Origin of the sequence: Natrarchaeobius versutus (assembly GCF_041205745.1) — an archaeon.
Lineage (GTDB): Archaea > Halobacteriota > Halobacteria > Halobacteriales > Natrialbaceae > Natrarchaeobius > Natrarchaeobius versutus.
In genome coordinates this window covers 57,285-169,217 of the sequence record NZ_JBGFCC010000009.1, presented here as the reverse complement: position 1 = coordinate 169,217, position 111,933 = coordinate 57,285, and the positions used below count along the sequence as shown (strand labels likewise).

The 111,933-nt window shown below is 63.1% G+C and carries 111 protein-coding genes, 1 tRNA gene and 5 pseudogenes (2 of these 117 running past the window's edge); 67 read left to right on the top strand and 50 right to left on the bottom strand.

What is annotated here, in order from left to right; all coding sequences use genetic code 11:
- Positions 1-421 carry the 5' portion of a double zinc ribbon domain-containing protein gene (locus AB7C87_RS19255; RefSeq protein ID WP_369731123.1) on the bottom strand. The gene continues 158 nt to the left of window position 1, outside the view, so only the first 421 of its 579 coding nucleotides appear in the window; it begins with the start codon at positions 419-421; the stop codon falls past the left edge of the window.
- A 130-nt stretch (positions 422-551) separates the two neighbouring features.
- Here AB7C87_RS19255 and AB7C87_RS19250 point away from each other — a divergent pair.
- Positions 552-625: transfer RNA gene (locus AB7C87_RS19250), tRNA-Tyr, on the top strand.
- Between the two features lie 487 nt (positions 626-1,112).
- Here AB7C87_RS19250 and AB7C87_RS19245 read toward each other — a convergent pair.
- Positions 1,113-1,787, bottom strand: coding sequence for a TIGR00266 family protein (locus AB7C87_RS19245; RefSeq protein WP_369731122.1), 675 nt, complete (start codon positions 1,785-1,787; stop codon positions 1,113-1,115).
- A gap of 424 nt (positions 1,788-2,211) precedes the next feature.
- Here AB7C87_RS19245 and AB7C87_RS19240 point away from each other — a divergent pair, with 424 nt between their 5' ends.
- The 12 genes from AB7C87_RS19240 (at position 2,212) to AB7C87_RS19185 (ending at position 11,691) form a co-directional block, all read left to right on the top strand.
- Positions 2,212-2,598, top strand: a complete 387-nt coding sequence (locus AB7C87_RS19240) for a DUF5789 family protein (RefSeq protein WP_369731121.1) — start codon at positions 2,212-2,214, stop codon at positions 2,596-2,598.
- Between the two features lie 167 nt (positions 2,599-2,765).
- A complete protein-coding gene (locus AB7C87_RS19235) occupies positions 2,766-3,377 on the top strand; it encodes a translation initiation factor IF-2 subunit beta (protein WP_369731120.1) in 612 nt (203 codons plus the stop codon).
- Between the two features lie 181 nt (positions 3,378-3,558).
- Complete coding sequence (locus AB7C87_RS19230; RefSeq protein WP_369731119.1) at positions 3,559-4,215, top strand: HAD family hydrolase; 657 nt, start codon at positions 3,559-3,561, stop codon at positions 4,213-4,215.
- A 52-nt stretch (positions 4,216-4,267) separates the two neighbouring features.
- A complete protein-coding gene (cbiB, locus tag AB7C87_RS19225; RefSeq protein WP_369731118.1) occupies positions 4,268-5,365 on the top strand; it encodes an adenosylcobinamide-phosphate synthase CbiB in 1,098 nt (365 codons plus the stop codon).
- Positions 5,365-6,123 (top strand): adenosylcobinamide-GDP ribazoletransferase, encoded by a 759-nt coding sequence (gene cobS, locus AB7C87_RS19220; RefSeq protein ID WP_369731117.1) that lies wholly within the window; start codon positions 5,365-5,367, stop codon positions 6,121-6,123. Before cbiB ends, cobS begins: the two co-directional genes overlap by 1 nt.
- A complete protein-coding gene (locus AB7C87_RS19215; protein ID WP_369731208.1) occupies positions 6,123-6,737 on the top strand; it encodes an NTP transferase domain-containing protein in 615 nt (204 codons plus the stop codon). Before cobS ends, AB7C87_RS19215 begins: the two co-directional genes overlap by 1 nt.
- A 1-nt stretch (position 6,738) precedes the next feature.
- A complete protein-coding gene (gene cobT / locus AB7C87_RS19210; protein WP_369731116.1) occupies positions 6,739-7,782 on the top strand; it encodes a nicotinate mononucleotide-dependent phosphoribosyltransferase CobT in 1,044 nt (347 codons plus the stop codon).
- Entirely contained in the window at positions 7,772-8,830 is a 1,059-nt protein-coding gene (locus AB7C87_RS19205; RefSeq protein WP_369731115.1) for a pyridoxal phosphate-dependent aminotransferase, read from the top strand. The genes cobT and AB7C87_RS19205 overlap by 11 nt, the downstream gene beginning before the upstream one ends.
- Before the next feature lie 25 nt (positions 8,831-8,855).
- Positions 8,856-9,632: an adenosylcobinamide amidohydrolase gene (locus AB7C87_RS19200; protein ID WP_369731114.1), complete on the top strand. Its 777-nt coding sequence runs from the start codon at positions 8,856-8,858 to the stop codon at positions 9,630-9,632.
- Between the two features lie 117 nt (positions 9,633-9,749).
- Positions 9,750-10,160 (top strand): DUF8009 family protein, encoded by a 411-nt coding sequence (locus AB7C87_RS19195; protein ID WP_369731207.1) that lies wholly within the window; start codon positions 9,750-9,752, stop codon positions 10,158-10,160.
- 78 nt (positions 10,161-10,238) lie between these two features.
- On the top strand, positions 10,239-10,442 hold the full coding sequence (locus tag AB7C87_RS19190) for a hypothetical protein (RefSeq protein ID WP_369731113.1): 204 nt from the start codon (positions 10,239-10,241) through the stop codon (positions 10,440-10,442).
- A 202-nt stretch (positions 10,443-10,644) separates the two neighbouring features.
- A complete protein-coding gene (locus AB7C87_RS19185) occupies positions 10,645-11,691 on the top strand; it encodes an amidohydrolase family protein (RefSeq protein ID WP_369731112.1) in 1,047 nt (348 codons plus the stop codon).
- 21 nt (positions 11,692-11,712) lie between these two features.
- On the opposite strand, the gene AB7C87_RS19180 is transcribed toward AB7C87_RS19185, so the two are convergent.
- Complete coding sequence (locus AB7C87_RS19180) at positions 11,713-11,919, bottom strand: hypothetical protein (protein ID WP_369731111.1); 207 nt, start codon at positions 11,917-11,919, stop codon at positions 11,713-11,715.
- A 187-nt stretch (positions 11,920-12,106) separates the two neighbouring features.
- On the opposite strand from AB7C87_RS19180, the gene AB7C87_RS19175 reads away from it, so the two are divergent.
- From AB7C87_RS19175 to AB7C87_RS19150, 6 genes are all read left to right on the top strand, one after another.
- Positions 12,107-12,829 (top strand): fumarylacetoacetate hydrolase family protein, encoded by a 723-nt coding sequence (locus AB7C87_RS19175; protein ID WP_369731206.1) that lies wholly within the window; start codon positions 12,107-12,109, stop codon positions 12,827-12,829.
- Between the two features lie 200 nt (positions 12,830-13,029).
- Positions 13,030-13,317 (top strand): DUF8001 family protein, encoded by a 288-nt coding sequence (locus AB7C87_RS19170; RefSeq protein ID WP_369731110.1) that lies wholly within the window; start codon positions 13,030-13,032, stop codon positions 13,315-13,317.
- A 120-nt stretch (positions 13,318-13,437) separates the two neighbouring features.
- Positions 13,438-13,809 carry a helix-turn-helix domain-containing protein gene (locus tag AB7C87_RS19165; protein WP_369731109.1) on the top strand — a complete coding sequence of 124 codons (372 nt, stop codon included), beginning with the start codon at positions 13,438-13,440 and terminating at the stop codon, positions 13,807-13,809.
- 200 nt (positions 13,810-14,009) lie between these two features.
- Complete coding sequence (locus AB7C87_RS19160) at positions 14,010-14,522, top strand: YkgJ family cysteine cluster protein (protein WP_369731108.1); 513 nt, start codon at positions 14,010-14,012, stop codon at positions 14,520-14,522.
- Between the two features lie 233 nt (positions 14,523-14,755).
- Entirely contained in the window at positions 14,756-15,040 is a 285-nt protein-coding gene (locus AB7C87_RS19155) for a translation initiation factor eIF-1A (protein ID WP_207289428.1), read from the top strand.
- Between the two features lie 232 nt (positions 15,041-15,272).
- Positions 15,273-17,174, top strand: a complete 1,902-nt coding sequence (locus AB7C87_RS19150; RefSeq protein WP_369731107.1) for a DUF2339 domain-containing protein — start codon at positions 15,273-15,275, stop codon at positions 17,172-17,174.
- A gap of 1 nt (position 17,175) precedes the next feature.
- On the opposite strand, the gene AB7C87_RS19145 is transcribed toward AB7C87_RS19150, so the two are convergent.
- Positions 17,176-17,874, bottom strand: coding sequence for an SDR family NAD(P)-dependent oxidoreductase (locus tag AB7C87_RS19145; RefSeq protein WP_369731106.1), 699 nt, complete (start codon positions 17,872-17,874; stop codon positions 17,176-17,178).
- Between the two features lie 247 nt (positions 17,875-18,121).
- On the opposite strand from AB7C87_RS19145, the gene crtID reads away from it, so the two are divergent.
- The 3 genes from crtID to cruF are packed head-to-tail and all read left to right on the top strand — an operon-like array spanning position 18,122 to position 21,397.
- Positions 18,122-19,663, top strand: a complete 1,542-nt coding sequence (gene crtID, locus AB7C87_RS19140; protein WP_369731105.1) for a bifunctional phytoene desaturase/3,4-desaturase — start codon at positions 18,122-18,124, stop codon at positions 19,661-19,663.
- Positions 19,664-19,671: 8 nt separating this feature from the next.
- The gene (locus AB7C87_RS19135; RefSeq protein WP_369731104.1) at positions 19,672-20,541 is read left to right on the top strand and encodes a prenyltransferase; all 870 of its coding nucleotides are present in this window, start codon (positions 19,672-19,674) and stop codon (positions 20,539-20,541) included.
- Positions 20,534-21,397 (top strand): bisanhydrobacterioruberin hydratase, encoded by an 864-nt coding sequence (cruF, locus tag AB7C87_RS19130; protein ID WP_369731103.1) that lies wholly within the window; start codon positions 20,534-20,536, stop codon positions 21,395-21,397. The genes AB7C87_RS19135 and cruF overlap by 8 nt, the downstream gene beginning before the upstream one ends.
- Before the next feature lie 65 nt (positions 21,398-21,462).
- Here cruF and AB7C87_RS19125 read toward each other — a convergent pair whose 3' ends face one another.
- Both AB7C87_RS19125 and AB7C87_RS19120 read right to left on the bottom strand, forming a co-directional pair.
- A complete protein-coding gene (locus AB7C87_RS19125; protein WP_369731102.1) occupies positions 21,463-22,419 on the bottom strand; it encodes a phytoene/squalene synthase family protein in 957 nt (318 codons plus the stop codon).
- 203 nt (positions 22,420-22,622) lie between these two features.
- Positions 22,623-23,936: an ornithine cyclodeaminase family domain gene (locus AB7C87_RS19120; protein ID WP_369731101.1), complete on the bottom strand. Its 1,314-nt coding sequence runs from the start codon at positions 23,934-23,936 to the stop codon at positions 22,623-22,625.
- 229 nt (positions 23,937-24,165) lie between these two features.
- On the opposite strand from AB7C87_RS19120, the gene AB7C87_RS19115 reads away from it, so the two are divergent.
- The gene (locus AB7C87_RS19115; RefSeq protein ID WP_369731100.1) at positions 24,166-24,738 is read left to right on the top strand and encodes an HTH domain-containing protein; all 573 of its coding nucleotides are present in this window, start codon (positions 24,166-24,168) and stop codon (positions 24,736-24,738) included.
- 418 nt (positions 24,739-25,156) lie between these two features.
- The gene (msrB, locus tag AB7C87_RS19110; protein ID WP_369731099.1) at positions 25,157-25,582 is read left to right on the top strand and encodes a peptide-methionine (R)-S-oxide reductase MsrB; all 426 of its coding nucleotides are present in this window, start codon (positions 25,157-25,159) and stop codon (positions 25,580-25,582) included.
- 70 nt (positions 25,583-25,652) lie between these two features.
- Here the strand turns inward: msrB and thrS are convergent, their stop codons facing one another.
- Positions 25,653-27,605: a threonine--tRNA ligase gene (gene thrS / locus AB7C87_RS19105; protein ID WP_369731098.1), complete on the bottom strand. Its 1,953-nt coding sequence runs from the start codon at positions 27,603-27,605 to the stop codon at positions 25,653-25,655.
- Between the two features lie 214 nt (positions 27,606-27,819).
- Positions 27,820-28,281 (bottom strand): ester cyclase, encoded by a 462-nt coding sequence (locus tag AB7C87_RS19100; protein WP_369731097.1) that lies wholly within the window; start codon positions 28,279-28,281, stop codon positions 27,820-27,822.
- A gap of 213 nt (positions 28,282-28,494) precedes the next feature.
- Between AB7C87_RS19100 and AB7C87_RS19095 the strand changes: the two genes are divergently transcribed.
- Together AB7C87_RS19095 and AB7C87_RS19090 are read left to right on the top strand one after the other, a co-directional pair.
- Positions 28,495-29,205, top strand: a complete 711-nt coding sequence (locus AB7C87_RS19095) for a ribulose-1,5-bisphosphate 5-phosphatase (RefSeq protein ID WP_369731096.1) — start codon at positions 28,495-28,497, stop codon at positions 29,203-29,205.
- On the top strand, positions 29,202-29,843 hold the full coding sequence (locus tag AB7C87_RS19090) for a ribulose-1-phosphate aldolase (RefSeq protein ID WP_369731095.1): 642 nt from the start codon (positions 29,202-29,204) through the stop codon (positions 29,841-29,843). Before AB7C87_RS19095 ends, AB7C87_RS19090 begins: the two co-directional genes overlap by 4 nt.
- 21 nt (positions 29,844-29,864) lie before the next feature.
- Here AB7C87_RS19090 and pyrE read toward each other — a convergent pair whose 3' ends face one another.
- On the bottom strand, positions 29,865-30,395 hold the full coding sequence (pyrE, locus tag AB7C87_RS19085) for an orotate phosphoribosyltransferase (RefSeq protein WP_369731094.1): 531 nt from the start codon (positions 30,393-30,395) through the stop codon (positions 29,865-29,867).
- An 88-nt stretch (positions 30,396-30,483) separates the two neighbouring features.
- Here pyrE and lipP1 point away from each other — a divergent pair, with 88 nt between their 5' ends.
- Together lipP1 and AB7C87_RS19075 are read left to right on the top strand one after the other, a co-directional pair.
- Entirely contained in the window at positions 30,484-31,461 is a 978-nt protein-coding gene (gene lipP1 / locus AB7C87_RS19080; RefSeq protein ID WP_369731093.1) for a LipP1 family hormone-sensitive lipase, read from the top strand.
- Positions 31,462-31,561: 100 nt separating this feature from the next.
- On the top strand, positions 31,562-31,840 hold the full coding sequence (locus tag AB7C87_RS19075) for a DUF5808 domain-containing protein (RefSeq protein ID WP_369731092.1): 279 nt from the start codon (positions 31,562-31,564) through the stop codon (positions 31,838-31,840).
- A 107-nt stretch (positions 31,841-31,947) separates the two neighbouring features.
- On the opposite strand, the gene AB7C87_RS19070 is transcribed toward AB7C87_RS19075, so the two are convergent.
- Complete coding sequence (locus AB7C87_RS19070) at positions 31,948-33,615, bottom strand: NADH-quinone oxidoreductase subunit D (protein WP_369731091.1); 1,668 nt, start codon at positions 33,613-33,615, stop codon at positions 31,948-31,950.
- A gap of 85 nt (positions 33,616-33,700) precedes the next feature.
- Between AB7C87_RS19070 and AB7C87_RS19065 the strand changes: the two genes are divergently transcribed.
- The 4 genes from AB7C87_RS19065 to arsM all read left to right on the top strand — a co-directional run bounded on the left by AB7C87_RS19065 (position 33,701) and on the right by arsM (position 37,046).
- The gene (locus AB7C87_RS19065; RefSeq protein WP_369731090.1) at positions 33,701-34,351 is read left to right on the top strand and encodes a helix-turn-helix domain-containing protein; all 651 of its coding nucleotides are present in this window, start codon (positions 33,701-33,703) and stop codon (positions 34,349-34,351) included.
- A gap of 44 nt (positions 34,352-34,395) precedes the next feature.
- Positions 34,396-35,241 carry a hypothetical protein gene (locus AB7C87_RS19060; RefSeq protein ID WP_369731089.1) on the top strand — a complete coding sequence of 282 codons (846 nt, stop codon included), beginning with the start codon at positions 34,396-34,398 and terminating at the stop codon, positions 35,239-35,241.
- Between the two features lie 52 nt (positions 35,242-35,293).
- A complete protein-coding gene (locus AB7C87_RS19055; RefSeq protein WP_369731088.1) occupies positions 35,294-35,842 on the top strand; it encodes an XTP/dITP diphosphatase in 549 nt (182 codons plus the stop codon).
- 385 nt (positions 35,843-36,227) lie between these two features.
- Positions 36,228-37,046, top strand: a complete 819-nt coding sequence (gene arsM / locus AB7C87_RS19050; protein ID WP_369731087.1) for an arsenite methyltransferase — start codon at positions 36,228-36,230, stop codon at positions 37,044-37,046.
- Positions 37,047-37,083: 37 nt separating this feature from the next.
- On the opposite strand, the gene AB7C87_RS19045 is transcribed toward arsM, so the two are convergent.
- From AB7C87_RS19045 to AB7C87_RS19025, 5 genes are all read right to left on the bottom strand, one after another.
- Positions 37,084-37,557, bottom strand: a complete 474-nt coding sequence (locus AB7C87_RS19045; RefSeq protein ID WP_369731086.1) for a DUF7384 family protein — start codon at positions 37,555-37,557, stop codon at positions 37,084-37,086.
- Entirely contained in the window at positions 37,550-37,750 is a 201-nt protein-coding gene (locus tag AB7C87_RS19040) for a hypothetical protein (RefSeq protein WP_369731085.1), read from the bottom strand. The genes AB7C87_RS19045 and AB7C87_RS19040 overlap by 8 nt, the downstream gene beginning before the upstream one ends.
- Positions 37,751-37,830: 80 nt before the next feature.
- The gene (locus AB7C87_RS19035; protein ID WP_369731084.1) at positions 37,831-38,934 is read right to left on the bottom strand and encodes a putative sulfate/molybdate transporter; all 1,104 of its coding nucleotides are present in this window, start codon (positions 38,932-38,934) and stop codon (positions 37,831-37,833) included.
- Positions 38,935-39,063: 129 nt separating this feature from the next.
- On the bottom strand, positions 39,064-40,683 hold the full coding sequence (locus AB7C87_RS19030; protein ID WP_369731083.1) for a methyl-accepting chemotaxis protein: 1,620 nt from the start codon (positions 40,681-40,683) through the stop codon (positions 39,064-39,066).
- Entirely contained in the window at positions 40,680-41,279 is a 600-nt protein-coding gene (locus AB7C87_RS19025; protein ID WP_369731082.1) for a heme NO-binding domain-containing protein, read from the bottom strand. The genes AB7C87_RS19030 and AB7C87_RS19025 overlap by 4 nt, the downstream gene beginning before the upstream one ends.
- Before the next feature lie 215 nt (positions 41,280-41,494).
- On the opposite strand from AB7C87_RS19025, the gene AB7C87_RS19020 reads away from it, so the two are divergent.
- The 7 genes and pseudogenes from AB7C87_RS19020 to AB7C87_RS18990 all read left to right on the top strand — a co-directional run bounded on the left by AB7C87_RS19020 (position 41,495) and on the right by AB7C87_RS18990 (position 49,380).
- A complete protein-coding gene (locus AB7C87_RS19020; RefSeq protein ID WP_369731081.1) occupies positions 41,495-42,505 on the top strand; it encodes a HypE family hydrogenase expression/formation protein in 1,011 nt (336 codons plus the stop codon).
- Positions 42,506-42,612: 107 nt separating this feature from the next.
- Positions 42,613-43,356, top strand: coding sequence for a hypothetical protein (locus AB7C87_RS19015; RefSeq protein WP_369731080.1), 744 nt, complete (start codon positions 42,613-42,615; stop codon positions 43,354-43,356).
- A 116-nt stretch (positions 43,357-43,472) separates the two neighbouring features.
- Positions 43,473-44,294: pseudogene (gene thiD, locus AB7C87_RS19010) on the top strand (bifunctional hydroxymethylpyrimidine kinase/phosphomethylpyrimidine kinase); the annotation flags it as partial.
- A gap of 84 nt (positions 44,295-44,378) precedes the next feature.
- Positions 44,379-44,708, top strand: a complete 330-nt coding sequence (locus tag AB7C87_RS19005; RefSeq protein ID WP_369731079.1) for a tRNA-binding protein — start codon at positions 44,379-44,381, stop codon at positions 44,706-44,708.
- 526 nt (positions 44,709-45,234) lie between these two features.
- Positions 45,235-46,827, top strand: coding sequence for a globin-coupled sensor protein (locus AB7C87_RS19000; RefSeq protein WP_369731078.1), 1,593 nt, complete (start codon positions 45,235-45,237; stop codon positions 46,825-46,827).
- Between the two features lie 397 nt (positions 46,828-47,224).
- Positions 47,225-48,661: pseudogene (locus tag AB7C87_RS18995) on the top strand (APC family permease).
- A complete protein-coding gene (locus tag AB7C87_RS18990; RefSeq protein ID WP_369731077.1) occupies positions 48,658-49,380 on the top strand; it encodes a universal stress protein in 723 nt (240 codons plus the stop codon). Before AB7C87_RS18995 ends, AB7C87_RS18990 begins: the two are co-directional and overlap by 4 nt.
- A gap of 46 nt (positions 49,381-49,426) precedes the next feature.
- On the opposite strand, the gene AB7C87_RS18985 is transcribed toward AB7C87_RS18990, so the two are convergent.
- On the bottom strand, positions 49,427-50,209 hold the full coding sequence (locus AB7C87_RS18985; RefSeq protein ID WP_369731076.1) for a universal stress protein: 783 nt from the start codon (positions 50,207-50,209) through the stop codon (positions 49,427-49,429).
- A gap of 265 nt (positions 50,210-50,474) precedes the next feature.
- Here AB7C87_RS18985 and mutS point away from each other — a divergent pair, with 265 nt between their 5' ends.
- The 7 genes from mutS to AB7C87_RS18950 all read left to right on the top strand — a co-directional run bounded on the left by mutS (position 50,475) and on the right by AB7C87_RS18950 (position 61,329).
- The gene (gene mutS, locus AB7C87_RS18980; protein ID WP_369731075.1) at positions 50,475-53,123 is read left to right on the top strand and encodes a DNA mismatch repair protein MutS; all 2,649 of its coding nucleotides are present in this window, start codon (positions 50,475-50,477) and stop codon (positions 53,121-53,123) included.
- A 179-nt stretch (positions 53,124-53,302) separates the two neighbouring features.
- On the top strand, positions 53,303-54,193 hold the full coding sequence (locus AB7C87_RS18975; protein ID WP_369731074.1) for a dihydrodipicolinate synthase family protein: 891 nt from the start codon (positions 53,303-53,305) through the stop codon (positions 54,191-54,193).
- A 145-nt stretch (positions 54,194-54,338) separates the two neighbouring features.
- Entirely contained in the window at positions 54,339-56,561 is a 2,223-nt protein-coding gene (gene mutL, locus AB7C87_RS18970) for a DNA mismatch repair endonuclease MutL (protein ID WP_369731073.1), read from the top strand.
- Between the two features lie 298 nt (positions 56,562-56,859).
- Positions 56,860-57,972, top strand: coding sequence for an RNA 3'-terminal phosphate cyclase (gene rtcA, locus AB7C87_RS18965; RefSeq protein ID WP_369731072.1), 1,113 nt, complete (start codon positions 56,860-56,862; stop codon positions 57,970-57,972).
- A gap of 196 nt (positions 57,973-58,168) precedes the next feature.
- On the top strand, positions 58,169-59,122 hold the full coding sequence (gene kdgK1, locus AB7C87_RS18960) for a bifunctional 2-dehydro-3-deoxygluconokinase/2-dehydro-3-deoxygalactonokinase (protein WP_369731071.1): 954 nt from the start codon (positions 58,169-58,171) through the stop codon (positions 59,120-59,122).
- 83 nt (positions 59,123-59,205) lie between these two features.
- Complete coding sequence (locus tag AB7C87_RS18955; protein ID WP_369731070.1) at positions 59,206-60,708, top strand: dihydrolipoyl dehydrogenase family protein; 1,503 nt, start codon at positions 59,206-59,208, stop codon at positions 60,706-60,708.
- An 87-nt stretch (positions 60,709-60,795) separates the two neighbouring features.
- Positions 60,796-61,329, top strand: coding sequence for a GNAT family N-acetyltransferase (locus AB7C87_RS18950; protein WP_369731069.1), 534 nt, complete (start codon positions 60,796-60,798; stop codon positions 61,327-61,329).
- Positions 61,330-61,494: 165 nt separating this feature from the next.
- Here AB7C87_RS18950 and AB7C87_RS18945 read toward each other — a convergent pair whose 3' ends face one another.
- The 5 genes from AB7C87_RS18945 to AB7C87_RS18925 all read right to left on the bottom strand — a co-directional run bounded on the left by AB7C87_RS18945 (position 61,495) and on the right by AB7C87_RS18925 (position 66,803).
- The gene (locus AB7C87_RS18945; RefSeq protein ID WP_369731068.1) at positions 61,495-62,793 is read right to left on the bottom strand and encodes an RNB domain-containing ribonuclease; all 1,299 of its coding nucleotides are present in this window, start codon (positions 62,791-62,793) and stop codon (positions 61,495-61,497) included.
- 86 nt (positions 62,794-62,879) lie between these two features.
- Complete coding sequence (locus tag AB7C87_RS18940) at positions 62,880-64,013, bottom strand: hypothetical protein (protein ID WP_369731067.1); 1,134 nt, start codon at positions 64,011-64,013, stop codon at positions 62,880-62,882.
- A 261-nt stretch (positions 64,014-64,274) separates the two neighbouring features.
- A complete protein-coding gene (locus tag AB7C87_RS18935; protein ID WP_369731066.1) occupies positions 64,275-64,568 on the bottom strand; it encodes a DUF7562 family protein in 294 nt (97 codons plus the stop codon).
- A 152-nt stretch (positions 64,569-64,720) separates the two neighbouring features.
- Entirely contained in the window at positions 64,721-66,058 is a 1,338-nt protein-coding gene (locus tag AB7C87_RS18930; RefSeq protein WP_369731065.1) for a metallophosphoesterase, read from the bottom strand.
- A 109-nt stretch (positions 66,059-66,167) separates the two neighbouring features.
- Positions 66,168-66,803 carry a TMEM175 family protein gene (locus tag AB7C87_RS18925; protein ID WP_369731064.1) on the bottom strand — a complete coding sequence of 212 codons (636 nt, stop codon included), beginning with the start codon at positions 66,801-66,803 and terminating at the stop codon, positions 66,168-66,170.
- A gap of 178 nt (positions 66,804-66,981) precedes the next feature.
- On the opposite strand from AB7C87_RS18925, the gene AB7C87_RS18920 reads away from it, so the two are divergent.
- Positions 66,982-67,461 carry an RNA-binding protein gene (locus AB7C87_RS18920; protein ID WP_369731063.1) on the top strand — a complete coding sequence of 160 codons (480 nt, stop codon included), beginning with the start codon at positions 66,982-66,984 and terminating at the stop codon, positions 67,459-67,461.
- A gap of 156 nt (positions 67,462-67,617) precedes the next feature.
- Here AB7C87_RS18920 and AB7C87_RS18915 read toward each other — a convergent pair whose 3' ends face one another.
- Both AB7C87_RS18915 and AB7C87_RS18910 read right to left on the bottom strand, forming a co-directional pair.
- On the bottom strand, positions 67,618-68,010 hold the full coding sequence (locus AB7C87_RS18915; protein ID WP_369731062.1) for a sensor histidine kinase: 393 nt from the start codon (positions 68,008-68,010) through the stop codon (positions 67,618-67,620).
- Between the two features lie 110 nt (positions 68,011-68,120).
- Positions 68,121-69,395 (bottom strand): PAS domain S-box protein, encoded by a 1,275-nt coding sequence (locus AB7C87_RS18910; protein ID WP_369731061.1) that lies wholly within the window; start codon positions 69,393-69,395, stop codon positions 68,121-68,123.
- A gap of 325 nt (positions 69,396-69,720) precedes the next feature.
- Between AB7C87_RS18910 and AB7C87_RS18905 the strand changes: the two genes are divergently transcribed.
- The 4 genes from AB7C87_RS18905 to citZ all read left to right on the top strand — a co-directional run bounded on the left by AB7C87_RS18905 (position 69,721) and on the right by citZ (position 73,213).
- Positions 69,721-70,083 carry a cell division protein SepF gene (locus AB7C87_RS18905; protein ID WP_149082262.1) on the top strand — a complete coding sequence of 121 codons (363 nt, stop codon included), beginning with the start codon at positions 69,721-69,723 and terminating at the stop codon, positions 70,081-70,083.
- Between the two features lie 639 nt (positions 70,084-70,722).
- The gene (locus AB7C87_RS18900) at positions 70,723-71,055 is read left to right on the top strand and encodes a Coenzyme F420 hydrogenase/dehydrogenase, beta subunit C-terminal domain (RefSeq protein WP_369731060.1); all 333 of its coding nucleotides are present in this window, start codon (positions 70,723-70,725) and stop codon (positions 71,053-71,055) included.
- Positions 71,056-71,241: 186 nt separating this feature from the next.
- Positions 71,242-71,895, top strand: coding sequence for a helix-turn-helix domain-containing protein (locus AB7C87_RS18895; protein ID WP_369731059.1), 654 nt, complete (start codon positions 71,242-71,244; stop codon positions 71,893-71,895).
- Positions 71,896-72,064: 169 nt separating this feature from the next.
- A complete protein-coding gene (gene citZ, locus AB7C87_RS18890; RefSeq protein WP_369731058.1) occupies positions 72,065-73,213 on the top strand; it encodes a citrate synthase in 1,149 nt (382 codons plus the stop codon).
- Between the two features lie 63 nt (positions 73,214-73,276).
- Here citZ and AB7C87_RS18885 read toward each other — a convergent pair whose 3' ends face one another.
- Positions 73,277-73,606 (bottom strand): DUF8060 family membrane protein, encoded by a 330-nt coding sequence (locus AB7C87_RS18885; protein ID WP_369731057.1) that lies wholly within the window; start codon positions 73,604-73,606, stop codon positions 73,277-73,279.
- The gene (locus AB7C87_RS18880) at positions 73,603-74,661 is read right to left on the bottom strand and encodes a DUF7490 domain-containing protein (protein WP_369731056.1); all 1,059 of its coding nucleotides are present in this window, start codon (positions 74,659-74,661) and stop codon (positions 73,603-73,605) included. Before AB7C87_RS18880 ends, AB7C87_RS18885 begins: the two co-directional genes overlap by 4 nt.
- A 114-nt stretch (positions 74,662-74,775) precedes the next feature.
- Between AB7C87_RS18880 and AB7C87_RS18875 the strand changes: the two genes are divergently transcribed.
- Both AB7C87_RS18875 and ilvA read left to right on the top strand, forming a co-directional pair.
- Positions 74,776-75,180 (top strand): gamma-glutamylcyclotransferase family protein, encoded by a 405-nt coding sequence (locus AB7C87_RS18875; RefSeq protein WP_369731205.1) that lies wholly within the window; start codon positions 74,776-74,778, stop codon positions 75,178-75,180.
- A gap of 307 nt (positions 75,181-75,487) precedes the next feature.
- Positions 75,488-76,699, top strand: a complete 1,212-nt coding sequence (ilvA, locus tag AB7C87_RS18870) for a threonine ammonia-lyase (protein WP_369731055.1) — start codon at positions 75,488-75,490, stop codon at positions 76,697-76,699.
- A 36-nt stretch (positions 76,700-76,735) separates the two neighbouring features.
- Here the strand turns inward: ilvA and AB7C87_RS18865 are convergent, their stop codons facing one another.
- The 4 genes and pseudogenes from AB7C87_RS18865 to leuB all read right to left on the bottom strand — a co-directional run bounded on the left by AB7C87_RS18865 (position 76,736) and on the right by leuB (position 80,616).
- Positions 76,736-77,545: a DUF8130 domain-containing protein gene (locus tag AB7C87_RS18865; protein ID WP_369731054.1), complete on the bottom strand. Its 810-nt coding sequence runs from the start codon at positions 77,543-77,545 to the stop codon at positions 76,736-76,738.
- Between the two features lie 383 nt (positions 77,546-77,928).
- Positions 77,929-78,633 (bottom strand): annotated as a pseudogene (locus tag AB7C87_RS18860) (ABC transporter ATP-binding protein); the annotation flags it as partial.
- Positions 78,630-79,520 (bottom strand): ABC transporter permease, encoded by an 891-nt coding sequence (locus tag AB7C87_RS18855; protein ID WP_369731053.1) that lies wholly within the window; start codon positions 79,518-79,520, stop codon positions 78,630-78,632. The gene AB7C87_RS18855 and the pseudogene AB7C87_RS18860, both read right to left, overlap by 4 nt.
- Before the next feature lie 115 nt (positions 79,521-79,635).
- Positions 79,636-80,616 carry a 3-isopropylmalate dehydrogenase gene (gene leuB, locus AB7C87_RS18850; protein WP_369731052.1) on the bottom strand — a complete coding sequence of 327 codons (981 nt, stop codon included), beginning with the start codon at positions 80,614-80,616 and terminating at the stop codon, positions 79,636-79,638.
- A 258-nt stretch (positions 80,617-80,874) separates the two neighbouring features.
- On the opposite strand from leuB, the gene AB7C87_RS18845 reads away from it, so the two are divergent.
- A complete protein-coding gene (locus AB7C87_RS18845; protein ID WP_369731051.1) occupies positions 80,875-81,768 on the top strand; it encodes a hypothetical protein in 894 nt (297 codons plus the stop codon).
- Here the strand turns inward: AB7C87_RS18845 and AB7C87_RS18840 are convergent.
- Positions 81,702-81,983, bottom strand: coding sequence for a hypothetical protein (locus AB7C87_RS18840; protein WP_369731050.1), 282 nt, complete (start codon positions 81,981-81,983; stop codon positions 81,702-81,704). The two genes, AB7C87_RS18845 and AB7C87_RS18840, sit on opposite strands and share 67 nt — an antisense overlap.
- A gap of 98 nt (positions 81,984-82,081) precedes the next feature.
- Between AB7C87_RS18840 and AB7C87_RS18835 the strand changes: the two genes are divergently transcribed.
- Entirely contained in the window at positions 82,082-82,363 is a 282-nt protein-coding gene (locus AB7C87_RS18835; RefSeq protein WP_369731049.1) for an AbrB/MazE/SpoVT family DNA-binding domain-containing protein, read from the top strand.
- 71 nt (positions 82,364-82,434) lie between these two features.
- Here AB7C87_RS18835 and leuD read toward each other — a convergent pair whose 3' ends face one another.
- The 8 genes from leuD to AB7C87_RS18795 form a co-directional block, all read right to left on the bottom strand.
- Positions 82,435-83,073: a 3-isopropylmalate dehydratase small subunit gene (leuD, locus tag AB7C87_RS18830; RefSeq protein ID WP_369731048.1), complete on the bottom strand. Its 639-nt coding sequence runs from the start codon at positions 83,071-83,073 to the stop codon at positions 82,435-82,437.
- A complete protein-coding gene (leuC, locus tag AB7C87_RS18825) occupies positions 83,070-84,491 on the bottom strand; it encodes a 3-isopropylmalate dehydratase large subunit (RefSeq protein WP_369731047.1) in 1,422 nt (473 codons plus the stop codon). The genes leuD and leuC overlap by 4 nt, the downstream gene beginning before the upstream one ends.
- Complete coding sequence (locus AB7C87_RS18820; protein WP_369731046.1) at positions 84,488-84,739, bottom strand: DUF7989 family protein; 252 nt, start codon at positions 84,737-84,739, stop codon at positions 84,488-84,490. The genes leuC and AB7C87_RS18820 overlap by 4 nt, the downstream gene beginning before the upstream one ends.
- 10 nt (positions 84,740-84,749) lie before the next feature.
- On the bottom strand, positions 84,750-85,805 hold the full coding sequence (ilvC, locus tag AB7C87_RS18815; RefSeq protein ID WP_369731045.1) for a ketol-acid reductoisomerase: 1,056 nt from the start codon (positions 85,803-85,805) through the stop codon (positions 84,750-84,752).
- Positions 85,798-86,475: an acetolactate synthase small subunit gene (ilvN, locus tag AB7C87_RS18810; RefSeq protein ID WP_369731044.1), complete on the bottom strand. Its 678-nt coding sequence runs from the start codon at positions 86,473-86,475 to the stop codon at positions 85,798-85,800. Before ilvN ends, ilvC begins: the two co-directional genes overlap by 8 nt.
- The gene (gene ilvB / locus AB7C87_RS18805; protein ID WP_369731043.1) at positions 86,472-88,304 is read right to left on the bottom strand and encodes a biosynthetic-type acetolactate synthase large subunit; all 1,833 of its coding nucleotides are present in this window, start codon (positions 88,302-88,304) and stop codon (positions 86,472-86,474) included. Before ilvB ends, ilvN begins: the two co-directional genes overlap by 4 nt.
- Before the next feature lie 320 nt (positions 88,305-88,624).
- Positions 88,625-89,833 (bottom strand): LeuA family protein, encoded by a 1,209-nt coding sequence (locus AB7C87_RS18800; RefSeq protein WP_369731204.1) that lies wholly within the window; start codon positions 89,831-89,833, stop codon positions 88,625-88,627.
- 368 nt (positions 89,834-90,201) lie between these two features.
- Entirely contained in the window at positions 90,202-90,795 is a 594-nt protein-coding gene (locus AB7C87_RS18795) for a winged helix-turn-helix transcriptional regulator (RefSeq protein ID WP_369731042.1), read from the bottom strand.
- Positions 90,796-90,992: 197 nt separating this feature from the next.
- Between AB7C87_RS18795 and AB7C87_RS18790 the strand changes: the two genes are divergently transcribed.
- Both AB7C87_RS18790 and AB7C87_RS18785 read left to right on the top strand, forming a co-directional pair.
- Complete coding sequence (locus tag AB7C87_RS18790; RefSeq protein WP_369731041.1) at positions 90,993-91,448, top strand: ferritin-like domain-containing protein; 456 nt, start codon at positions 90,993-90,995, stop codon at positions 91,446-91,448.
- Positions 91,449-91,504: 56 nt separating this feature from the next.
- Positions 91,505-91,798 carry a DUF5779 family protein gene (locus AB7C87_RS18785; RefSeq protein ID WP_369731040.1) on the top strand — a complete coding sequence of 98 codons (294 nt, stop codon included), beginning with the start codon at positions 91,505-91,507 and terminating at the stop codon, positions 91,796-91,798.
- Between the two features lie 123 nt (positions 91,799-91,921).
- Here the strand turns inward: AB7C87_RS18785 and AB7C87_RS18780 are convergent, their stop codons facing one another.
- Complete coding sequence (locus tag AB7C87_RS18780; RefSeq protein WP_369731039.1) at positions 91,922-92,605, bottom strand: VOC family protein; 684 nt, start codon at positions 92,603-92,605, stop codon at positions 91,922-91,924.
- Between the two features lie 183 nt (positions 92,606-92,788).
- Between AB7C87_RS18780 and AB7C87_RS18775 the strand changes: the two genes are divergently transcribed.
- The gene (locus AB7C87_RS18775; protein ID WP_369731038.1) at positions 92,789-93,466 is read left to right on the top strand and encodes a hypothetical protein; all 678 of its coding nucleotides are present in this window, start codon (positions 92,789-92,791) and stop codon (positions 93,464-93,466) included.
- A gap of 139 nt (positions 93,467-93,605) precedes the next feature.
- Positions 93,606-94,028, top strand: coding sequence for a JAB/MPN domain protein-containing protein (locus AB7C87_RS18770; RefSeq protein WP_369731037.1), 423 nt, complete (start codon positions 93,606-93,608; stop codon positions 94,026-94,028).
- A gap of 400 nt (positions 94,029-94,428) precedes the next feature.
- Here the strand turns inward: AB7C87_RS18770 and AB7C87_RS18765 are convergent, their stop codons facing one another.
- Positions 94,429-94,638: a ribbon-helix-helix domain-containing protein gene (locus AB7C87_RS18765; protein WP_369731036.1), complete on the bottom strand. Its 210-nt coding sequence runs from the start codon at positions 94,636-94,638 to the stop codon at positions 94,429-94,431.
- A gap of 98 nt (positions 94,639-94,736) precedes the next feature.
- On the opposite strand from AB7C87_RS18765, the gene AB7C87_RS18760 reads away from it, so the two are divergent.
- Entirely contained in the window at positions 94,737-95,066 is a 330-nt protein-coding gene (locus tag AB7C87_RS18760) for a DUF5789 family protein (RefSeq protein ID WP_369731035.1), read from the top strand.
- 7 nt (positions 95,067-95,073) lie between these two features.
- Here AB7C87_RS18760 and aglJ read toward each other — a convergent pair whose 3' ends face one another.
- Entirely contained in the window at positions 95,074-96,087 is a 1,014-nt protein-coding gene (gene aglJ, locus AB7C87_RS18755) for an S-layer glycoprotein N-glycosyltransferase AglJ (RefSeq protein WP_369731034.1), read from the bottom strand.
- A gap of 137 nt (positions 96,088-96,224) precedes the next feature.
- Between aglJ and AB7C87_RS18750 the strand changes: the two genes are divergently transcribed.
- The gene (locus AB7C87_RS18750) at positions 96,225-96,533 is read left to right on the top strand and encodes an antitoxin VapB family protein (RefSeq protein WP_369731033.1); all 309 of its coding nucleotides are present in this window, start codon (positions 96,225-96,227) and stop codon (positions 96,531-96,533) included.
- Positions 96,523-96,933 carry a type II toxin-antitoxin system VapC family toxin gene (locus AB7C87_RS18745; protein WP_369731032.1) on the top strand — a complete coding sequence of 137 codons (411 nt, stop codon included), beginning with the start codon at positions 96,523-96,525 and terminating at the stop codon, positions 96,931-96,933. Before AB7C87_RS18750 ends, AB7C87_RS18745 begins: the two co-directional genes overlap by 11 nt.
- Positions 96,934-96,961: 28 nt before the next feature.
- Here AB7C87_RS18745 and aglM read toward each other — a convergent pair whose 3' ends face one another.
- The 4 genes and pseudogenes from aglM to AB7C87_RS18725 all read right to left on the bottom strand — a co-directional run bounded on the left by aglM (position 96,962) and on the right by AB7C87_RS18725 (position 101,354).
- Entirely contained in the window at positions 96,962-98,269 is a 1,308-nt protein-coding gene (gene aglM, locus AB7C87_RS18740; RefSeq protein WP_369731031.1) for a UDP-glucose 6-dehydrogenase AglM, read from the bottom strand.
- A gap of 92 nt (positions 98,270-98,361) precedes the next feature.
- Positions 98,362-99,096, bottom strand: a complete 735-nt coding sequence (gene aglF / locus AB7C87_RS18735) for a UTP--glucose-1-phosphate uridylyltransferase AglF (protein ID WP_369731030.1) — start codon at positions 99,094-99,096, stop codon at positions 98,362-98,364.
- Between the two features lie 88 nt (positions 99,097-99,184).
- Positions 99,185-100,630 (bottom strand): oligosaccharide flippase family protein, encoded by a 1,446-nt coding sequence (locus tag AB7C87_RS18730; RefSeq protein WP_369731029.1) that lies wholly within the window; start codon positions 100,628-100,630, stop codon positions 99,185-99,187.
- A gap of 131 nt (positions 100,631-100,761) precedes the next feature.
- Positions 100,762-101,354, bottom strand: a pseudogene (locus AB7C87_RS18725) (transposase domain-containing protein).
- A gap of 77 nt (positions 101,355-101,431) precedes the next feature.
- Here AB7C87_RS18725 and AB7C87_RS18720 point away from each other — a divergent pair.
- On the top strand, positions 101,432-101,917 hold the full coding sequence (locus tag AB7C87_RS18720; RefSeq protein WP_369731028.1) for a sulfatase-like hydrolase/transferase: 486 nt from the start codon (positions 101,432-101,434) through the stop codon (positions 101,915-101,917).
- On the opposite strand, the gene AB7C87_RS18715 is transcribed toward AB7C87_RS18720, so the two are convergent.
- Positions 101,914-102,594: an IS6 family transposase gene (locus tag AB7C87_RS18715; protein ID WP_369731027.1), complete on the bottom strand. Its 681-nt coding sequence runs from the start codon at positions 102,592-102,594 to the stop codon at positions 101,914-101,916. The two genes, AB7C87_RS18720 and AB7C87_RS18715, sit on opposite strands and share 4 nt — an antisense overlap.
- A 59-nt stretch (positions 102,595-102,653) precedes the next feature.
- On the opposite strand from AB7C87_RS18715, the pseudogene AB7C87_RS18710 reads away from it, so the two are divergent.
- Positions 102,654-103,661, top strand: a pseudogene (locus AB7C87_RS18710) (sulfatase-like hydrolase/transferase); the annotation flags it as partial.
- A 54-nt stretch (positions 103,662-103,715) separates the two neighbouring features.
- Positions 103,716-104,525 carry a hypothetical protein gene (locus tag AB7C87_RS18705; protein ID WP_369731026.1) on the top strand — a complete coding sequence of 270 codons (810 nt, stop codon included), beginning with the start codon at positions 103,716-103,718 and terminating at the stop codon, positions 104,523-104,525.
- Here the strand turns inward: AB7C87_RS18705 and AB7C87_RS18700 are convergent.
- Complete coding sequence (locus AB7C87_RS18700; RefSeq protein WP_369731025.1) at positions 104,514-105,338, bottom strand: hypothetical protein; 825 nt, start codon at positions 105,336-105,338, stop codon at positions 104,514-104,516. The genes AB7C87_RS18705 and AB7C87_RS18700 overlap by 12 nt on opposite strands.
- A gap of 210 nt (positions 105,339-105,548) precedes the next feature.
- On the opposite strand from AB7C87_RS18700, the gene AB7C87_RS18695 reads away from it, so the two are divergent.
- Positions 105,549-106,475 carry a glycosyltransferase family 2 protein gene (locus AB7C87_RS18695; protein ID WP_369731024.1) on the top strand — a complete coding sequence of 309 codons (927 nt, stop codon included), beginning with the start codon at positions 105,549-105,551 and terminating at the stop codon, positions 106,473-106,475.
- A 135-nt stretch (positions 106,476-106,610) separates the two neighbouring features.
- Here the strand turns inward: AB7C87_RS18695 and AB7C87_RS18690 are convergent, their stop codons facing one another.
- The 3 genes from AB7C87_RS18690 to aglG form a co-directional block, all read right to left on the bottom strand.
- Entirely contained in the window at positions 106,611-107,801 is a 1,191-nt protein-coding gene (locus AB7C87_RS18690) for a glycosyltransferase (protein ID WP_369731023.1), read from the bottom strand.
- Complete coding sequence (locus tag AB7C87_RS18685) at positions 107,798-108,730, bottom strand: NAD-dependent epimerase/dehydratase family protein (RefSeq protein WP_369731022.1); 933 nt, start codon at positions 108,728-108,730, stop codon at positions 107,798-107,800. The genes AB7C87_RS18690 and AB7C87_RS18685 overlap by 4 nt, the downstream gene beginning before the upstream one ends.
- Before the next feature lie 146 nt (positions 108,731-108,876).
- The gene (gene aglG / locus AB7C87_RS18680) at positions 108,877-109,815 is read right to left on the bottom strand and encodes a glucosyl-dolichyl phosphate glucuronosyltransferase (RefSeq protein WP_369731021.1); all 939 of its coding nucleotides are present in this window, start codon (positions 109,813-109,815) and stop codon (positions 108,877-108,879) included.
- A 180-nt stretch (positions 109,816-109,995) separates the two neighbouring features.
- Here aglG and AB7C87_RS18675 point away from each other — a divergent pair, with 180 nt between their 5' ends.
- Positions 109,996-111,933, top strand: partial view of an oligosaccharyl transferase, archaeosortase A system-associated gene (locus AB7C87_RS18675; protein ID WP_369731020.1) — the 5' portion only. The gene runs 1,032 nt beyond the window's last position; only the first 1,938 of its 2,970 coding nucleotides appear in the window; it begins with the start codon at positions 109,996-109,998; the stop codon falls past the right edge of the window.

Sequence of the window (111,933 nt, the reverse complement as noted above, 5' to 3'; positions counted from 1 at the left end):
CATCCACGTGCTCGCCACACTGATTGCACTGCGTCCCTTCCGGCTCCGGGGTCGATCTCCCGGCCGGTCGATCCGCGTCCGACACCGTCGCCTGTGTTCGGTCGTCGGACGCATCGACCGTCCGACTCTCGGTTCCCTCGAGGGAGATCGTGACGTTGACGTCCTGTGGTTCGCTCGTACGCGCGGGCGATTGCAAATGGTCGATCGGGCCCAGTCGATCCGCGAGGAGGTCGTCGATCCGATCCTGGACGAGATCGTCGATCGCTGTCTCTCCACGCTCACGTTCCGGCGACTCCTGCCCGTCGGACGATCCATCGAGGTACGATCGAAGCGCCTCACGCATCGCTTCGCTTTTGGAGATCTCGAGCGCCTCGAGCTCCTCGACGAGGTCGTCATCGGCGCGGAACGTGATCTTACTCATGGCGCTTGAATACTCCCATGTTAACAGTCATCCTATATCAATCATTCTTCCGTTCAACGATCCGTACACGTTCGCCACCGTCGGGAATGATAACCCTTATGTTTGCCAGCGGGTCTACGTTGAGGTGTAACCGCCCTTAGCTCAGACTGGTAGAGCAGTCGACTGTAGATCGACTTGTCCCCCGTTCAAATCGGGGAGGGCGGACTTCTCTCCAAGCCGATTCGTAGTCGACTGTAGATCGACTTGTCCCCCGTCTTCGTGAGCGAAGCGAACGAGGGCTCGGAAGTCGCAGCGCCGAGCGAAGCAAGGCGACCGTCTTCCGGCGTTCAAATCGGGGAGGGCGGACTGTTTTTCCGCGAACAACTTCGTGAGCGGGAAGCACGTCTTTCCGAGCCGATTTGAGCACGTCAGTCACAGCCCGTGTGCGAAGCGAAACGAGCACACCGGACTGTCCGACATCTGTTCAAATCGGGGAGGGCGAACTTGTTTTCTAGCCGATTTGTGGTCGACTGTAGATCCACTTGTCCCCCACTGTCGTGACTACAGCGAGCGTATTCGCTATCAGTCACGAGAGGACCCAGACCCGCTGATCAGCTGGCGCTCGAGAAAGGGCCGTACAAACCGTGGACACGCTCCGGAATCGACGGCTCGACGAAACGAACCGGTTCGTACACTCCGCGTTCGGGAGAGGCTAGTTGTTGTTGATACGAGACATGATTTCACCGAGGAAGGTGTCGTAATCACGCGTCTGTAAGTAGACGGTTCCGGGTCCGGAGAACGTCATGACGTATCCCTCACCACTCAACATCGACTTCTTCAGTCCGCCGACGCGGTGTGTGTTGAACTCGACCGTTTCGTCCCACGCGACCGAGTGGCCGGCGTCGACAGTCAGTTGTTCACCGGCTTCTAGCTCCTGTTCGAGGATACCGCCGTAGCTGCCGATGAACAGTTCGCCCGTTCCGCTTGCCTCGAGGAAGAAGAGTCCTTTTCCGCCGAGGATCGAGTCCAGTCCGCCCGAGGCCGAATCGGTCGTAATACCCGCTTCGTTCGCGACGTACGAACCGGACTGGACGTAGATTGATTCCGAGTCGAGACTGACTCTGGTGACGTCTCCCGGTTGCGTGTGTGCGAACCGGACCGTCTGGCCGTTTGCGGTCGCGGTGAACGTGTTCCGGAACAGCGTTTCGCCGGTGAGTACGGAGTTTTTTACCGACGAGAGCAGTCCGCCGGAACTGCTGTGGGTGTCCATTTCGACGTGTTCGCTGTAGGTCATCATGGCGCCGGCTTCGACAGTTATTCGTTCGTCGGTATCGAGGTTCGCCGAGACGACCGTGTACGACGGATCGTGTGTGAATTCATAGTCCATTTGACTGATCTCTATTTAGAATACTGTCCCAAATATGTTTCTGTCGGTAGTATTTAACAATCACTTTAGATTTTATTATCAACGTTGAAATTTATCGTGGCCACTGAACGTCGTTGTGTACCTGCTCGCGATTGCCCACCGAGAGACCGGCCAGAATCGGTCGGTCTCCGGTACGTGGTTGCGGGCGGTGTTGAAATCGTTTCAGCTATCGTAACAACTGAAACGATGTACACACTGATCGCCGACCAGTCTGGCGATTAGGTATGAAATGACGTTCAGTGGCGACTATATTACGATAGATCTAATCACGCAAGCGTTGTTCGATCCGTGTGTAAACGACTCAGTCACCACTTAAAAATCGGGAATGAGTTCCCGTCGCATATGCTGGCCAGTTCCTTTTGCCCACCGTGTTGGTAGACATCGTATGAGCGAGGAGAACCCGAACGTCGACCGCGCACAGGACAGAGCCGAACGGCGAAAGCGTCGACGCGCCGATCACGCCGAATCGATCCTCGAGGACGTCGAGCGCCATCTCGGGGAACTCGAGTACCCGGTCAGAAGCGAGGAGATCGCAGCGGAGTACGGCAACGAGCCGATCGATATGCCAAACGAGACGGAGTCACTGGGGAGCGTCTTCGATCGCCTCGCCGGAGAGGAGTACGACAGTCCGGCGCAGGCTCGAGAAGCGATCTACGGCGAGATTACGGGTGAGGCCGGCGACCGTCACGAGGCGAATCCCGAACGCGACCTCGAGCGTCTCGACGAGGGGAAACAGGGATCGCTCGGTGAAAGCGGAAGCGACACGCTGTGAGGTGGACGAGAAGGCCCGATCGATCTCGAGGCCAGACCCCCGTGGTGCGATCTCGCTCTCCGTTCGTGGGACGAGGCTGGCAGGTCGGTCTCGAGGTCTGACCTCCGTGGCGTCGACTGGATTGTGAGAGCAGAACCGATTTACGTCAGCGACGTCTGTCCTCGCGTATGGATTACGAGTCGAGTCTCGACCGAGCGATGGACGACGTCCCCGACATCGGGGGCGACGAACAGCGGTTACAGATCCCCGACCCGCGTGCCCAGAAAGACGGTGCGTTTACGCGGTTTACGAACCTCGGCGAGATCGCAGACGTTCTCTCGCGGGAGGACGAACACCTCCACCGGTTCGTCCAGCGGGAGATGGGGACGAGCGGGAAACTCGAGAGCGGACGCGGTCGGTACAACGGGACGTTCTCGAAGTCGGATTTCGGCGTGGCGATCGACGCCTACGTCGACGAGTACGTCCTCTGTTCGGAGTGTGGTCTGCCGGATACGCGTCTCGTTCGTGAAGACCGAACACCGATGCTTCGGTGTGACGCCTGCGGTGCGTTCCGACCGGTGACCAAGCGCTCGACGAGCAGCCAACAACAGCAACAGGCCGACGCCGTCGAGGAAGGCAAGACCTACACCGTCGAGATCACCGGAACCGGTCGGAAAGGCGACGGTGTCGCCGAAAAGGGGAGCTACACGATTTTCGTCCCCGGCGCCAACGAGGGCGACGTCGTCGAAATCTATATCAAGAATATCTCGGGCAACCTCGCGTTCGCTCGACTCGCCTGATACGGATTGCTGTCGTGATGTATCGGTGAGACCGCCGCTCGAGTCGCGGTCTCACCGGAACTGATCGACAGTAAGCCGTATGAGTCCGGTTCACACGTCCGACTCGGACAACGTTCACGATCAGTATCCGATCGGCGACAGGACCGCGAAGGTAAAGTCAGATTGGGCTAGTTGCACGAACGTGGGAGTCTCGTTCGACCTCTTTGGAACGCTCGTCAGCGCGGACAGACCCGACGACCCGGCGAGAGCCGTCGCGTCAGAACTCGAGGCCCGTGACGTCCCGGTCCCCGAGGACTGGGCGACGGCCTACGGCGAGCGACACGTCGACGCGCCAGACGGCGCTGAGGTTCCCTTACCGGCACATGTCTCGCACGCGCTCGCGAGCCGCGGAATCGACGCTCCCGGAAGCGTCGTCAGACGAGCGACCGTCGCGGCGTTCGACCCGGCCGTCGAGACGAATCCTGGCGCGCTCGAGGCGGTCACTGCCGCCCGGGAGCGGGGACCGGTCGCCATCTGTTCGAACTGTAGCGTGCCGGAACTCGTCGGCCGAACGCTCGTCAGGTCGGCGTTCGACCGCGACGAGTTCGACGCGATCGTGACGAGCGTCGGCTGTGGGTGGCGCAAACCCAGCCCCCAGATATTCGAACTGACGGCGGAGAAACTCGACGTCGCATCGGCCGATCTCGTCCACGTCGGCGACGATCCGCGGACCGACGGCGGCGTCGAGCGGGTCGGCGGAACCGCATTGATCCTCGAGAACGCACCGCTTCGATCGATTCCACGGCGACTGTGTGAGCGAGCGACGGGAACGAAGCGATCGGAGGACGCGAACCGATGATCGAACGCGTTCGAACCGGGCAGGGAAACACGATGCAACAGGGTAAGGAGCCATGGCGCTGACGACGCTCGCGTTGCTCGCGTTCGCGTTCAGCCTCGACTTGCTCGTCGGCGAGCCGCGAAACGCGGCCCATCCGGTCGCCTGGTTCGGCAGGCTCGTCGGCGCGGTCGATCGAGCGTGGAGTGCCGACGGGCGCCGGCAGCGCCTCGTTGGCGTCGGAATCGCGCTCGTTCTCCCGCTCGTTCCCGCCGGAATCGCCGGCACTGTCGTCGCCCTCGCGCTTGCGGTGGAGCCACTCGCCGGCGCCGTCGTCGCCGGCGTCGTCCTCTTTCTTACGATTAGCCTCCGGTCGTTGCTGGAGTTGACGGAGGACGTCCTCGTGGCGACCGACGGCGACCTCGAGACGGCCCGCGAGCGGGTTCGGGGGCTCGTCGGACGGGACGCGTCGACGCTTTCGCCCGGCGAACTCCGAAGCGCGGCCGTAGAGAGCGCGGCCGAGAACCTGTCGGACGGGCTGGTCGCGACGATGATCCCGTTCGCCCTGCTCGCACCGGTATCGTTGCCCCTCGCCGCGGCGACCGCCGCGTGGGTGAAGGGTGTCAACACGCTCGATTCGATGCTTGGCTACCGCTCGAAGCCGATCGGGACCGCGAGCGCTCGCCTCGACGACGTCGTCATGTGGATTCCCGCCCGGATCACTGCGGGCGCAATCGCGTTCGCCGCAGGAGATCCGCTGGCGCTTCGGCGAGCGCGAAGCTGTGCGAAGACGACGAGTTCGCCCAACGCCGGCTGGCCGATGGCGACGATCGCACACGTCCTCTCGGTTCGGCTGGTGAAACCCGACGTCTACGAGTTGAACCCCGCTCGCGAGTTACCGACCCTCGAGGACGGCGAGCGGGCGATCACCGTCGTCGGCCTGGGGGCGGCCGTCGCGGTCCTGATCGCGGCCGCCGGAGCGATCGCGCTCGAGGCGGTTACGGGCGGTCTCGAGGTGGCGACGCTCGAGTCACCGATCGGCGTCGGATTCGAGGCTCTCGCGTTCCACGCACTCGAGCAGGCCGGAGAGACCGTCGACGGATCGATCGCCCGGTCCGCGTTCGGCCAGTTCGACCGGCTCACTCGAGCCATCACGGGGGTGAGTCCGCACTGATGATCTCGCGCTGGATCCGTGCGATCCGAGGTGCGTTCGCGTTTCTGACGCGACTCCCGGTTCGAAGTCGGGAGGGGGATTGGGCGGCGTTTCGCTCGACGCCCGCCGCGTTCCCGGTGGTCGGCCTGGTCGGCGGAGTGATCGCGGCGATCCCACTGCTTGGGGCCGACGTGTTGGCTCCGGCGACGGTCGGCTTCGCCTACCTGCTCGCGGTCTACCTCGTGATGGGGATCCACCACCTAGACGGAGTCGCGGATATGGGCGATGCGTTCGTCGTTCACGGCGACGTCGACCGGCGTCGCGAGGTGTTGAAGGACACGACGACCGGCGTCGGCGCGTTGCTCGCGCTCGCACTCGTCGTCGTGGGCGTCGCCCTCGGTGGTCTCGGACTCGCCGGAATGACTCCGCTCGAGGCGGTAGCCGTCGCCGTCGCGGTTGAGGTCGGAGCGAAACTGGGGATGGCGGCGATGGCCGCGTTCGGAACGGCCAGCTACGACGGGATGGGCCGACAGTTCACCGACTCGTCGACGGTCGGCGGCTCCCTCCCGGCCGCGGTCGTCGTACTCTCCGGCGCGGCGCTCGTCTGGCCCCACCCCGCCGTGATCGGACTCTGCGGTGCGATCGCCGGCGTCGGCCTCCCGTGGTACTGGGCGAACCGCAACTTGGGCGGGATCAGCGGCGACGTCTTCGGTGCGGCCAACGAGATCGGCCGCGTCGTCGGTCTCCACGCGGGGGTGATCGCGTGGACGCTATCGTAATGTGTGGCGGCGAAGGAACCCGCCTCGAGAGTCCCCACGAGAAACCGCTCCACCCGATCGCCGGCACTCCGATGGTCGATCGCGTGATCGCGGCGCTTGGAGAGGCCGATCGCGTCGATACGATACTCGCCGCCGTCTCGCCGAATGTACCTGAGACCCGGGCTCACCTCGAGGGCGGCGACTTTGGAGCGGGCGGAACCGGACGGAGAATCGACAGCGGGCTCGAGGTGGTCGACACGTCCGGCGATGGGTACGTCGTCGACCTGCAGACCGTCATCGATCGACCGGGGCTCGAGACGCCGATCCTCACCGTCGCGGCCGACCTGCCGTTGCTCGAGGGGGACGTCGTCGACCGAGTGCTCTCGGCCTGTGGCGACCGCGACGCCTCGTGGACGGTCTGCGTTCCGCGGACGCTCAAACGGCGACTCGGTGCGAGCGTCGAGTCGCGGTACGACTCGGAAGACAGCCCCGTGCCGACCGGGGTCAACGTCATCGGCGCCGATACGACATCAATGAGATACGTCAGTCACGACACCCGACTCGCGGTCAACGTGAATCGACTCGAAGACGCCGAACTCGCGACCCGTCTGCTCGACCGGCGGGGGGTGCGCTGAGATGCGCCTGCTTCTTCCTGCGGGGACGACGGAGACGGCGCTGATCGACGGCATTAGCGCCGCCGGTGCGATGCCGGAGTTGATGGTCCACACCCCGTCAGCGGACGTCGAAATCCTCGAGTACGGGGAGCCGACGGTCGCACCCGTGACGCCGGTGAGTCCGTCGGGCTGTCCGACGCCCGCGGCGGTGACCCGCGCCGTCAGGGAAGTGGTCGACTTCGACGTTGCCGTGATCGACGCCGGCCTCGCGCGGTCGACCGGCGCACCGACGGTCGATCTCGGCGTCGATCCCGGCGCGGACGTCCGCCAACCCGAAGCCGTCCCGGACACGGCGGCGGTCTTCGACCGCGCGCACGGCTTCGGATCGAGCCTGCCCGAGGACGAGATCGTGATCGGTGAAACCGTTCCGGGCGGGACGACGACGGCGCTCGGTGTCCTCACCGCGCTTGGCGAGCCGGCGAGCGTCTCCTCGTCACTCCCCGAAAATCCCATCGAACGCAAACGTCGCGTCGTCGACGAGGGCCTCGAGGCGAGCGCTCTCGAGCCGGGCGACTGCGCGGCAGACCCGCTGGCGGCGATCCGAGCCGTCGGCGATCCGGTCCAGGCGACCGTCGCGGGGATCGCCGCGGGCGCCCTCGAGTCGGGCGTCGAGGTGGCACTCGCCGGCGGGACGCAGATGGTCGCCGTCGCGGCCGTGCTTCGACACGCGGACGTCGACGCGCCGCTATCGATCGCGACGACGTCGTTCGTGGCCGACGAGCAGGGTGATCGCCTCGAGCGAGCCTGCGAGCGACTCGAGTGCGAACTGACCGTGACCGATCCCCGCTTCGAGGAGGGCGAGCACGTCGCGATGGAACGGTACTGTGCAGGCGAGGCGAAAGAGGGGGTCGCGATGGGCGGTGCGCTCTCGCTCGTTCCCGACGGTGAGATGGGGGCGGTTCGGGATCGCCTCGAGGTCGTCTGCGACCGGCTCGGAATCGACGCGAGCGACGCCGACCCCGCCGACGAACGCAACTCCGAATCGGGAGAGGGCTGTGGACCCTGAATCGATCCGCGCCGCGGATCGAGTCCCCCACGGCGGCGAGACCGATCCCAACGTGCTCGACTTCTCGGCGAACACCAATCCGTCCACACCGGACGGGGTGACAGACGTCTACACGGACGCCCTCCAGGAATCTCGTCGGTACCCCGACGACGACTACCCCGCGTTCCGGACAGCCGCGGCAGAGTTCGTGGCTTGCAGTGACGACCGAGTCGTTCCGACGCCCGGAGGACTGGCGGCGATCAGGCTCGCGATGGAGATCGCACTCGAGCCGGGCGACGAGGCGCTGGTTCCCTACCCCAGTTTCGGCGAGTACGCCCGCGAAGTTCGACTCCAGGGGGCGAGACCGCGGTTCGTCAGGTACGACGATCTGACCGGATTGTGCGAACCCGCCCTCGAGTCGACCGCACTCGCCGTCGTCTGTACGCCGAACAACCCGACCGGCGACGCGATCGATCCGGACGATCTCGCCGCCTTCGCCGACCGCTGTGGCGACGCCGGGACGACGCTTCTCGTCGACGAGGCGTTCCTCGGTTTTACGGACCTGCCGTCGGCGGCCGAACTCGGTCACGAGCACGTCATCGTCGCGCGCTCGCTCACGAAACTGTTCGGCCTCCCGGGACTGCGAGCCGGCTTCGCCGTCGGGACGGGACAGCGACTCGAGGCACTCGAGACCGCCCGTCGGACGTGGTCGCTGGGCACGCCCGCCGCGCGAGTCGGCGCACACTGTCTCCGTGACGAGGCGTTCGTCACCGAGACCCGAACTCGGGTCGAGCGCGAGCGCGAGCGGATGCGCGAAGCACTCGAGGCGCAGTTTGACGTCCATCCGTCGGACGCGCCGTACATCCTCTGTGGCGTCGGGAGCCGCGACGTCGGGAGCGTACTCGAGTCGGCGCGTCGGGAGGGCGTCGCGATCCGCGACGCGACGACGTTCCGCGGACTCGAGTCGCACGTCCGCGTCGCGGTCAAAGACCGCGATCGAAACGATCGACTGCTCGAGGCACTCGGCGTCCGCGACTCCGAAGGCGAAGGGGGGAGCGAACGCGAATGACGATCGACGAGGGGTGGCAAGAGTCGTGACCGACCGCGAGCCACCCTACCCCGCGGTCCGGAGAGACGGCGTCCTCCGCGTGGGCCGACCCGGAACAGAGTGGCTCTCGAGCGGCTGGAACGGCGGCCGTCGGCACACCGACTGTGTGTACAACGTGTCGGTCCCCGACGGATGGAGCCGGACGGATCTCGAGGTGTACGCCGGCGAGCGTCTCGAGCGGGCCGGATTCGAACGGGAAAACGGCGAATCCCCGGTCCTGTTTACGGGCGTCGACCTCGAACACGCCCGCGGCGCGCAGTGTGGGTCGGTCACGGCCTACGCGACGGCGGGACTCTCGAATCCGGCGCAGTTGCCGATGGAGGCGGCCGGACGGTCGCTCCCCGATGAGTCCGACCGGTCGGACGAGAGAACACGACCCGGAACGGGAACCGTCAACCTCGTCGTCGGGACGACGCGAGCCCTCGCGCCGGGGGCGCTTGCGAACCTGCTCGCAGTCGCCGTCGAGGCGAAGGCCACGACGCTTCTCACCGAAACCGGGTTTCCCGGGACGACGACCGACGCTGTCGTCGTCGGACACGACCCCTCGGGAGAACCCACACCGTTCTCCGGAAGCGGGACCCGAGTCGGCGCCGCGACGCGAGCGTGCGTCCGCGAGGCCGTCCGCGCGTCGCTTCGATCGCGGTACGGAGGCGACGCCGAGATACCCGGGTCGGTCGACGACGCGACCTACGGCACCTCGACCGACGCGAGTGCGACGGTGTTTCGGCCGCCACTCGCGTCGGTCGACCCCCGAGAGACGTGACGGGTGACGGCGGCGATTCGTCGACTCGACCCGATGAACGAATCGTTCGAGAGTGAAATCGCGTCTTTCGCGCCTCGAGCGCCGGAGCTAAACGATCCCGGATCCAACTGCGGATCGATGACGGGGGAAGACGATCCGACGGCGATCCGTTCGATCGCGATTTCGGCGGGTGACGCCGCCGACGGCTACGCCTACACGCAGGAGAACCCGGGACGGGCAGTTCTTCGGGTGACGCCGCCGTTTCACGGCCGAATGCGTGCACGCATACACGTCTACCGGATCGACGACGCGGCGCTCACCGAGGCGGTTCACGTTCCGCCGGCGGACGTCATCGAAGACGACGTCGTCGCCGCGTATCCGACCCTCGAGGACGAACTCGCAAACGAATCGGCGACCGAGGAGGTCAGAGCCCGCCACGCCGAGGCGGTCGAATCGTGGCGCGAGCGGGCGAGCGAGGCGATCGTCGACGCGGTCGACCTCGAGACCGACGGCAGATCCCACCGCGTCGACGTCAAACGTCTCGGGTAGTCGACCGCCCGAAATCGACCACTTTCACTTTCACTTCGGACGGATCGGATTCACGTACTGTCAGTCTAACTCGAGTGTATGACACTGATCGTCGACCGAAGCGCCGATCACGGCCGAACCGACGCCGATGGAGCCACCACCGAGCAGACAGAGCGAACGCGTATCGACGTTACGGACCTCCACGCGGCGGGAATCGAGGAGTTCGTCGAGGAGAGCGTCGACACCGAGTACGTCTCGCTCGAACACCGCGGCACGCGAACGTATCTCGTCCTCGAGGAGTGACGTCGATCCGTTGTCGCAGAACGGACGTTCCGTCGATGGAATCGAACCCGCTCGCACAATCGCTCGAGCATAGTGACGACCGAACGCCATTTTACACCTGATTGCCAGCGGGATCGGCGGTTAGCGTGTCAATCGGTGCAATTGTTACGATAATTTCGTTCGGTCCCCCGAATTTTTCACCGCGCTCGGTGGAGGGCGTGGCATGACTCGATCGACGGGGGAAAGCCGAGACGACGGGCGACGACCGTCGACGCACCCGGCATCGACGCGGCGGCGAATCCTCCAGGGTGGCGCTGGGGTCGCCTTCGGAATTGTGGGGACGACGGGCGGAGTCGGCGCGACTACGGACGCTCGAGCGGCCGAAGCCGACGGGGATACAGTCGGACGGAGTCGACAGGACGGGTCCGTCGACGATCTCCCGCTCTTCGATGCCCACACGCACGTGATTCCCGACGAAACGCTGGATCGGTCACCGCTGGACGCCGACGGGCTCGTCGAGTGGATGGACGAAGTCGGCGTCGACCGCGCGGTCGTGCTCGCGCTCGACTCGCCCGAGAGCTATCCGGTCCAGGCCTCAAGTTGGTGGGTACTCGAGGAGGCAAAAGCGCATCCGGACCGGCTCGTTCCGTTCTGTACCGTCGATCCGCGGACGCTGGTGTACGGCAACGAGCCCGTCGAGAACCTGATCGAACGATACGTCCAGCAGGGTGCCCGTGGGTTTGGCGAGTTGAAAGCCGGGATCCCAATCGACGACTCGCGGCTCGAGACGATCTACGAATACTGCGCCGAGTACGACCTGCCGATCCTGTTTCACACCGACGAGAAGGCGATGATGGACGAGGTTGGTCTCCCCCGTCTCGAGGACGTGCTAGCGTCATATCCGGAGGTCGACTTCCTCGCACATGCCCACGCGTGGTGGGCACACATCTCCGCGGACGTCGGCTGGGAGGACCGTGGCGAGTATCCGGACGGGCCGGTCGAACCGGGCGGTCGAGTCCCCGAACTACTGAATACATACGATAACGTGTACGGCGACCTCGGCGGCCACTCCGGCTGGAATGCGCTCACGCGGGACGAAGCGTACGCGCAGGATTTCCTCGAGGAGCACTCGGATCAGCTGATCTTTGGGACGGATTACATCTATCCCGGTCAGACGATCGACCACTTCGAGCTATTCGACCGGTTCGACCTCGAGCGCGAGGCCTGGGCGGAGATCAGATATCGGAACCTCGAGTCCGTACTTCGGTGAGTGGGGGGTCGACTGGAACGTTCACCGCAGTCGGCGATATACCCGAAGCACGAGCGAGATGGCAGTTCCGAAACCCGGGATCCGTGAGGAGACCGCGGCGGCACCGATCAGAAGCGCACCGCTCTTGTGACGTCCGTTCGAGAACTCCATCGCGGCGTCGAGAAGCGTCGTGACGACGCCGGCGTTTTTCAACAGCTCCGTTCGATCGCGTGTACCTGTCGTGGACATATCACTCGGGAAGGGAGGCGGCCGGAAACGCGTCCCGCTTGCGTACGCGGCCAAGACGTTCGAATGGCTGTCGGACGTCCCCGGCAGGGTTCGAACGACTGGCGAAACCGCGTCCGACCGACCCCGATTCGTTCGCCGCCCGCGCCGAACCGGTATCCTGACGGCGCTGGACGCGAGTGAGCCGGCAATGCGAATCGCGAGAGTCCAGACGGCTGATGGCTCGAGAACCGGGCGATACGAGGATGGCATCGTTCACGCCGACGACGGCGAGTACGAGGTCGGCATCGACGGAGAGTTGCTCCCACCGTGTGCCCCCTCGGCGATGTACTGCGTCGGACGCAACTACGCCGACACGCTCGAGCAAATGGAGTACGAACGTCCCGAGGAACCGGACTTTTTCATCAAACCGCCCGCGTCGGTACGGGCACACGAGGACTCGATCCCCTATCCCCCGTTTACCGAGGAGTTGACGTACGCGGGGGAACTGGCGGCCGTCATCGACGAACGGTGTCACGACGTCTCGAAGGCGGACGTTCCGGATGTCGTCCGAGGGTATACGATCATGAACGACGTGGACGCACTCGACCAGCAGGGACGAACGGCACGCAAAGCGTTCGACGGCTCGGGCCCGCTCGGCCCCTGGCTCGAGACCGACCTCGACCCGACCGGGATCGAGATGCACACGGACGTCGCGGGCGAGCGCCGCCAGGAGGCGAACACGGAACTCATGCTGTTCGACCCCGACGAGATCGTTTCGTACCTCTCGAGGCGGTTCACGTTCGAACCGGGTGACGTCGTCGCGTTCGGGAGCCCCGCGAATCCGGGCCTGCTGAAACCGGGTGATGCCGTCGAGATTACGTACGAAGGTGTCGGAACCCTCCGGAACGTAGTCGAGGACGTGGACGGCTGACGATCTCGGGGACTGCCAGAACGGTTCGAAATACGAGAGTCGGTTTCGGGCTCGAGCAGACGATTGTAATCGTCGGTGAAACAGTCCCTCAGGACACACACTCGAGTGGCCAGTACGTCCAGTGTTGGTCGCTGATTCACAGGCCAAAGTGCAATGACTATCAACGAGTACTATCGTTCTGGAAGGCGTTGTGATGGACGATGAGCGAGACGATTCGCGTGGGCCGAAACGATCTCACGTCGACGGAAGTCCTTCGGGAACTCAAGGACGGAAACCGCGTGATCGTCGAGGTGAGTGTCCTCGGAAAGACGATGAACATGGCGCTCAGACGTCACGCGGGAACGTATTACTGCGATACGCCGATGAAATTACTCACGTACGAAACCGACGAGGAGATGCAAACCTGTCTCGAGCGGTATCGCCTCGCCAAGCCGGAATCGTCGGCGGAAATCGAGGAAACAGACGCGTCGCCGTCACCAGAGAAGTAATCGATCGAACCTTCTGCGCCTTCGAAAACCGGTACGGGCCGTCTCACACGCCATCCCACGGCGGTCCTGTGAGTCGGGGGACAGTGGCTACTATAGGTAATGGCACACGTATCACGAACCATGCCCGAACGCGAACAACGGATGGAAGACCTCATGCTCGTCGACAGTCCGGAGTTCGAGCGAATCATGGAGTGCGTCTTCGGCGTGCAAGCCCACGAAACCCGAGCGTACTTTCTGTTGCACGAGCTTCCCGGCAGTACCGTCACCGAACTCGCCGACGAACTCGAGCGCGACAGAAGCAACGTCAACCGGTCGCTGTCGACGCTTCGGGAGAAGGGATTGATAGAGCGCGAACGACGACTCCTCGAGGGGGGTGGATACGTCTACCAGTACTTCGCGGTTCCGGTTCCGGACGCACAAGAACTGATGCACGGGGCGGTCGACGAGTGGGCAGAAACCGTCCACGATCGAATCGAAGAGTTCGGTCCGTAGCACCGCGGGCACCGCCAGACCGGGACGAGAATTGTCACTCGAGCCGGAGACGACCGTCCATCGGGATTCAGAAGGGGACGACACCGTTCCTCGAGGTCGTGTAGGTTCGGTTCCGACTCAGGGATCGGGCCGACGATCGGCGTCTTACCGGGCCTCGTCGAGAAGAAAGTCACTTCCGCGCGCGGTCCGTCGTTACTGCCGTGAGCGCAGACGCCACGCGACGGGTCGAAGTCTATCCAGGCCACGAGGTCGTCGTCGAGTTCGATCCCGACCTCACGTTCGAGTGCGTCGACGACTGCACCTGGTGTTGTCACCACGGCGTCTTGCTCTACGATCGGGACCTCCTCGAGCTCGCCCAGCGAGCGAACTTAGCGGAGACGACGACCGACTTCCGCGGCGAGAAGTTCGTCACTCGCGAACCAAAAGCGCGTGAGGGTCACGTCGCGGAGGACGGCCACGCTTGCGCCTTTCTCCGCGAGGACGGCCTCTGCTCGCTTCACCTCGAGGAGGACTGGAAGCCGACGCGGTGTTCGGTGTTTCCGCTCGGCGTCTGGCTCGAGGACGGCGACCTCCACGTCGACGTGCGGGAGTCGGCTCACGATCACTGCGAGGGGTTGAACGTGAGCGAGCGCACGGTGATCGACAACCTCGAGGCTTTTCTTCCGGAGCTACTGTGGGAACTCGAAGATCCGGACTCAGACCGGGAACTGTGATACGAATTACTGTCGCGGTTTACCGGTGAGACCGCCACCCGGGTCGTAGCCTCACCGAAAACGACCGACAGTAAACCGTATGAGAGGATGCGGCGACCGGTATGCTTCGTCGATCCGTCCGGCTGACCTGGGGTGTTACGACCGCCGAGTTCGCTATCGACTCGAGTTTCGGGTACGAGAAACGCTACCACGCGTCTCCAATGATTTAAACGTCCACCGACCGTAGTAGGCGTGTGACAGAAGAATCCGGGCGTCGGAACCTCCGTATGCCCAACAGCGATGAAGTATTCGCCGTCGTGACCGAACACCTTGGTGGCAACCACGTTCAGCTCCGTTGTGCAGACGGCGAGGAGCGCCTGGGCCGAATTCCGGGTCGAATGAAATACCGCACCTGGATCGAGCAAGACGACATCGTCGTCGCCGAACCCTGGGACTGGCAGGACGAGAAGGCCACCATCGAGTGGCGCTACACCAGCCAGGACGCAGACCAACTCCGCCGCGAAGGTCATATCGACTGAAACCACCGAATTCTCTCGAGCACGTCGCCGATAGCGCGTGCTGTACCGATCCGAACGGGGCTCGTCCGATCGTTACTCTGGAGAGTTATCTGCGCACTCGATGGAATAAACCGTATCCGACAATATAGAATATCCGATTGTGCCTCCTGCCTCGCCGGACAGCGATCCGTGCCCCAACCGAGGTCGCATCACACCCCAGTTTATATGATATCCAGGCAACGTGTATCTGTTCATGACCGACGACGATCTCCGGCGCGAGGTCGAACGCCTTCGCGACGAGGTCGACGCCCTCCATCGTCGACTCGAGGCCGTCGAGCGGGGAGTCGAAACGAGCCCGGAGGCTACGGCGGATTCCACCGAGTCGGCTCGGCAGTCCGCCGAAGGGGCCGACGGCGCCCACCAGGATGCGGCCGGTCGCCGACTCGAGACCGGACCGGATATCGGCCAGTCCGCTGATCCCGAAGCGCCGACAACTGGCGGGTCAAAGCGCAATAGGTCCGCCGGGATCGCGAGTCAGTTGAACGACGCCGACTGGGAACGAACGCTGGGCGTTCGGTGGCTCGGGCTCGTTGGCGCGCTCGCGCTCGTCGTCGGCGTCGTCCTCTTCGTCAGGCTGGCGATCGAAATCGGCCTGCTCGGACCGGGCGGACGGGTCGCACTCGGCGCGCTTTCGGGCATCGCGTTGCTCGCCGGTGGGCGATACGTCGCGACCCGCCAAGGGTACGTCAGGTGGGGTCGAATCGCGTCGGGAACCGGCCTCGCGATCGCGTACTTCAGCGTCTACGCGGCCTACGGCTTCGAGAGCTACCGACAGGCGATCGGGACGCCACTGTGGGCCGTCCTCGTCGCACTCACCCTCCTCGTCGTCGCGGCGGTGGGCGTCTCGGTCAGCGACGGTGCGCCGTTCGTCGCCGGCGAAGCGTTTTTGCTCGGATACGTCACCGCGACGTTGAGTACCGACGCGGCCACAGTGGTCCTCACGCCCGCATACGTCATCCTGCTCGGTGTGGGGGTCGTCGCGATCGCGACGGTCCGTCCGTGGGGCCGGCTCGTCAGCGCAAGCACGTTCGCCACCTACGGCGTTCTGTTGTTGTGGCTCGTCGATCTCGAGCCGCCCGCAGGCGCCGTCGGCGTCGCAGGCGTCGTCTCGTTTGCCCTCTACCTGCTCGGCGGGTACGTGCTCCGAGGTCAGAACGTCGACGCCGAACCCGGCTCCACGCGCGGTCAGATCCACCGGGTACGGTTGGCCGTCACCACGGTCGCCAACGCTAGTTTCGCGACGCTGTTCCTCGAGATCGCCCTCCGGAACGCGTTTCCCGAGGCGGCGGTCGACGGTCTCGGCGCGATCGGAATCGCGACCGCACTCGCCGTAACGTACGCCGTGACGGACCCAACGTACGCCGTGAGGCACCCTCGGCCGGTTCGACGCAACGAGACGGCGGCCGCGGCGTCCGTCGCCTTCCTCGCCGGCGGGATCGCGATGACGGCAGGGACGTTCGCGGCCACCGTCGGTGCGCTCGCCGTGATCGGCGGAGCGGTCGCGCTCTCGAGATGGATAGACGCACCGGCGTTTCGGGTCGGTGCCCACGTCGTCGCCGGGGCACTCGTCCTGAAATTGATCGCCGTCGACGCGACGGCCCTCCCGGCGTTCGACGCCGCGGAGCCGATGGCGACGCTTTCAGGTCGTCCCGTTTCGTTCGCGCTCGCGATCGGTGCGTTCTACGCGCTCGCGTGGTGGTACTCACGAACCGACGTGCTGACCGATCTGGAGCGGCGGTTCCTGCCGGCGACGGTCGCGAGCTACGCGATCGTTGCGACGGGCCTCGGCGTAATCGTTCTCGCCCTCGAGCTATCGGGCCTCGGCGTGTCGGTCGCGTGGATACTGTTCGGCTCCGCCTTGCTCGGAATCGGACTGGCGACCGACGTTCGGGGCGTCCGCGCGCTCGGACTCGCCGTCCTGGGACTCGCCACCGCGAAGGTGTTTCTCTTCGACACGCGAGACCTCGATACCGTCGCCCGGACGCTCTCGTTTCTCGTCCTCGGCGCCGTGTTGTTGATCGCCTCGTACGTCTACGCCCGGACTCGAGGCGACGTCGAGATCGGTCTCGAGGTGCCCGAACGGGGCGGCGAGTGACTCACCGAGTCGCGCTTCGCCACGCCTTCAGGTCGATGACCGCGCCGTCGAGTTCCGCCGGATCGGCCTCGGTCGCCGCCCAGACGAACATCGGCGCGACGGTCTCGGGGTCGCGGCCGGCACCGTTCGTCAGATCCGTCGCGACCTGCCCGGGATCGAGACAGCCCACAGTCGCGTCGGTATCGGCGGCGAACCCACGAACGATTGCCTCGGCGGCGGCCTTCGAAACGGCGTAGGATCCGTATCCAGTCTTGGCTTCGCGCGCGACGACACCCGTCGGAACGAGAACCCGCGCACCGTCGTTCAGGTGTGCAAGCGATTCCCGGACGGTCGCGAAGACGCCGCGTGCGTTCGTCCGCCAGTGATCGTCGACCGAGGAATACGACTCCCCGCCGGTCGGCGTCTCGCCCGGATCCCCGTGGTAGACGCCGGCGGCGGCGACGACGACGTCGATTCCTGATCCATCTCCCGCTTTCGACGCGACCTCGACGAGGCGTTCGACGTCGAACTCGTCGCGGACGTCGGTTCGAACGCCCGCCGCGCTCCCGCCGGTTCCCTCGAGCGCCTCGACCGTCCGTTCGGTCGCCGCCCCGTCTCGTGCGCCGACGACGACGGTTGCTCCCTCGGTAGCGAACGCGTCGGCGACGGCGCGGCCGATGCCTCGAGTTCCGCCGGTGACGACGGCAGTTCGTCCGTCCATAGGACGGCTACGTCCGCGAGCATCAAGGAATTACCCGTGGTCGAAGCCGGCCAGGAGGCCCAACCACCGGTTCGAACGGATTGAGATTCGAGCTGTCGGCGAAACCGTGATCCGTGCTCGAACCCGAAATCAGCGGATAACAAACTGTACCAAGCGGCCGACGATCACGCGAATCGGTGCCACGAATCGCCGATACCCTACATTCGTGTGAAACAGATTTATCACCGTACATATGGTCACTCGGGGTATGCAATCGCTGGCCGGCGAGTCCGTCGTCGTGATCGGGGCCGGAATCGGGGGTCTCTCGACGGCGTGTTACCTCGCCGACGCGGGTGCCGACGTTCGCGTCGTCGAAAAGAACGAGCAACTCGGCGGCCGGGCGAGTCGCCTCGAGCGGGACGGCTTTCGGTTCGACATGGGGCCGTCGTGGTACCTGATGCCCGACGTCTTCGAGCGCTTTTTCGCCGACTTCGACCGGACGCCGGGCGAGTACTACGAACTGACCCACCTGGATCCGCACTATCGGCTCTTCTTCAAGGACGGAGACGGCCCGGAGAGTGGAACGGAGGCGACCGGATCGGGAAACGTCGACCGCGTCGATATCACGCCCGACCTCGAGCGAACGAAGGAACTGTTCGAGACGTACGAGCCGGGGGCGGGCGAGACGCTGGAACGGTACCTCGAGACCTCCCGCGAGAACTACGAGGTCGGGATGAAACACTTCGTCTACGAGGACCGATCGCGGTTCAGAGACTACGTCGACCTCGACGTGGCCCGTCACGCGAGGGGATTGACGTTGCTCGGCTCGATGCAGGGTCACGTCGAGAACTACTTCGATCATCCGCGACTCCAGCAGATCATGCAGTACACGCTGGTGTTTCTCGGCGGCTCGCCGTCGAACACGCCGGCGCTCTACAACCTGATGAGTCACGTCGATTTCAACCTCGGCGTCTGGTACCCCGACGGCGGGATCGGTGCGGTGATCGACGCCATCGCAGAACTCGGCCGAGAACTGGGCGTCGAGTACGAGACCGGCCGACCGGTGACGACGATCAAAGGACGCGAAGGTGCGTTTCTCCTCGAGACGCCCGACGGACCGATTCGGCCGGATCTGGTCGTCAGCAACGCCGACTACGCCCACACCGAACGCGAGTTGCTCACGCCGGAGCGCCGGAGTTACGACGCCGACTACTGGGAGTCCCGAACGTACGCCCCGTCGGCGTTCCTGCTCTATCTGGGCGTCGAGGGAGAGGTCGACGAACTCGCCCACCACACGCTCGTCCTCCCGACGGAGTGGGAAGAGCACTTCGATCGGATCTTCGAGGAGCCGGCGTGGCCCGACGATCCGGCTTACTACCTCTGTGTCCCATCCGAGACGGACGACACCGTCGCACCTGCCGGCCACAGCGCCCTGTTCGTCCTCGTTCCGATCGCGCCCGGACTCGAGGATACCCCCGAAATCCGCGACCAGTATCGCGAGAAGATCCTCGCGGATATCGCCGAGAACACCGGCGCCGACCTCCGCGAGCGGATCGTCCTCGAGGAACGGTTTTGCGTCGAGGAGTTCACCGACCGCTACAACAGCTTCCGGGGGACGGCCCTCGGGCTGGCACACACGCTCCGCCAGACGTCGCTGTTCCGTCCGCCACACCGCTCGGACGCGGTCGACGGACTCTACTTCGCTGGGGGCGACACTACTCCCGGGATCGGGATGCCGATGTGTCTCATCAGCGGCGAGTTGACCGCCGAGGCGGTGCTCGAGGACTACGGCCGGCCGAGTCGGAGGTGACGAGTCTCGTGTCGAATCACGGTTCGACGGAGCGATCGACGGCGCTCGAGGGGCTCTCGTACCTGCTGGTGCTATCGCGGCCGCGTTTCTGGCTCTACCTCGCGGGGCCGGTACTCGTCGGCGTGGCTTACGGCGCCGAGACGGTAAGCGAACTCGCTTCCCCCGCCGCGGTCGCGCTCTTCGCGTACTTCCTGCTCCCGGCGAACGTCTACCTCTACGGGGTGAACGACGTCTACGATCGCGAGATCGACGCGACGAACCCGAAAAAAGACGACCGCGAAACGCGGTATCGCGGCCAGCGGTACGTCCCGGTCGCCGTCGTCCTCTGTGGCGCGCTCGGGTTGGCGCTCGCTGGCGTCGTTCCGCAGGCCGCCTGGCCGTGGATCGCCGGCTTCCTCGCTCTCGGCGCGGCCTACAGCGCGCCGCCGCTTCGGTTCAAGACGACCCCGTTTCTGGATTCGCTCTCGAACGGGCTCTACGTCGTCCCCGGCGCGGCCGCCTACGCAGCGGTCGCGGGCGTTCAGCCCCCCATACTGGCAGTCCTCGGTGGCTGGCTCTGGGCGATGGGGATGCACACGTTTTCGGCGATTCCCGACGTCGAACCGGACCGCAAGGCGGGTATCCGGACGACCGCGACGGTCCTCGGCGAGCATCGTACCTACGCCTACTGCGGGGCGTGTTGGCTCGCGAGCGCCGGGGCGTTCGCCCTTTTGGATCCCCGGTTCGGCGGCGTCCTGCTGGTCTACCCGATCCTCATCGGGGCCATCGCCACCTCGAGCGTGGCGGTCGACCGAGCGTACTGGTGGTTTCCCGCGATCAACACGATCGTGGGCGCGGTGTTGACTCTCGGTGGCCTATGGAGGCTGACGTATGGATAACCGGTTCTCGACCGTCCGGGGCGGGATCGACTCGAGGGCAATCGTCCAGCGTCGTCTCGAGGAACTCGTCCGCGAGAACCGGTTTACGATCGCGGTGATCTTCCCGTTCGTCGGCGCGGTGACGCTCGTCGCGAGCGCGGAGGGGCTGTTGCCGTCGCTTCTCGCGTACAACCCGCTTTTGATCCTCTTCGGGACGGCCGTCATGCGCTCGCCGCTGATCGTCGGCTTGCTCCCGCGGATCGGCTGGTTGGCCCTTGGCTGTCTCGGCGTCCTGACCGCCTACACGTACGCGATCGAGGTCGTCGGGGTGCGGACGGACTGGCCCTACGGCGCCTTCGAGTACACGATCCAGTTGGGACCGATGCTGTTCGGCGAGGTACCACTCGCGCTCCCGCTGTTTTTTATCCCCCTGGTCCTGAACGCGTATCTGCTGACGCTTGTAGTGCTCGGCCCCTGGAGCGACCGCGTTCTCGTTCGAATTCCGGCCGCGATCGCCGCCGTCGTCGCCGTCGACCTCGTCCTCGATCCCGCCGCGGTGGCGATCGGATTCTGGGCGTTCGTTCCGCCCGGCGTGTACTACGGCGTCCCCGTCTCGAACTACGTTGGCTGGGTGATCTCGGGAACCGTCGCCGTCGTCGTCGTCGACCTCGCGTTCGACCGCGAGGCGTTACTCGAGCGCGTTCGAGACTGCGAGTTCGTCCTCGACGACCTGGTGAGTTTCGTGTTACTCTGGGGGACGATCAACGTCCTGTACGGCAACTGGGCGGCGGCGGCCGTCGCGGGCGCGTTCTGTCTCGGCCTGTTCAGGACGGATCGGTACGACCTCGAGATGGTTCGAACAGCCCTCCCCGGGTGATCGAAAGGCCAGTATCGACGTGATCGGGTGGATCTGCGGTTCCCCAACGCCCCTGACGGTCCGTTTCACCGAGTCGGGACGCCGCCGCCGTGGCCCGACCCTCGAGAGTCCGCCTCGCCGTCGGCCGTCGGAACCGCCGAGACCCGCTGGAACACTGCTTCGGGGTCGCGGTTCCAGTGCCAGTGCCAGCGCGTTTTCGCGACGCAGATCAGCTTTCGCGTCGTCGACAGCGACGGTTCGGTCGAGAGAACGTCGTACCCCTGTTCTCGGATGAGGGCGTGGTGTTCGGCGTAGAGGACGGCGGCGAGCAAGACCGGAAGCTGACAGTCGGCGGGCAGATACCGGATGCCGGCGACGCCCTCCCGGTAGAGGCATTCGGCCCGGTCGAGTTCGTCCGCCATCGCCGCGGCGAACTCCTCGGAGAACTCGAGGCGTTCGATCTGTTCGCTCGAGGCGCCGTGCGTGTGGAGGGTCTCCTGTGGGAGGTAGATCCTGTCGCGGTCGACCACATCTTCGCGGACGTCTCGCAGGAAGTTGGTAAGTTGGAAGGCCTCTCCGAGTTTGATCGCGTGGGGGAGCGCCGTCTCCTCCATCTCCGGTTCCATGATCGCGGTCATCATCACGCCGACCGCGGCCGCCGAACCGCGCATGTACGACTCGAGGTCGTCGTACGTCTCGTACCGGCTCGTGGTGATGTCGGTCGCCATCGCGTCGAGAAACTCCGCCACCTCCTCGTCAGCAATACCGTATCGGGATTTCAGCTCCACGAACGCCTCGAGGACCGGCTCCTCGGGGTCGGCCTCACCGAGTGCCTGTGCGCGAAGCGACTGGAGTTCGGCGCGCTGTCTGCCCGGGGGAACCCCCTCGGCGTCGTCGACGATTTCGTCCGCGATACGGAAAAACGCGTAAAGGACGTGCGTGGCGTGTCGAACCCGCTTCGGGAGAAATCGGGTTGCGAGGTAGAACGTCTTTCCGGTCTGCTTCTGTATCGCCTTCCCTGCGTCGATGTGTTCCTGTTGCATTCTCTTACTCGCTGGCTCCGCCGACAGCGGTCGGGTGGGTTGATACCACAAATGTACATAAAATAACTTGCCCTCACTAGTAGGGCCGGACCGTCGTGCAGTGTAGTAGAGTCGTGGATCGCGGGGCAGTGTAGTAACGTCGTGAGCCAGTGCAGTCGATCCGATCTCCGTCGTCCGAAACCCTCTCAGCGAAACGACCCCACTCACTCGAGGAGTTCGTCGGCGAGCATCGGAACGAAGGTCCCGATGTCGGTGACCATGCCCACCGCCTGTGCGCTTCCCCGGTCGACTAACTGCGTCACCGTCGCCGGATCGATGTCGACGCAGACGGTCTTCGTCGTCGACGGGAGGCAGTTACCGACAGCGACGGAGTGCAACAGCGTCGACAACATGAGGACGAGGTCGGCGCGGCGAGCCTGTTCGCGGATCGCGTGCTGGGCCTCGACCGAATCCGTGATCGTCTCCGGGAGCGGGCCGTCGTCGCGGATCGAGCCCGCGAGCACGTACGGGACGTCGTTTCGAACGCACTCGTACATCACGCCGCCGTCGACGATTCCCGCCTCGACCGCGTCGTCGATCCCGCCGGCGCGGATGATCTCGCTGATCGTGTAGATGTGGTGTTTGTGTCCACTCCTGGGATGTTCGAGTGATTCGGTGTCGACGCCGAGGGAGGTGCCGTAGAGGTCCCGCTCTAAGTCGTGGACCGCGAAGCCGTTCCCCGCGCTGAGTTCGTCCACGTACCCCCCGCGAACGAGGTCGGAGAGCGCATCCCGCCCTCCGGCGTGGACGATCGCCGGACCGCAGACGACGAGGACGGTTCCGTCCGCTTCGCGAAGGGTACGAATCTCGTCGGCGATGTCGGCGATCTGAGCGGCCGAGGGTCGCTCGCTCGAGACGCCACCTTGCATGAATCCGAACGAACTGTCGGCGTCTCGGGGACGTTCAGGGGGTTCGACCCTGATTCCGCGCTCACCGGTCACGACGAGGTCGCCCGCCTCGATCGCGTCGAGAATCCGCGTCGAAACTCGAGGGGTCTCGTCGCTCGTTCTCTCGTCTATGGATTCGTCGCTCGTTTCTCCATCGTCGCTCGTCTCCCCGTCGGTGCTCACAGGCGTGGCCGACGAACTCGGCCGTTCGACGACGAGTGCACAGTCCATCTCCGGGTTCTCCACGTCGATCCACTCGCCGTCGATGCGGACCGAGGTGGGATGGTTCGTCGTCGAGTAGAAGCCGGGCGGGACGACCCGGTCTTCCGGCGCCGGCTCGATGGTCGCATCGTTCGGATCGGCAACGATCGCTCCCTGTTGGTTGAGTTCGTGGAGTATGGTTCGCAGTTGCTCTTCGCTCTCCGCCGAGACCCGCATCCGGCAGTAGGATTCGGCGTGTTTGTGGCGGCCGACTTCGAACGCCTCGACGTCGAACTCGCCGCCGACGTCCATGACGATCCCGAAACACCGCCCCATCGTTCCCGAGTCGATGATGTGGCCCTCGAGTTCGACCGTTCGCGAAACTGTCATCCGGAGACGTACGTCGCCAAAGCCCGTCAAGGTACGTGTCGCGATCCGCCCACGCGGCCGATCCTCCGCTCGAGGACCGACCAGCCCACTCATCGGAAAAGGCATCTGCAACACACTTCCGGACATACCCGTATGTCGCCTCAGGCGCCAGAATTGGGCGGTTTCGCTCGGTGAGCGCCCGAGTAATACTTTTATGCGTGGTCGTGGACAGCCTCGACGGAGATCACACGTGCAGAACACAGCCCCTTCATCACGGACCGTCGAGTTGTGGATCCGATCGTTCGCGCCGGCGACGACCGGACCGACACAGGAGCGTGCGCTCGAACGACTCGAGCGACTCGAGTCGGCGACGACCGTCGACGTCGCCGAGGTCCGGATCTGGGGTCCGAAAGTCGAACACACGGATCGGTCGAAACGAATTCCACAGCTGGCCCGGATCCAGGATCGCCTCGAAGCGTTCGAATCGTGGGCGGCACGGACGGGACGTCGGCTGGAACCGTTTTTCAGACGGAGTCGGTGTGAGTCGACGATTACGGGTGAGCGCCACGACGTTCACCGACTCCCGACCATCGCGATCGCCGAGTTCGAAGACGGAGAACTCGTCCACGTCGCCCCTTGCGTCGACGACGACCGGACGATCGACGTCTTCGACCGATTCGACGCGCTCGAGGGCCGGTCGGACGATTCGGTCCTCCGGTTCGGCGACGATCGACGGAGTGACGCCGTGGTCTCCGACCGGAGTGATACGAAACTCGACCGATCGAAAGCCTCGATAGAACGATCCACACCCGATCCGACCTGACACGGACTGCTGTTCCGATTACCGGTGGGACCGAAAGACGGACCGGGACCACACCGGAACTGACGGACAGCAGATAGTACGAGTACCTGTCATACTCGAAACTGGGAGTGTCACACGCTCGCGGTCACCTTCGCTAGTTGCGTTCTCGCTCCGGTCGTGGGAACCTATTTGGTGTGTTGTACCGTAGCATAGTTTATGCCCAGCGAGACAGCTACGGCTAATCGATCGCGGTGTCGAAACTGCGGATTCGAAGCACCGGGCGGTAGCGACGAGTGGCTCCGGATCGAGGTTCCGAAGCTGGGTCGAATGACTCAGTGTCCGCGCTGTCAGAGTACGGATGTCATGACCGCTCGGTAATGGGATACGTGTGCACAACGGCGTGGACAGACTCTTAATCGCCTCGGTTCTAGACTGGGGTATGAGTCACGAATCCGAGCGACAGGAGGAATCCGGCAGAGACCACCGAACCGAATCGGACGACGAGTGGCGGTCGAAGCTCACCGACGAGGAGTACCGTATCCTTCGCGAGGCGGGAACCGAACAGCCGTTCAGTGGCGAGTACGTCGATCACAAAGAAGACGGGAGCTACGCCTGTGCCGGCTGTGGCGCGACGCTGTTCGACTCCGGAACGAAGTTCGACTCCGGCTGTGGCTGGCCGAGTTTCTACGACACCGACGACGACCGCATCGAGACGAGAGTCGACACCAGCCACGGAATGCGCCGCACCGAAGTCCTCTGTGCCGAGTGTGGCGGCCACCTCGGCCACGTCTTCGACGACGGCCCAAAACCGACCGGCAAACGATACTGCATCAACTCCGTCGCCCTCGAGTTCGAAGACGAGTAGCGATCAAGCGCGCGACCGCTACGTTGAATTCGAGCGAGTGGTGTTCGGCGGCCGCGGTGTTTCGAGCGAGCTACTGCAGGAAGTCCGGTTCGGTCCGCTTCTCGTCGCGTTCGGCCTCGAGGTGGGCGCTGAACGCGTCGATTTCGACGTCGTACTCCTGGTCTTCGAACCGGTCGCGAACCGAAATATTTCCGGCCTCCTCCTCGTTGTCGCCGACGATGATCTGGTAGGGGACCCGGTCGTCGTGGGCCGCGCGGATCTTGCGCTCGAGGGTGGAGTCGCGGTCGTCGACCTCGACGCGGAACTCGTCAAACCGCTCTACAATCTCGCGGGCGTACTCGAGGTTCGCATCCGAGATTGGGAGGACTCGAACCTGCTCGGGTGCGAGCCACAGGGGGAAGTTGCCCTCGTAGTGTTCGATGAGCATCATGAAGAAGCGCTCGTAAGAGCCGTACAGCGCCCGGTGGATCATCACCGGCCGGTGTTCCTCGTTGTCCTCGCCGACGTAGGAGAGATCGAACCGCTCGGGCATCGTGAAGTCGAGCTGGACGGTGGGTCCGTCCCAGCTTCGGCCAATGGCGTCCTCGAACGCGAAGTCGATCTTCGGCCCGTAGAAGGCGCCGTCGCCCTCCTCGAGGTCGTACTCGAGATCGCGTTTCTCGAGGACCGACTCGAGTTGTTCCTCCGCGCGCTCCCAGATCTCGTCCGAGCCGACCGACTTCTCGGGACGGGTCGCGAGCGCCATCTCGTACTCGAGGTCGAACGTCTCGAAGATCTCGGTGATCATGTCCATGATGTGCTCGACCTCGGCCTCGATCTGGTCGGGGCGGACGAACAGGTGGCCGTCGTCGATCGTAAAGGCCCACACGCGCGAGAGCCCCGACAGCTCGCCACGCTGTTCCTTGCGATACACCTTCCCGTTCTCGGCGTAGCGAATGGGGAGGTCACGATAGCTCCAGGACTGATCCTGGAAGATAGCGGCGTGGCCGGGACAGTTCATCGGTTTGAGGCCGAACTCGTCGTCGCCGACGTCGAAGATGAACATGTCGTCCTCGTAGTTCTCGTAGTGGCCCGACCGATGCCAGAGATCCGTCTTGAAGACGTGGGGCGTCTCGACGTAATCGTAGCCCGCATCCTCGTTTAGCTCTTCGACGAAGTCCTCGAGTTCTTTCAGCACCGTCTTCCCCGGCGGGTGATACAGCGGCAGGCCGGGACCGGTGACGTCCTGGATCGAAAAGAGGTTCATTTCGTTGCCGATCCGACGGTGGTCGCGTTCGGCGGCTTCCTGGCGGCGCTCGAGGAACTCCTCGAGGTCGCTTTCGTCCTCGAAGGCCGTCCCGTAGATCCGGGTCTGCATCGTGTTCTCCTCGTCGCCGCGCCAGTAGGCGCCCGCGATTTCCAACAACTCGACGGCGCCGATCTCGCCCGTCGAATCGACGTGCGGGCCGGCACAGAGGTCCTCCCACTCGCCCTGTTTGTAGAACGAGACCTGCTCGTTCTCGTCGGCGAACTCGGAGAGCAGTTCGAGCTTGTACGGATCGTCGGCGAGGCGTTCCTCGGCTTCCTCGATCGAGACGTCCTCGCGTTCGATCTCGTAGTCCGCCTCGACGATTTCGGCGATTTCGGCCTCGAGGTCCGCGAGGTCGGCCTCGTCGATCTCGAGGTTGTCGAAGTCGTAGTAGAAGCCGTCGTCCGTCGGCGGTCCGATCGCGAGGTCGACGTCGTCGTAGTGGCGACAGACGGCCTGGGCGAGACAGTGCGAGGCGGAGTGGCGCATCACCCGCAGATACTCCTCGGAGCCGTCGGTGACGATCTCGAGAGCGACGCCGTCGTAGACGGGCTCCTCTTTGGCGACCAGTTCGCCGTCGAGTTTTCCGGCGACCGTATCCCGGCCGAGGCCGGGACCGATCTCGTATGCACAGTCTTCGACCGTTGCGTCCTCGGGGACCTCGAGTTCGGATCCGTCTGGGAGGACGACCGCTATCGACTCGGCTGACTCCGGCTCTGATTCTGATTCTGACATGGATGTGAGGATGCTGGTGGTCTCCGCAAGGGGGGGTCGCCACCTGGACCGTCCGCTGGTCGTCGTGGATCAACGTCGACACAGCGCACGGTAGGTATGAGTTAAAAACGGGCTGACGCCCCTGTAAAGCGGACACCTACCATCGTGAACGTGAGTTGTCTCGAGCGGGATAAAAGCCTTCTGATGGTGTGGCGATCGATGCGGTCGGCTCGAGTCACCGGCGCCGATGTTCGTCGGCGAGCTCCTCGAGCGGCGGGATGACGCCGAGTTCCTGAAACAGGCCGAGTGCGTCGTAATTCGTCCACATCTCGACGATCGCCCCATCTTCGACGCGGTAGAGTTCCATCCCGGAGACCGACACGCGGTCGCCGGTCGGCTCGAGCCCCAGGAACTCACCGTCGTGGGTTCCGTGGGCGGTGTACCGGATGGTGACGTACTCTCCGTCGCCGATCGCATCCTCGACCTCGTACTCGACGTCGGGGAACGCCTCGCGGTACGTTTCGACGTACCCTCTGTACTCCTCGCGCCCTCGGGGTTCGCCACCAGCGGACGGATCGTGCAGAACGAACTCCTCGGCGAAAATTTCGTCGATCACCTCGAGGTCTCCCTCGGTCCACACCTCCTCCGGATCGCGTCGAACCAGTGCTTTGCTGTCGGTCGTCATGTAGTCACTCACCTCGTTTCGTCGGAGCCGTCGAACGCGAAGCGTTCGCACGACTCCGCATCGCCGGTCCGTTCGCTCGAGGCCGTACCACAATCGGGAAAATAAAGGACGGCCCTGCCAGATCTGACCGGCCGGGACGAAACCGTTTCAGTTCGCGTCACACTGGTTCCGACCGAACACGAACGACCGGTACTCGTTTTGTGGTTCGCCGAGCACCACGTACGTATGACCGTTACCGCCGTCCTCTTCGACCTCGACGACACCCTCTACCCGTACCCGCCGTGTAAAGCAACGGGAATGGAAGCCGCTCGAGCGGAGGCACGCGACCTTGGCTACGACTTCAACCGGGAGGCGTTCGAGGCGTTCTACCAGTCGGGTCGTCGTGAGGTGAAACGCGAACTCTCGGGAACGGCCGCGACCCACGAGCGATTCCTCTACTTCAAACGCGCACTCGAGGAACACACCAACGAGCCCCGCGCCGGCGACGCTCTGGCGCTCGGCGAGGCGTTCTGGGAGGCCTACCTCGAGGAGATGGCGCTCTTTCCGGGCGTCGGGGAGACGCTGACGAGACTCGGCGAGGCGGGGATCGACGTCGCCGTCGTGACGAATCTCACGACGCGGATTCAGCTGGCGAAGATCGAACGGCTGGGGCTCGAAGACCACATCGACCTACTGCTCACCTCCGAGGAGACTGGCCGCGAGAAGCCCGGATCGGTCATGTTCACGCTCCCGCTGGCTCGACTCGAGCGGACGCCGTCGGAGGCGATGATGGTCGGTGACAACGTCGACGCAGATATCGTGGGGGGCAACGCGGTCGGCCTCGAGACCGTGCTGTTCGACCCCGACGGGGAGTGGGCGGGCGAGCCCCTCGAGGGACGCCGAAACCCCGACCACAGGATAGATGCGTTCGGCGAGCTAACGGAGCTGATAGGATGATGCTCGAGTCCCAGCGACGGGCCGTCGTCGAGGGCGCGCCCGACCTCGCCGCGTTGACCCCGGGCCGGACCGGCAACCTGAGCGTTCGCGACGGTCGCGACGGCGACGCGTTCGCGATCACCCCGACCGGCGTCCCCTACGACGGGTTCGACCCCGCGGACGTCCCGGTCGTCGGCGTCGACGGCGACCAGCGCGACGGCGAGATGGCGCCGAGTAGCGAGGTGCCGATGCACGCCTCGATCTATCGGCGTGAAGACGTCGGTGCGATCGTCCACACGCACTCGCCGTGGTCGACGGCGATGGCGGTCGCCCGCGAGCCACTGCCGCCGATCCACTACATGATCGTCGCCGTCGGGAAGCGTGTCCCCGTCGCCGAGTACGCACCCTACGGCACCGACGAACTGGCCGAGAACATCGTTCGGGCGATGGAAGCGGCGAACTCGACGGCCTCGTTCATCGAGAACCACGGCCTGGTCGTCACCGCTCCTGACCTCGAGACGGCCGTAGAGAACACCCACCACGTCGAGAGCCTCGCGCGACTCTACCTCCAGACGCGTGCGGCTGGGCTCGAGCCGACGACGCTCACGGACGAGCAGTTGGAGACGGTCGTAGCGAAGTTCGAATCGTACGGGCAGTGACGCGTTCGTCGCTGGTACCGCCTATTCGTCTCGGTCAGCGAGTAATTCGCTCGCCGTCACGAGCGCCTCCATCTCCACGCCCGCGTCCTCGATGGTTTCGCGGCCGCCCTCTTCGCGGTCGACGACGACCAGCGCGCGCTCGACCGTCGCGCCAGCGTCGCGAAGCGCCTCGACCGCGTCGACGAGACTCGTCCCCGTCGTGACGATGTCCTCTAAGACGACGACCTCCTCGCCCTCCTCGAGTCGCCCCTCGATCAGATTGCCGGTGCCGTACTCCTTGCGCTGTTTTCGCGCGATGACGTAGGGAACGCCCGCGGCGACGCTCGTCGCCGCCGCCAGTGGAACGCCGCCGAGGGCGACGCCGCCGAGCGTGTCGTCCTCGTCGACGTGGTCGGCGAAGGCGTCGGCGATCGTCTCGAGACAGCGTGGGTCGGTCTCGAAGAGGTACTTGTCGACGTAGTACTCGCTGGTGGCGCCGGAGGTGAGTTCGAACTCGCCGAACTTCACCGCGTCCGTGGCTCGAAGCGCATCGATGAGATCCTGATTGGCCATCGACTGAAGGGGCGTTCCGAACCGAAATAAGCGGTGTGAAACGAACCAGCGCCGCATCTTTTTCCACGGGGCGACGAAGGGGTAGGGTATGAGGCCGACGCGCGCCGACGAGCTCCACCCGGACGTCCAGTCGTTTCTCGAACGGTACGAGTCCCTCGAAGCACCCTCGTTCGACGAGGTCTCCCCGGCGGAGGCGCGTCGAATGACCGAGGAGCTTCGAGTCACCGAGGAGCCCGAAATCGAACTCGAGACCGTCGAGAATCGAACGATCGATGGGCCGAACGGGGAGGTACCGATTCGCATCTACGACCCCGAAACAGGCGATGGGACGACGAACCCTGACGGCAGGCCGGTCGTCATCTACGTCCACGGCGGCGGCTGGGTGATCGGCAGCCTCGATACCCACGACGGCACCTGTCGAAAGCTGGCCGCCGACTCGGGCTACCCGGTCGTCGGCGTCGACTACCGCCTCGCACCCGAGCACCCGTTTCCGGCGGGGCTGTTGGACTGTTACGCGACCTTCGAGTGGCTCGCCGAGGCCGCCTCCGACCTGGGCGGCGATCCCGACCGAGTCGTGCTCGCGGGCGACAGTGCGGGTGGGAATCTCGCGACGGCGACGGCGCTTCTGGCCCGTGACCGCGGGGGCCCCGAGGCCGCCTATCAGCTGTTGATTTATCCCAGTACCGGCGACGTCGAGTCGACCGACGCCTACGAGGAAAACGCCGAGGGATACTTTCTGACGGCCGACGACATGCGGTGGTTTCGTGATCACTACTTCGAACGCGAGATCGATCGAGGGAACGTCTACGCGGTTCCCCGACGAGCCGCGGACCTCTCCGGACTCCCGCCGGCGACGGTCCTCACGGCCGGCTTCGATCCGCTCCGGGACGACGGTGCCGCATACGCACGGCGACTCGAGGAAGACGGCGTCCCCGTTACCTACCGCAACTACGACGACGTGATCCACGCCTTTTTCGGCATGATCTCCGAGCCGACGAGCTTCGAGCGGGCCCACGAAGCCTACGACGACGTGATCGGGGATCTGCGGACGGAACTCGAGTCCTGACGCTCGTGTCGGCGATCGTCCACGGGACGCCGTCTCTCGAGCGACTCGCGGAACGAACTGTGACCCAATACTCATATCAGGTGAGGCCGTACGTCCGGCCATGGCAGAGAAGCCGACCTCCGGTGAGATCCTCGGGGTACCGTACAACTTCGACCGACCGAGCCTGAGCCGTATGATCTCGGCGTACTGGCAGCCCGGCGAGGGGATGCTCGTCGAGAAACCCTTCGGCGTCGGCTACACGCTGAACCTCGCGAACTGGCGCTCGTGGGTCGTCGTCGCCGTCGCGGGCGCGCTCCTCTGGCAACAAGAACAGAGTTCCTCGACGAGTACGGACGAAAGCGAGGACGAACCGGTCGAGGTCATCGTCGACGACGACTGATCGGGATCGGTGTCCCGGTCGACCGGTCAGACCGATCCGTTCTGCGATTTTCCGAACCCGACGTTCAGCAGGTCCGGCGAGTGAGCGGGAGACGATCAGCCGTACTGCTATCGGTCGACTTCCCCCATGATACAGTCGAGGCTACCGATCGCCGCGATGAGGTCGGGGAGGTACTCGCCGCGAACGATCTCGGAGAGCACGGAGAGGTTCGAAAACGACGGGCTCCGAATTTTGAACCGGGCGGGCGTCTCCGTTCCGTCGGAACGAACGTAGATCCCGAGTTCACCCTTCGCCCCCTCGACGGCACGATAGATCTCCGCGCCGGGGTCGGGTTTCAGGGTTCGCGGGACGTTCGACTGGATCTTACGCTCGTCCTCGGGCCACTCCTCGAGCAGAGCCAGACACTGTTCGACGATCTTCGCCGACTCCTCGAGTTCGCCCATCCGAACGAGCAGGCGCGCGTAGTTGTCGCCGGCCGATTCGGTCACGACGTCCCACTCGAGGTGTTCGTAGTAGCCGTAGGGGTCGTCCCGGCGGAGATCGTAGTCGATCCCCGAGCCGCGGGCGACCGGTCCGGTGCAGCCGTACTGTTTGGCGACGTCGGGCGCTAAGACACCGGTGTCGACGCACCGAAGCTGAAATATCTCGTTGGTCACCAACAGATCGTGGTACTCGTCGATCTTCGGCGGCAGATCATCGAGGACGTCTCGGACTCCCTCGAGAAACTCCTCGCGGGGTTCGGGGAGGTCCCAGGCGACGCCGCCGAGCCTGAGGTAGTTGAACATCATCCGTTGGCCGGTTAGCTCCTCGAGACAGTCGAGGACGAGTTCGCGGTCGCGCATGGCGTACTGGAAGGTTGCGGTGAACTCGCCGAAGACGTCCAGGGCGTACGTGCCGAGGGCGATGTAGTGGGCGGCCATCCGCGAGAGTTCCGCGCCCATGGTGCGGATTACCTGTGCGTACTCTGGCACCTCGAGGTCGGCGAGGTCCTCGGCGACGCGGGCGTAGGCCCACTCGTTCAGCAATCCGGAGGAGACCCAGTCCCAGCGGTCGGGATAGGGCATGATCTGGTGGCGGTAGGTGCTTTGCTGGCACATCTGTTCCTCACAGCGGTGCATGTAGCCGATGTCTGGTTCGGCGTCGAGGACGGTCTCGCCGTCCAGCACCGCCTTGACGTGCATGACGCCGTGAGTGGCAGGGTGGTGTGGGCCGAGGTTCAAAAAGAGGGTCTCGGATTCGCGGTCGTGCTCGTCGCCCGCGATCGGGTTCGCGTGTTCGGAGAGCGTGACGATCTGGGGTTGTTGCTGATCGTACTCGAGCGCCAACGGGTGGCCCTGCCAGGTCTCGGGCAGGAGAATGCGCCGCAGGTCGGGATGGCCCTCGTACTCGAGTCCCACGAGATCGTAGGCCTCGCGTTCGTGCCAGTTCGCCGTCTCGAAGACCGGCGTCGCGGACTGGCTGACAGGTTCGTCGATCGGCGTCGGAACGACGACGCTCACCTCCCGAGTGGGTTCTGCGTACGACCGGAGGTGGTAGATCGTCTCGTACCGGTCCTCGTACTGCTGGGCGGTGACGCAGGCACAGTGGTCGAAGCCAGCCTCGTCACGGAGGTCGGCCAGCGCCGCCGTGACCTCGTCGGGCCGGATCACGAACGCGGGTGCGTTCAGGTGATCGTCCCGGTCGAGTGCGTACGCCTCGAGGACGGATTCGGCCGCAGTGGTCGATTCGGTAGCTGAAGACGACGCCGCTGTTTCGAGTCCCGACTGCGAAGACATCCCGTTCGTCTCTCGAGGCCGGTCTTGGGAGTCGATTCTGCATCATTCGCGAGGGAATTTATACCGGGCGTTCGAATCACGACCGATGAAGTCAGTTCGGCTGACGCTCCAGCACGGCCCGGAAAACGTCCACCCGATGCACCGGTTCGTCGCCGAGCACGACGAGTTCGACCGCTACCGCATGGTCGCCTCGAACTTCGCCCACGAGGGACACAACGCGTTCATCTTCCACGTCGTCGGCGATAGGGAGGCCTACCGCGAGCGAATCGAATCGCTCGGTGGGTTCATCTCGATCGACATCACCGCCGGCGACGGCGACGCGTTCTACGTCTACGTTCGCGAGGAACGGGGCGAACTCAGCGAGCAGTTGATTTCGGCGTTCTCCCGTGAAAGTCTCGTACCGATCCCGCCACTCGAGTACCGGATGGACCGGTCGGTCCGGTTCGGACTCGTCGGCGAACCCGACGACATTCGGGCGGCACTCGAGGCCGTCCCCGACGGGATCGAGACGACGGTCGAACGCGTCGGCGAGTATCGTGGCGGCGACCACGCGGTCGAGACGCTGACCGAGCGCCAGCGGGAAGCGCTTCGGATTGCCCGCGACCGCGGCTACTTCGCGGTTCCCCGGGAGGCGAGCGTCGACGACGTCGCCGACGAACTCGGCTGTGCTCCAGGGACGGCCGCCGAACACCTGCGGAAGGCCCAACAGGGAGTGATCGGACGGCTCGATCTGTAAGTACACCAGAAGCTATTGGACGGGCGGCGTGTACAGTCGACAGTATGTGCCCTGCACTCGACGCCGCCGCGGTTCGCCGGTCCCCGCTTCTCGGGGCAACAGCCGGTGGGCTCGCCCTCCCGACCGCGGCGACGGCGTACTTCGTCGCGACGGGGTACGGCCTCGAGGGAATCGTGCCGCCCGGAATCCTCGTCGGGTTGCTCGTCGCCCTCGGCGCGTTGCTCGGCGGGGCGTCCGCGATGGGCTACCCGATAACCGTCGGCTTGTCGTTCGTCGTCCTCGCCGTACTCGGTCCGCTATGGTTCGTACCGGTGGATCTGTCGCCGTCGGAACCCTCGGCGGAGGCGGCGACCGGCCCCGTGCTTTCGGCGACGGTCCTCGCGATCTACCTCTTCGCGGGGGAGTACGCGGTTCGGAATCGACGGGCGATTCTCACGTCGCTCACGCCGCGGACCGTCGCCGTCGGACTGGCTGGCGGGGCGATCCACACGTTCGCCACCCTGTGGGCGAGCGCGTCCGTTCGCCAGGAGCCGTTGCTCGCGGCGGTCGCGCCGGTCTCCCCCCTCGAGGCGGTCGCTCTCGTCTACGTCGTGGTGGGTCTCGGTCTTCTCGGTGCCGTCCCCGTCGTCGCACTGTATCGGCTCCGGCTCGTGGCGCCGACGGTCGCGCTCGTGGCGACGTTCTCGTGGACGTATCGAACCGCCTGGGATTCCCTCGCGGTCCACCGGGAAACGGGCGGGGCCGCGGCCAGCGTTTCGCCGGAGGTCGACACGCTGTACGCCTTCCTGTGGATGCTCCCGCTCGCGGTCGTCCTCGCGGCTGGGCTCCTCGAGTACGCGCTTCGATCGATCGTCTCCGACCGCCGACGGCTCACGTCCCGGGAGGGGTGAGCGTTGGCGCGCAACCGACGGCTATATTCGCCCGGAGCGCGCCGCCTCGGACATGCTCATTCGGTTCGTCACCGGCAACGAGGGGAAAGCCCGCGAGGCCCAGGAGTACCTCGAGGGGATCACGGCCGTCACCCAGGTCGAGTACGACTACACGGAGATCCAGAGCGACTCGCTCGAGGAGATCGCCGCCCGGGGCGCCCGGGAGGCCTACGAATCCCTGGGCGATACGGAGCCGGTTCTCGTCGGCGACGCCGGGCTGTTCGTCGAGGCGCTCGAGGGGTTTCCGGGGCCGTACTCGGCGTACGTCGAGGAGACGGTCGGCGTGGAACGCCTGTGGCGGCTCGTGAGCGACGAGGAGAACAGACGGGCGCAGTTTCGGACGGTGCTCGCGTTCGCCGACGCCGAGCGGACGGAGACGTTCGAGGGATCCGTCGCCGGCACGATCGTCGCCCCCCGCGGTGAGGGTGGGTTCGGCTACGACCCGATCTTCGAGTACAACGGACAGACGCTAGCCGAGATGAGCACCGAGGAGAAAAACGCGATCTCCCACCGCGGACGGGCGCTTTCGACGTTCGCCGAGTGGTATGGGGATCAGCACTAAGTTACGTCAAATCGTTGTTTTACGATCCTCCGTTGGTTATTGACGAGACGATTGAATACGCGAGAGGAATCGTTTTCCGCCTACTCATCGAGCACACACCCTTACTGGCCGCCCGTATTCGAGAATCTATGGAAACAATTATATCGAGAGACCGCGTTTTCGATAGCGTAGTTCGAATCGAGGATTTACGATGTGTAGTGTAGGCCGCTCGAGGGCGGCTGTTACGTCCCGAGAGACTGGACGGCGGTGACGATCCGATCATCGGCTTGCGGGCCCGACCGCCGGACGAATACGCCGTCGCGGCTCGATACGGTTTCGGATCGGCCGACGGCACCGTGCCCGTCGGCGCTTCGAGCGACGACTGACCGACACGACCCGACACGAAATGACTGATTCATCCACGACCGACGACGAGAGCGACCGAGGTACCGAGCGGGAAACCGATCGAACCGTCGACCAGCGCGATTACGTACGTGAAGAGTACGGAGAGATCGCGGCGAGCGCGGACGACTGCTGTGGATCGTCCCCTGCGGACGCGCCAGGGGAGTCGGAACCGACGGCGGCCGACGACCGAGCCCGGTCGATCGGCTACGGGTCGGCGGATCTCGAGTCGGCCCCCGACGGCGCAAACCTGGGACTCGGCTGTGGCAATCCGGTCGCGATCTCGGGACTGAAGTCCGGCGAGACCGTGCTCGACCTTGGCTCCGGCGGCGGGTTCGACTGCTTTCTCGCGGCGCGTGAAGTCGGCCCGGACGGCCAGGTGATCGGCGTCGACATGACCCCGGAAATGCTCGATCGCGCCCGCGCGAACGCTGACGACAGCGAGTTCGAGAACGTCGAGTTCCGCCTCGGCGAGATCGAACACCTCCCGGTCGCCGACGGCACCGTCGAGACGGTAATCTCGAACTGCGTTCTGAACCTTTCGCCCGAAAAACCGCGAGTGCTCGCGGAGGCGTTTCGCGTCCTCGAAGCCGGCGGCTCGCTCTCGATTTCGGATCTCGTCGCGACCGGACCGCTACCTCAGGAGGTACGGGAGGATCCGGACGCGATCGCCGACTGCGTCGGGGACGCAGCACGAATCGAGTCGCTCGAGGCGTGGCTCGAGGAGGCGGGATTCGTCGACGTCTCGATCACGCCGGAGGGCGACTGGAGCGACGACCTCCCGATCGTCTCGGCACGAATCGAGGCCCAGAAGCCGGCGTAGGCCGGGCCGTCGCGAGGTCCCACTCGACGAGGCGGAGTCACTCCCGCGGATCTCGATCCGGACCCGGGTACTCGTCGCCTTCGACCGCCTCGTAGAGGCTTTTCGGGTCGAACAGGCGTGCGAACGCGTCCGGCGGCCGGGCGCTGATCGACACCCTGGGTTGCATCGTCAGGCCGGCTTTTGCGGATGTGAGTCGCTCGTCGTACGTGAGGAGGTGGGCGGCGCCACCCTGGTAGGCCGACGCCAGCGCGGGGTGGTCCTCCGGCGGGTGTTCGACGCGAACGCGTTCGTCCTCGAGTCGCGATCGGTGATCCGCCGCGAGGTCGGTGTCGCCGAGTTCGGTGACGAGTCGCTCGGTTTCCTCGAGCAACGGATCGCTCGCGACGAGTTCGACCCACGAGTGGCGACGGACGTGATCGAGCGCGTCGCGGGCGTCCCCACCGACGAAGAGATCGGTAGCGAGGACGACGGGATCGGCGACGACGCGTGCGGGATTCGGATTTTCAGCCATCGTCACCCTCCTCCGGCGCGTCGGTACGAACTGCTGGTGAATCGTCATCAGTCGCCGTCGAATCCTCACCAGCCGCCGTCGCGTCGTCGCTCGCTCGCTGTGTCTCGAGATCGTCGTCCGTCCGCCAAAGGAGTTCGTCGTCGACGTCGTACCCCTCGGCACGGTCGAACAGGTCGTCCCAGCTCGCGGTCATCGATCGATGTTGGTGCTCGAGGGCAAAAGGAAATCCGCTTCGGTCGGCAGTCTCCGTCGTCTTCTCTCGTCCGCAACCGTTTACGCCTCACGCGAGAGCACCCAGAACGCGACGGCGCCGAGGGCGAACGCGAGGCCGACGTTGACGGCGACGCCGACGGCACCGACACCGACGACGACCGCGAGCGAACGGACTCCCGAGACGGGCTCGAGCGCCGCCCGCGCCAGTTCGGCGGCGACGACGACGAGTAACGCGCCGAGGACGGCCATCGGGAACGCCGCGAGTACCGCCCCGGCGGCGACCAGCGCGAGCGCGAGGTAGCCGACGCCGAGAAGGACGTTCGCCCCGCCCGTCCGCGCACCGAAGGCGTGTTTGCCCGCGAGTCCACCGCTCCCGTGACACATCGGAATCCCGCCGATCGGCACCGCCGCGAGGCAGGTGACGCCCATGCTCTTCGAGAGCGAATCAGCCGAGACGTCCCGGTCGTAGAGATCGCCACAGAGGAGCGCGGTTGCGATCGCCGCGTTGCCGAGGGTCATCCCCAGCTGGGCGACGGTTCCTTCGAGCGCCGCGGTCGACAGCGTCGGCGTTCCGGCGGGAAACGGAACGACGGCAGGGGTTTCGGGCGACGGTATCCCAGCGGTCGCAACCGCGACGACACCGCCGACTGCGAGTACGACCAACACGCTCACGCTCCGGTAGCCGACGAGGGCAAAGAGACCGACGACGGCGAGTCCGGCCACCGCGACGGAGAGGTTTCCGACCGAGAGTCCGACCGCCGCCTCGAGCAACAACAGGGCAACGGCGAACTGGACGCCGCGGACGACGGGTTCACCGACGAGTCGCTGGAGGTGTCCGACGAGGCCAAACGATCCGATCGCGAGCAAGACGGCGCCGGCGAGCAACCCGGCCGCGGCGAGTTCGGGGTACGAGAGCGAACCGACGATCGCCAGCCCCACGAGCGCCTTCATCGGCTCGATCGAGAGGGGCATCCGGTAGTACAGCCCCCAGACGATCTGGAAGATGCCGAAGCCGACCAGGACGTGTGGAAGCGAGACGGACGTCGTCGCCGCGAGCGCGACGAGCAGTGGGAGGACAGTAACCGAATCACCTAGCGCACCCGTAAGTTCCGAGGTCGAAAACTCGAGTTCGGATTCGCCGGATCTGACGAACGAGTACGCCATCGACAGTGGGTTTAACGAGTAACTGTTTCACTGTTCCGAGTAACCAAAAGTGACATCACCACCCGGTCGACGAACCGACGTCCGGTTACGGGCGAACACGGATCTGCCGTCCGACCACGACGCGGAGGCTCAACGTGGCTCGTCCGACGCGTGAGAGATCGTCTCCGGGGTCGGCTCGGCCGTCGAGACCGCCTCCGGATCGACATCGTCGGCGGCTCTCGCCTCGGGTAGATCGTAGCCGCGTTCGGTATCGTATCGCTCGAGATGATGATTCAGCTGCCCGGACTGGTCGGCGAGGACGGTCGCACTGTGGGCGACGTGGGAGAGCGCATCGGCCTGTGCGGACGCCCGCCGGGCCGCTCGCTCCGCCGACAGGGCGGTCTCGTCGCTCGTCTCCGCCGCTCCCTCGACCATCGCGACGACTTCCTCGGTCGACGCCGCCTGCTGTTGGGTCGCCGCCGAAATCTCCTGGACTCCCTCGTTCGTCCGTTCGGAGAGGTCGGCGATCCGCTCGAGTGCCTCGGCGGCGTCCTCGACGTCGTCGACACTCCCCTCGATGCGTTCACGACTCCGCCGCACCTCGTCTGCCGCCGACAGCGCCCGCGTTCGAAGCCCCTCGAGGCGTTCCTCGACGTCTTTGACCGAGTCGTAGACCTCCTCGGAGAGGTCCTGAATCTCGTCGGCGACGGCGGTAAAGCCTCCCTCGCCACCCTGGGTCGATCGAGAGGCCTCGATGTTGGCGTTCAACGCCAGCATGTTCGTCTGTTCGGCGATTCCGCTGATCGAGTCGATGAGACCGTCGATTCGTTCCGCCTCGTCCTCGAGCGCCTCGATTTCCGCAACGGCGCGTTCGGTCTCCTCCTCGATCACCGCCATTCCCTCGATCGCATCGGACGCGGATCGGCCGCCGTTCTGTCCGACGCGAGCCGTTTCGTCCGCGGTGTCGGCGACCTCGGATGCAGTCGCGGCGATCTCCTCGATCGTCGTCGAGAGCGATTCTATCTCCGCCGTCGCCGACCTGAGCTGTTCGTTCTGTTCGTCCGTATCGGTGGCAACCGTAGAGAGCGCTTCGCGGGTCCGCTCGCCCTCAGAACGGAGGGTCTCGACGCTCATGTTGAGTTCGCGGCTGTACGTGACGACCTCCCCGGAGAACGACTTCAGCGTCGAGAACGTCTCCTCGATCTCCGTGAGCATCTCGTTGGAGTTCCGTGCAAGGTCGCCGATCACGTCGTGGCTTCCCTCCGGATCGAACCGCTCCGTTAGATCGCCGTCCGCAACCGACCTCGTCACGGCCGCGTGGACACCGACCGTTCGCTCGAGATCCGAGAGCGTCCGATCGGTCCGCTCACTCTCCTCGAGTCGGTTCCGGATCGACGTGAGGTCCGCCGCGAGGTCGGCGACGACGTCACTCCGGTCCGTCTCGAACTCGACGCTGTGGTTCCCGTCCTCGAGTCGATTCGTTCGCTCGCGAAGCTCCGCGACCGCGCTTCGGAGTTCGTCGCGTTCCCGCGGGGCCGACTTCGCATCCGAAACCGACGCGATGAGTATCGCGACGAGCCCGGTGGCGACGACGCCGCCCACACCGGCGGCAAGCGTCGGCGTGGCAGGTTCGCCGAGTCCGAACGCGATTCCGACAGCGACGGCCACTCCGACGAGCACGATTACGACGCCGAATCCGAACGGGCGGTCGGTCTGGATCGCCGTGGGGAACGGCGACGCCGCGCCGTCACTCGAGTGCTGGGCAGTCATCGCGTCACCTCGGTTCGGCGTTCGGTCGACGCCTCGTCCGCCGACGCTCCCTCCGCTACGGGCCGTTCGACGACGAACCGACAGGCGTCGTCACCCTCGAACATGCACGTCGTCTCCTCGACGAGGAGCGTCTCGTCGAAGTGGTCGGCGACCCCCTGGATCGCACCGCGGGCGATATCACACAGCTGTCGATCCGAATCGTACGTGATCCGAACCCGGCTCTCGTCCAGCCACTCAGTTTTGACACGCGGCGTCGTCAACTCCGTGAGGTCGCGCGTCCGCAACGACGTGTGAAATCGCTGGATATTCGCGAGCAGTTCGAGGGCGTCCCACTCCTCGTCGATGTGCAGGTCGTAGGTCTCGAGCAGAGCCGGGACGACCCACCGGCCGTACTCTGAGAGGATCGTTCGCGGGCTCTCACCCGTCAGGCTTCCCGCAGCACGAACGAGTTCGTAGACGTCACCGTCGGGATAGACCGTCACGGGGACGTACACCTTCTCGTCGACGTCGGCCTCGCGCTGGATCTCGAGCCAGGTCTCCTCGTCGTACGTGTCCACGACGAAGTCACGAAGCGTTTTCAGTATGATTCCGTGCATTCCTCACCCCCGATCGTACCCTGCAGTGCGCTCGTCGAACTGTTACTCGGCCCATGTTTCATAATGTTTTATTCATTTTTGACGAAATCATAATAACAGTTTCGAGAACCGTATCGAATACATCACAACGGACTGTGGCGAACGACAGCCGCGAGTGATCGAGGCCGCGGAACTGGAACGGACGATATAAGGTGTCGAATCCAGATCGATCGAACGTGACAGCCCTCGGCAAGATAGATCGGACGTTTTTCGACGAGCGCATCGCGTCGAACCTCGGTGCCGACCGTGACGACGTCGCCCTCGGACCACGACACGGCGTCGACTTCGGCGTGATCGACGTCGACGGCACGGCGCTCGTGACCGCGACTGATCCGCTTTCGATCCTTCCGGCGCTGGGATTCGAGCGCGCGGCGCGGTTCGCCCTCGACCTCGTGCTCGCGGACGTCGCCGTCAGCGGCATTCCGCCGTCGTATCTCTCGCTCTGTTTTACCCTCCCGGAGACGATGACCAACGAGGCGTTCGGGACTATCCAAGCGACCATTCACGAGGTGTGTGTCGACCTCGGCGTCGCCGTCGTCACCGGCCACACGGCCCGCTACTCCGATCCGTCCCATCCGTGGGTCGGCGCGGCGACCGCGATGGGCGTCGGTGACCACGACGAGATAATCCGCCCCGACGGCGCACGCGCCGGCGACCGGCTCCTGTTGACGACCGGCCCAGCCGTCGAGTCCGTGGGACTTCTGAGCACGCTGTTTGCCGACCAGATCGACCTTCCCGAAGGCGTGTTGGAAAATGCACAGGAACGCCTCGAGGAGGTCTACTGCGTCCGAGACGCCCTCACGGCGGCCGCCGCGGGGCCGGTGACGGCGATGCACGACGTGACCGAGGGCGGCCTCGCGGGCGCGCTGAACGAGATGGCAGACGGCGCCGGCACCCGCTTCGAGATCGATCGCGAGGCCGTGCCGATGCGTCCCGGTGTCCGCGAAATGTGTGAGACACTCGAGATCGATCCCTGGGCGGCGACGAGCTGTGGCTCACTCGCGATCGCGGTCGATCCGGACGGCGTCGACGTGGTCCGTGGGGCCCTCGAGAGTCGCGGGACCGTCGTCGCCGAGATCGGCCGCGTCGTCGAGGGAGGGGGTGTCTTCGTCGACGGTGATCGCCTCGAGCATCCGAGCGTCGATCCGTCTTGGGGGGCATACGCCGAACTGGCCGAGGAGTCGTAGACTGGCGACGGACGAGCGTTTTCTGCCGATCGAACGCGATGCTCGGGCGGTTTCCGATCCGGAGAATACGGTTCGAAAGTTATACCGATTCGAATCGATTCTGCGGTATGGAACGTCCGCTTCGATCCGACGAAACGGGTCAGCCGCGTCGGTCGTCTACGTCCCGACGTGCGCTGCTCGCATCCCTCGGGACGGCAACCGTTTCGGGATTGGCCGGCTGTTCGTCCATCGCCGAGACCGTGTGGAATCCGTTGGAGACGTTCAACGTCGGCAACCACGGCGACGAGACGGCGACGGTGAGTACCAGCGTCGTTTCGCCCGGCGGCGACGAACTATTGGCCGAGACGACCACGTACGACGGGGGCGAGTGGGACGGCTACGAGGGCTTCTGGGAGCGGACGGGCGAACACACCATCTCGTTCGAGGTCGAAGGCGGCCGACGGATGACCGACGACGTCCCGGTGAACTCACTCGACGATCAGTGGGTCGTGACGACCGCAAACGGGTGGCTGTTCGTCTACTCGCCGGGCGACTTTCTCCTCACCAACTACGACGACGGCTCGACGACGATCGACGTTCGAATCGAGGACCCGGACGGCGAAACGCGCCTCGACGAGCGGGTCGAATTCGAGGAGGATGGGTTCGCGCGGTTCTCGAACATCTGGGAGCAGTCGGGCGACCACGTCGTCACCGTCGACGCCGAGGGCGGTCCGAGTGGAACCGAGACGATGCGATCCGCCGGAACGATATACGTCAACGCGATGGTCCTCGAGAACGACGAGTTCGTGATGGGGTGGGACGAGAGCGTCCTCGAGGACGACGAATCTGCGATGGGGTGGAACGCTCGATGACGACAGATTCGGCCACTCGAGTCGCTCAGCCGAAACCGACTCCGTCCCGACTACCGACGCCTCGGGAAACCGCCTGGACCATCACCGATTTGTATAACCGGAAAATACAGTCGAGTATGCGAACGCCCACACCCGAAGCCAGGCCGGTCGCGTTGACGATCGCAGGGAGCGACTCCGGCGGCGGTGCCGGGATCCAGGCCGACCTCGCCACGATGGCCACCCACGGCGTCTACGGCACGTCGGCGATCGCCGCCGTCACCGCCCAGCACACCCGCGGCGTCGAGTCGTCGTTCGTCCTCCCGACCGACGAGATCGCCGCCCAGATCGACGCCGTCGTCGACGACTTCGACGTCGGCGCGGCGAAGACGGGGATGCTCGCGACGACCGAGGTCGTCGAACTGGTCACAGAGCGCGCTCGAGGCTTCGCGTTCCCGCTCGTCGTCGACCCCGTGATGGTCGCCACGTCGGGCGATCGGTTGCTCGACGAGCGCGCCGAACGCGCCTACGAGGACCTGATTCGCGAGGCCGCAGTCGTCACGCCCAACGCCGACGAGGCCGAAGTGTTGACGGGAGTCACGGTCGAGGACGACGAGAGCGCTCGAGAGGCCGGTGAGGCGCTCCTCGAAATGGGCGCCGACGCCGCGCTCCTCAAGGGGGGACACGTCCCCGGTGAGACGGTCCGGGACGTGCTGGTGCGACCCGGAGACGGCCCCGCGGGTGTCGAGGGGGCGACGGTCACGACCTTCGAACACGAGCGCGTCGACACCGACGCCACCCACGGCTCCGGCTGTGCGCTCGCGGCCGCCATCGCCGCACGACTGGCCGCTGGTGAGGGCCTCGAGTCCGCGGTCGAGGGGGCGACGGCGTTTCTGGCTCGAGCGATCGAACACCACTACGACGTCGGACAGGGACCGGGGGCGGTGAATCACTCGGTCGACAGGTAGCGAGCGCAAGAGCGGATCGCATGAGGGCCAGCCACCCGCACACGCCGCTTTTTTAGGATCCCGTCGCACACTCCCGATATGGTCGAGAATCCGTTCGACGCGGAGATACGCGTCGGAGAGGTGCTGAAAGCCGAATCGTTTCCGGAGACGAACAAGCCGAAGATGACGAAGCTGTGGATCGACCTCGGTGAGGAACACGGCGAGATCCAGTCTGCGGGACAGCTGGACCACCACTACGATCCCGCGGAACTCGAGGGAAAGCAGGTGCTGTGTGCGACGAACTTGGGTTCGGTTCGGATCGCCGGGTTCAAATCCGAGGCGCTGACGGTCGGCGTTCCCGACGACGACGGATTTCCGGTGCTGGTCGAACCGGAGACCGACGTTCCACTCGGCGGTGTACTGTTCTGATACGGACTACTGTCAGTCATTGACGGTGCAATCGCAGGACGACTCGCGGTTACACCGGTAAATCGGTACAACAGACCGTATGATACGGACGGGATGTCCCGCACCAAGGATCCGCTGAAACCGGTTGTACACCGATCGTACAGACATCGTTCGGACTGGTGTACACTGACTTTCAGTGGCGACGGCGGCCCCAGCGTGACCGGAGTCCGTCCGCGGCCACGCCGACCGCCGGAAACCGCGTGATGGGCAATCTGGATCCGATATCGAACGGGCGTGACCCGTCGGCCAGTCGCGAAGATCCGCGGTGTGAGAATACGATGACGCAACGTGCGCCAGGATATGATGGCGCAACACGCGTCGGGCGGTGAATTAAGCAGTGACGCCGTTAATAGTTCGACCATCGACACTCGTTTTCTTCAACTTACCACCTTATATTCCCACATATGTTGAAGAATTGATCGGTGATCGGAGAGATAATGAACATTTGGCGAAAATACTTATTGCGACGAAGGACCGTGGTCCCTGTATGTCTTATCAGGATGGGGCCGATCCGGCCGGGCCGTCCATGGGAGACGGTGAGATGGTTCACGACGAGGTCGCCGTCGAACGAACCGAGGTCGAACAACTCAAGGAATTCGTGGGGTTTCGCCAGGAAGACGAGCGACTCCTCGAGTCGATGTCCGAAGTGTTCGAACGGACGAGTCGAGACCTTCCGGAGCAGTACTACGAAAACGTCTGCACGCAAGGCGTAGTTGCCGATCACATCCAGCGAAGTGACCTCACGGAAGCGGAATTCAAGCGCGAACAGCGCACCTACATAGAGGAGTTCGGTGCCGGCGAGTACGGCGCCTCGTTTTTCGAACAGCGAGCCCAATCCCCGGCCGTCGACCCGTTCCTCGAGGCCGGATTGCAACACTACGTCGGCTCGTTCGGTCTCTACTACGATCGAATTCTCTCTGAAATCGGTGAGGAGGTCGTCGACGAACACGTTTCGGACAGCGAGAGCGGCGAACCGGTAGCGCAGGACGTCGAGTCGGAGTCCGCGGACACGAGGCGAGACTCCGAGGGCGGAGAGGACGCGGATCCAGGCGGTGCAGGGATAACCGAAGCCGACCTCGAGGCGGCGGTCGAAGACACGGTCGAGCGTTCGCTCGCGTTCCTTCGGATGGCAGTGTTGGATCAACACCTCGCGATGGGGTCGCGGATGGAGATTTTCGTCGAACGGATGGTGGAACTCGAGCAACGTCGAGATGAGGTCCGCGGGGACCTAGAAGAAACCGTCGACGAACTCACGGGGTACGCCAAGCGGATCGACGAGGGGACGAAAGAGATCGACGGCTACGCACAACAGCAGTCGGCGTCGACCTCCGAAATCGCGGGCGAGATGTCGAACCTGAGCGCGACGGTCGAGGAGATCGCCTCGAACACGGAGGAAGTAAGCGCCACTACCGAACGCGCAGAGGAGGTCGCCGACGAGGCAACGAGCACGGCCGAGGAAGCGATTTCGAAGATGGAGCGGGTCAAAGACGCCTCCGACGAGGTGACCGACGACGTCGAAGATCTCCGTCAGGGCGTCCAGCGCATCGACGAGATCGTCGAAGTGATCAACGAGATCGCGGACCAGACCAACCTGCTCGCGCTCAACGCCTCGATCGAGGCCGCGACCGCGGGCGAGGCGGGCGACGGCTTCGCCGTCGTCGCAAACGAGGTGAAATCGCTCGCCGAGGAATCCCAGGACGAGGCCGCCACGATCGAGAATATGGTCGACCGAATCCAGGAGAACACCGAGGAAACCGTCGAGAGCCTAGAGGAGGCGAACGACGAGATCGAAGACGGCGTCGATCTCGTCGAAGAGACCGTCGAGAACTTGGGCGAGATCGAAACCGCGATCAGCGAGTCGGCCTCGGGAATCGACGAGGTTGCGACGGCGACGGACGATCAGGCCGCGACGACGGAGGAAGTCGCCGGGATGGCCGACCAAGTGACCGAGACGGCGGCGATGGTCGCCGACGAGACCGAGGAGTTGGTCGACGCGAACGAGGAGGCGAGACAGCGAGTAATGCGGATCGTCGCCATCGTCGACAAGTTGACCGAAGTCGACGAAAGGGCGCCAGCGTAGATCGTACAGAACTGCCCGTCCGTGGGATCACGCGCGCCGCTGTTTTACAGTGGAACGTCCCTCGAACGTGGACGAGACGACGGATATACTCGGGGAGTTCGCCTCGCCGAAACGAAGATCGACACGGAGCTGTCAACGACCCAGCGAACAGTTTCTGCGAATTCATCGGTGACGGCGACGGATCCGTCAGTAACGACTCGGTCTCGGGTCGTTCAGAGGACACCTTACGAGTTGCCGTATCCGATGGACAGCGTCCCCGGCGACGACCTCACACCGCATCTCGAGGCACCGGTCGGACGCGGCTATCGAGTGATCGTCGGCGACCAGTACGGGGAGAACACAGTCGTGAACCAAAAAATAGCAGTAACACTATCCGTCAGGCGACAGCACAGCCAGTATGGACGACGATCCACTATCGGGACAGGGACCGTCGGCCGAGGGAACCAACGTCGAAGGAGAGTCACCGCAAATCGAGCCGACGGTCGAGACCGAAGAAGCGACGATTACCGACGACGCCGAACTCGAGCGAACGCTCGGGCTCACCGGCGGCCTCGCGATCGGAATCGGGACGATGATCGGCGCGGGCATCTTCGTCTTTCCGGGGCTGGCGGCGGGTAACGCCGGACCGGCCGCATCGGTCTCGTTCGCCATCGGTGCCGTTATCGCGTTGCTGGTCGCGTTGCCGGCGTCGGAACTCGCGACGGCGATGCCGAAAAGCGGCGGCGGCTACTACTTCATCTCGCGCGGACTCGGGACGCTCGCCGGGACGGTCGTCGGCCTCTCGTTGTGGTTCGGGCTGGTGTTCGCCACGGCGTTTTACCTCGTCGGCTTCGGCTACTACGCCGTCGACACGCTGGCGGAACTGGGTATCGCAGTCGGAGCAGAGCTGGTCATCCCGAAGGCGTTGCTGTTCGGCGCGGGCTTTACCGTGTTGAACGTCACCGGGACCGAAAACGCGGCGAAACTCCAGAACGGCGTCGTCGCCTTGTTGCTGTCGATACTGATCGTGTTTCTCGGCTACGGTGGGCTCGACGCCGCCGGGCTCCTGGGCGAGCCGACGGCTCCCGAACGGTTCGCCCCGGCAGGAATCTTCCCCGTGTTCACGACGGCGGCGCTCGTTTTCACTTCGTATCTCGGCTTCGCACAGGTGGCGACCGTCGCCGGCGAGATGAAAGATCCCGGCCGAAACCTGCCGCTGGCGATGGTCGGATCGGTGGTCATCGTCGGCGTTCTCTACGTGGTGACGATCTTCGTCGCGACGAGCGCGTTCGGAAGCGAGCAACTCGAGCAGTTCGGCGAAACCGCGATGGTCGAAGTCGGTCGCCACTACCTCGGCCCGATCGGTGCGTTCGCGATCGTCTTTGGCGGCCTGCTCGCGACGATGTCGAGCGCCAACGCATCGGTTCTCAGCACGTCTCGAGCCATCTACGCCGTCTCGCGGGACGCCCTGTTGCCCCGGTGAGCGAGCCGGATCAACCTCCGGTACGGCACGCCACACGTCGCGCTGGGGCTGGCCGGCGGACCGATTTTGGTGTTGACGGCGACGGGACGCGTCGAACTGCTCGCCGAGGTCGCGTCGTTTCTCCACCTCGTCATGTACGGGCTGATCTGCGTGGCGCTCATCGCGTTGCGTCGCGACGAACCGGAGTGGTACGATCCCGACTTCCGGGTCCCCGGCTATCCCGTCGTCCCGGCGCTCGGTGCGATCTGTAGTTTCGCGTTGATCGCGTTCATGCAACCCGCCTCCCAATACGTCGGTGGCGGGATCATGCTCTTGACCGTCGGCTGGTATTTCTACTACGCTCGCGACGTCGAACTGAAAGGTGCACTATGACACGCATACTCGTTCCGCTGAAAATACTCGAGGGACAGTCGGTCTCGGCCGGGCTCACGGCGTTGCTCGAGCCGATGAGCGTGACCGTGCTGGGCTATCACGTCCTTCCGGAACAAACGCCGCCAGATCAAGCACGACAGCAGTACGAAGACCGCGCCACGGACGCGCTCGAGGATCTCGCGACGGAGTTCGGGGCGGAAGACGGAACTGCCGACTATCGTCTCGTCTTCACCCACGATCGTAAACAGACGGTCGATCGGGTTGCGGACGCGACGGAGTCGGATGTCTACGCCATTCCGGGAGCGACTGGTCCCGTCGATCGGATACTCGTCGCGTTGACCGGCGACGTCGCCGTCGACCGGATCGTCTCGTTCGTCGCGGAACTGGTCGGCGACCGCGACATTGGGGTTACGCTCTTTCTGGCGACCGACGAGGAGGCCGCCGGTCGAAAACTCCTCGAGGCGAGCGCTCGAGTGCTCTCCGGAGACGGGATCACGGTTCGAACCGAACTCGCGGTCGGCGAACCGCCCCTCGAGGCGCTCGTCGCCGCCGCCGTCGATCACGACGCCATCGTCATGGGTGAGCGCGCGCCGTCACTCCGGACGCTCGTTTTCGGTGAGGAAACCGAACGGGTGGCTACCGAATCGGTCGGCCCGGTTCTCGTCGTTCGCCGTCACGAGGCGGACGCTGACCGATCGGCGAGTGCCGAGAAGTCCTGATCGAGAAGTTTCGTCAAACCGATGGTGTGTCGTCGGTCGCAACGGGTCAGGTGACGTCGCCGTGTCCGTCCCCGGGGTCCATCGATTCGTCCGCATCTGCGACCTCGAGGTACTCTCCGCGGATCACGAGCACGGGATCGACGGTCTTTCTGGCCAGCGTTTTCGCCCGGTCGCGGAAGATGAACCGACGAATCGACGGGCGACTCTCGCCGACGACGAGGAGGTCGTACTCGCTCGCCACGTTCAGGATCTCCCGTGACGGCGAGCCGTCGACGCTGAGCGCCGTGTCGACCCGTTCAGGATCTATTCCGAGCCCGGTCAGTTCGGCGACGGCGTCGTCGAGGAGTTCGGTACCTCGGTTGCGATCGTCTTCGTGGGAGACGACGTGGAAGAAGGTCACTTCGAGGTCGGTATCGGCGACCAGTGCGCCGAGTAACTCGGCGATGTACTCGAGGTTGACGTCGCTTCGGATCGCGACGAGGACCGACTCGAGAACGGGTGCGGGATTGACCAGCAGGACGCCGTCACACTCCGTCTCGACGGCGACTCGTTCGAACGTCTCGAGGCGATCGTGCGTGAAGACGATCCGAGTGGAGACGTCGAGGCAACCGGCGTCTTCGAACGTTCGTTGGACGTCGTCGAGTTCGTTGCGCACGCGAGATTCGTACTGGTCACGTGCCTGGTCGGTACCGGTCTGGTCGGGAACCACACGGTAGCCGAGCAACACGACGGGAACGGATGCGAACGCGTCGACGACCGTTCGGGGAACGGACTCGCCGCCGAGGACGTCGATCGGGATCAGTACGCGATGGTCGCGGAGTACAGCCATTCTGGGAGTCGTCTCACGAGATAGAACGGCGACCGTAATAGAACCGGTACGAACGCAACGATGAGTGTCACAACTACCGATATGTGCTACGAGAAAGCGGCGTTCATACGGGCTGTAGTGGTGACGTGTCGACACGACCACCACCCGCTCCCGGATGCGTCGGTACTGGTCGACGACAGTCCGCCGCAGATCGACGGAGGCTCGACACGTTCACTTCCACCGCGGATCCCGCAGGGTTTTTGTCGTGGCCCGCCAGTCACCGCACATGACCGAGGCGACGGGTATCGTCGGGGAGTTCTTCTCGCTCAAAGAGGAGACCGACGCGGAGCTGTTGGCGATGCAGTGTGGCGATTTCTACGAATTCTTCGGCGAGGACGCTGAATTCGTTAGCGACGAACTCGATCTGAAAGTCTCCCAGAAGTCCTCCCACGGCTCGTCGTATCCGATGGCCGGCGTTCCCGTCGACGACCTCACGCCCTACCTCAAGGCGCTGGTCGAACGCGGCTACCGGGTGGCCGTCGCCGACCAGTACGAGACCGACGACGGACACGCACGAGAGATCGTCCGCGTCGTCACACCCGGAACCTTACTCGAGACGACCGAGGCGGACGCCCAGTATCTCGCGACGATCGTCGAGGGCGACGCGAACGGCCACTCGTCGGGAGCGTACGGCCTCGCGTTCGCGGACGTGACGACGGGACGGTTTCTCGTCGCGGACGCCGAGGACGTCGACGAGGCGCTGACGGAACTGTACCGGTTCGACCCCGTCGAACTCCTTCCGGGTCCCGACGTCCGAACCGACGACGACCTGCTGGGCGCCGTCCGCGAGCGCACCGACGCCACCATGACGCTCCACGAGACGGAGGCGTTCGCGCCCAAACGGGCCGGCCACGCAGTCCGCGACCAGTTCGGCCGCGAGACGGTCGACCGCCTCGGCGTCGGCGACTCCGCAATTGCGGCCGCCGGCGCGATTCTCTCGTACGTCGAGGAGTCGGGAACCGGCGTCCTGGCGTCGATGACCCGCATCCAGACCCACCAGGGCGACGATCACGTCACGCTCGACGCGACGACCCAGCGCAACCTCGAGCTAACGGAAACGATGCACGGCGACGGCGAGGGCTCGCTGTTCGAGACGATCGATCACACCGAGACGAGCGCCGGGGCCCGCCTGTTAAAGGAGTGGCTCCAGCGCCCACGGCGGTCCCTCGAGGTCCTCGAGACCCGACGAGAGAGCGTCGCGGCGCTCTCGTCGGCGGCGCTCGCGCGCGACGAACTCCGAGAGACGCTCGGCGACGCGTACGACCTGGCGCGACTCGCCTCGAAGGCGAGTCACGGAAGCGCCGACGCGCGGGACCTGCTCGCGGCCCGGGAGACACTCGCCGTTCTCCCGAAACTCGTCGAGATCGTCGAGAGCGACCCCGAACTCGCCGACTCGCCGCTGTCAGCGGTCGTCGACCGACCCGATCGAGTGGCCGCGGCGACCCTCCGTGAGCGACTCGAGGAGGCCATCGCGCCCGAGCCGCCGTCGACGGTGACCCAGGGTGGGCTCTTCCAGCGAGGTTACGACGACGAACTGGACGAGGTGATCGACCGCTTCGAGGACCTCGAGGAGTGGTTCGGAACGCTCGCCGACCGCGAGAAACGCCAGTACGGCCTCGCACACGTCACCGTCGATCGGAACAAGACCGACGGCTACTACGTCCAGGTCGGCAAGTCCGCGGCCGACGGCGTCCCCGACCACTACGAGCAGATCAAGACGCTGAAGAACTCGAAGCGGTTTACGACCGACGAACTCGAGGAGAAAGAACGGGAGATGCTCAGACTCGAGGAGCGACGCGGCGACCTCGAGTACGAACTGTTCGAAGCGCTTCGCGAGGACGTGGCGGCGCGGGCCGAACTCCTCCAGGACGTCGGGCGGACGCTCGCGACCGTCGACGCCCTCGCGAGTCTGGCGACCCACGCGGCGGAAAACCGGTGGATCGCACCCGAGTTACACCGGGGAGATCGCCTCGAGATCGAACAGGGGCGCCACCCCGTGGTCGAACAGACGACCGAGTTCGTTCCGAACGACGTCGGGATGACCGACGACCAGCAGTTTCTCGTCGTGACCGGGCCCAACATGTCCGGGAAATCGACGTACATGCGCCAGGTGGCCTGTATCGTCCTTCTCGCGCAGGTCGGTAGTTTCGTCCCGGCGAAGCGAGCGGAGATCGGCCTCGTCGACGGGATTTTTACCCGCGTCGGCGCGCTCGACGAACTCGCCCAGGGTCGATCCACGTTCATGGTCGAGATGAGCGAACTCTCGAACATCCTGCATACGGCGACCGAGGAGTCACTCGTCATCTTAGACGAAGTGGGGCGGGGCACCGCAACCTACGACGGTATCTCGATCGCCTGGGCGGCGACCGAGTACCTCCACAACGAAGTGGGCGCGAAGACGCTGTTTGCGACCCACTACCACGAACTGACCGGCCTCGCGGAGAACCTCCCTCGCGTCGCAAATGTCCACGTCGCGGCGGACGAACGCGACGGCGACGTCACATTTCTCAGAACCGTCCGCGACGGACCGACCGACCGCTCTTATGGCATCCACGTCGCCGACCTCGCCGGCGTCCCCGGTCCCGTCGTCGACCGCGCTCGAGACGTCCTGGATCGACTGCGCGAGGAGAAAGCCATCGAAGCGAAAGGCGGCTCGAACGACCCCGTCCAGACGGTGTTCGACGTCTCGAGCGGCCAGTTCCGCGGGCCGGCGAACGCCGACGGCGGGCAGAAGCCGGACGAGGAAGCGGACGACGCGATCGATCCCGAAACGGAGGCCGTCCTCGAGGACCTCGAGTCGATCGACGTCAACGAGACGCCGCCGATCGAACTCGTCTCGACGGTCCAGCAGTGGCAAGAGCGACTCGAGGAATGATACGGTCTGCTGTGACGATTTACCGGTGCAACCGCGAGTCGTCCTGCGGTTGCACCGTCAATGACTGACAGGAGTCCGTATGAAGCGGCTCCACGGAGACGAAGTCGAGACCGGCGGACGAACGCCACCGATATTGGCGACCAGAGACGTTTTGGCCTCACCGGCGAAAGCACACCGCTATGAGCCTCCGGCGAGCACTCGAGGGGATCACCGTCCCACTCGTGACCCCCTTCGACTCGGAATCGAACGACGTCGACGAATTAGCGCTCGAGGGACTGGTCGATCACCTCCTCGAAAACGGCGTGGACGCCCTGTTTCCCTGCGGGACGACGGGCGAGTTCGCCAGCCTCACCGACGGGGAGCGTCGCCGCGTTCACGAGGTCGTAAGAGAGCGAGTCGACGGCGAAGTGCCGGTGCTCGCCGGCGCGGCCGCGACGAGCGTCCCTGAGACCGTCGACTACCTCGAGGAGGCGGCCGACCTCGGGGCGGACGGCGCCGTGGTCGTCCCGCCGTACTTCCACGCGGCGAACGACCCCGCGGGCAACCAGCGATTCTTCGAGGCCGTCGCCGACGAGTCGCCGCTCTCGCTCCTGTTGTACAACATCCCCGCCTGCACTGGCGGACGAATCGAGCCCGAGACGCTCGAAGCCGTCGCGGACCACGAGAACGTGATCGGGCTGAAGGACTCGGGCGGCGACCTCGAGTACCACCTGGAAGCGATCCGGGGGACGCCCGAGGAGTTTCTCGTCCTGCAGGGATACGACGCGCTCCTCGTCCCGGCGCTCCGGATGGGCGCCGACGGCGGGGTGAACGCCCTCTCGAACGTCGCTCCCGCGGCATACGCCGAACTGTACGAGGTGGCCGACGAGGAACGCGGCCGAGAGTTACAGGACGCCGTCGCCGAGCTATTCGTGGCTTGCGGCGAGTACGGCTTCGCGCCGGCGACGAAGGCCGCGCTCGTTCATCGGGAGACGATCCCATCCACCGCCGTGCGGCCGCCGCTGGTCGAGGTCCCCGAGGACGGGACTGAACGGATCGGGAGTGCAGTCGACGACCTGCTCGAGGTCTGAAATCCCGCAGGGCCCTCGTGCACGTAACACCTATTGACGCTCGAGCGCAACCCACACCCAGTATGAACGGGGACGGAGCGCAGTTCGACGAGCGAGGTTCGTCGTTCGAGTACGTCCGGGCGAAATCGATCGGGAGCGAGGACGGATGAGCGACGGGACGTCACCGAGCGGCGACGAGACCGAGATCCTCAGGCTCGACGACGACACCGTCGCCCGGATCGCCGCCGGCGAGGTCGTCGAGCGGCCGGCGAGCGCCGTCAAGGAACTCGTCGAGAACAGCCTCGATGCGGACGCCTCGAGCGTCGACGTCACCGTCGAGGAGGGTGGTACCGAACTCATCCGGGTGACCGACGACGGCCGCGGGATGAGCGAGGCGGATCTGCAGGCCGCCGTCCGCCAGCACACGACGAGCAAGATCGACGGCCTCGAGGACCTCGAGTCGGGCGTCGCGACCCTCGGATTCCGGGGAGAGGCCCTGCACACGATCGGGTCGGTTTCGCGGACGACGATCCGATCGCGCCCGCGGGCGGACTCGGAGACGGGGGATGGAGGCGAGGCCGACGTCGGAACCGAACTCGTCTACGAAGGCGGCGAAGTAACCTCGGTCGAACCGACGGGCTGTCCGGTGGGAACGGTCGTCGAGGTCGAAGATCTCTTCTACAACACGCCGGCCCGTCGGAAGTTCCTCAAGACGACGGCGACGGAGTTCGCCCACGTCAATCGCGTCGTCACGCGCTACGCGCTCGCGAACCCCGACGTGGCCGTTTCGCTCACCCACGACGGCCGGGAGGTGTTCTCGACGACCGGCCAGGGCGACCTGCAGGCCGCGGTGCTCGCCGTCTACGGCCGGGAGGTCGCCTCGGCGATGATCCCCGTCGACGCCGACGCAGACGACGTACCGCCGGGTCCGCTCGAGTCGCTCACGGGGCTCGTCTCCCACCCCGAGACGAACCGCTCGAGCCGTGAGTATCTCGCGACCTACGTCAACGGCCGCGCGGTGACGGCCGACGCGATCCGCGAGGGGATCATGGGCGCCTACGGGACCCAACTCGGCGGCGACCGATACCCCTTCGCCGTCTGCTTTCTCGAGGTGCCCGGCGAGGCGGTCGACGTGAACGTCCACCCGCGCAAGCGGGAGGTACGATTCGACGACGACGATGCAGTGCGCCGACAGGTCGACGCCGCAGTCGAGTCGGCGCTTCTCGAACACGGAATGCTCCGGTCGCGGGCGCCGAGAGGCCGGTCGGCGCCGGCGGAGACGAGCGTCACACCGGAGAACGCGATCGATCCGGATGACGAGCCGGACGACACGTCGGCCGAGGCGAGTACGGAGGAGGTATCGGCGTCGGCGGGACCCACCTCGAGCGAATCAGACCGGAGGACGAGTGCGAGCGAGCCACCCCAGACACGCCGGGCGAACGCCTCGAGGGCGTCGAACGCCGACACGGACGACGCGTCGAAATCCGCCGACGGTCCACCGTCGCCGCCGAGTACCGAGACCGAATCGGGGGAGAACGCGGTCGACTCGAGCGCCGGCACCGGCTCGACACCGAGTGCGGGAGACGAATCGAAGAGCGCGAACGTCGGAGAAAGGAGGAGCGCCGACTCGGGGACGAAGCCACGATCGGGAACTCACGACGATCCTGCCGCGGGAACGGACCGCGTCGATTCGGCGAATCTCGATCCCGATCGAAAGTTCGCCGTCGCGACCGACCAGCAAACGCTCGAGGGGACGCCGGCGACGGGCGAGGTAACCGAGTACGATGCGTTGCCACCGCTTCGCGTGCTCGGGCAACTCCGGGAGACGTACGTCGTCTGCGAGACCCCCGACGGCCTCGCGTTGATCGATCAACACGCCGCCGACGAGCGCGTGAACTACGAGCGCCTCCGCGACGCGTTCGCGGACGATCCGCCCGCACAGGCGCTCGCGTCGCCGGTCGAACTCGAGTTGACGGCGGCCGAAGCCGAGGCGTTCTCGGCGTACCGCGACGCACTGGCCCGGCTGGGCTTTTACGCTGACCGAGTCGGCGATCGGACGGTGGCAGTGACGACCGTCCCCGCGGTGCTCGAGGAGACGCTCGAGCCCGAACACCTGCGGGACGTCCTGACGTCGTTCGTCGAGGGTGACCGCGAGGCAGGGGCGGAGACCGTCGACGCGCTCGCGGACGAGTTCCTCGGCGATCTGGCGTGTTATCCGTCGATCACCGGAAACACGTCGCTCACGGAGGGGTCGGTCGTCGACTTGCTCGCGGCACTCGACGGCTGTGAGAACCCCTACTCCTGTCCACACGGGAGACCGGTGATCGTCCGGATCGACGGCGAGGAGATCGAACGGCGGTTCGAACGCGACTATCCGGGACACGGGTAGGCCACGAGACGACGCCTGTGAGAACTACGGAAGTCGGTTTCTCTGGAAAAGCGAGGTATGAACGTCGTGATCGACCGGTACCGCAGGGGTCCGGTACCGATCGCGTGCCTCTGACCGATCACAGCGGAAGCGTCGACCGTGATATCGAACGACGTGTCCCGAAGTCCCGCCGAGACGTACCTTCCTCCGGGACCGTCATTCACTTTATTGTGAAACACCATTAATGTTCCTGGCGTCCCCGGTCGCCACGCCAGACCGGATCAGTAACGGTAGGTGAGCCGGGTGCGTACCCAAGACCGTGAGGATCGTTCACGAACTCGATGGATCGGACGCCGGCGGCCAGTTCCTTCGAACGGCACTCGGACTGTCGGTCGCCTTCGGCGATCCAATCCGCGTCGAGAACGTCCGTGGCGACCGACCGGATCCCGGTCTCGCCCACCAACATCTCGCCGTCCTCGAGACGATAGCCGACGTCTGTGACGCCGAGACGTCGGGGGCCGAGCTGGGCTCCGAGTCGGTCGAGTTCGATCCAGGGCTCCAAGAGGGCGGCGAGTTACACTCGTACGGTCGAGGTCGGAACCGCCTCGAGGGCGGTCGGTACCGCGTCGACATCGGCACGGCGGGAAGCGTGACGTTGCTGTTCGACGCGTTGGTCCCGCTCGCGGCCGTCCTCGAATCACCGCTTTCGGTCACGGCGACCGGCGGAACGGACGTGAAGTGGTCGCCGCCGATCGAGTACTTCGGGTTGGTGAAACTTCCCCTTCTCAGACGGTTCGGACTCGTCGCCGCCTGTGAGATCGATCGACGGGGGTTCTACCCCGACGGCGGTGGCCGGGCGACGCTCCACCTGGCTCCGTCGCGGTTCGACCCACTCGATCTGACCGAGCGCGGCCAACTCGAGGGGATTCGTCTCTATTCGACCGAGGCCGCCGCGCTCGCCGACAGCGACGTCGCGTCCCGGCAGGTCGAGGGGGCGCTGGAACGGCTCTCGTCGGTTACGGACGAGTTCTGCGCCGCGAGGGCTTCGGACAGTGACAGCCCGACGCCGCTCGAGCGGCGGGAAACGACGGCCGCGAGCGATTCGCCGGGATCGGCAGTCGTGATTCGGATCGATCACGAGACCGGTGTGTCAGGATTCACCGCGCTCGGCGAACGCGGAACGCCGGCCGAGCGCGTCGGTGCGCAAGCGGCCGACGCGGCGATCGAGTTTCTCGGTGGGACGGCACCGGTCGATCGTCATCTCGCCGATCAGCTGTTGGCGACGCTCGCCCTCGCCGGCGGGGAGCTACACGTTCCGACGATGACCGACCACGTCGCGTCCTCCTGTGAGCTACTCGAGGCGTTCGACGTCCCGGTCGAGGTCGACCGCGATGGGGCGAATCGACGTCTCACAGTTTCGCTGGGAGGGTGAGTGTCGCATCGGATCGGCGAGATCCTCCGCTCACGACCCTATTTATTTCTCACCTTCTGTCGAGAACGGATGCGTTGACCAAATTGATGAATTCCGTTATCCAACGCTCGAACAATGACATAACTTATACTTCGGCCATCCGTTGACCGACGTATGATCACGACACGGACGAGACGCGGACCGGGAGGGCCGAACGGTGAGTGATCTGGTCACGTTCGGCGAGACGATGCTTCGGCTCTCGCCGCCAAACGGCGAACGACTCGAGGATGTGCGTGAGTTCGAGGTGCTCGCGGGTGGCGCGGAGAGCAACGTCGCAGTGGCGGCACAGCGTCTTGGCACCCCATCGACGTGGCTCTCGAAAGTCCCGGAGTCCCCGCTTGGTAAACGCGTCGTCAGCGAACTTCGGGGGTACGGCATCGAGACGGATATCGCCTGGAGCCACCGCGGGAGACAGGGAACGTACTACATCGAGCGCGCCGGAAAGCCACGCGGCACCAAGGTGATCTACGACAGAGACGACACCGCGATCGCGACCGCGGAGGCTCGAGAGTTCGACGTCGATCGGATCCAGAACGCACGCGTGTTCTTCACGACGGGTATCACCCCCGCGCTCTCCTCGACGCTCCGGGATACGACCGCGAGCATGCTCAAGGCGGCCAGACAGGGCGGAACGACGACCGCGTTCGACTTCAACTACCGGCAGAAGCTCTGGTCGACCGAGGAGGCAAACGAGACGCTGACCAAGTTCTTCCCGGGAATCGACGTGCTCGTAATCGCGGCTCGAGACGCACGCGCGGTACTCGGCTTCGAGGGCGATCCACGACAGCTCGCACACAAACTCGGCTCCCAGTACGACTTCGAGACCGTCGTCGTCACCCGTGGCTCCGAGGGTGCGATCGGGTGGCACGACAGCGTCGTTCACGAACAAGAGGCCTACGAGACCGACACGGTCTCGAAAATCGGCACCGGCGATGCGTTCACCGGCGCGTTCATCGCACGCCGACTCGCGGGCGACGACGTTCCGACCGCCCTCGAGTACGCCGCGGCGACGGCGGCGCTCAAGCGGACGATCCCCGGCGACGTCGCGCTCGTCTCCGAGGAGGAAGTCGAAGCGGTCGTCTCGACGGGTGCCGAAGAGGTCTCCAGGTAACTTCTCGCCCACCCCGAAGCGTTCGTGCGTCGCTCGCTCACGACGGCGCGAACGCCTTTTTACGCCCGCGCCGAAGCCACGGTATGGTACACGTAGCCGTCGTCGGCGCGTACGGGAGCGCCGGCGTCGCCGCCGCCGACGAACTGCTCGCACGCGAAGCCGAGATCGAAGCCGACCTCGAGTTGACGCTAATCGACGACGGAGAGCCGGGTGGCGGGCTCTGTATCCTTCGGGGCTGTATGCCTTCGAAAGACGTTCTTTCGGCCGGCCAGCACCGCTACCAGGCTCGACACGACGATCGGCTCGAGGGAGTGCCGGAGGTCGACCCCGAAGCGATCGTCGCCCGCAAGGACGAACACGTCTCCGGGTTCGCCGAACACCGACGCGAGCACGTCCACGACCTCGCCGAGCGCGAGAACGTCGAGTTCCTCCACGAGACGGCCCGGTTCGTCGACGACCGGACTCTCGCGATCGACGGTCGCCGGATCGAGCCCGATTACGTCGTGATCGCGACGGGATCGGTTCTCGACGTCCCGGACCTGCCGGGAATAGACGAGGTTTCGTTTTCGTCGAGTGCGGACGTCCTCGAGGCGACCGAGTTTCCCGACTCGGGCATCGTCATGGGCTTTGGGTACGTCGGACTCGAACTCGCGCCGTACTTGAGCGAGGTCGGCGACGTCGACCTCACCGTCATCGAGCACGACGACCGACCGCTCGACGAGTTTCCGACCGGCTACGGCGAGACCGTCCTCGAGATCTACCGGGAGCAGTTCGGGATCGACGTCCTGACGAACGTCCGCGAGCGACGGCTCGAGCGAGCCGACGACGGCGGCGTCAGGCTATTTCTCGAGCGCGACGGAGCGGACGGCGAAACGGAACGCGGCAATGTGGACGGCGAAACGGAACGCGAGGACGCGGACGACGGAACGAACGGCGAGGAGTTCGCGGTCGAAGCCGAAGAACTCTACCTGTTTACCGGTCGGCGAGCCAATCTCGAGGGGCTGGGACTCGACCGGACTTGCCTGGAGCCCGAGCCGGGATGGGTGGGATCGACGATGCAGACGGCGAGCGACGACCGGGTGTTCGTCGTCGGGGACGCAAACGGCCGGGAACCGATCCTCCACGTGGCCAAAGAACAGGGGTTCACGGCCGGCGAGAATATCCTCTGTCACCACCGCGACGAGGCGTGTCGACCGTACGTCAACGTTCCCCACCACGTGATCTTCTCCGGGCTCGGCGTCTACCCGTTCGCTCGCGTCGGCCACACGCCCCGGACGGTCGTCGACACCGACCGGGAGGCAATCGTCGTCGGCCGCGAAGCGTCTTCGGACGGCGTGTTCAAGACCAAAGGCCATCCGGAGGGGCTGGCGACGCTCGTCGTCGACGCCGCGGACGGAACCGTACTCGGCTATCAGGGTCTTCACCTCCACGCCGACGTAATGGCGAAGACGATGCAACTCGCCGTCGAGATGGAACTCGACGTCCGAGCGCTCCCGGATCGGGCCTACCATCCGACGACACCCGAGATTCTCGACGGTCTCTTCCGCGAGGCAAGTGCGGAACTCGAGAGGACGAGTGGCCAGTGAGCCGGCGAGAGTGGACTCGTCGTGCGACCGTCCGACGGTGGCGTCTCCTGGCAGGAGTTTTTGATCGCGGAGACCGTAGGCCGCGCTATGAGCCGAGACGTGCGCCAGGCGACGATCGGCGACGTGGATGCCATCCACGAGACGGCGCGACGAAGCTGGCACGCCGCGTACGACGACCTACTCGAGGCCCGCCGAGTCGACGAAATCGTCGACGACTGGTACGCGATCGCCGACCTCGAGTCGTCGATTACGGACGCCAGCCACCGCGACGACGCAACGTTTCTCGTCATCGACGCCGATCCCGAGTCGTCCCCGCCGGCGTTCGAAACCGGGTGCGTCGGATTCGCACACGTCGTCCCGTGGCCCGAGAGGGCGTCGGTGGGATACCTCACACGAATCTACGTCGACCCCGACGTCTGGGGACACGGGCTCGGATCGGCGTTGCTCGATTCGCTCGAGAACGACCTGACAGCGCAGTTCGACCGGATCCGGCTGGCCGTCCTCGCGGACAACCGCGTTGGCGTCTCGTTTTACGAATCGATGGGATTCGAACGCGTCGAAACCAGGGAGAGCGAACTGGGGAACGGACTCGAAGAATACGTCTACGAAAAGCCGCTGTGAGCGGTCCGGAACCGAGTGCGGTCGATGCCCAGAGCGATTTTCGGTCTGTTTACGGGTGGCTTCGGTCCCCGTTCGCTAGTTCCGAAGCCTCGATTACAGGGTTTTCTCGGCTTCGCTCTGCTCGCGGGTCACTTCGCTCCCCGTTCGCTACTGTCGAGGCTTCGCTCACAGCGTTCGCTCAGCCTCGCTCTCCTCGACGACCTCGATTCCGCGGTTGTTGACCGCCATCGGGTCGAGACCGACTTCCTGGAGGAACGTCTTGTACTCGCGTTCGCACTGCTCTGCGTCTTTTTGTTTGTCGCTTGCGCGATCACAGAGTTCGACCAGGTTCTCGGGGACGTCGTTCTGGTAGACGATCCAGTGATTGATCAGATCACTGAGCCGACGAATGGGGCTCGTGAAGTGACCGTAGATCTCGAAGTTCAGCGCGTGGTGGCCGCCGAAGGGGTCGTTCATGTACCGGGCGCGGGGCATCACCTTCATCACCGCCCACTGGATCTTGTCGAGTTGACGACCGGGTGCCTCCTCGAGCGTCGCGTTGACGGCTTTTCGGGGGTCGTCCCACGTGTCCCCGGGGATCGAAACGCCGTCTAGGTCCTGGATCTCCTGGAGCGCCTTCGACCACTCGTCTGGACTCGGCTGGGGGTGGACGCGGTACATCGCCTCGACGCCCCGGTTCCACATCAGTTCGTGCGTGACCGCCTTGTTCGCTTTCAGCATACACTCCTCGATGATCGTGTGGGCGCGGTCACGCGAGGGGTTCAAGACGAGCGAGCCGTCTTCCTTTCGCTGTTCGTGCATCCGATCGGCGAGTTCGTGGACGAGAACGTTCTCCTCGTGAAGCGGCGCATCCGGCTCGTCGAGGCGGTTTTCGGCCTGGCTGTAGGTGAGCCGCTCGTCCGACTCGATGACGGACTTGTAGATGTCGATCGTCTCGTAGGTGAGCGTCTCCTTGTCCAGGTGCATCTCGACGGTGTGGGCGAAGCGCTCCTCGTTCGGCACGAGCGAGCAGACGGATTCGGCGAGCACCGGTGGGAGCATGTGGATCGTGTAACCGGGGAGATACACCGTGTTCCCCCGTTCGACGGCTTCCTCCCACATCGTCGACTCGGGGTGGACGTAGTGGGTGACGTCGGCGATGTGGACCCAGAGGACGTACTCGTCGTCGCGCTCTTCGACCGAAATCGCGTCGTCGAAGTCCTGGGCGTCGATCGGGTCAGTCGTCCACGTCGTCAAATCTCGCAAATCCTCTCGTTCGTCGATCTCGGCCGTAATCTCCGACTGGACGTCTTCCGTACGATCCTCGGCCTCCTCGAGCACCTCGTCGGCGAATTCGTCGCGAATCTCGAACTTCTCGAAGAGTTCCTCGCGCTTGTTCTCGAGGTGGCGCGCGAGATCCTCCGAGATTTCGACGGGACCCTGCCCTTCGGCCGTACCGGCGTCGGCCTGTGCGTCGTCGCTCATGTGGAGGTGTACGGACGTGGGTGTAAAAGTCGTGTCGGGATGGCAAGCAGGCTGGCTCGGCCAGCACTATCCATCCGAACCGCCAGTTACGCGTCCTCGAGGCCGGCAGATTCGACGTTTTCGAAGCCTCGACTGCCGCCGGTAGCGGCGACCGACATCCCGGACGCGCCCGTTCCTACTTCGACGGCTACCGTCGTCGTCTCCTCCGGCGTTTCGATGGCGTTGATCAGCGTCGCATCGTCCGCGAGCCCGCCCAGCGCGATGCTCGTCACCAGATCGGCGCCCGTTCCATCGCTCCCGACGCTCACTGTTGCAATGGCGTCGTCGTCGAAATCGAGCGCGTTGGCGGGCCCCAACCGATCGGAGGGCGGACCGTCGAACTCGTCGTAAAACGCCGTCACCGCGATTGGCTCACCCGACCGGCCGGCGAGTTCGGGCGCTTCGACGGCGATCGTAAACGGATCCGCCAGGGAGACCCCCTCGAGTGCGTCGAACTGTGCGCCGCTGTACTCGGGATCGTCGCCGAAGGGCGCAACGCCGTCAGTGGGCGGAACGATGTCGGTCGCACCAGTTTCGGCGAGGACGGCTGGTTCCGGCGGCTCCGGATCGTCGTCCGTCCTCCCGCTATCGTGGGCCTCGATAGTCAGGAGGTAACTGTCGTCGACGGGGAGGTCGCCATCGTCGCCACCGTCGAGAAGGTCGATACGGAGGCCGACGACGACCGCGTCTCCGGGCGCGAGTTCGGATGGAGTAACGTCCTCCTCCAGGACGTCCCCGCCGTTGGCGACCCCACCGGTATTCGACGTGATCTCGAAGCCGTCCGTGGCGGCAACCGGGAATCCGAACGTCTCGTCGGGATCGACTTCGACGGGAGTTTCGGTAAACTCGAGCGTGAGACGCGTAATCGCCCGGGTTCCGCGGTTTGTTACGAGCAACAGACGATCGAAGGCCGACCGTGCGTTCCGATTCAGGCCGCCTTCCTCCTCGCCACCGAGTTCGAACCGAATCGTGCCGTCGGTCTCTTCGACGAAGTCCTCACCGGGAAGATCGAGCGCGTCACGTGCCGGCTCGAGCCCCAGAAATGCGTCGGCGTCGTCGGCTGTCTCGACGGAGACGGTCCGGGTCGCTTCCACCGTATCGAACGCTCCCGATCCGACGAGTGCACCACCGCCGGCGACGATCCCACCAACTCCGATCAGCGTCGACCGCCTGCTTGGCATAGACGTGACTACTGGAGGAGTGCCCATTGTATTGAGTGACGTGAAGATCTTCAAGCCAGGCGTGGTTGCTTCAAGCAACGCTTTCGAGCGAGAGTCGTTCACACGGAATGCTGTGACGTCGTCCCGGTGAAATCGACATCCGATCGAAGGTTCACTCCGTGAGACTGACGACGCTCCGCCTCCGACAGCCGTTTTCACTGGTGAAACTGACGGTAATTCGTCTGCGACAGTCGTTCTCCCTCGAGCGGGCTTAGACGACCGTCACGACTCCTCCTCGAGGGTCCCGTACCGATCCTCGACCGCCGAGGTGTACCGGGAGAGAAACACCACCTGGCTCCGTTCGCCCGCCTCGAGTTCGACGAGCAACTCCTCGAGTTCGTTCCGGGGATGGGGACAGAGGTCGGAGTGACAGCTCTTACAGAGGTGTTCGAACGTCTTGTTCTTCCGATCCCACCGGTCTCCGTACTTGTCGTACTCTCGGGTCATCGACCGGGAAACCTCCGTTCCGCAGGCCGGACACGTGATCGTCCCAGTGCGGTTCCGGGAGGGCCACATGGAAGAATGGAGGGTGTGCTCGTATTTAGCGATTAGCACACCTGCCACGAGACGCTACAGTCTCCCCAGTCGATCGATCCGAACCGGCATGAACTCGGTCAGAGACCGGACGAAACCGGTTCGATCGAAACCGACTCCGGAGGAGGTGCCCCTCATCGCGTTTCCTCCGAATCGGCCGCATCCCTAGACGGCGCCTCGAGCGCCCCGTCGGGGTCGATCACCGTCCGCTCGGGAATCTGTTCGGGCGACGGTGGTCGGCGCGCGATCAGCCGCTGAAAGCGCGTCAGATCGACCGGTTCGTCGGTCTCGATCTCCTCGTACTCGACGACGATCCGGTCGCCTTCGGCGTAGATGCGGTAGTAGTTCAGCCGAAACGAGGGGGAGTAGATTCCCGGCAGGCGCGAAAAGCGGGTCTCGACGCGCTGGAGTTTCTTCAGCCAGGTTCCGGTGTTTATGATGAGCCGATCGCCCCACTGCGTGAGCGATGCCCGATGGGTGTGTCCGTAGACGTAGACCGCGACGTCCGGGTTCGACTCGAGGACCTCCCTCGCAGCACGCAGGAACGGCTCGTCACCCTGACCGACACGAACGCCCGAGAGAACGATGCCGAACCGCTCTACTGTGTGATGGAGGTCGCGCCTGAACAGCCACAGTGGGATCGCACACACCAACAGGACGAACATCGCGACGAGGTTGATCGCGATCAAAACCTCGAGGACGACGTCGGCGATGCCGAGTGCGCGAACGATCGGGTTATCGGTGAAAAAGTGAGCCGGCAGGATCCCCATCATCTCGAGGACGGTGCCGAAGAGATAGAGCAGCGTAATATTGAAAAACAATAGCAACGGGACGACGATCGCGCGCAGATACGGGCTCATCTCCCGATAGAAGTAGTTCGAGAAGAGCCAGCGGGGGATCTCCTCCATCGGCGCGACCGACTGGATGTCCCGGAGCCAGTCGCCTTTCGCTCGCCCGGAAAACCGGCCGGCGGCGGCCACGATCCGCTGGACGACGAAGTAACCCACCGGGAGCGCGTCCGGATTCCCCCAGTCGGGCATCCGGTTGCTCGAGTCGTGTTGCTGGCCGTGTTCGATCCAGATCCGGGCGTCACCCACCTCGCGGGTGATGGCGATTTCGGGCTCGAGCGAGAGGTTGTACTCGGCGAGTCGATCCGCGTGTTCGGGATAGCAAGCCAGGTCGTAGTCGTGGTTGCCCGGGATGAGCGTGATGTCGATCACCTCGCCGGTCTCCCGAAACTGCTCGAATACGCGCGGGTGGTCCTCGATCACCCGCTCGAGGCGTTCCGAGCCGGTGACCTCGGCGTACTCCCAGAGGCCGAACGCGTCGCCGTTGATGACGAGTTCGACGTCGCCGCCGCGCTCCTCTAAGTCCGCGAGAAACGAGAGGAGTTCCGCCTCGAACTCGAGTGCGGAGAGCTGTTCGTCACCACCCATGTGGAGGTCGCTGATGAAGACGTACTCGCGGGCCATTCGGGTCGGTCGGACCACCTACCAGACGGAACGGGATAGTGATTTCCCCCATTCGAGCCCGTTCAAATCGGGGGGAGTGTCCGGTCTACAGCCGTCGGAACAGGAGACGTCACCCCAGGTCGTCGGCCAGTTCGTCGTCGGATAGGTTCGCGCGGTGGTAGTAGCGAACCCAGAGGCGCTGGAGCGGTGCGATCAGAACCGGAACGAAAAACGCGACGGGAAGGTAGACCGTCGCGACGGCGATCGAGAGCACGAAAACCGCCGGAGAGATCAGGCCCCGGATGGCGACCAGGCGTTCAGTTCGGGGATCGATCGAGTCGTCGATGTATCCGGCTCTGGCGGCGTAGCTCCACGTCGCAGTTAGCATCAGACCGACGAGAACGAAGTTGCCCGCGTACAGCGTCCAGGCGAACTGGGTTCCGTACAGGCCAAGCAGTTCCGTCGGGTACGGGAGAAACGAGACGGAGAGTAAAAACAGAAGGTTGAGCCACAGCAGAACCCGGTCGTGGTCGACGATGTACTGAAAGAGGTTGTGGTGGATGATCCAGTAGAGGCCGACGACGAGAAAGCTCAACAGGTAACTGATCAATAGGGTCTCCTGATCCGCGACCGCCCCCGGAAGTTCCTGGGTGGCGACGTCCGGGACGTCGAATTGCAACACCAACAGCGTGAGCACGATGGCGAACAACCCGTCGCTCAACGCCTCCATCCGATCCGTTCCCTCGCCGCCGAGCGTCCTAATCATACGGATCGGTCCACTCGAGGGAACGAATAGCCACGCCCGAATTTCACGCGGAGAACATCGGCAACGACCGATCACGCTCGCCGTCCGAAGCCGACGGACCTGCTCGACGAGACGTGAACGGTCTCGACCGGGACGACGGAAACCTATTCGTTAAATGGGTATAGCAGGTAGAAGGGGTATGCAGGTGAAATCTCGACACCACCTCCGTAGCGACGCCGTCTCCAACATCGAAGAGACGCTGGCCGAGCAACTCGGCGTCTCGCCCGAGGGTGACGCCTACGAGCGCGTCGAGTTCGAGGACACCGACTGGGAAGTGATCCTCATCGACGGCGACCCGCGGGTCGCGTACTTCGACGACGAGCCGTTTCTGACCGTTCGGGGAGCCAACGCCTACGAACCCGACAGCCGAGTCGTGACGGTCGACACCGGTGCGATCTCGTTTGTCAGCGACGGGGCCGACGTGATGCGCCCCGGTATCACGGAGGCGACCGACGACGTCTCCCCCGACGATCTGGTCGTCATCGCCGAGGAATCTCACGGGAAGATACTCGCGATCGGGCGTGCTCGAGTCGACGGATCGGAGATGGTCGGCGACGAGGGCAAGGTCGTCGACTCGCTACACCACGTCGGCGACGACCTCTATGACTTTTCGGGCTAACGGAGCCAGTTTGCTGTGACAAGTTACCGACACAGCCGCGACCAGGCGGCGATTGCGCCGGAACTGACGGACGCCGGACCGTCCACTCGAGCAATATCGGTCAGTTTCGACGACCGTCCGAGTCGTCCGTAATGGAGCCGAGAATCGTTTCACCGATCAGTCGACGCGTTTTGCCGAGCGTGACGTCACCGTTGCCCCATCGACCGGAAGTCGAACGATGAAGACAGATCCCGCCGCCTCCTTATCTTCGACCCACACGTCGCCACCGTATCCCTCGACTAGCGTTCTGACGAGATAGAGCCCCATTCCAGTACCCGGGCTCTCAAGGCCCTTCTTCCCACGCCCGAAGACCTCCCCCTTCCGACGGTCGGAGATACCCGGACCGTCGTCCGCGACGGTTACGAGAACGGTGTCGTTCCGACGATCGATCGAGACTTCCACCTCAGGGCGCTCGCTGTCGCTGTGGATGATGGCGTTCTGAACGAGATTGTAGACGACGGATTCGAACATCTCGTCCGCCTGAATCGTCACGTCGCCCCCCCAGTCCATAGACCGTGATCTCGGCGTTGGCGTACCGGGACCGGGCGCTCTCGACGACGGACGTGACCGTCCGGTGGACCAAGACCGACTTCAAGTCGGTCTCGTCTTCGGACATCGTTTCAGCCAGTTCCCGCGCCGTAGTGGTCAGGTCGATCGCCGTCACCGTCGACGTGATCGGCTAACAACCTGCCTCGCCCGCGGACGACCTGCATGTGGTTTCGAAGATCGTGGCGGACGACCTGGTTGAGCACGGCGAGTTGATCGCGCGTTTGCTCGAGTCGGCGGTTGCGGTCGCGTTGGTCCGTGATGTTGCGTGCGGTAGCGATCAGCGAAGTGGGCTCGTCATCTTCGTTCGTGACCGGGCGGATCGTTCCACTGACCCGTGCGCTGGTGCCGTCCGTCGGGTCGAGGTTCGTCTCGTATCCGACGTACTCTCCGGCCGCGGCTCGTTCGACCCACTGTTCGACCCTGTCGGCGATGGTTTCGGTCCACCAGGGCGTCTCCCAGAACGGTTCCCCGGCGACCGCGGATCGGTCCGCGTCGACGTGTGCCATCGCCGCACAATTCGCCTGTAGCAACGCCCCATCGAGGTCGAGCAACGCGACGAACATTTTGGGGTCGTCGAAGATTGCCTCGAAGCGTCGCTGGTTCAGCTGGCGCTCTCGTTCACCTTCAGTCCGGTCGGTGATGTCCGCGATGAACCCCTCGAGTGCCGTAAGCTCCCCATCGTCGTAGATCCCCCGTCCTCGTTCCCACACCCACCGAGTGATTCCGTCAGCAGTGGTGATTCGATACGAAACTTCGTAGGGCTCTCGACTCTCGAGTGCGTTCTGGACCCTCCCCCAGACTCTGTTACGGTCGTCCTGGCGAACCACGTCGTGTCCCATCGAAACGTCACCGCGTTCGAACGCCTCGGCGGGATAGCCGGTGATCTGCTCGCACTCGCCTTCGACGCTCTCCATCGGCCACCCGGATTCGTTCCGACACCGGTAGACGATGCCGGGAAGGTTATCGATGAGCGTCTCGAGTCGGCGGTTTCGTCGCTCGAGCGTTCGTCTCGGCGGGCGATCCACGGCGGTTCGAATTCGGGTCGCCAGAAGCGAACTCGATCCGTTGGCGACGTGGTAGTCTGTCGCACCTCGGTCGATCGCTTCAGCCGCGATCGACCGATCCTCCGGCCCGAGGTCGACGATACACGGCACGTCGGGATTCGTCTCGCGGAGCGTCTCGAGCGCATCGAGGCAGTCGATCCGGCCGTGATGGGTGACGATACAGTCGATCGGCGTCGAATCGTCCGCGAGAACGGTGCGTCCTGCCTCAGCTGTCGGCTCGAACCGAACGTCGAATCCCTCTCCGAGACGTAGCGACGAGCAGTCAGCACCGACGACGAGCACTCGGGTTGAATGCTCAGGTATCAACGTACCCAGAATAGGATCTCAAAATGCAAAACTATGTTGATATCCTACCGTAAATGCCACAATTAACTCCCGATCGAAACAAGGCTCGTATTTAGGTAGTGTATTGCCTCACTCGGACGGTCTCTCCAAATAATATTTCCATAGGAAATAGACATTTGGAGGGTAAATAAGAGCGTATGACTACAGACGCCCCATTCTACAAGTTCCGAATTCGATTCCACCTCACGCATCTGGGACCTGTCTACACTCGTGATTGTGTCTGACGTAAGAACTATACTCGCCGCGACGGTGTCTTCTTGCAATGGGAATTATGAGCAAGATCATCGGCGGTGATCAGACGCGGACCGCCGAGGATTACGTCGAACTGGACCTCGACGACGTCGCGGCGGACTCGGCCGGCGCGAGCATGCAAGTACACATCGCAGAGGTCGGCGGACAGGCCGACGCGATCGACATCAAGGAGGCCGTCTACGACGGCGACATCGTTATCGCCGACGTGACGCGCCTGCGGACCAAAGACAGCACGGTCGAACACATCGTCGACGAACTGAGACAGGTCGCCCAGGAGGTCGACGGTGACATCGTCCGCAAAGGCGACGATCAGATGATCATCACGCCGACCGGCATCCGGATCAGCCGCGAGAAACTCGGCCAATCGTTCTGACCGCCTCGCGTTCGGGGTAGCGGAACGAACCGTCATCATCTTGAACAGTATACTCCAAATGTGCGGCGGTATTCCCCGCATATTTTGCCGCCTTCGGAGACACATTTGTATTTTGATGGATGGTCGCGAGCGATCCTGGGTCAATCGATCCGTTTCGCTCGCTCTATAGATCGCGTTCATCCGACAGGTTCCGCCATCGTTACCGGCGTTGACGGCCCGCTGTCGTCGTTGCGGAGCCGGGGTATGGCTTACCCCGAGGCGTAGCTGAAAGGGAGTACGGTGGCTCCCCTTCGGTACACTATGAGTACGCGATCAGCCCGCTCCGATACGCGTTCGGACCGGATCGGTCAGGAAACCAGACTCGAGCGGAGGGACGAAGGGTTATGAGCAAACGGTTTTCGATCGTCTCACCGGCGTGGCTCGAGACCACCGGGAGTCAGTCGTCGTCGACGTTCGGCCGACCCGCGATCGCGAAGAACTCGGGCACGTCCCCGGGGCGGTCAACGTCCCGGCTGAGGCGTTTCGCGACCCGAACAGTGTCACCGCGGGGAAGCTTCCCGGCGACGACGCGTTCAGCTCCTCCTCGAGGAAGACGTCGACGCGTTCGACGCGACCGGATAACCCGGCTGGGAGGAGTGTGTGGACTTCGTCGGCGCCGCGACGGACGTCAGCGTCGGGAGCGTCGGCACCGACAAGGGGTGGACGACCGTCGTGGTTCGAACCGAGACGGGGAAAGCAGTCTGGGACGGCGTCGACACACTCGAGTCGACTGCAATCACCACTCCGGACGCCCTCGATCGACTTTCGGAGTGGAACCGCCGTCGGGCCGAGTCGACGCTCCCGCGGGAGTTCGACGCCGACGCCGAAATCGGGATCGGCTACGAGGACCACCGACGCGCCTACGACGGAACCAACCGAGAACCCGAACCGCTCAACCCGGCTCGAGTCCATCAGTACGAGGAGTGGTGTTGATCCCGGGGCGCCACCGAGACGAAAGGAACCCGCGGGAAAACCGCCGGGGCAAAGTAGAATCCACGGGCGAACCATCGTGACGAAGCGGAATCCGCGGGCAGAATTCGGCGGGCGTTCAGGCCGGTACTTTCACTGCATGGGAATTGCTGTGGGAGGTTATGTCACGGGCGAACCCTACGAATACGTATGACAGGGTTTCGTGCGACCGTCGCCGTATCCGATCCCGAGGGCTGTCCGGTCGCGACCGTCTCGGAAACCACCGACGAACCGGCGGAGTCGGTAACCTGGACGCGAGCCAACAGAGAAGACGAAGACCGCGTCGTCGAGGAGTTTTCGTTGCCGGTCGCGAGCGAACCGATACTGGACGAGGCCGACCCAGACCTCACCCCAGTTCAGGCGAACGACCGCGAGACGGTGTACCGGTTCGAACGCGAACGTACTGCCGGCTGTGCGTGTGAGATCGTCGAAGGATCTGGCGCGCCGGTGTCGTCGGTTCGCGCTCGAGGCGGGACGTTGTTGCTGTCGTTTCGGACGCTGGAACTCGAGGAGCTCGCCGCGATCGTCGACGGACTCCGCGAGCGTTTCGACGGCGTCCTCGTCGAGGAACTCACGCAAGATCCTGACGGCGGATCGATCGACCCAGTCGTCGTCGATCGGGGCGCGCTGACCGACCGGCAACGGGAGATCCTCGAGACGGCCCACGAGATGGGCTACTTCGAGTATCCGAAAGGTGCGAACGCGACGGACGTAGCGGCCGAACTCGGCGTCGCGCGGTCGACGTTCACCGAGCACTTAGCCGCCGCCCAGACGAAGCTCATGGACGGGATTCTGGAAAAATAACGAAAACGGATCCATCTTACGGAAAAGGAGTAGACGAACGTTCAATTACCCACCGAATAGTTTCTTTCAGTCGTTCACGCGAACGCGAGTAAACGCATACATCGGACGTGTTCGGCCGTGAGGGCGGACAAACGACAATACTTTTCCATCGGGATGCGAAACTGCGAGTATGGTTGACGACCTCAGGAAAGGACTGGAGGGGGTTCTCGTCGCGGAATCGGAACTCAGCTCCATTAACGGCGACGAAGGTCGACTGATCTATCGCGGCTATGCGATCGAAGACCTCGCACGCGGTGCGAACTACGAAGAAGTCCTCTACCTGTTGTGGCACGGCCACCTCCCGGCCGAGGACGAACTCGAGGCGTTTACTGACTCCCTGAACGAGGAGCGGGCGGTCAGCGAGGACGTCCTGGCGACGATGGAGCGACTGGCCGACGCCGGCGAACAGCCGATGGCGGCCCTGCGAACGGCCGTGTCGATGTTCTCGGCGTCCGAGCCCGAAGCCGACGCCGATCCCGCAGATCTGGAGGCCACGCTCCGAAAGGGTCGACGTATCACTGCGAAGATCCCGACGGCGCTGGCCGCGTTCGAGCGCTATCGCCTCGGCGAAGAGCCGGTCGATCCACACGCCGATCTGGGGCTCGCGGCGAACTTCCTCTACATGCTGACCGGCGAGGAACCCGACGACATCGCCGCGGAGACGTTCGACCAGGCGCTGATTCTCCACGCCGATCACGGGCTGAACGCCTCGACGTTTACCTCGATGGTGATCGGCTCGACGATGGCCGACATCTACAGCGCAGTCACTGGCGGCATCGGCGCGCTCTCCGGGCCGCTTCACGGCGGTGCGAACCAGGACGTCATGGAGTTCCTGTTCGAGATCGACGAGAGCGACCTCGACCACCGCGAGTGGATCGAACAGGCGATCGAGGACGGCCGACGAATCCCCGGCTTCGGCCACCGCGTCTACAACGTCAAGGACCCGCGGGCGCGAATCCTCCAGGAGCGAAGCAAGGAACTCGCCGAAAACGGCGAAGACCGGTGGTACGAGTACACGACGACGATCGAGAGCTACCTCACCGAGGAGAAGGGACTCCCGGAGAAGGGGATCGCCCCGAACGTGGACTTCTACTCCGGCTCCGTCTACTACCAGCTCGGCATTCCGATCGACATGTATACCCCGATTTTCGCGATGAGCCGCGCAGGCGGCTGGATCGCCCACGTCCTCGAGTACCAGGATGACAACCGGCTCATCCGTCCCCGCGCCCGCTACACCGGACCCGAGGATCAGGAGTTCGTCCCGCTCGAGGAGCGGTAGAGGTCGACACCGAATCAGTTTTCGTCTCGAGTCGTTCGATCCGTCGTATTCACGTCCGAGCGGTTAGTCGCCGCCGTTGCTCAACTCCCGGACGAGCAACGAGATGCCGACGAGCGAGGAGAGCAAGACCACGAGGTTGAACGCGGCGTGAATCAGGGGCTGGTGTCTGGGCTCGACCCAGAGATCGATCGCCGCGCTCACACTCCCGTAGAACCGAAACAGCGCGTAGACCGCGAGCAACGAACAGACGGCGAGAGCGCACCAGGCGAGGAATCGTCGAACGTTTCCTGGGCGGAGTCTCGAGCGAGTGTTCGATTCGGACTCGGCTCGCGAGCGCGGACGGTTGTCGGACGATTCGATCGAAGCGTCGGATTGTGAGGTCGTATCGGTCATCGTTTTCTCCGTGTGAGTATCAGTGCGATCGCCACGACGGCCGACAGCGCGGCCGTGGAAGCGCCGAATCCGGGAACCTCGTCGACATCCTCCGCCTCGGTGTCCCCGTCGGGGGAGTCGTCGACCGGTCCAGCCTCCGTCGTCTCGAGCCCGTCGTCGTCCTCGAAATCGGCCGTCGAAAACGTGCTCTCGACGTCGGTCTCGTTTGCCACCACGGATTCCGGCCGGAGGTCGGCCATGGCGCGGTCCGTTGCGACGATCGTTCCGTCGAGCCAGAGGACCGCATCGAGGTAGTAACGATACTCGTCCGTGACCTCGAGCGTCGCGGTCGGCGTCGCCGTCTCGCCGGAGTCGACGTCCGAGATCGGAACGGTCTCGGTGTCGGCGACGACGTTCGAATCCGCCTGACGGGCCTTCACCTCGAGTTCGAGCGAGTCAGTGGGGTCGTCGCCGGTATTCGTGAGATGGCTCGTGACCTCGAGCGTCGCGTCGTCGCCCGACGTCGACTCCACGGAGTACTCGATGGCGGGGACGTTCTCGAACGCGCCACCGTAGTGCTCGCCGAACCGGTGGAACTCGAGCCCGGTGTCGGCGTAAGCGGGCGTCAGGGAATCGACCCCCGAGACCCGGTGTGTCGCGGACTCGGTCCGCTCACCGTCGACGTAGACGAACGTCTCGATCTCGTATCCGCCCTCACGGGGGACGTCGACCGTCGACTGTGACGTCGTCTCGGCGTCGCGCTCGAGCGTCCCGACCTCGCGTTCGGTCGTGTCCTCGACGAGGCCGGTGTCCGTGTCGGTCGCCCGATGGACGACGGTCACGTTCTCGACTGATCCACCGTAGGCAGTGAGGTAGGTGTCGACGGCGAGCGAGGCCGTCTCACCCGAGACCTCGTCGGCGGCGATCGTTACTTCCTGGAGGGACGCGTGTGACTCCACCGACGCACCCGTTTCTGGATCGTCGGGGTCCGCGATCGCACCGGAGAGGGCCAAGGTCGCGAGCGCGGCGGCCACGACGACCAGGGCGGCGATCGCGAGCACGTACTCACGGTTCATGCGAACTCGACTCGAGCGATCTGATAAGTGTTTTGTGTAATTTTGCCTGAACGAACGGCAGGTCGTTGTGGTAGCGGCGCAATCGGAAAGGCCCACCGTCACGAATTCGAAGACGTGTACGTCTTCGTCTACGGAACGCTGACCGACCCCGAACGCGTCGAGGCGGTACTCGGCGACGAACGGTACGAATTCGACGGGACGGCGACCCTCGAGGGGCTCCACCGAGTCGAGGGACGATACCCGACGCTCGCCCCCGGCGGGAGCGTCGACGGGAGATTGCTCGAGGTCGACAACGTCGGACTCGAGCGTCTCGACCGGTACGAGGGCGTCGATACCGGTCTCTACGTCCGCGTCGGTGTCCCTCTCGCCGACGGCGAACAGACGGTTCGGGTGTACGTCGGTCGGCCGGATCGGCTGGGCGTCGCTGGGCGGGTCGAGTGGCCCGAGGGATCGTCGTTCGCCGCGCGCGTCCGGGCCGCACTCGAGCGGTCGAATGGTATGGTACACCGACGCGAATGACGGCCGTCGTTCGGCCGTCTGACGCGGCGAACACCGTGGCGCAGTCTTGCGGTTACACTTTCACTCTGGAGGGATGGGATTTATATGCTCGGCGTTCCCCTCTACACTCGCACGTCACACGCCGTGCATCCCTGTATTCCCTACCGTGGTGTCCGTTCGACAGCGCGGTTTGTATCGACGGACTCCGGGATACCGGGTTCGACGACCTGTCAGTCGAACCCAGTCGACGGGTCACGTCCGTCGATACTGTTTCCTCACGCTGAGCGACAGCCCCAGGTATTACGGTCCGCGGCGACTACGCGAGGACATGCTCGAACTCGCTGACGTGCTCGAGGCCCGTGAACGGGTACGCGAAACCTCACGACATACCCCCCTCGAGCGCTCTCACACCTACTCTGCGATGATCGGAGCCGACGTCCACCTCAAACTGGAGACGTTTCAGCGGACCGGCGCGTTCAAGATCCGCGGGGCGACGAACCGGATCGCGACGCTTTCGGAGTCCCAGAAGGAGGCGGGCGTCGTGACGGCGAGTGCGGGAAATCACGCCCAGGGCGTCGCGCTCGCGGCGACGCGGGTCGGCGTCGACTCGACGATCGTCATGCCCGAACACGCGCCAAACTCGAAGGTCGAGGCGACCCGCAACTACGGAGCCGAGGTCGTTCTCGACGGTACTGACTACGCCGAGGCGGCAGAACGCGCCCACGAGATCGAACGCGAGGAGGGACGAACGTACGTCCACGCCTTCGACGACGAGATGGTGATGGCCGGCCAGGGAACGATCGGCCTCGAGATCATCGAAGACTGTCCCGACGTCGAAACGGTCGTCGTCCCCATCGGCGGCGGTGGCCTGATCAGCGGGATCGCCACCGCCGTCAAGGGACGAAACCCCGACGCGCGCGTCATCGGCGTCCAGGCGGAGGGCGCCTCGAGCGCCGCGGCCTCACTCGAGAAGGGCGAACGCGTCTCGCTCGAGGGCGTTCACACGATCGCCGACGGGATCGCCACGCGGAGCATCGGTGAACGAACCTTCGAGCACATTCGCGAACACGTCGACGAGGTCGTCACCGTCTCCGATCCGGAGATCGCCGTCGCGACGATCTACCTGCTCGAGCGCTCGAAGACGCTCATCGAGGGAGCGGGCGCGGTACCGCTCGCGGCGCTGCTGTTCGAGAAGTTCGCCTACGCCGAGGGCGAAACGGTCGTTCCCGTCCTCTCGGGCGGAAACATCGACCTGAACACGCTCACCAACGTCATCGTCCGCGGCCTCGTCGAGACCGGCCGTTACCTGAAGATCCGAACCGTCCTCACCGACCAGCCCGGCGCGCTGGCTCGACTGCTCGAGATCTTCACCGCCCACCGGGCGAACATCTACGCGATCCACCACGACCGGACGTCCCGCGACGTCGAGATGAGCGACACCGAAGTCGAGATCGACCTCGAGATGCGCGGGCCGGATCACGTCGAGGAGTTCCTCGCGGATCTCCGGGAGGCGGGTTACGAGGTGGACGTACTGGTCTGAACGGTGGTTGCCGCTCGCTGACTCTGCCTCGTCGAATCAGCGAAACGGGATTCGGCTTTCGGCTTCGATTTCGATCTCGGTCGTCGGAGTGAGACCGACTCCGTCTAATCTGCTCCCGTCGTCTACCCCCTCGTCTCCGTCACCGTCTTCCCTCTCATCGCCCTCGTCGCCGTTCCCATCATCCCGGTTTTCGTTACTCTCGTCGTTGCCGGTTTCGCCGCCGTTCTCCTCGTCCGGACGGCGATATCTGACGACGTGATCGTCGCCCAGCCGACCCGAGAGCTCGTACGTACCGTCTCGCGTGACATTCTCGCCGAAGATCTCGTATGGGAACGAGAACGACTCGTCGGGAAAGAGCGTCATCACCAGCTCCTCGCCGTCGAGACGCATCCCGTTCGGCCGTACGTCCACGTGCGGGCTCTCCTCGTACTCGTCGCTCCAAAGTTTGATCCACGTCTCGCCCGGGTGACCCTCCGGCTCCGCGCGCAACTCGAGGGCGCCGAACGGACGGATTCCCATGCTGACCAGTTCGATCGGTCCGTCGTCGACGTTTTGGACGGTGAGTTCGATCACGCCGGGGGAGTCGACGCGGATTTCGGGGTCGACGACCTCGAGGTCGAACAAGAGGGGCGCATCCTCGAGGGGGTCACTCGAGGCGCCGACGACAGCGTACTCCGTGTCGGCCATACAGCCGGCGAGCGCCGCAGTCGACGCGGCGACGGTACCGAGAAGGGTTCGCCGACGGAACGTCGACCCGCGTCTCCGACCGCCGGTACGATTATCACCGGCTCTGCCCTCGTCGGTCCTAGCGGGATCGTCGCCCGATTCGCCGCGCTCGGCGGTCATCGCAACTCACCTCCGTCGGCCGCCTCCTCAGTCTGCGCGACGAAGATCGATTCGACGGAAGGCGCCTCGAGATCGGCTCGTCGCACCGCCACGCCCGTCTCCTCGACGGCGGCGATCACGTCTTCGTGCCGATCGGCCGACTCGAGGCGAACGACCACCGTCTCGGCGACGGTCGCGGTCGCGGTTCCGGCCGAGGAAGCCGGTTCGCCCTCGACGTCGGCCAACGGTGGGCCGGCCTCCACAGACGACGACTCGCCACTCGAGCCGGCACCGTCCATCGCGACCGACGCGTCGACGACGCCGGAGACGCCACTCGCCGCCCGGCGGGCGCGCTCGGGATCACCGTCGACGACGAGTTCGAGTTCCGTCGTCACCGGCGCCTCCGCGCGTAACTCCTCGAGTGTCCCCTCGGCGACGAGTTCGCCCTCGTGGAGAATTCCCATCCGATCGCAGACGAGTTCGACCTGTCCGAGGACGTGACTCGAGAAGAAGACGGTCGCGCCGCGTTCGTTCTCCTCGTGGGCGATCTCGCGGACCGTGCGGACGCCGTGAGGGTCGAGTCCGGAGAACGGCTCGTCCAGAATCAGCAGGTCGGGTTCGCCCACGAGCGCCATCGCGAGCGCGAGGCGCTGGCGCATCCCTCGAGAGTAGCCCCCGGCGTCGTCGTCGATCGCCTCGGCGAGGCCGACGCGCTCTAACAGTTGCTCGGGGTGGTCGTCGGCTCCCTTGGTGTCGATGACCAGCCGTAGGTGGTCGCGGGCTGTCCGGTTCTCGTAGACGCTGAATCCATCGGGGAGGATGCCGACGCGCTGGTGGACGTCGACGACGTCCGTACGCGGGTCCAGTCCGAGCACGCGGATCGATCCCTCGGTCGGCCTGATGTAGTCCATCAGGAGGTTGATCGTCGTCGACTTGCCGGCACCGTTGGGGCCGAGGAAGCCGTAGACCTCGCCCGATTCGACGGTCAGCGAGAGGTCCTCGACGGCCGCCGTCGAACCGTAGCGCTTCGTGAGGCCCTCGGTTTCGACGACCGGCTCGGGACTCGATTGCTCGAGCGCGCCGTCGTCCCCACCGTTTGCGGAGTTCACGCGAGATCACCCTCGTCGAACCGATAGTAGGCGATCGACAGCGGGATCACGATCCAGGCGACGAGGATAACGATACCGCCCGCCTCGTGGAGGTACAGCGGGGCGGTTCCGGGGTCGAACGCCTCCCCGACGGCGAGGGCGTTGGAACTGCGGCCGGGTTGCAGGACCGAAATGACGCTCGGGTGGTGCCAGGCGGAGTTGCCGGCGTCGAGAATGCCGTTCGTCGCGACGTTGTACGCACCCGTAGGAGAGAGCCGGTCCATGAGAAACAGTCCGCCCTCCGCGGGCGGATCGTACGGGTTGACCGGGACCCCGGTGAGCCGCGAGTAGATCCCCGGCACGAACATCTGCCAGAAGATCTCGAGGATCAAGACGAATCCGATAAACAGTGTCGCCGCGGCCGTCGTCGTCCGACGGACGATCGCCGAAACGGAGATCACGATCGAGACGAGCGCGAGGAGATAGAGCACCGTCACCGCGAAGACAGCCAGATACCGAAGCGGCGAGAACAGGCCGTACTGGATCACCCCGGCGACGGTGACGATCCCCAGTGCGAGAAACGCCGGGACCGCGATGCCGGCCAACCGGCCGACGATCTTTCCCAAGAGGATCTCGCCTCGAGTCAGCGGTAATCCGAGGAGGAACTTCAGACTCCCCGACGCGCGCTCGCCGGCGATCGCGCGGTAGCCGAGGATCACCGCGGCGACCGGGACCACGAGTCCGCCGGCGAACTGGAGGAAACCGACCGTCATGTCGGGGCCGAGTTCGTTCCAGACGTCGTAGGAGGGGCGATACGTCCACACGAGGAGGGCGAGCGAGAGCAACCAGACGCCTTTCGACCGAAGGAGGGCCCTGGCTTCCTCGCGCGCGAGCGGGTACCATCGCATTAGCTCCCTGTGATCAACGGAGCGTAATAAATGAAATCTATCGTTCTCGAGGTCGGAACATCACCTCGAGATCGACGCAAGCCAGCGACTGCCGGAGTTCCGGCGTCAACGACCGCTACAGGCGCTCGACGATCGCGTTCGTCACGTCCTCGGTCGAGGCGTCGCCACCGAGGTCCGGCGTTCGTGGACCGTCCTCGAGGACGCCCTCGACGGCGTCGCGGACGCGCTGGCCCTCCTCGTCGTGGCCGAGGTACTCGAGCATCATGGCCGCGGAGATGATCGTCGCGGCGGGGTTGGCGACGCCTTCCCCGGCGATGTCGGGCGCGGAGCCGTGGACGGGCTCGAACAGGCCGCGTTCGGGGCCGATGTTGGCGCTCGGAAGCATGCCGAGGCCGCCGACGAGGCCCGCCGCGAGATCGGAGAGAACGTCTCCGGCGAGATTCGGGCAGACGACGACGTCGAACTGGCCGGGATCGAGACAGACGTGGGTCGCGAAGGCGTCCATCAGCACCTCCTCGGTCTCGACGCCCCGTTCGTCGGCGACCGAGACGATCGAATCGCGGAATCGGCCGTCGGTCTCGCGCATCACGTTCGCCTTGTGGGCGACGTGAAAGCCGTCGTAGCCGTTGTCTTCGACGAAGTCACACGCAAATTCGGCCAGCCGTTCGGAGGCCGAAGACGTGACGACGCGCGTCAGCGTCGAGAGGTCGTCGCTCAGCCGGTCCTCGTGACCGGAGTAGACGCCCTCCGTATTTTCGCGAAGGAAGACGAGATCCGTCTCGGGCCGCAAGGCGTCGACGCCGGGGTACACCGTCGCGGGTCTGACGTTGACGAACGAGTCGACCGCTTCCCGAAGCGGGAGGATGACGTCCGCCGCCGTCTCACCCACCGCACCGAACAGCGTCGCGTCCGTCGAGGCCACGAGGTCGTACGTGTCCGCGGGAAGCGCCTCGCCGGTCTCCGACCGCACGTAGTCGCCCGCCTCTGCCTCCTGGAACGCGAAGTCGACCTCGAGGGACTCGAGCACCTCGACTGCTGCTGGCGTCACTTCCTGTCCGATGCCGTCGCCGGGGATGACGGTGATCTCGTCTGTCATGCCCCTACCTCTACCGCACGCCGAAAAGAGGGTATCGATGTCTCGAGGCGCGGACGAGACGTCGGCCGCGAGAACGAGCGGAGGAAGGGGCCGAAGACGATGACTTGAATCCGGAGTTTCTCATACGGTCTGCTGGACGTCATTTCCGGAGCGAACAGCTCTGTTGAAATCTCTTGGTTCGACACCGTTCATACTGGGACCCCGTCGAGAACGGACGTGTCGAAGTCTATATGGACAGTCGAATGAAACAAATTGCGCATGCAGGTTCGCTCCAGTTGTGAACCGCTCCAGACGCCGGAGCAACTAGACGAGCGGTTCGGTCTCGTGGCCGGGCTCTACGTCGCCGCGCTGATCTCACCAGCGCTCGTACTCATCGTGGTACAGCGCCTGGAGGTGGCGAGTTGGCCCGTCGCGCTCGGCTCGCTTGGGACAGTGGGGGCAGTTCTCACCGTCGCTGTCACACGGATCGTTTCCCGGCAGGGCGAACTCGTTGCGTGGTTTGACTCTGCCCGGGTTGCGGTCCTCGTCCCTGCTGTCGGCGTCCTCCCACTGGGTCTCTATTTCTTTCACTTCTTCCTTTTCGTCGCGTTCGCCGTTACGGACCTCCAGGCGGACAGCGCGGCCAATCTCGTTGGGTTCATCGGCTTTCTCTCAGGGATTGTAGCCACGTCGTTGGGAAGCTACCTCGTCCTCATGGCCCGCACCCGGCTGGCGAACGCGACAGTAGACGACGCCGACATCTCCGTCGAGTGGAGCACAGGGTGGCCCCAACGCGCTCGGCTAAAGCTCGTGGTTGGCACGCTCGCAGTTGTCTGCCTTCTCGCTGGACTCGCCGTCTGGCAAATCGGATGGAGGGCGGTAACTACCGTCTTGCCCGGCGTGATTGTACCCGTGTTCGTGGTCCGCTCAATGGTTACCGAGCGCACGTATCGCGCGACATCGGCGGGGCTAGAACAGCACAGAGAGGGGCGATGGTTCGCCCCCCGTCGTCTCATTCCATGGTCACGGTTTGATGGCTTCAGCGTGACCAACGACGCAATCGTCCTCCACCGGGCGTTACCCTTCGTCGACGTTCGATGCCGCCGCTACCTTATCGACGACGAGGCAGTCGTTGCAGCACTCGAAGACCATCTTGACCGCCGGGACCCGTAGCGTATCTGCCAATCGTCGCGCATCACCGCCGCGGCCTCCGAGACGAACTCGCCCGGAAGCGCGTCGACGTCGCCCACCTGGACTCGCCAGACGTCGGCGTACGCGCCGTCTCGCTCGAGTAACTCGTCGTGGCTCCCTTCTTCGACGATCTGGCCGTCGTCGACGACGAGGATTCGATCGACGTCCCGGACCGTCGAGAGGCGGTGGGGGATCACGAACGTCGTGCCCGACCGTCGGGATAAATGAAGTCACCACGTCGGGCTAGTGTGGGCGCACACTACAATTTATAACGGACGCCATCGCAACCCCCGGTATGAGTAGCGGGCGTGTCGACTCGGAGAGCAAAGTGTCGGGGAATCAGGCGAACATTCCCGCCAGCATCCGCCGGAAACTCGGCATCGACGACGGTGACACGCTCCGCTGGCACCTCGAGGACGACGGCTCGCTCCGCGTCCGGGTCGTCCAGCCGCGCAGCGGTACGTTCAGCGATTCCGATGGCTACGACGGCGAGCAAGAGACAGACGCGGAACGCGAACACGACGCGTGGGGCGTCGACGTCGAATACAGTAGCCACTGCAAGTCATTGCCCACCTGATCGCCAGACGAATCGGCGATCAGTGTGTGAATCGTTTCAGTTATTACTATAACTGATTCGAATCGACGAGGCTACTCGGCTTCCGGAATCGACGAGCCCTCGACGTACGGCAGTTCCTCGGCCAACTTGGCGACCTCGCCAGCGTTGGACTTCATCAGCGCCGTCGTGTCCCAGACGCCCTCGACGAGCGCCTTACGCTGGGCGTCGTCGACGGTGACGTCGATCGTCTGTCCACCGTAGGTGACCGTCTCGGCCGCGACGTCGATATCGATCTCGCCGTCGGGATTCTCGTCGACCCACTCTTGGATCTCCTGGACCGTCTCGGAATCGGCCGTCACGGTCGGGATGCCGAGCGCGAGGCAGTTGCCCGCGAAGATCTCGGCGAAGCTCTCGCCGATGAGCGCGTCGATCCCCCAGCGCATCAGCGCCTGGGGAGCGTGTTCGCGCGAGGAGCCACAGCCGAAGTTGCTGTTGACGACCATGACCGACGAGCCCTGGAAGCGCTCCTCGTTCATCGGGTGTTCCTTTGGGGTATCGTCGTCGTCGAATCGCACGTCGAAGAACGCGAACTCGCCGAGTCCGTCGAAGGTGACGACCTTCATAAAGCGGGCAGGGATGATCTGGTCCGTGTCGATGTCGTTGCCGCGGATCGGGATACCCGATCCGGAGACGTAGTCGACCTCGGGAATGTCGACGTCGTCTCCGCTCATGCGGTCTGCACCTCCTTTAGGTCGCGCACGTCAGTGACTTCACCCTCGATCGCCGCCGCGGCGACCATCCGCGGATTCATCAGGACGGTTCGACCGTCCTTCGAGCCCTGGCGGCCGACGAAGTTGCGGTTCGAAGAGGAGGCACACGCCTCGTCGCCCTCGAGTTGGTCTTCGTTCATGCCGAGACACATCGAACAGCCGGCGTTTCGCCACTCGAATCCGGCTTCCTCGAAGACGTCTTTGAGCCCCTCCGCTTCGGCGGTCCGCTGGACGCGCTGACTGCCAGGAACGACGAGTGCGCGGACGTCGTCGTGTACCTGACGGCCCTCGACGATCTCCGCCGCCCGACGAAGGTCGGGCAGGCGGGCGTTCGTACAGGAGCCGAGGAACGTGACGTCCACTTCGTAGCCCTCCATCGTCTCACCGGGCTCGACGCGCATGTGCTCCTGGGCGCGTCGGGCGGTGTCCTGTTTGTCCTCGGGGAGGTCTTCCGGCGCCGGAATCGGCTCCGTGATGCCGACTCCCTGTCCGGGAGTCGTCCCCCAGGTGACGACGGGCTCGAGTTCGTCGGCGTCGATCGTGACGACGTCGTCGTACTCCGCCGTCTCGTCCGAGCGGATCGACTCCCAGTAGGGTTTGAGTTCCTCGAACGTCTCGGGGTTCTCCTGGAAGTAATCGGTCTCCTCGAGCCACTCGTAGGTGGTCTCGTCGGGGTTGACGTAACCCGCGCGGGCGCCGCCTTCGATCGACATGTTACAGATCGACATCCGGCCTTCCATGCCGAGGCTCTCGATGGCGGATCCGGCGTACTCGTAGACGTAGCCGACGCCGCCCTCGGTGCCGAGTCGGCGGATGATCTCTAAGATGACGTCTTTCGCTTCGACGCCGTCGCCGAGTTCGCCGTCGACCTCGATCTTGCGAACCTTCTGCTTCTCGAAGGCGAGCGTTCCGGTCGCGAGCACGTCCCGGATCTGGCTGGTGCCGATCCCGAATGCGAGCGCGCCGAAGGCGCCGTGAGTCGAGGTGTGGGAGTCGCCACAGACGATCGTCTTGCCGGGCTGGGTGAGTCCCTGTTCCGGGCCGACGACGTGGACGATCCCCTGATCCCCGCTGTTCGGGTCCGAAAACTCGATTCCCGCCTCGCGGACGTTCTCCTCGAGTTCGCTCATCATCTCCTCGGCCGCGTCCTCCTCGTAGGGGCGGGACTGATCGGCCGTCGGGATGATGTGATCGACCGTCGCGTGGGTGAGTTCGGGGTAGGCGACCTCGAGGTCACGTTCTTCTAACATCCCGAACGCCTGCGGGCTGGTCACCTCGTGAATGAGGTGAAGGCCGACGAACAGCTGGTCCTGGCCGGTCGGCAACTCGGTTACCTTGTGTTCCTCCCAGACCTTGTCGTACAGCGTCCCCTCGCTCATTCGTCGCCTCCAGCGGGTCGTTTCCCGCGTTCGAAGACGCGATTCGCGTTCTCCGCGTCGTGTGGCGGCGTGTGATCGACGCTTGCCATCGTTCGTTCGTCCTCCTCGGTTTCCGCGTCCGGTCGGCCGCCGTCAGCGGCGACGACCGGACCGCGGGTGAACAGGTGGCCTGCCGTCTCCCCGGTGTTGGGGTTAGTGTGACTGACGTCGGCCATCGTCTCGCGATTCGTATCCGTCTCTCGTGTCATCGTGTTCGTCTCACTCGTTCGCTTTCACGCGTGTACGTTCGTCTTCCGATTCCGCCTCCTGTTCGCCTTCTTCCCAGGCGAACAGCGCGCGAAGTCGCGCGCCGACTTCCTCGATCTCGTGGTCTTTCTCGGCCTGGTTGAGCTGGGTGTACACCGGCCGGTTGGCCTGGTTCTCGGCGATCCACTCGGTCGCGAACTCGCCGTTTTGAACCTGCTCGAGTACCTCCTCCATGTTCTCACGGACGTGGTCGTCGATCACGTCGTCGCCGCGGGTGAGGCCGCCGTACTCGGCGGTGTCCGAAACCGAATCCCACATCGCGCCGAGTCCGCCCTCGTACATGAGGTCGACGATGAGCTTCATTTCGTTCATGCACTCGAAGTAGGCCATCTCGGGGCTGTAGCCCGCGTCGATGAGCGTCTCGTAACCGACCTTGATGAGTTCGGCGATGCCACCACAGAGGACGGCCTGCTCGCCGAAGATGTCGGTCTCGGTCTCCTCCCGGAACGTCGTCTCGACGACGCCGGCGCGGGTACAGCCGATCCCCTTCCCGTAGGCCAGCGCGCGCTCTTTCGCGTCCCCGGTGTAGTCCTGGTAGATCGCGAGCAGTCCCGGCGTCCCCTCGTCGTTCTCGTAGTTTCGTCGGACGAGGTGGCCCGGCGACTTCGGCGCGATCATCGTCACGTCGACGTGTTCGGGCGGCTGGATCTGGTTGTAGTGGATGTTAAAGCCGTGAGCGAACTGGAGCGTGTTCCCCTCCTCGAGTTCGGGTTCGATCTGCTCGTAGACCGCCGGCTGGACCGTATCGGGGACCAGCACGGAGACGACTTCGGCCTGTGCCGCGGCTTCGACCGGGGTCGCCACCTCGAGGCCGTCTTCCTCGGCCGCCGCGCGCGACGAGGAGTCCTCGCGGAGGCCGACGACCACGTCGACGCCGCTTTCGTGAAGGTTGAGTGCGTGTGCGTGGCCCTGGCTTCCGTAGCCGAGGACGGCAACCGTGGTGTTTGTGAGGTACGATTCGTCGACGTCGCCGTCGTAGTAGATCTCGGTAGTGAATTCGTCAGTCATCGGTATGTGTCTGCGTGTAGGTTTGCTCTTGGTTCGCCGTCTCGGCGGCCGATACCTCGGTGGCCGGCGTCGCGCCGGCCGTCTCGTCGGTACCGCGGGCGAGCGCCGTCGTTCCGGTCCGGGAGATCTCCCGGATGCCGAACTGGCCGAAGGTCTCGATCGCGGCGTCGATCTTCTGGCGGGCGCCGGTGACTTCGAACGTCGCCGTCTCCGGACTCGAGTCGACGGTCTTTGCGCCGTACATGTCCGCGACGGCGGCGACCTGGTCGGGCCGCTCGGCGTCGACTTTCACGAGCGCGAGTTCCCGGCGCATCGCGTCGGGTGCGAGTTCCCGCACGGAGATCACCGGCACCAGCTTCCGGACCTGTTTTTTGATCTGGTCGATCCCCGGGTCGGGTTCCTCGACGACCATCGTGATCCGTGCGCGGTCGTCGTCGGTCGTCGGACCGACAGTGAGGCTCTCGATGTTGAACTGCCGTCTCGAGAACAGCCCCGAGACTTCCGCGAGCACGCCCGGTTCGTGTTCGACTAACGCGGAGATGACGGTGCGTCGGGGGTCGTGGGTCGCCTCGACCTCGGGGTCGATGCGGATCCCCTGCTTGTTGCGCCGGCCGTCGGGCGTCGGGCGCTCCTCCGGCGGCGGCCCCTCGAGTCCCCGTTTCGGACTCATAGTTGGTCCTCCGTCAGCGCGAACTGACCGTTGTCGCCGCCGGCGGGAACCATCGGGTAGACGTTCGCCTGCGGATCGATGTGTGCGTCGATGACGGCTGGGCCGTCGTAGGCGAGCGCGCCGTCGATCGCGTCGGCGACGTCGTCGTAGTCGTCGATGCGAAAGCCCTTGGCACCGAACGCTTCGGCGAGCTTGTCGAACTCGGGCATCCAGCCGTACTCGGAGGCCGAGTGACGTCCCTCGAAGAAGGCGTCCTGCCACTGTCGGACCATGCCGATGTACTCGTTGTTGAGCACGACGACCGTGATATCGAGGTTCTCGCGGACGGCCACGGACAGTTCCTGAAGCGTCATCAGGAACGAGCCGTCGCCGTCGATGCAGACGACCTCCTGGTCGTCGTCGGCGGCGAGGCGCGCGCCGACGGCCGCCGGCAGGCCGTAGCCCATCGCGCCGAGGCCGTGACTCGAGACCCAGGTCCGGGGCTCGGTGTAGGTCCAGTACTGGCAGGCCCACATCTGGTGTTGGCCGACGCCAGTCGTCACGACCGCGCGGTCGCTCGTGGCTTCGTCTAACGCCTCGACGACGAACTCGGGTCGGACCGGCTCGTCTTCGGGGGCGTCGTAGGCCATCGAGTAGTCGGATTTCCACTGCTGGCACTGGGCTCGCCACTTCGTCGCCTCCGGCGTGGCGTCGACGGCGTCTGCCAGTTGCTCGACGACGGTTCCCGCATCGCCGACCAGCGGGTAATCCGCCCGGATATTCTTCGAGATTTCGGCGGGATCGATGTCGACGTGGATGACCTCCGCGTCGGGCGCGAACGTCTCGATACCGCCGGTGAGGCGGTCGTCGAATCGGGTGCCAACGGCGATCAACGTATCGCAGTGAGTGATCGCCATGTTGGCGTAGCCGGTGCCGTGCATCCCCGCCATCTCCATGGCGAGTTCGTGGTCTTCCGGGAACGAACCGATCGCGGGCATCGTCGTGATGACCGGGATATCGTGTTCGATCGCGAACTCGCGACAGACGTCGGTGGCGTCGCCTTTGATGACGCCGCCGCCGAACAGCATCGCGGGACGGTTCGCGTTCTCGATCCGTTCGGCCGCCGCGGCGACGATCTCGGGGTCGGCCCGTTGTTGAACCTCGTACGTGTCGGGCACGCGCGGCTCGTCGGGCTCGCTATCGGTCTCGGCGTTCGTGACGTCCTTGGGTAAGTCGACCAGGGTTGGACCGGGTCGACCCTCGCGGGCGAGCGCGAACGCTTCGCTGACGTCGCTACCGACTCGATCGGGGTCAGACGAGAAGGTGTTGTCCTTCGTTACCGGCGTCGTGACGCCGATGGTGTCGGTCTCCTGGAACGCGTCGTTGCCGACGAAGTCGGTCGCGACCTGTCCCGTCAGGGCGACCATCGGATCCGAATCCATGTCGGCGTCTGCGATGCCCGTGACGAGGTTGGTCGCACCCGGACCCGACGTCGCAAGGCAGATCCCCGGCTCGCCGGAGACGATGCCGTAGGCGTCGGCCGCGTGGGATGCGCCCTGTTCGTGGGCCATCGTCACGTGGTAGATCTCGGAATCGTAGAGGGCGTCGTAGACGGGCATGATCGCACCGCCTTGCACGCCGAAGGCGTACTCGACGCCCGCGTTCTCGAGGGCGCGGACGACCGATTCGGCACCCGTCGTGACGGGCGTTGGAGGCGACTCGGACGGCGTTTTGGAACCACTATCGTCCGCGTCGTCCGCCGAGTCGGCCGTCGACTCGTGTTCGTCGTGCTGTTCGTCGGGGTGGTGTTGTTCTTCGGTTTGTGTGACCGGTGAGGCGCGTTCGCTCATCGATTATCTCCCGCCGCTGTGCGGCGATCCGTTGGTTTCGGTTGTGAGTGTGTTGTCATCTGCTGTCTGCGTGGTCGCTTCGAAAACGGTGCGGACCTGAAACCGGAACGACGGAGTAAGAGTGAAGGGGCTAGGCCGCCCCTACAATACGAATTGGAGCGAGCGCGCTGGTGCCGACCGTGCGAACGGACTGGCAAGCGCCTCGAGTCATCATTACTGACGTAGTCACGCCGAGGGACATAACTGTTGTGAGTCACTCCGCGTGGTCCGGGGCGCCGTAGCCGGCGCTCGCGAACGGTGGCAAGCGGGGAGGTCATCCCTTAGACGCGCACCTCCTCCTGGCTCTGGCGGCGTTCGACGCCGGCCTCTTCGGCGAAGCGCTCCAAGTCGTCGACCGTGACTCGACGCTTCTCCGCCCCGTAATCTTTGACTCGACGGGTTACCGCTCGGATCTCCTCGTCGGTTGGTTCGAACCCACACTCGACGAGCCGTTCCCGAACCGAGTGGGTCCCGGTGTGTTTGCCCATGACCAATCGGCGCTCGGCACCGACCATCTCCGGGGTCATCACGCCGGGTTCGAACGTGTCGGAGTTTTCGATGACGCCGGCGGCGTGGATGCCGCTCTCGTGGGAGAAGGCGTTGTCGCCGACGATGGGTTTGTTGCCCGGCGTCGGCATCCCGCTTTTCTCCTCGACGACCTCCGAGAGTTCGACGATACGCGTCGTATCGATCCCAGTATCACACTGATAGAGCGATTCGACGGACATCACGAACTCCTCGTAGGCGGCGTTACCCGCACGTTCGCCGATCGAGTTGACCGACACCTGCGCCTGGTCGGCGCCCGCCTCGATGCCGGCTAAGGCGTTCGCGGTAGCCAGCCCGAAGTCGTCGTGGGTGTGGACGTCGATTCGGGCGTCGGTGTGAGCACAGACCTTCTCGATCATCGCTCGGAACCGACCCGGCGTGGCGACGCCACAGGTGTCCGGAATGTTGATCCAGTCGACTCCTGCCTCGGTGACCGCCTCGATCACGTCGATCAGGAACTGCTCGTCGGTTCGCGTCGCGTCCATCGGCGAGAACATGCAGATCGCTCCCGCATCGACGATTCTCTCGACCGACTCGACTGCGCGCTGTACAACTTCGTCTCTCGTCGCGTGCATCGAATCCTCGATCTGGACGTCGCTGGTACTGACGAACGTGTGTACCATCTCGACGCCGGAAGAAAGCGCCGCTTCGATGTCCTTGTCGACGACGCGGGCTAACCCGCACGTCGTCGTCGACGTCGAGGATGCGATATCACGGACGGCTTCGAACTCCGCGTCGGAGTTGACCGGGAAACCCGCCTCTATGACGTGAGTCCCCATCTCGTCCAGAATCGCGGCGATCTGCCGTTTGTCGTCGTACGAGAACGACGTTCCGGGAGACTGCTCGCCGTCCCGGAGCGTGGTATCGAAGACACGTGCTGACTCTATTTCGTCAGTGGAATCTAACGTGCCCTGGAAGAACTCGACCCCCCTGACTGGTATCAGAGGATGAGCTGTCTTGTGAAGACATTGTATCCGATTCGAGGCGCGACGATATATATAAAACTACCGCTGTTTCGGCCGGCTAGCGTCGTGCTAGGCCACCGCACAGTGAACCTCCGCGTCGAAAACCGCACGACATCAACGACCTAATACAGAGCGTATTACCTAGTATCATACCAGCCCAATGCCGGCCGGCGGCGGCATCGACCGCCGCTCGAGCGTATTATTCGGCCGGTCGGCCGCCGAAACGGATTCGGACGCGTCGGCGCGCGCTCGCGACTGGACGGTCGGTCAGCCACAACACTACCTCGGGCAAGTGGATGTTCGAACGTCCAATTCTGCCCACGAATAGTGGGTGATCGAACACCACGTTACTCGAGGGCATCGCGGTGGGTTTCGTACCGGCTGACGTATCGATCCTCACAGGAGGGACAACAGAACGTCTTGAGCTCGCCACCGACCGTCGCCGTGACGCCGCCGTCGACGATCTCCTTCCCGCAGACGACACACTCGAGACCGAACCCGGTCGCCGAGACGCCGACGATTCGGTCGGATCTGGCGAGCACCGTGACGTCGTAGTTCCGGACGGATTCGAGGTTCAAACCGGACGCGAGCCACGAACGGACGTTCGAATCCGGAAGCGTCGCGTGGACGACGATGCTCCCGTCGACTCCCTCGAAGACGCCTTCGATCTCCTCGAGATCCGTGACCGCGGCGTAGACGTCGTCGACGGCCGTCGGAACGGGATCGAGTTCGATCAAAACCGCGGTCTCGCCGCGGAGTTTCTCCCGATCGACGTCGATCGTAAACCCCTGGATGATCCCCTGTTCCTCGAGTCGGGAGATGCGATCGGAGACGGCAGGCGGCGTCAGCCCCACGTTGTCGGCGATCTCCTTGTATGGCCGTCGAGCGTTCTCCGTGAGCAACTCGAGGATCTCGAGATCAGTCTCGTCGAGGTCTCTCATGTGCCTCGGTTGGGACGGATCGGGTAAGAGTGTGTTCCGTTCCCCGGTATCGATTCGGATCACCGTCTCGGTTCCGACTCCGATTTCGAGACCGTTCGAGCATTGGACGCCGACCGGCCCGTCCGCGCTGACGCGTTTGGGTTTGGCCGCGATCGCGTGTCAGCGTTTTATCCCTCGCCGTGGTAGACCGCCACGGCATGACGACCGACGAGATCACCGCCCTCCTCACGGAGGCGTACGTGGACGAACTCGAGACCGTGATGAACTACCTGACGAACGCGATCGTTCTGGACGGCATCCACGCCGAGGAGGTCAAAGAGAGCCTCGAGGCGGACGTACAGGAGGAACTCGATCACGCGAAGATGCTCGGCGAACGCCTGAAACAACTGGACGAGTCGCCGCCGGGCTCCGAAGCGTTCGAGGCGACCCAGTCGAGCCTGCAACCGCCCGAAGACACGACCGACGTCCGGTCGGTCATCGACGGTGTCCTCGAGGCGGAAGACGAGGCGATCGACACGTACCGCTCGCTCGCGGACGCGGCCGACGGTGCGAACGACCCCGTCACCGAGGACGTCGCGGTCAGCATTCTCGCCGACGAGGAGGCACACCACACGGAGTTCAGGGGGTTCAGAAAGGAGTTCCCGAGCGATTGAGCGCGTCGGGGTCGAACAGAGGAACGTTTTTGCCACCGCGCTTCGAGACAGCCTGTATGAGCGATTTCGACCTCGACCTCCGGACGGTCGAGGAGCACATCGACGAGGAACTCGAGATCGAGGGAAGCATCGTTCTCGGCGTTCTCGACGGGGAAACTTCGGACGACGAGTGGCTCGAGGCGATCTCGAAGGGGAACGTCTTGATGCTGTGTGTCGACGGCGACGTCAACGAACTCGCCGCCGGCTTCGCACGGGACGTCAGGGAATCGGGCGGCAACCTCGTTCACTTCCGCGGATTTCTCCTCGTGACGCCGCCGGGCGTCGACGTCAACACCGAACGACTCTCCTGAGAGACCGGATCAGCTCGCCCCACTGTAAAACCTGACCACGTTCGCAGTCGGTCCCACGAGTTCGCAGTCCCCACACAGTCTGCACGAAATCTCGCTCGTAGCCGCCACGCCGGCTCGAGGAGGTCAGGATCGAACGGTGACGACGTGGCCATCGGGGTCGCGAACGACGACCGCGTCGTCGGCCCCGGCGTCGATCGATCTGACGCGATCGCCCACAATCTCGAGAACGCGAGTCGGTTGGTCGGCTTCGAATCCCAGATCGACGTGGACCCCGCCACGGGCGTCTGCGACGCCGAGGTGTGGCTCCCAGAGTTCGAGCGCCATCGGCCCGTTCATCCGAACGCGTCGTCGCTCGTCGCCGACGTCGACCGTCTCGAAGCCGAGGTCGGCGTAGAACTCCTCGGACCGATCGAGGTCCTCCACCTCGAGGACGACCTCGAAGACGCCGTCGATTCCCGGCCCGTCGACGCGTTGCTGGCCGAGTTCGACGCAGTTGCCGTCCGGATCGTACAGGTACAGCGACTTCGCGGAGCCGAAATCGTACTCCGTCAGGTCGTAGGTCCCGCCGAGTCGGTCCCACCAGTCCTCGTACTCGTCGTACGGAATCGAGAACGCGTAATGGGTGTGGAGTCCGCCACGGGGGTAGCCGTCGGGCCGTCGACAGACGAGGTCCGTCTCACCTGCCGCGAAGACGATCTCCCGATCGCACCGCGAGCGGACGTCCATACCCAACGTCTCGGCGTAAAACTCCCGTGCCCGCTCGAGGTGTTTGACCTCGAGTGCGAGCCAGGAGAGTCGGGTGAACATACCGACGGCTACTCGCGGTGTCACCATAGAAGCGTCGACCGTGGAGCGACGTTGGCCGCTGACCGTGTCTTCGCCCGAGTGAAACCGCCGAATCGGTCCGTCGATCGTCACCGGCCGCCGATATTTCGAGGAGTCGGCGCACGTGTCCTACGTTTATACTTCGACGGTCCGTATCCCACAGATATGGCGTTTCGCGTCGACGAGCGGGCGACGGACTTCAGGGTGATCGATCGATACGACGGCGGCGTCGGCTGGATCGCTCACCCCGACGAACGGATGGAGCGGGCGAGCCACGCCCTCGAGATCGACGGCGGACTCTGGCTCGTCGACCCAGTCGACGCGGACGGACTGGACGAGTTTCTGGGGGAGTTCGGCGTCGTCGCCGGCGTCGTCGTCTTGCTCGACCGGCACAAACGCGACGCCGAATCGATCGCGAACCGACACGGTGTTCCGGTTTACCTCCCGCGGTGGTTCGAAGGCGTCACCGAGGAGATCGACGCCCCGGTCGCCAGATTTACCAACGAGATCTCGGACACCGGAATCCGGGCACACACGCTCGTCGATAACCGGTTCTGGCAAGAAGCCGCCCTCTACGACCCGACCGACGACACGCTCGTCGTTCCCGAATCGGTCGGCACGGCCGAGTACTTCCTGGCGGGCAACGAACGACTCGGCGTCCACCCAATGTGCAGGTTCTTCCCGCCACGGGAGGTCCTCGGCGAGTTCTCGCCCGACCGAATCCTCGTCGGACACGGCGTCGGTATCACGGAGTACGCGACGTCGACGCTCGATCACGCGCTCTCCGGCGCCCAGCGCCGGGCGCCTCGACTCTACGCGAAAGCGATCTGGAATCTGCTGTGAGGGCTGTTGGACTGATTGAGTGACACAATCGGGCACAGTGCGCGGGTGACCCAACTGGCGGACGGCGGCAGTGTGAACCGATTCGAACCCCCCGGATCGCCGGGCATACAGCTAACTGTGAGCCGCGCCTACTGGGCGTATGGTCTACATCACGCGTGCGCTCGTCGACGTCCTCCTCGACCTGGCCAGCGACGCCGACCCGGATCGCGTGACGACCGGCGTCTCGGTGACGCCCGCCGGAGAACTCGAGGGAGCCGGCGGGATCCCGCCCGAGACGCCTGTCTTCACCGACTTCTTCCTCCCCGATCCCGGCAACTCCGTCAACGCCGTCTTCGGTGTCGACCTCTCGACGCCGGCCCGACAGGCACAGGGCCAGTTCGCCTCCCATCCCCTCCGGGAGCTCGAGGTGACGAAACGCGACGACCTCGCCCAGGTGATCTTCGTCGCCGTCCCGCCGTGGACGACCGACGAGGACTCTTTCGGGGCGTTCGACCGCAACGGTGATCGCAAACCACTCGAGATCATCGACGCCGAGCCGCCCGAGCAGTCGTTGTCCGGGTGATACGGTCTACTGTCGATTATTTCCCTGAGACCGCGACCTGGCGGCGGCGGTCTCACCGGTACATCGCGACAGTAAACCGTATGAGACGTGCGATCAGCCGAAAGCGACTCGTGAAAAGACGATGACGACGGATTAGTTACCGGAGGGCGTCGGAAATCCCCCGTCGATGATTCGGTCGACGATGCCTCGACTCGGCCGATCGTCCTCCTCGTCGCGGTCGTTCGAAGGGAAGTTCGGAACGTGTGGCATGGCGGTCGACCTCCGTCGACGGATACCACCTCGAGACGGATAACAACTCGGCCGACCGGTTCCGACGCATTATGTCGGGCGGTTGTGACGACGCGTAGCCGGCTGAAAACGATGCCTCGAGAAACCTGGCCGGATCGACCACCGAGAACCGTCACTCGAGGTAGCCAAGCCCCCTGAGCTGTTCCGTAATTTCCTCGAACTCGGCTTCCGTGAGTTCGCCCTGTTTCTGGTGTTGGATGACGATACTCCGAAGCAGGAATCGCACGAGATCGCTCGTGCTCTGAAAGCTCGTCCCTTCGATCGTCTCCTCGACGCGTTCGGCCAGATCTTTCGGGATCGAGACCGTGGTGTACTCGGTCATATTCGGTACTCCGTCGCCGGCCCCAAATGCGTATCGACAGTCACGGAACGCCGTCGCGGTTCGTAGCGATTTTCATATCGGGGCCCGAAGCGGACGGTATGGGTGTCCGGCCACCATCGGGCGGCGACGACGAGGAACCGGAAAGCATCGAGTTCGGTATCGCGGCGGTCGACGCACGCCTGAAAGAGTCCGATCTCTCCTTTCCGGCGACCAGAGACGACGTCGACGCGGAACTCGGCCACGAGCGGATTCCGTACAACGTCCACGGGAGCCGAATCTCGCTCGGGGAAATGCTCGCCGAAGTCGAGACCAACGAGTTTCGCTCCCGACAGGAACTGCTAAACGAACTCCACGGTCCGTTCGAAGCCTACCGGAAAGAACACTCCGGCGGCGTCATCCAGCAGGTGCGGTCGATGCTCCCGTTCTAATTGGTGTTCACTCCTCGTCTCGCTCGCGGGCCTGTCGAGTGATCTGCTCGAGACGGCGACGCTGTTCTCGATGCAAGGTGACGAGCATATCCGAGAGCACGCCGAACATGAGCAACTGCACCCCGAGGAGGACGGCGGCCGCAGACGCCAGCGCCAGTATTTCGTGACCCACCCCGTGTTGGACCCACCGCCAGAGGACGTACACCGCGAGGAGTCCGCCGACGGCGATTCCCGAAACCCCGAGACTACCGAAGTAAAATAACGGATTGTTGGTCTTCGCGAGCGAGTACAACGCCAGAATGATCGTCCCGCCGTCTTTGACCGGGTGGAGGTTCGTCTCCGACTCCTCGGGACGGGCGCTGTAACTGACCGGGACGACCGTCGTGTCGACGCCGTGTTTGACGCACTCGACGGCGAGTTCCGTTTCGATCGTAAAGCCGTCCGAGTCGAGTGACAGCCGTTCGAACGATTCCGTCGTAAACGCCCGGTACCCCGAGAGGATATCGTCGTAGTCCGCCCCGTGAATGAACCGAAACGAGCGATTGATCAGCCGGTTACCGAAGCCGTTCAACGCGCGCATCGCGTCGTCGTCCATGTCGGCAAAGCGGTTTCCGATCACGTGCTCGTACCCGCGCGAGAGAGGGTCGAGCATCGTCTCGGCGTCACCAGGATCGTACGTTCCGTCGCCGTCGAGCATCAACACGTAGGGGACGTCGATGTACTCAACGGCTTCCCGGACCGCCTGTCCCTTCCCGTCGCCGGACTGGACGAACACCTGCGCACCGCGCTCGCTCGCGATTTCGCGGGTGTCGTCGGACGAATCGCCGTCGACGACGACGACGTTCGTGTAGCCGTGCTCGTAGAACCCGTCGATCACGTCGCCGATCGTCGCGGCCTCCTCGAGCGTCGGAACGAGAACGCAGACCTCGTCGGGCGAAATCTCGCGTTTCGTCGAGTCGCTCATGGTGAGGACCTCCCCGCCGCGCTCGAGCGTGTTCGCGCGGGCTCCGTCATTCTCCATCGCCAGCCACTCGTCGGCGGGAGCGCAAAAGCGTACTGATACGTATATTCACGAGTTACGACCCGTTACATTGATTCCGTCGCCGTCCGTTTCTCGTGGAAACGTATTTGTGTACACAAACACAAATACAAATTGAGATGGGGACGAAAACGATCGGTCTTCGTGAAGACGTTTACGAGCGACTCCACGCACGAAAACGGGACGGCGAGAGCTTCACCGATCTCGTCGATCGCCTGATCGACGAGTCCGAAACCCACTGGGAGGAGACGTTCGGAACGCTCCCACGGGAAGAAGCCGACGATCTCGAGGTGATCGCCGAGCGGTCCCGATCGGCATCGAACGTCGGACACGCTGACCGACAGCGGGATGCACTGGCCGCTTTCGGTGGTGGAAGCGACGACAGTTCTGATCCCGGAAACGAAGACGAGGGATCGAATGACAGTTAAACTACTCGACACGACGTTTCTGATACACCACTGGGGCGGATATCCCGAAGTGAAATCGTACCTCGAGAGCCAGCCGAACGAAACCGAGTACATCACGACCACCCTGAACCTCAAAGAGATCGCAGTCGGACGCAAACTCGTCGGTCGATTCAATCCGGAGGAGATCCGTGCGCAGTTCGAGTGGGTCCGAACCGTCCCAATTACGTCGACGACCGCCTGGGAAATCGCGGACGTCGAAGCCCCGTTACACCGCGACGAGACGACCAACCGCGACCGAATTAACGCACTCGCGGCCGACGCGGTTGTCGCCGGAGCCGCAATCGAACACGAAGCGACAGTCGTTTCGAACAACGTGGACGACTTTCGAGCCCTCGGTGTTCCGGTCGAATCGTACCGCTGACTGTCCTCATTCGTCTTCGTCGCCGGCCTCACCAGGTCAGTCCCTCGTACACCTCGAGTTCTCCCTCGTCGACGTCGATCCGGCGTCCGTCGACGACGATCCGACCAGCCATCCCATCGAACGAGAGGTCGTCGAACTCCGGCCAGTCGGTCGCGACGACCGCGCCGTCGGCACCCTCGAGCGCGCCCTCGGCCGAGTCGGCGTACTCGACCTCGAGGCCGGGGTGGCGCTCGCGAACGGTCTCGATCGCGACCGGATCGTACGCGACCGGCGTCGCGTCCCGAGTGCGCAGGTGAGCGATCACGTCGAGCGCGCGCGACTTCCGAACGTCGTCGGTTCCCGGTTTGAACGCCAGTCCGAGGACCGCGATTCGGGAACCCTCGAGGTCGACGTGATCGGCGAGCAACTCGACGAGCCGACGGGGCTGGGCGTCGTTGACGGCGACGACCGCATCGAGCAGTTCCGGTTCGTATCCCTGTTCGCGCGCGCCAGCCCGAAGCGCGTCGACGTCCTTCGGGAAACACGAGCCACCCCATCCAAGCCCCGAGCGCATGAACCGTTCGGAGATCCGATCGTCGAGGCCGACCGCCTCGAGCACCTCGTAGGCGTCCGCGCCGTACTCCTTCGCGACGTTGCCCAGTTCGTTGACCAGCGACACCTTCGACGCGAGGAAAGCGTTGTTCGCGTACTTGATGAGTTCCGCCTCGCGAACGTCCGTCTCGACAAGATCGGTCTCCTTGCGCTCGAGAATCGGCGCGTAGAGCGCTTTGAGCGCGGTTGTCGCTCGCTCGCTCCTCGCGCCGATCACGACCTTGTCCGGCTCGAGGAAGTCCTCGACCGCCGTCCCCATCCGGAGGAATTCGGGATTCATCGCGAGGTCGATCCCCTCGCCGATTCGGGTCCCGGTTTCGGCCTCGAGAATCGGCCCGACGACGTCCTCGGTCGTTCCCGGAAGCACCGTACTCTTGACGACGACGAGGTGAGTCTCCTCTTCGGTTTCGAGCGTCTCGGCGAGCGCCTCGCCAAGCATCTCCGTCCCGGCGCGCATCGGTGCCAACTCGAGACTCCCGTCGTCGGACTGTGGCGTCGGCAGACAGAGGAGGGTGAGGTCGGTCTCTCGGACGGCCGCGTACTCCGTCGTCGCCCTGAGTCGGCTCCCGGCGTGTTCGGCGATTCGGTCCGCGAGTCCCGGCTCGTGAATCGGCGCTTTTCCCGCGTTGATCGTCTCGACGACGTCCTCGTCGATTTCGACGTTGACGACGTCGTGTCCGAGATTCGCGAGACAGGCCGCGACGGTCGTACCGACGTATCCGCTGCCGACGATCGAGACGTTCATACCGGAAGGACTACGGGCGGGTGTTAGTCGTTTTTGGGTTCCCCGGGTTTTCACTCGAGATTCTCAGTTCCCACACGAGAGGCGTTTCGGCATCACTCGGGAGCTGGTTCCGCTTTGGCCTCCTCGAGTCGCCCCTCGGCCCGCTCTCGATCCTCCGGATAGCCGACATCGGTGCGCCAGCCGTCCATGCGGATCGCGTCGATCGTCCGCCCGGACTGGATAAGCAGGTCGATCGCGTCGGGGAGTTCGTACTCGCCCCGGTCGCTCGGTTGGACGAGGTGACAGGCGTGGAAGATCGCCGGCGTGAAGGTGTAAAATCCCGTCATAACCAGATTGGAGGGCGGATCGTCGGGTTTCTCGACGACTTCGACGATCTCGCCGTACTCGTTGGTGTCGAGCACGCCGTACCGGGAGGCCTCCTCGTAGGGAACCTCCTCGACGAGGAAAGCGGCGTCGGCGCGGTCTTCCCGCTGGCGGTTGATGACGTCCGCGAGGTTGGCTCTGAAGATGTTGTCCCCGAGCATGAGCACGAAGTCGTCGTCGACGTGTGGCTCGGCCTGGAGGATTGCGTGTGCGAGCCCCAACTGTTCGCGCTGGTGGGTGTAGGTGATCGGAACGCCCTCGTAGGCGTCCCCGTAGCGTTCGATGATCTGTTCTTTCTGGTAGCCGACGACGACGATCAGCTCGGTGACGCCGATCTCGAGGAGGTTATCGAAGACGTCCTCGATGAGCGGCGTTCCGTCGACTTCCACGAGAACTTTCGGCTTATCTTCGGTGAGCGGCCGGAGGCGACTTCCCTTACCCGCGGCCAAGACGACTGCTTGCATGTTCCGAATGGTTCCGGTGATTCGACAAATACTTTGTGAGGACGATGTCAGCCGTTCATCAAAAATGCGCTCGGATGAACGCGATCAGTCACCCAACCATTGGGACTGTAAACGGGAGATTTTGGTTGACGGTCGCGCGAAAACGGCTCGAAATAGCGAACATGATAGTAAAGTAGATCGCCGCCCCTAAGCCGACCAAGAGTGTGACGAAAACGAGATTGTAGTCGTCAACCCAGGAGAGGGTGTCTTCCCCGAGCTCTCGCGTTACATAGACTGCCCCGCCCATGACGAGGGCGGCAAGCCACTGCCGTCCCATCTCCATGATCGGGATTTGGACGGTGACAAACCGACGACAATAGTGTAGCGAGAAAACAAATCCGACAGCTGCAGAAGAAGCCGTGGCGACGGCGGCACCGAACCAACCGAATGAGTAGACGAGCACGACGTTAAGAACAATGTTGATGGCAATGAAGACACCGTTTGCCCGAAAAGCAAGGTCAGGCCGATTGATCGCGTTAAGAGTGTTCAAGAGCTGTCTCGTGTATGTATAGATGGTCAAACCAACGAGTAGTATGACGAGAATCCAGTGTCCGATATCAAAGCCTGATCCATAGACCAACATCAAACGATCACCGAGGATTGCTGCGCCGATGATCCCAGGTATCAAAAAAAATCCAGCGAACATGAGTGCATCGTTCGTAAGAGTAGCGATCATGTCCATATCGTCTTGAGCAGAACGTTTGCTCATCTCCGGAAACAGAGTCTTCTGGATCGCACTACCGAATATTTCGAGAAACTTCGACAGAGAATACGCAACGGCGTAAATACCAGTGAGCCCCGCCGGAACGAACAGTCCGAGAACGAGAATGTCCGCTTCGCTGAACGTCTTATTTCGCATGCTTCCGAGCCAGGAAAACTTCGCGAAGTCAAATAGACGAATGACGTGTCTCCAATGAGGACGGACAATCTTCGGGCGGACGATTACAAGCCCGATGACGGCCATCAAACCGGTGCCAACAGCGTGTCCGAGAAGCATTCCAGAGAGTTCCCATCCGACGAAGACGAGCGCAATCATTGCCACGCTCCTTCCCGCTTCTTTCAACGTACTGAGTGGAGCGTATATGTGGACTTTGTGGCGCCCTCTGAGCGCAACGTTGACGAGACTACTGAATACAGACATTATCAGTAAGAGTACGATGAACTCGGCAACCGGTTGGCCGACGTAGGCGTTCACCTGATCGTCAAATGTCACAATTGAAATTACGACGGCGAACGTAAGTCCTGCCTTTATTCCCATTCCTGCAATGAGGTACTCATCCGGTTCTTCGTCCTCGCTCATCCGCTTGACGATCGCGTTTCCAAAGCCTACACTCTTAACAATGCCAAACCAGGAAACGAGCGCGAGTGTGACTGCGTAAAACCCATAAATTTCCTCGCCAAGCGTACGGGTCAAATAAATTGTGGCAACAAAACCGATACCGGACGCGGCGAATTTCGAAATGACATAGACAATAGACGTTTGGCCGAGACGCATATTAAGTTGTACAGTGAATATCCGTCGGGACAGACTAAGCAGTTTCCACTTTCGATGGAGGAGTTTAGGTGTACTAGGCGGTGGTGCAGAACTGTTCTCATAGCGCGATGATTGGGATAGCGAGACACGGTCTAGTTCAGCACCTCCTCAGCCGGCGTTCGGCCATTGAACGCTTGATTCGGTCGATCGTGGTTATAATAATGTCTGAAACGTCTGAGCCAGCGTCTTGTGCTGGCTGGACTGCCCTGCCAGAACGAGTAAAGGCGGTTGATCCGCATTGAGACGGTCTGAAACCACTTTTCGACGTGGTTTCGGCCGCTGTAGTCGAGTTGACCGCTCAATTCGTGGCGCGCGAGGGCAGTCAGATAGCCGCCAGCATCGACGAGAAACGTTGTCTCATCGACATCGTGTTTCTCGGTGAGCCGGTGCAAAAACGCCGTCCTCAGAAATTAAAGATTTCTGACGGGACGCACGAGAACTTCGTTCTCGTGGACATCGGCGGGCCGCTTTGCGCCTCTGAGAGTTTATGTGTCCAGTTCCAGATTGCGCCGTGAGAACGGTTAATGCCGAGTAATTCGAGGACTACGACGACCTCTCGAACCGACAAACCCATCGAATGCAGACACACCCCGAACACCCTGACGGATATCGAGGTGCGCTTGTTCTCCCAAACCCCATCACAATCCACGTCTAAGGTCTCTTTGAGTAGGTTGACGAGGTGCACGAGCACTTCTCGCCCACCTCCTCATTCCTCAAACCTTCATCTAGACAGTGCCAGCATGTCAACTAATTCAATATAATATGGATAATCATATAGTGGGAGTAAAAATCAATCGTGGGATGAGTCAGCCAAATATTCTGATGGTGATTCTCGATAGTACCCGGGCCAAGAATATGAGTCTCTATGGTTATGACCGGGAAACGACACCATTTCTCGAGAGCTTTTCCGAAAGAGCGACGTGTTATACTCAAGCTCGGTCACCGGGTATACACAGTATCGCTAGTCATGTGAGTATGTTTACAGGATACGAGGTAGAAGAACACAAATCAACGGAACACCCGTCTCAAATCGATGTGACTAAGACAATCTGGAAAGAGCTGAGCGATGAATTCGGGTACAAGACGGGTCTTTTCACCCCAAATGCGGTTATTGCTCGAGCATCGAACATCCCTAATTGTTTTGATTACAACTACAGCCCCTGGGCAGACAAATTATTCGGTCAAAAGCGATTGTTCGAAGGGGTATATTCGCCGAAAGACGACGAAGAATACACTGGCACTGTCTAGTTCAGCACCTCCTCAGCTGGTGTCCGACCATTGAGTGCTTGGTTCGGTCGATCGTGGTTATAGTGGTGTCTGAAGCGTCTGAGCCAGCGTCTTGCGCTGGCCGGACTGCCCTGCCAGAAAGAGTGAAAGCGGTCAATCCGCATTGAGACGGTCTGAAACCACTTTTCGACGTGGTTTCGATCGCTGTAGTTGAGGTGACCGCTCAATTCGTGACGAGCGAGGGCAGTCAGATAGCCGCCAGCATCGACGAGAAACTCTGTGTTGTCGAGATCGTGTTTTTCGGTGAGCCGATGCAGGAACGCCGCCGCAGGGTCAGTCCCGCGGCGGCTGTATACGTCGATTTCGAGCAGTAGCTTCGATTCTGTGTCGATTGCGGCGTACAACCACTTTTTATCGCCATCGACCTCGATCTGTTTCTCATCGACCGCGACCCGCGACGGCTGCGCCGTCGGCGGGTCGCTTTGGGCGTCTGATAATTTGTGTGTCCAGTTCCAGATTGCCCCGTGAGAACGGTCAATACCGAGTAATTCGAGCACTGCGACGACTTCCCGAACTGACAACCCCATCGAATGCAGGCGCACCCCGAACACCCTGACAGGTGTCGGGGTGCGCTCGTTCTCCCAAACCTCATCACAATCCACGTCTAAGGTCTCTCTGAGCAGGTTGGCGAGTTGCATGGACACTTCTCGCCACCACCTGCTCGTTCCTCAAACTCTCATCTAGACAGTGCCAATACACTGGATTTGTCGGAAATCTCGAACGTTCGTTCCGAGACGAAAAACCGATTAAATCGGTGCTGAACTGCGCCTGGGAATTTGGTCAATTATTTGAGAATGAAGTTAGAGTTGGACAAAATAAACGCTATCATGGAAGTCAGTTCACCGACGCATTCTTGCGATGGCAAAACCGCCAGTCTGGCCCGTGGGCAGCCTGTATCAATTTGATGGATACCCACGAACCCTACGTTCCCGACGACGAGTTTAATAACTGGGCTGATGAGTCATTGATATCGTTCCAAGAGGACAATAGACCTCACTCGAAATCCCTTGTCGAGAACGAAAGTTGGGATGCGTTAGAAGCTCTACTTCCACTTTATGACGGAACAATCCGACAGGTAGATTCGATCGTTGAGGATCTCGTTCATAATATGGAGAATAAAGGGATACTAGATAACACACTACTAATAATAACAAGTGATCATGGGGAGGGGTTCGGAGAACGGAGTCGAGTTGATCCGGACGTGAGAGTCGGTTATCACGGATGGGGAATACACGAAGTACTTACGCACGTCCCGTTGATTATCAAATACCCTGATGGAGAGAACGGTCAGGTCATCGATCGACTAATCTCATTAACCAATCTTCCGCAGATGATTCGCTGCTTCGTTACGAAGGGAGAGCGGGTGGATTACGCAAAGGAAGTCTTTGCCTCCACCTTCCGACTCAATTCCGCTGAGAAGCCAAAATACGATAACAGCGAAAATTTTGCCAATTACATCGGGCCGTGGAGAGCATACTACGAGGAAAATAATGGAACAATTCAGAAATATTCTCAAAAGGGTAATAAACACGCAGTTATTAGCATCCGCTCGGCACAAGATTCAACACTAGAGAGCGACTACGAAAACCAGATGGTCAAAACTAAATATGATGGCTTAACTGATGCAAACATCTTCGAGGACATAACGGATCACCTCGACGAAAATGTCGAACAACACTTAGAAGATTTAGGATATATGACCTAATACTGCAAAGTTAATAAATGTACAAGACACTAGTGTCGTGACAATATCAGTAAAATGGCTACGGGGACACCACCGACGGTTAGAAGAACGATCAAACGGATAACTCGTCGTTCACCACATCTGCAAAAATTTGTCAAATCTGGGTACGACAGGTATTTATCCTTATATATTTGGTATCTTGAAAAAAGGCACTGTATCGATGGACCACACGTTGGCGTACGAGATACGCAACTGATCAGTGTAACACCAAGCCGGATACAAAAAGCGAACGATCCAGGTTTCTTTTTCAACATTGATCCTCAATGCAAGGTTCTAAGCGGGAACTGGGATCACAACCTACCTTCGTTCGAGGAAACGTTTCCATTTGATGCGTTCGAAGATCACTTTGTTGACGAAAAACCGTGGTCCGAAACCACGATGTATGATTTTCTCGAGGAGATGTTTGCTGCCGGAAGAAGTTGGGGGGGATACACGTCTTTTCCTGAAGCGGAGGAACGACTCGAGAAAATCGACGAGTTATACAACAATATCAGACAACATGGTTATTTAACACAAGAAGAAATCGCCCAGAACGCGGAGGAACATCCGATCGGGATACCTCACTGGGCAAACGGTAACCCAATAAAACACGAGATTGTGGTAGATATTGGACGGAACGGCGAGATCATATTTGAAGACGGACGTCATCGACTTGCAATAGCTAAAATACTCAATTTAGAGGAGATACCGGTCCAGGTTGCCGTTCGGCATAACAAGTGGCAATCTAAACGGGAAAAGTATGTATCCGACCCCAGCTCGATTAAGATGTCTGAACACCCGGATCTCGAAATTCTTCAGGTGAATTCAAAGCACTCATCCGAATAGCCTCTTCAATCCCATTTTTACTGTTTCCTTTATCCCGTTTTCTCCTACTGACTTTCGTATGCGATAGTCAATCCGCTCATTACCGGGGAATCGTCCGCGAGTTATCCGGATTGGATACTTAGATTTGTCATAACATCTGGGCCCAGTGAATTCATTCATTTCTTTTGCGATTCGCTCTTGCTCCGGATGCCTTCCGTGAATGATTTTCACTTCGTGAGAAACACATCCAGAAAACAAAATAAAACAGTTGTACTCACGAGGCAACGGAAACAAGCGAACGTCAGAGGTGTACAGCGCTTCCCATAGTGCTGGTTGATTGTACTTGCGAGGATTGTCTTCGATGGTGTCAGCGTATATTCTCCTCCACTTCTCGAATAGTGATCGAACCCGGATATTATTTCTAAACAACATAACTCCGGAATTAAAGACGGGGAAACCTTTGGGGACAGAATCGGAAACATACGTGTTATCCCCCCGCTCAAAGTGTGTCTTCCCCGGATTGACGGAGATTCCGAGGTCGAATTCGTCCAGTACATCAAAAATTTCGTGAAACTCACCACAGATATATGTGTCCGAATCCAATTGTAATGTTCTTTCATACGGTGTATCTTCGATATTTGTGATACTATCACGATAATCGTAATTAAAATCATCCTTTATTATTACGTCGTCTATACCCTCGTGCTTGACGTCTTGATCAGTTACGAGTGTAACCGGGATATCCGGCATATGATTTCGGAGAGAAGTGACTGAACGTTTCGTCTCATTTATATACTTATCACCGGTCGCCATATAGAGAATCCCGTTATTCATCTTGTACGTACTGGAAGTTCCTTCTGCTACTTAATTACTCGACTATACATGACACCGAAATAGATTTTAAACTGTTCGCGAAAATGTGTTGTTTGACTGTACTTCCCAGACGACCAGTGGCGAAGAAATGTAGAAGGCGGGACGGTTTTACTACGTCGGGAGCGTTTGGATTATATTTCCGTATCCCCTTTCACCAGTATATCCCAACTAATGGAACAAAACAAACCGAGCGTGAGTGTCATTATCCCGGCATACAATGCAGCAGACGTCATTCGGAGAGCAATTAACAGCGTTCTGTTACAAAAGTTCCAGAATTTCGAAGCGATAATCGTTGACGATGCATCAGAAGACGATACGAGAAATGTCGTGAAAACGTTTGCCGATCCTCGCGTGAGATATATACGACACGAGAAAAATAGGGGCGCCAGTTCGGCAAGGAATACGGGAATTCAGCGGGCAGAGGGGACGTATATCGCTTTTCTCGATGCTGATGACGAATGGGACCCTCGGAAACTCGAGATTCAGGTTGCGGAACTCGAGTCTCGAAGCGATGAGTGGGTCGCAGTCCACTGCGCTCGAGAGGACGAAAATGGTACGTTCGGTAAACTACGAGATCTCCTCGCACCGGTCATCGGGACAGAAAATCGAGATGCAACGAAAGAAGGTCGGGAAGAAGTCGCGGGAGAACTTCTTTCACTAAATATTAAAACGGGGAGTTCGACGCTTTTAGTACGGCGAGAAGCGGTAGAAGCGATTGAGGGCTTCGATTCGGGGTTCAGACGCCACCAGGACTGGGAGTTTCTTATCAGGGTTCTCCAGTACGGAAAGATAGCGTATATTGATCGGCCGCTGGTCGTAAAGCACGATTCGGGGAGTCCAGATCCTGAAGTTTTTGAACAGTCAAAAGAGCTATTGTTTTCAAAATTTTCCAAAGAAATCACGGAGTTGGAATCCGTTGGTTTCGAAATTACCGCAACACAGCGAATTCATCTCGCTAAAGTATATATAGAAAACGGCCAAATTCGAAAAGGGTTCAACCGCTTGCCGAAGAATGAAATTGATATTCCAACGTTCATGGGATTGATGTGGTCACTATCCGCAGGAATCGTCCATATCGTTCGAGCGTACTGGGCGTAATCTCGGCCCTACACTGCTCACAGGGCTTTGCTACGGAAAGGAGGTATAATCCGATATCCGTGACAGAAACGACTGCCCAATGTCGGAATACTCAGTACCGATCCACTCTCACACGTGATAACTGTCTTTCCGAAATCAGTTGGGCTTCCGTGCAGAGTCGCGGATTGCATCCGTCAGTTCCGTCGCGCACTCTCGAACGTCGAACTCCGCTAAGATCCGATCACGGGTGGTGTGCTGTGCAACGTCGGTCGACGTTCCGGTGAAGTACTCGCGTAATACTTGGGCTAATCCATCGACGTCCCCCGGATCAACGAGCAATCCGTTCTCGCCGTGCGTGATCAGTTCTGGTATCCCTGATACCCGCGTCGAGATCGGTACAGTTTCCATCGCCATCGCCTCCATCAGCGCCACAGGAATTCCGTCCCGATCACCATCAGATGCAATCACGCAGGGTAGGAGAAACACCTCTGCCTCATCAAGTTCTCGTATCAGTCGCTCGTCGCTTACATGTCCCAAGATCGACACTATGTCCTCCAATCCGTACTTGGCGATTTGATCGCGAATAACGTCCTCTCGCTCACCGGATCCCACGAGATGATACTCGAGATCTGGTAGCACCTCTTTGATTCGACCGATCGCGTCTATTCCGTAAGAAATTCCCTTTTTTTCTTCGAATCGTGCAACCGTTAAAATTCGTCCCGATACGATCGATCCGGACGGTTGAAATTTCGAGGGGTCGATTCCCATGTGGACGATATCGACCGGCGAATCGGTCCCGATATCGTTGTGCAGGTACCGTCGATTGTACTCGGAGATAGTGACGACGCGGTCCATTCGATCGGCGAGGAGTCGAAGTAGCCGTTCGTTTGGCTCCGAGTAGAGGTCGTACGCGTGTGCCGTCGTCGTACACGGAACCTCGAAGTGCGACGAAACGTAGTCCGATGCGAGTTTCGGCCAGTTAAGGAAGTGACCGTGGACGTGGTCGATATCGAACTCGAGTGATTGGACGAACCGGATACAGTGACCAGCAATGTACGCCGATCCAGCATGTGCTACCGGTGGTGCGGTGTGAACTAATCGTCGAAGGACACGCTGATCCAGGCACCACCGACCGGGTGTACGAAGTCCGGATCCCACCGACGGATCCGGAAGATATCCGACTGGTGCATCGAGATGGGCAACCTCCTCGTGCTGAAGGTCGATTTCCGGTTGGCGAAGCGAAAAAACGGCGACTTGATGCCCCCGCCGTTCGAGTTCGTGAATTTCGTTGATAATGAAACTCTCCGAGAGTTTCGGAAACCGATTCACGAAGTAGAGGACGTTCATAGTTCGTTCGCTAACTCCTCTGCGGCAGCACGCACTGCCACATCGCTTTCCATTCGTGGTGCCCAACCCAGCGCGGAGAGTTTTTCAGTCGAGAGCCGCATTCGTGGCACATCCCCGGGCCAGCCGCGATCTCCGCCAGTGTACTCGTACTCTGGATCGACACCCAAGACGTCGGCGACGATATTGGCGATACGATCGACAGACGTGGTTGTTCGCGTTCCGAGATTATAGGTGTGAATCGGCCCGGCCGCCGAATGTTCGATTGCATGACACATCGCCTCAACGCAATCGGAAACGTGGAGATACGACTTCTCCTGGCGACCGTTACCCAGGATAGTCAGGGTCGATCGGTTGGCGTGTAACTTCTCGATAAAGTCCGGAATGACGGCACCACGTAGACGCGGACCGACAACGTTCGCAAACCGAAAGTTCCAGACGCTGAATCCGTAAGAATGGGCGTACGTGGAGAGTAAGCCCTCGTCCGCCATTTTGCTTGCACCGTATACGCTGATCGGTTCCAGCGGTGCGTAATCTTCCGGTGTCGGTCGAGGCGCCTCGCCGTACACGGTAGACGAGGAGGTGAACGCGACGTTCGTTACGCCAGAGTCGCATGCAGCTTGTAAAATATTGTGCGTTACCGCCGTGTTTTCCGAGAATTGCCCTCGCGGATCGTTGTCGTTCGGATCGCTCCGGGAAGCGAGATGAAAGAGGAAGTCATAATCTGGAGAGATAACGTCAGCCACAGCCTCGTAGCTAGTGAGATCCACCTCGATAGTTTCGGCGCGATCGTCGACCCATTCACGTCGTCCCGTAGAAAAGTCATCCGCAACTACGACCTCGTTACCGTCCGCAATCAATCGTTCGACGAGATGCGAACCGACAAATCCGCCCCCACCAGCCACGAGAATACGATGGTTTGAGAGATTCATGGGCGATAATTTGGGCACGGGGAAATGGGTGTTCCGAAGTCGTTCGAAAATATAGCGTCGTTTTCACTACGACTCAAGAACACTTCGTTGCGGAATACTACCGCGGTGGAAACGGATTCGGGTGCGTAATCGGTATTTCCCCGGCGTTACCCAGTGTGGAGTTGTGATCGATCGACCTCGAGCAACCCGTACAGATATCCGAATCCGACCGCCGCGGTGAAGACGAAGATCGCGACCAGTTGTTTCGCCTTCGGTACCGACGGGTCTCGAGCGAGGTTCCACAGTCGTTTGGGAACGAACTCGAACATGAGTTGTGTCAAGTATTCGTTCTTATCGCCAGCGGCCTCGGGCAACAAGATATCCATGATTCGTTTGGAGTAGCCCTGCCAGAACGAGCGGCCGACGAGCCAGCGAAAGTCTCCGCGGTACTCGAACAACTGGTGATCGACGACGGAGTTCCTGTTGTAGATCACACCCTTACCGTACTTGTTTGCCATTCGAATACAGACGGGTGCCTCGTGGGCCTGGATATGACGGTCGCCTTTTCTTCCGGTGTTTTCGTCGTAGCCACCGACGTTCAAGAAGACGTCGCGCCGGAAGGAAATGTTCGAACCGTACGTGTTCCGAAGCTCGTCCATGTGTTCGCCCATGCCGCGTTCGTCACAGCCGACGAGCCAGTAGAACTCCGCCGGAAAGAAATCAGGCTTTTCGGTGACCCAATCGGGTTTCGCGTGGCCGCCGACCGCGATTGCATCGGTTTCGTCGTACACTCGAGCGAGTTCCTCAATCCAGTCGGGTGCTGCAATACCGTCGTCGTCGATGAACGCGACAACGTCACCGGTCGCCAGTTCGGCACCCCGGGTTCTGCTGTAGGAGATACCCTCATTGTCTTCGTTGCGATGGAGAACGACGCCGTCGAGGTCTCCGTAGTCGCTTCGAACGCGATCGAACACGGCTTCGTTACCGTCGACGACGATCACGACCTCGATCGGATCGTAGGTCTGTGCGAGAACGCTATCGACGCACTTGGAGAAGACGTCGTAGCGGTCCATCGCATAGGTGCAGATAACTACGGAGACCTTCATCGTCGCTCGGTTGCGGTGAACGGCGAATAAGCCTTTTCCTTCGAACGACACAACAGTCGTTCCAATACGATATACCCCCATCTAACAGACTCATCGACAACAGGCTATTACCCGGTTGGATATGAAAACGGCGCAAGTATATGACAAGGCTTATTCTCCGCTTGGGTCTGTTGCAACCTAATGAGTACGGACACTGAACGCGTCCAGGGAGAGTCCGACACGTCACTGTCTCTTCTCGAGACGTGGACGCAGTGGTATCACATCCCGGTCGTCGGGGTCGCGATGCTGTTCATGTTTTTGACGCGGATTCAAGCGCGCGACGAATTCATGACCGAGGATGGAACGCCCGCCCTGGCTGCCATCGACTCCTGGTATCACTGGCGGACGATACAGTGGACGGCGGAGAACTATCCGCGGACCATGCCATACGACATCTGGACCGGATTTCCCACTGGCCGATACGTCGGTCAGTTCGGAACGCTGTTCGACCAGCTTATCGTCACGGCGGCGATGATCGTCGGGCTCGGGGATCCGTCGACGGAGACGTTGTTCATGGTTTCGTTGCTCGCCGTCCCCGCGATGGCCGCGCTGGTGGCGATTCCGGTGTTCTTCATCGGTCGTCGGCTCGGTGGAACCGTCGGAGGGATCGCCTCCGTTCTCATCCTCGCGCTCGCGCCCGGAACCTTCCTGGCTCGAACGACTGCAGGTCAGCTTCAACACCACGTCGCCGAGGTGTTGTTCATGGCGATCGCGATCCTCGCGATGATGGTCGCACTTCGCGTCACCGAGCGAGACCAGCCCATCTACGAACTGCTCGTCGACAGCGATTGGGAAGCGCTTCGCACGCCGGCGATCTACAGCGCGCTCGCGGGTGTCGCGCTCACGTTGTACATCTGGGTGTGGCCACCCGGCGTCGTCCTGATCGGTATTCTCGCGGTGTTTTTCACCGTTCAGCTCTGTCTCGATTACGTCCGTAACGTCTCGCCGGACCACGTCGCGTTCGTCGGTTCGGTGAGTCTCGGGGTGACGGCACTGCTCACGGCGATCCTCATCGAAGATCCAGGAACGAGCGTGACGAGTTTCGGCTACCTCCAGCCGGCGAGTGCCGCACTCGTCGCGGCCGGCTGTGTGTTCATGGCCTGGTTCGCCCGCCAGTGGAACGGGTTCGACGTCGACCGGCGGTACTACCCGGCGGCGATCGGCGGTTTGATCGTTGCGGCCTTTGCCGTGATGTGGCTGGTGATTCCGAGCCTGTTCGATACGTTCGTTACGAACGCGACGCGGCGATTGATTCCGTTCGGCGAGACGGCGACCGACCTCACCATTCAGGAGGCCCAGCCACCCGCCGACTTCACGGCCCACGTCGTCGACGAGTTTGGCGCCGCGTTCTACACGATGCTGGTTGGTCTGTTGATCCTGATCGCGCGGCCGTTTTTCGGTCGGGAGTTCCGAACCGAGCATACGCTCGTCATCGTCTGGTCGCTGTTTATGATCAGCATGGCGGCGACTCAGATTCGATTCGCGTACTATCTCGTCATCGCGGTCGCGGTCGTAAACGCGGTGTTCGTCGCCGAGATGCTCCGGATCATCGACATCGACGTCGAACTCGTCCGGAGCGTCAACGCGCTCAAAAACGTCGAAGCGTATCAGGTGATCGTGCTCGTGATGGTCGTTCTCCTGTTGTTCGCCCCGTTGCTCCCGCCAGTCGCGGCGGCCGACGACACCGCCTGGGAACGTGGAAACGTTACGGGAACGAACCCGACCGGGACCGCCGACACGTGGGAGACGTCGAACCACTGGCTCGCCGAGAACACGCCAGAGCCGGGTAACTGGGCCGGTGCGGGTAACGAGGACGAACTCGAGCTATACGGCACCTACGACCAACCCGAGGACGGTGACTTCGAGTATCCCGAAGGATCCTACGGAGTGATGTCGTGGTGGGACTACGGACACTTCATAACGGTACAGGGTGAACGGATGCCACACTCGAACCCGTTCCAGCAGAACGCACGTTCCTCGTCGGCATTCCTGACCGCCGAATCGGAGGAGCGAGCCGAGTTGGTCCTCGATGCCATCGCGGCGGGCGAGTCGCCACGCGATCACTCGAACGAGGAACTC

Coding starts and splice junctions, on each gene's coding strand:
- AB7C87_RS19245 (WP_369731122.1), bottom strand. CDS start 1,787: ATGGACTATGAATTCACACACGATCCGTCGTACACGGTCGTCTCGGCG.
- AB7C87_RS19240 (WP_369731121.1), top strand. CDS start 2,212: ATGAGCGAGGAGAACCCGAACGTCGACCGCGCACAGGACAGAGCCGAA.
- AB7C87_RS19235 (WP_369731120.1), top strand. CDS start 2,766: ATGGATTACGAGTCGAGTCTCGACCGAGCGATGGACGACGTCCCCGAC.
- cbiB (WP_369731118.1), top strand. CDS start 4,268: ATGGCGCTGACGACGCTCGCGTTGCTCGCGTTCGCGTTCAGCCTCGAC.
- cobS (WP_369731117.1), top strand. CDS start 5,365: ATGATCTCGCGCTGGATCCGTGCGATCCGAGGTGCGTTCGCGTTTCTG.
- AB7C87_RS19215 (WP_369731208.1), top strand. CDS start 6,123: ATGTGTGGCGGCGAAGGAACCCGCCTCGAGAGTCCCCACGAGAAACCG.
- cobT (WP_369731116.1), top strand. CDS start 6,739: ATGCGCCTGCTTCTTCCTGCGGGGACGACGGAGACGGCGCTGATCGAC.
- AB7C87_RS19195 (WP_369731207.1), top strand. CDS start 9,750: ATGACGGGGGAAGACGATCCGACGGCGATCCGTTCGATCGCGATTTCG.
- AB7C87_RS19190 (WP_369731113.1), top strand. CDS start 10,239: ATGACACTGATCGTCGACCGAAGCGCCGATCACGGCCGAACCGACGCC.
- AB7C87_RS19185 (WP_369731112.1), top strand. CDS start 10,645: ATGACTCGATCGACGGGGGAAAGCCGAGACGACGGGCGACGACCGTCG.
- AB7C87_RS19180 (WP_369731111.1), bottom strand. CDS start 11,919: ATGTCCACGACAGGTACACGCGATCGAACGGAGCTGTTGAAAAACGCC.
- AB7C87_RS19175 (WP_369731206.1), top strand. CDS start 12,107: ATGCGAATCGCGAGAGTCCAGACGGCTGATGGCTCGAGAACCGGGCGA.
- AB7C87_RS19170 (WP_369731110.1), top strand. CDS start 13,030: ATGAGCGAGACGATTCGCGTGGGCCGAAACGATCTCACGTCGACGGAA.
- AB7C87_RS19165 (WP_369731109.1), top strand. CDS start 13,438: ATGCCCGAACGCGAACAACGGATGGAAGACCTCATGCTCGTCGACAGT.
- AB7C87_RS19150 (WP_369731107.1), top strand. CDS start 15,273: ATGACCGACGACGATCTCCGGCGCGAGGTCGAACGCCTTCGCGACGAG.
- AB7C87_RS19145 (WP_369731106.1), bottom strand. CDS start 17,874: ATGGACGGACGAACTGCCGTCGTCACCGGCGGAACTCGAGGCATCGGC.
- crtID (WP_369731105.1), top strand. CDS start 18,122: ATGCAATCGCTGGCCGGCGAGTCCGTCGTCGTGATCGGGGCCGGAATC.
- cruF (WP_369731103.1), top strand. CDS start 20,534: ATGGATAACCGGTTCTCGACCGTCCGGGGCGGGATCGACTCGAGGGCA.
- AB7C87_RS19125 (WP_369731102.1), bottom strand. CDS start 22,419: ATGCAACAGGAACACATCGACGCAGGGAAGGCGATACAGAAGCAGACC.
- AB7C87_RS19120 (WP_369731101.1), bottom strand. CDS start 23,936: ATGACAGTTTCGCGAACGGTCGAACTCGAGGGCCACATCATCGACTCG.
- msrB (WP_369731099.1), top strand. CDS start 25,157: ATGAGTCACGAATCCGAGCGACAGGAGGAATCCGGCAGAGACCACCGA.
- thrS (WP_369731098.1), bottom strand. CDS start 27,605: ATGTCAGAATCAGAATCAGAGCCGGAGTCAGCCGAGTCGATAGCGGTC.
- AB7C87_RS19095 (WP_369731096.1), top strand. CDS start 28,495: ATGACCGTTACCGCCGTCCTCTTCGACCTCGACGACACCCTCTACCCG.
- AB7C87_RS19090 (WP_369731095.1), top strand. CDS start 29,202: ATGATGCTCGAGTCCCAGCGACGGGCCGTCGTCGAGGGCGCGCCCGAC.
- pyrE (WP_369731094.1), bottom strand. CDS start 30,395: ATGGCCAATCAGGATCTCATCGATGCGCTTCGAGCCACGGACGCGGTG.
- lipP1 (WP_369731093.1), top strand. CDS start 30,484: ATGAGGCCGACGCGCGCCGACGAGCTCCACCCGGACGTCCAGTCGTTT.
- AB7C87_RS19075 (WP_369731092.1), top strand. CDS start 31,562: ATGGCAGAGAAGCCGACCTCCGGTGAGATCCTCGGGGTACCGTACAAC.
- AB7C87_RS19070 (WP_369731091.1), bottom strand. CDS start 33,615: ATGTCTTCGCAGTCGGGACTCGAAACAGCGGCGTCGTCTTCAGCTACC.
- AB7C87_RS19065 (WP_369731090.1), top strand. CDS start 33,701: ATGAAGTCAGTTCGGCTGACGCTCCAGCACGGCCCGGAAAACGTCCAC.
- AB7C87_RS19060 (WP_369731089.1), top strand. CDS start 34,396: ATGTGCCCTGCACTCGACGCCGCCGCGGTTCGCCGGTCCCCGCTTCTC.
- AB7C87_RS19055 (WP_369731088.1), top strand. CDS start 35,294: ATGCTCATTCGGTTCGTCACCGGCAACGAGGGGAAAGCCCGCGAGGCC.
- arsM (WP_369731087.1), top strand. CDS start 36,228: ATGACTGATTCATCCACGACCGACGACGAGAGCGACCGAGGTACCGAG.
- AB7C87_RS19045 (WP_369731086.1), bottom strand. CDS start 37,557: ATGGCTGAAAATCCGAATCCCGCACGCGTCGTCGCCGATCCCGTCGTC.
- AB7C87_RS19040 (WP_369731085.1), bottom strand. CDS start 37,750: ATGACCGCGAGCTGGGACGACCTGTTCGACCGTGCCGAGGGGTACGAC.
- AB7C87_RS19035 (WP_369731084.1), bottom strand. CDS start 38,934: ATGGCGTACTCGTTCGTCAGATCCGGCGAATCCGAACTCGAGTTTTCG.
- AB7C87_RS19030 (WP_369731083.1), bottom strand. CDS start 40,683: ATGACTGCCCAGCACTCGAGTGACGGCGCGGCGTCGCCGTTCCCCACG.
- AB7C87_RS19025 (WP_369731082.1), bottom strand. CDS start 41,279: ATGCACGGAATCATACTGAAAACGCTTCGTGACTTCGTCGTGGACACG.
- AB7C87_RS19015 (WP_369731080.1), top strand. CDS start 42,613: ATGGAACGTCCGCTTCGATCCGACGAAACGGGTCAGCCGCGTCGGTCG.
- AB7C87_RS19005 (WP_369731079.1), top strand. CDS start 44,379: ATGGTCGAGAATCCGTTCGACGCGGAGATACGCGTCGGAGAGGTGCTG.
- AB7C87_RS19000 (WP_369731078.1), top strand. CDS start 45,235: ATGTCTTATCAGGATGGGGCCGATCCGGCCGGGCCGTCCATGGGAGAC.
- AB7C87_RS18990 (WP_369731077.1), top strand. CDS start 48,658: ATGACACGCATACTCGTTCCGCTGAAAATACTCGAGGGACAGTCGGTC.
- AB7C87_RS18985 (WP_369731076.1), bottom strand. CDS start 50,209: ATGGCTGTACTCCGCGACCATCGCGTACTGATCCCGATCGACGTCCTC.
- mutS (WP_369731075.1), top strand. CDS start 50,475: ATGACCGAGGCGACGGGTATCGTCGGGGAGTTCTTCTCGCTCAAAGAG.
- AB7C87_RS18975 (WP_369731074.1), top strand. CDS start 53,303: ATGAGCCTCCGGCGAGCACTCGAGGGGATCACCGTCCCACTCGTGACC.
- mutL (WP_369731073.1), top strand. CDS start 54,339: ATGAGCGACGGGACGTCACCGAGCGGCGACGAGACCGAGATCCTCAGG.
- AB7C87_RS18955 (WP_369731070.1), top strand. CDS start 59,206: ATGGTACACGTAGCCGTCGTCGGCGCGTACGGGAGCGCCGGCGTCGCC.
- AB7C87_RS18950 (WP_369731069.1), top strand. CDS start 60,796: ATGAGCCGAGACGTGCGCCAGGCGACGATCGGCGACGTGGATGCCATC.
- AB7C87_RS18945 (WP_369731068.1), bottom strand. CDS start 62,793: ATGAGCGACGACGCACAGGCCGACGCCGGTACGGCCGAAGGGCAGGGT.
- AB7C87_RS18940 (WP_369731067.1), bottom strand. CDS start 64,013: ATGCCAAGCAGGCGGTCGACGCTGATCGGAGTTGGTGGGATCGTCGCC.
- AB7C87_RS18935 (WP_369731066.1), bottom strand. CDS start 64,568: ATGTGGCCCTCCCGGAACCGCACTGGGACGATCACGTGTCCGGCCTGC.
- AB7C87_RS18930 (WP_369731065.1), bottom strand. CDS start 66,058: ATGGCCCGCGAGTACGTCTTCATCAGCGACCTCCACATGGGTGGTGAC.
- AB7C87_RS18925 (WP_369731064.1), bottom strand. CDS start 66,803: ATGATTAGGACGCTCGGCGGCGAGGGAACGGATCGGATGGAGGCGTTG.
- AB7C87_RS18920 (WP_369731063.1), top strand. CDS start 66,982: ATGCAGGTGAAATCTCGACACCACCTCCGTAGCGACGCCGTCTCCAAC.
- AB7C87_RS18915 (WP_369731062.1), bottom strand. CDS start 68,010: ATGGACTGGGGGGGCGACGTGACGATTCAGGCGGACGAGATGTTCGAA.
- AB7C87_RS18905 (WP_149082262.1), top strand. CDS start 69,721: ATGGGAATTATGAGCAAGATCATCGGCGGTGATCAGACGCGGACCGCC.
- AB7C87_RS18895 (WP_369731059.1), top strand. CDS start 71,242: ATGACAGGGTTTCGTGCGACCGTCGCCGTATCCGATCCCGAGGGCTGT.
- citZ (WP_369731058.1), top strand. CDS start 72,065: ATGGTTGACGACCTCAGGAAAGGACTGGAGGGGGTTCTCGTCGCGGAA.
- AB7C87_RS18885 (WP_369731057.1), bottom strand. CDS start 73,606: ATGACCGATACGACCTCACAATCCGACGCTTCGATCGAATCGTCCGAC.
- AB7C87_RS18880 (WP_369731056.1), bottom strand. CDS start 74,661: ATGAACCGTGAGTACGTGCTCGCGATCGCCGCCCTGGTCGTCGTGGCC.
- ilvA (WP_369731055.1), top strand. CDS start 75,488: ATGCTCGAACTCGCTGACGTGCTCGAGGCCCGTGAACGGGTACGCGAA.
- AB7C87_RS18865 (WP_369731054.1), bottom strand. CDS start 77,545: ATGACCGCCGAGCGCGGCGAATCGGGCGACGATCCCGCTAGGACCGAC.
- AB7C87_RS18855 (WP_369731053.1), bottom strand. CDS start 79,520: ATGCGATGGTACCCGCTCGCGCGCGAGGAAGCCAGGGCCCTCCTTCGG.
- leuB (WP_369731052.1), bottom strand. CDS start 80,616: ATGACAGACGAGATCACCGTCATCCCCGGCGACGGCATCGGACAGGAA.
- AB7C87_RS18845 (WP_369731051.1), top strand. CDS start 80,875: ATGCAGGTTCGCTCCAGTTGTGAACCGCTCCAGACGCCGGAGCAACTA.
- AB7C87_RS18835 (WP_369731049.1), top strand. CDS start 82,082: ATGAGTAGCGGGCGTGTCGACTCGGAGAGCAAAGTGTCGGGGAATCAG.
- leuD (WP_369731048.1), bottom strand. CDS start 83,073: ATGAGCGGAGACGACGTCGACATTCCCGAGGTCGACTACGTCTCCGGA.
- leuC (WP_369731047.1), bottom strand. CDS start 84,491: ATGAGCGAGGGGACGCTGTACGACAAGGTCTGGGAGGAACACAAGGTA.
- AB7C87_RS18820 (WP_369731046.1), bottom strand. CDS start 84,739: ATGACACGAGAGACGGATACGAATCGCGAGACGATGGCCGACGTCAGT.
- ilvC (WP_369731045.1), bottom strand. CDS start 85,805: ATGACTGACGAATTCACTACCGAGATCTACTACGACGGCGACGTCGAC.
- ilvN (WP_369731044.1), bottom strand. CDS start 86,475: ATGAGTCCGAAACGGGGACTCGAGGGGCCGCCGCCGGAGGAGCGCCCG.
- ilvB (WP_369731043.1), bottom strand. CDS start 88,304: ATGAGCGAACGCGCCTCACCGGTCACACAAACCGAAGAACAACACCAC.
- AB7C87_RS18795 (WP_369731042.1), bottom strand. CDS start 90,795: ATGAGAGACCTCGACGAGACTGATCTCGAGATCCTCGAGTTGCTCACG.
- AB7C87_RS18790 (WP_369731041.1), top strand. CDS start 90,993: ATGACGACCGACGAGATCACCGCCCTCCTCACGGAGGCGTACGTGGAC.
- AB7C87_RS18785 (WP_369731040.1), top strand. CDS start 91,505: ATGAGCGATTTCGACCTCGACCTCCGGACGGTCGAGGAGCACATCGAC.
- AB7C87_RS18780 (WP_369731039.1), bottom strand. CDS start 92,605: ATGTTCACCCGACTCTCCTGGCTCGCACTCGAGGTCAAACACCTCGAG.
- AB7C87_RS18775 (WP_369731038.1), top strand. CDS start 92,789: ATGGCGTTTCGCGTCGACGAGCGGGCGACGGACTTCAGGGTGATCGAT.
- AB7C87_RS18770 (WP_369731037.1), top strand. CDS start 93,606: ATGGTCTACATCACGCGTGCGCTCGTCGACGTCCTCCTCGACCTGGCC.
- AB7C87_RS18765 (WP_369731036.1), bottom strand. CDS start 94,638: ATGACCGAGTACACCACGGTCTCGATCCCGAAAGATCTGGCCGAACGC.
- AB7C87_RS18760 (WP_369731035.1), top strand. CDS start 94,737: ATGGGTGTCCGGCCACCATCGGGCGGCGACGACGAGGAACCGGAAAGC.
- aglJ (WP_369731034.1), bottom strand. CDS start 96,087: ATGGAGAATGACGGAGCCCGCGCGAACACGCTCGAGCGCGGCGGGGAG.
- AB7C87_RS18750 (WP_369731033.1), top strand. CDS start 96,225: ATGGGGACGAAAACGATCGGTCTTCGTGAAGACGTTTACGAGCGACTC.
- AB7C87_RS18745 (WP_369731032.1), top strand. CDS start 96,523: ATGACAGTTAAACTACTCGACACGACGTTTCTGATACACCACTGGGGC.
- aglM (WP_369731031.1), bottom strand. CDS start 98,269: ATGAACGTCTCGATCGTCGGCAGCGGATACGTCGGTACGACCGTCGCG.
- aglF (WP_369731030.1), bottom strand. CDS start 99,096: ATGCAAGCAGTCGTCTTGGCCGCGGGTAAGGGAAGTCGCCTCCGGCCG.
- AB7C87_RS18730 (WP_369731029.1), bottom strand. CDS start 100,630: ATGCGTCTCGGCCAAACGTCTATTGTCTATGTCATTTCGAAATTCGCC.
- AB7C87_RS18720 (WP_369731028.1), top strand. CDS start 101,432: ATGGATAATCATATAGTGGGAGTAAAAATCAATCGTGGGATGAGTCAG.
- AB7C87_RS18715 (WP_369731027.1), bottom strand. CDS start 102,594: ATGCAACTCGCCAACCTGCTCAGAGAGACCTTAGACGTGGATTGTGAT.
- AB7C87_RS18705 (WP_369731026.1), top strand. CDS start 103,716: ATGGCTACGGGGACACCACCGACGGTTAGAAGAACGATCAAACGGATA.
- AB7C87_RS18700 (WP_369731025.1), bottom strand. CDS start 105,338: ATGAATAACGGGATTCTCTATATGGCGACCGGTGATAAGTATATAAAT.
- AB7C87_RS18695 (WP_369731024.1), top strand. CDS start 105,549: ATGGAACAAAACAAACCGAGCGTGAGTGTCATTATCCCGGCATACAAT.
- AB7C87_RS18690 (WP_369731023.1), bottom strand. CDS start 107,801: ATGAACGTCCTCTACTTCGTGAATCGGTTTCCGAAACTCTCGGAGAGT.
- AB7C87_RS18685 (WP_369731022.1), bottom strand. CDS start 108,730: ATGAATCTCTCAAACCATCGTATTCTCGTGGCTGGTGGGGGCGGATTT.
- aglG (WP_369731021.1), bottom strand. CDS start 109,815: ATGAAGGTCTCCGTAGTTATCTGCACCTATGCGATGGACCGCTACGAC.